The organism is Pseudocitrobacter sp. 2023LY-00077 (assembly GCF_055796175.1).
This window is the reverse complement of the sequence record NZ_JBSPEI010000020.1, coordinates 1-89,402: the sequence shown is the minus strand read 5'-3', so window position 1 is coordinate 89,402 and position 89,402 is coordinate 1. Positions and strand designations below refer to the sequence as shown.

Sequence of the window (89,402 nt, the reverse complement as noted above, 5' to 3'; positions counted from 1 at the left end):
AGAACGATGCTCCGTTTGGTTTCAGAAACACCATATCTGCCCATTCATCCATCACTGTATTTGGCATTGCCGACGACGGCCAAAAGAACGGAATACCGATTGCCGGTGCGCCTGCTCCTAAACGAAGGTTTTCGAGAATCTGATTTACCAGTCCAGCATCAACCATTTCTTTTAATGCATTGGCTATCAGTGGGTATTGCTTGTGTGGATTTGCAGCAGCTACGTGCTTTTTCATCACATCATCGGCGTATGCCTTAACTTCAATAACGGCATCATCAACATATTTACGGGTTGCCAGCACCACTGACGGATCGATTTTCAGCGTCACAGCCTCGGTGCTGCTGACGATCAGGATCACGCGAATCACCTGCACGCGCCCGCTACCTTCCTGCAACTGCGGTTTATAAGTCTCTGCACAGTTGGCAACCGCAATCATATCTCCGTCTTTATCAAACAGGCCAATCTCACGGATCCACCATCCGCCCGCGTCTTCCGGTATAACCTGTTCCGCAATGATCTGATTGGTGTTAACCGGGTCAATAGTCAGCATATTCAGTTGCGCACGGCGCAGCTCATGCGTCAGCGCGGTCTGTGCCGGGTTCGGTGTCGGCAGCACGCCGTTACCATCGCCCACGGCCATCTGGGTGATCTCAACCTGCGCACCCAATGCCGTGGCATTTGCCAGTTTTGCCGCCCCGATATTGGTTAACAGGGCAAAATATTTAGTCGCCACTTGCGATCTCCACGGTATCAATTAAATGGACTGCCGCGCCGGTGTAGTCAGCACCGCCTACGGATATGGTTTCAGGAAAATAGGGATAAACGGTCAGCGTATCGCCGATATAACACCCCGCCCCGGCTTCGATATACCCCTGCGTCTGAAGTGAAAGTGAAAGGCCTGTAAGGTGACGGCTTCTGGGTTTTGCGTCGTCAATCAGGCGCTCAAGCTCAAGATAGGTTTCCTCGGTGATCCCTTCGTCCTGAATGCCGATTTCAAGCTTGAATGTTCCCGGCTCTTCGCCACTCTGCCACCATTCGATCACGCGCAGCAGAAAGCCAAACGGTTCAACGACGCGGCGCAAAGCGGAAATGGTGCCCTTCTGACGGTGAACCAGCCAGGAGGCTTTAATCACCTTCCGTTTAGTCTGTTCTGACCAGTTCTTATCCCAGCGGTCAACAGACAGCGCCCAGGCGAGATAAGGCAGAAGATCAGTCGGACACTCGTCCGGGTTCCACAGCTTGCGCAGGTCAACAGGAATATCGGTAAGCCGCTCCGTCACCGTCTCCGTACTGCGCATAAAACCGCTGGCCGAAGGCGGCAGCATGTTGTTATTCATCTGTGCCCCCGGTCTCGATCGTGAAGGACTCACACCGTGCTGCCTGCGTATCGGCGATCACAATATCGCTGACAGGCTCCAGCAGCTCCACCCTCTGCACACCCTGAACATGCAACGCCGCCATAATGGCTGAGCTGGCAACATCACGACCAATCTTGCCCTGTTGATTCAGCCAGGACTGAAGCGCGTCCTGCGCGGCGGTATGGATAGGTTCAGACTCAGGGCCTGGGTAGAAATACAGCAGCGCATTAATCTGATAATTCACGATCTCTGCCGCCTGAACGGTCAGACGATCGGCAACGGGGCGCTTATCGTCAGCAGACAGCGCCTTATCCACCGTTGCCAGCAGTTCCGCACTGGCGGTGCCGTCGCCCTCGGTGGACAGGACAGAGACCACCACCACGGCAGGCGACGGGCTGATCGCTTTGGCGTCCGCCACTTTGCCGCTGGCACTTTTGGCAAAATATTCGTATGCGCCGGTTGGCCCCGCCACGCTTAGCCCTTCAAACGCAGCCTGCGCCCGCAAACGCAGTGCGGTATCGTTTTCCGTTACTGCGTCAGTGGTTGCTGTCTCCGGGGTGATGATCAGACGTTCGGTGTTCAGGTTGCCCGCGAGATTATCAAGATCGGACGATACGGCATGGCTCAACATGCACGCCGCCGCGCCATCATTAATCCGCTGCCTGAGCATCATTTCACGGTAAGCTACCACCTGGGCGATCACGTTCAGCGGTTCGGATTCCAGCTCCAGCGCAGCGGCAACAGAAGCCTGCTGTTCCTGCGGGAATGCCGCGAGCATGACGGCTTTCACCTCGCTGAGAATGACTTCAAAGTCCAGCACTTCGATAATTTGCGGCTGTGGTAGCTGCGATAAATCAACTGTTGCCATTAGTGCCACTCCTGAGCGTCAGCGCTGTGCCAGCCGTCTGCATGGTTTCGGTGATAATGCCGACCAGTTCAGCGGTGACAGCGCCATCCTTTGAATAACTGATATTGATGCCGTTCAGGGCAATACGCGGCTCCCACATCGTCAGGGCGATCACTGCCGCACTCATACATTGCAGGCGGGTCACTTCGTTTTGTGGCTCATCCAGCAGATCGGGGATCATGCTGCCGTAATCCCGGCGCATCACCCGGCTTGCCAGCGGCGTTGTCAGTATGTCGCGTACTGAATTCCACAGCTGATCAGTATCGGTAAGCTGGCCCGTGCCGTCCGGGTTCATCCCGGTATAGCGGACTGTCATTTCGGCCCCCCGGTGTTGCTGCTGCCACCCTGCACACCACCATGCACGTGCGAATGAACCGTCACCCCGTTAGACGAAAGCGATCCGCCAGAATGGGTAACATTGCCCTTCATCGTGCCACCCTCCGACAGTTCGAACGTCCGCGCTTTCAGATGGTCGGTGCATTCTACGATCGGCGTTTCAAGCGTGACGCTGGCAGAGGCTTTGATATGTGCGGTCTTCATGCCCTGCGCTTCCAGTGCGCTGGCCTCCGCGTCGTAGCGAAAAGAGGCACCGTCTGGCGCTGTCAGCATAATCTCTTTCAGGCTGCTGCCCGGTGCAGGGTGATCGTTGCTGTAGAGACTGCCGATAATGACCGCCGTTTCAGGATTGCCACCAATACAGCCCAGCCAGACCTGCTCACCCACGGAAGGCGGCACCCAGATACTGAATGCCCCGGCGCGCGTGGTGTTCCAGCGCAGCCAGTCGGTCTGAAGCTCGCCGCTTTGCACGCGCACGCGCCAGCTCTCTTCATCAACGGCAATAACGACGCCGACGCGGAGGATATTTTCCAGCAGGCGGATCAGTTCAGCGCTCATCGTGCAGCATTCCCCAGGCTGTTAACTACCTGTTCCGTAATCATCTGCTCATCGCCAGCGGTAAAGCCCAGCAGCTCACGCACAGGATATTTAGCAAAGGCACCCGGCCCGACCTGATCGCGCTGGCCGTACTGGTGCACACGCGCAATGCGCGCGGCCACGCCGTCATAGCCCACGGTTGTACCGCCTGCATCAGCGCGCATTTTGAGAAAGCGATAGCTGCGCAATCGCTGAAACATCGGCACTTTCTTTGCTGTGCTGCGGCGCACTGAGCGCGTATTGATCTCGATGTAACGCTCAATATCGCTGCGGTAAAACGTGCGAATATCGTTGCGCTCTTCGTCAAAGCCGGTAATGGTGCGCCCGTATTTCCCCCGGCCACCGTGCCAGTTTTTGAGGCGGCGGATCTCACCCTGCCAGACAAACACAATACCCTGCTGAGAACGCAGCACCCGGCGACGGCGGGCAGGATATGGCGAACCTTCCGGGTTCTGCTGTGCTTTGATGCGCTGTTGCTGGCTCTTTCGCAGTACCTGACCAACCGCGCGGGCGGTGCGAATACGTCCGGCCTGCGAAGTGCCCGCCAGTATGTCGCTGAATACCTGATCCAGCTCACGGAAGAGATCGTTACTCATGCGCGTCAGCCTCCCACGTCACGTCCTCAAAGATGGCGCTCCAGTCGCCGTCCGCTGACGGGATGCGTGGTTTAGGTTCCGGCAAATGCTCTGCCCTGGGAATGCCGTTTTCATCCAGAGTGACCTTCACGCGCTCGCGCAGCGGCATTTCAAACAGAATGTCGGCGGTATCGTCGTTGTTGATAAGGGTCGTAAATTTAATGTCCCGGTTCTTCTCCGGGTTAAGCAACAGATCGGGCTGGTTGTGCCAGAGCCATGCCATTAACGGCAACGTGAAATCATCAATATCACCGGCAAAATTCATCACAAACAGCACCAGGGTATAGCGGTACATAAACGACGGCGTTTCGCCGGTCGTCTCGATATTCCCTTCTTCCACAAAAACGGTGAAGGCTTCAGGGTTGGCCCTGCACCATTTGTTAGCGCTGGTCAGGGTCTCGCGTAGTGAATCAGCTTTTAACATGGCGCTACCTCTTAGGCGGAGTCGCTATTGAACTGTATGCGGCTTCACAGGCCAGCCCTCTGGCTCTTGCCTCATCAGCCTCTCTTGCCAGATCTCCCGCTCGCTCGTCAGCGCGGCGGAACAGGTCGGCGAGCAATACGGCTCCGCTGGCTTCTGTCTCGCTTCTGCCGGAAGTATCGGCACCGCAGGCGCGTTCACGTTCGGCCAGTTGCCTGGCAAGTTTATCGGCCCTGTCGTGCAACCCACGAGAAGCAGCACGGGCACGATCGGCATCAGCCTTGACGCCAGCAAGCTGCTGGCTGGCTTGTTTTCTGATCTCATCAACTTCACCCTGTCGGCGTTGTTCTTCTTCCCTGGCCTCTGTCTGCCGCTTAGCCAGTGCTGTAGCATCGTCAGCATCACGCTGTTTCCATTTCAGCGCCCACTCTGCGCTGGCGTCACTGTACCCGGCTGTATAACACTGATGACTGAACCACCAGACAGCCAGACCACAGAGCACCGCAATTAGCACAGGTTTCCAGCGGGACAGTAACCAGCTCATGACAGGAACAGCGAGCGCTCAGCGGCACGGCGTCTAACCAGACCGTTAAGAACCCTGCCGCCTGCCTTGTTCCACTTCGGAAACTCATTCGCTGCGCCCGCAAAATCCCCGGCATTAAGTTTTTTCAGCAGTGTTGACCCCGCCAGGGCGTTAACGCCCAGGTTGTAGGCAAAATCAACGAGAGCATCAAACTGGTTTTGATTAACGGCTACCTTCACCAGACCTGTCACACCTTTTTCATACTGCACCACGCCGCTGCTCAGCAGGCTGTCGGCGGTTGCCTGAGTGATGGTCATACCCTTACCGACCGGCACGCCGTTAACGGGTTGCGTCCAGCCATAGCCGATAGTCCAGACACCTGTTGCATCCTGATAGGCGGTAAGCTCGCAGCCCTCAAAGCTTTTGAGCAGGGCCAGTCCGTTTTTACTCATTTCCACTTTTCGCCCCTCCGATACGGGTTTCAATAAAGCCGGTCACTTTGTTGCGTACCTTGTCAGCCCCCATAAATCCTATTGACGCGCCCACGAAGGTGACGGCATTGGATGGCAGGCCCAGATATTCAAGCGATCCGGCAACTGCCAGCGTGACAATCCCGCAGACCAGTGAACCGGTGGCGGTTTTCAGCATTGACTGGCCGTCATACAGACTCATCAGCGCCGATATGCTCAACGCCGCACCTGCCGCGTACAGCGTCGGCAGATATGTAGCAATCCATTTCATTGTTTGTTCCAGCACCCCCGTAGGTACGTCGCTCATGGCAACCTCTCAATCCCAAAGCTGCACCATCTCCCGCTGCGCTTTGCTCGCGATTTCCGGCAGTTCAATCTCCTGACCGGCATCAAGAAAAACCTGCTGACTCAGTCCGGGATTGGCAGATAACACTTTTTCGGTCACGCCCTGCGTGGTGCCGTAGTGACGCCAGCAAAGCAAATCCACCGTATCCCCCTGCAATGCCTTCACTTTCATCAGCAAAGCTCCGCATAGAGGCGCGGCGTGTCGCGAATGTCGGCGATACTCCAGCGGGCATCCCGCCACAGATCATCCCGTTGAAGGTCAAGCGCGGCGGCGTCTTTGTCGCCTTTCGCCGTGGTATCAACATCGCGATAACCTTCAAGTACCAGCGCCCTGGCAATCGAATAAACCGCACGCCGGAAGCGGTAGACCTTCACGTTTTCACCGTTGATCATCAGCTTTTCCATCTCACCTGATGGCAGGGCTGAAGGCACATCTTCCAGCGCGTGAAAACCTGCTTTGAGCTGACCGGTGCGCCAGTCCAGCAACTGTGCGGTGACATGGGCTACCGCTTCCGTGGTGACGTGCATCAGCCTGGACGTGGTGATACCACCTGTGATGCGCGCGGCCAGACGGAGATCGGCGAGTTTAATCACCGGCCAGAAGTCCCCGGCACTGACGGTGGTATCACCATCATCAACATCGGGGGTATCGCTGTCGGCAGGCAACACGCGCTTATTAGCCACAAGGCTGCTCATGCACTTATCTCCCATAAATCAGGCGGTGGGCGGGTGGTTAAAAGACCGTGAACAGGCAGATATCCACCCGCGCCGCCTGTCGGACGGGGCCGAAGTCGTTAATTCTTTTTCTGGCTGGCAGGCTTGCGCTTTGTCGCTTTGCCTGTTGCCGCCCTAGTCGTGGTTTTACGCGTCGTCGCTTTACCTGCTGCGCTGGCGGTGGTGCTCTTTTCAGGAACAGGCTCAGCAGTACCGTCAGTTTTGTCGGTGCTGGCCGTATCGCCTTCACCCGTGCCGCCATCCGCAGACAGCTTCTTAACTTCACGGGCCAGCGTGGCAATCTCTTTTTTTACCCCGGCGTTGGGGTTACGCGTCAGCGCCTCACGGAACAGCGCCAGCGCTTCAGCTTTGGTCGTGATATCAGTCGCACCACGGCGGGCAAGCGCACGGGCCTTGCACAACTTGGCGCGCACCACATCGGGCATATCACTGTCGGCGACAATTTCCGCCACTTCGTCAAGCACGGCGACACCAGACGATAAATCAGCGTCGGCATCAGCGGCCGCGAGCGTCAATAGTGGTTTGCTCACTTCTTCGGTCAGGAAGGTTGCTGCCGTGCGGTTGAAGTTATCCGGCAGCGTCAGCCCGTGGCGTACTACATAGCGCCCCAGCCTCAACGCAAGAGCATAGTCACGACAGTCAATCGCCCAGACCATCAGCCTGGTAATGACTTCATCCTGCCGCCCGCTGTCGCCGTCGAGTGTGCCTTCAATCCATCCCTCGTATTCAGGCAGCATGGATTTTTTCATTTCGGCTTTGGTTTCTTCGGACTGCACGCCGCTGAGGCGGGACAAGTCCATACGCAGGCGATGCAGAATTTGCTCATGCGCGGTGCGCTGGATATCGGATTCTTCATCCGCCTGGCCCCGGCGTTCTGCCATGACCTTCTGAAAATGTCGTTGTGCCGGTGTTAACATCGTCACTTCTCCCCGTCATGGCGGGGCAATGCCCCGCCGCTTCTGTCACTCGCCTGCCGGTTCGGCCTGGGCGAACTGAATGCCGTCAATGAACGCAACATTGCCGTAGTCTTCAATGACGAAGTCATCGTTTGACGACTGATAAGTTGCGACACGGTTGTATTCCGGCTCTTCTTTGATCGTCCGGCGCAGACCGCCACGCTGGTAGTACACCGACAGGTTTTTGAACGGCGTGATCAGCACGCCATTTACCGGGAAGTAAGGCGCGATAAAGGTCGGCATATTGCCTACGCGCTCCTGCGCGACAATCAGCTGACCGGCCAGCATTTCGGTATTCGGGTTGGTCTGGCTTAAGGCGTTGATGGCCGAGAAATTGCTGCTCGTCAGCAGGTCACCCGCCAGAATCACTACGTTATCCGGGTTACGCTTGTGCCATTCATCCATCAGGCTGTTTTTGGCGTCGTACACCGCAGCGCCAATGTTGCCGTAGGTGCCTTTTGCGACAATCTTGTTATCTTCATCGCGCGAGGTGATCGTCACATTGGAAATAACGCGGTGCGGCGCTTCCTGGCGGATTTTTTCCAGCCAGCCAATGCCACAATCCTGCAACAGCGGGTTAGCGGCACGGTCAGACGGGTCGCTGTACTTCACGCCGTTAAAGCCAATCATGATGCGGTCAAGCGACATCTGGCGGGCCATTGCCTTACTGATCAGCGGCTGGAACTCCGGCATGTGCGCCCACGCATCAAGCTGTTCATAGCTGATGCCGTAGTCATAGTTGACCTTGCGACACATGTAGTCGAACGGCTCCATTGAATGATTTGAGCCAGGGTTGCGACGACTGGTAACACTGTTGTTTACGCCAGCCATCGGGCCTTTGCTGCCGATCAGGACTTTCTGGCCGATCTGCTGGTTTACGCCAAACACATTAATTTTGCTCAGGAAAGAATCATCCTGCTGTGCGGCCTGTTCAAGGCGCTGCTGACGCGTCGGATCTACGGCAAATTTTGCAGCGACAGCGGCGGTTGATACGCCGTTGAGTTGTGCCTGCCGGGCGATGTACTGATCAAATAGCTGGCGGGTATTGTTATCCATGTTCTCTGCTCTCTTTGTGAATATCAGTAATCAGCCAGTTGCGCGTTAGCGCCACCGCTCGCGGGTTCCCGCTGGCTGAAATTGGCGTCTGTGCTTCCCAGCTTGCTGGTCAGCGCGGCAAGATCGGAGGTCAGCTTCTGGATGGCCTGGCTGTCCTGCTCGCGGGCGCGGCTCAGGTCATTAAAACTGTCCAGCAAATCGGCATGGGATTGGGCGACTTTCTCCACGGCGTCACGCACCTGGCTGAACTGCTCACCGTCAGATTTACGGCCTTTGCCGATAATCCCCATGACGCGCCCGAACCACTGCTTACCTTCATCGCTGCGCTGCTCGGCCAGTTCGATGATTTCTGCCTCAATGGCATCGGTGAACAGCGGGGCTTCACCTTGCTGATTGTTGAAGGACATAACCTGCTGACGCTGCTGCGCGGCAAATTTCAGGCGCTCGGTGCCGAGGCTGGCCGGGGTATCGGTCATCGCCAGCCCCATGACATACGCCTTGCCGTTAAGCGCAAACTGCGGATGCAGTTCAATGCTGGAGTAAATTTTCTTACCTTCTTCCGTCAGCTTCTTCATGCGCTCAGAAGGTTCGATCTCGGCGTAAAGCGCGGTGCGCCCGGCGAGCGGGCCTTCGCTGATATCTTCAGCACTCAGCGCCGTCACATCACCCATCGCGCCGAAATCACTGCCGGGGAACGGCGAAAGGTAGTGCTCCACATTGACGCGTGCGCCGTACACGTCCGGGCTGTAGTTTGCTGCTGCATCACGAAGGTGCTCAGGGCGAATTTCACGCCCGTCAACGGTGGCACCGGAGACAGCAACGCGGAATTTCTTACGGGCTGGTTTAGCTGCGCTAGCCATGTCGATAATCCTGTTGAGTGGTTTCTGTACGGCCATGATGGCAGAGCGTAACTTGCTGTCTCAACGAGGTTTTGTTGTCGGAGGAAAGCCAGACCATAAAGGGGGCGATAGCGGGATCGCGCGCGGGGTAATCTTCACTCCATAAACGGTGGAGGGCAGATGATACAGGACGCTTTTGTACGTCAGAGGGCAAAACAACTTTACTGGCAGGGCTACCCGCCAGCGGAGATCGCGCGCCTGATGGGGATTAATCAGAACACAATTTACGCCTGGAAGAAACGCGATGAATGGGATGAAACACCGCCCGTCCAGCGCGTCAGCCAGTCGATGGATGCGCGCCTCATCCAGCTTACGGACAAGAAAGACAAGACCGGGGGAGACTTCAAGGAGATTGACCTGCTGACCCGGCAACTGAAAAAGCTGTCTGACGGACAACCGGCAGGGGCTGGCGCGGGCAAAAAGCCACGCAAGCGCAAGCTGAAAAACCACTTCACCGAAGAACAGATCGTCGCGCTGCGGGAGAAAATACTTGATTCCCTTTCGTGGCATCAACGCGGCTGGTATGAGCAACGCCACCACCGAAACCGCATGATACTGAAGTCCCGCCAGATTGGCGCAACCTGGTACTTTGCACGCGAGGCGTTGCTTGATGCGCTGCGCGATGATGTGAAATACCCGTACCAGCGCAACCAGATATTTCTGTCTGCATCCCGCCGTCAGGCGCACCAGTTCAGGGGATTCATTCAGAAGATGGCGGAAGAGGTGGACGTTGAGCTTAAGGGCGGTGACAAAATCGTACTGAGTAACGGCGCAGAGCTGCATTTCCTCGGCACGTCCGCTGCAACAGCGCAGTCATATACGGGCAACCTGAAGTTTGACGAATTCTTCTGGGTCAGCAACTTCACCAACCTGCGAAGGGTTGCAGGTGCGATGGCAACGCTGAAGGGGCTGACGCGTACCTACTTTTCCACGCCGTCAGGCGAGACCCATGAGGCCTACCCGTTCTGGACGGGAGATCGCTGGAATGAGAAACGCCCGAAGGCACAGCGCAAAGCGTTTGATGTGGGCTGGAAAACGCTGAACAGCGGGCTGTTATGCCCGGATAAAACCTGGCGTCAGATTGTCACCCTGAAAGATGTGATAGACCACGGCTGGGAATATACCGACCTTGAAGAGATCCAGGATGAAAACAGCGAGGATGAATTCCGCAACCTGTACATGTGCGAGTTCGTTCGCGATGGCGAGTCAGCCTTCAACCTTAACGCACTGATTAGCTGCGGGGCAGATGGTTATGACGAATGGCCGGACTGGAAGCCTTTCGCGTCCAGGCCGATGGGTAATCGCCCGGTCTGGATAGGCTATGACGCCAACGGCAGCAGCGGCAACGGTGACAGCGGCGCGATTTGCGTTGTGGTTCCGCCACTGGTGCCGGGCGGTAAATTCCGTACGGTGGAAACGGAACAGGTGCGCGGCCTTGAATTTGAAGAGCAGGCGAAAGTTATCGAAAACTTCACCTTCAAATACAACGTTCAGCATGTCGGCATCGACGTGACGGGCGGTAATGGTGAAGCCGTTTACCAGATAGTGAAGAAGTTTTTCCCGATGGCGATGCCCTACACCATGTCAATGACGTCAAAGCGCGCCCTGGTGCTGAAAATGCTACAGCTGATCCGCGCCGGGCGATGGGAATATGACCGCAGCGAGCGCGCCCTGATCAACGCCTTTAACTCTGTTCGCAAGGTAAAGACGCCGGGCGGATTCATCACCTATGACACTGACCGCTCGCGCGGCGTCAGCCACGGGGATTTAGCCTGGGCGAATATGCTCGCCATTATTAACGAACCGCTGGGCCAGGAGAGTGGCAGCGGCGGGTTTGCTATGGAGTTCTGATGAAGAAGCGCACCTACAAAAACAATCACACTGCCAGCAGTGGCGGTGCCGAACAGCCTGATATTTCTGACGCGCTCAGAAGCGATCCGGCGCTCAGCGCCTTCACGTTTGACGGGCCATATTCAGTAACAGACGGCTATGATCTGCTGGACAGCATGTGCTGCGTCGATAATGGTCGGTACTACGAGACGCCAATAGACTGGAAAGGGTTAACCCGTGCGTTCGCACAGTCCCCGCTGCATCAGTCGGCGCTTTACTTCAAGCGTAATGTGCTGACCGGGTGCTATATCCCTCACCCGTTACTCTCACGTCAGGCCTTCTCTGCGTTTGCACTGGACTGGTTTGTCTTCGGCAATGCCTATCTTGAGCGTCGGTCTAATCGCCTGGGAGAGCCGCTAAAACTTAAGCATGTTCCGGCGCTGAACACGCGACGGGGAAGCGATCTTGATACCTACTGGTTTATTCGGCAGTGGAAAGATGAATACGAGTTCAAGGCGGGCGAGATCTGCCACATCATGAACCCGGACATTCATCAGGAAATCTACGGTATGCCGGAATACATGGGGGCGCTTCTGTCCGCCAGCCTGTCCCATTCTGCCGACAGGTTCCGCAAACTTTACTATGACAACGGCTCTCACGCCGGATGTATTCTCTATGTCGGTTCGGAGAAGGTGGATCAGGAAAGCATCAAGGTGGTGCAAAAGACGCTGTCACAGGCCAGAGGGAAAGGCTCCTTCAAAAACGTTCTGATCCACGCACCGGGCGGCGGCAAAGATGGTGTGCAACTGTTGCCATTCAGCCAGATATCGGCAAAGGATGAGTTTCTTAACATTAAATCAGCAACGCGCAACGATCTCCGCGACGCTCACCGCATCCCGCCGCAACTGATGGGCGCAATGCCGGAAGGCAACGGCTCGCTCGGTGATGTTGAGAAGGCCGCGCGCGTCTTTGCCATCAACGAAATGTTGCCCGTAATGGAAGCAATGAAAGGCGTCAATGACTGGCTCGGTCAGGAAGTGATCCGCTTTAATCCCTACGCTCTGCTCAAAGACGAGTGAGCCGCTTCACCCGCCGCACATCCTGCGGCGGTTCTCCTTCAGTAATTTTCAATCTCCGCATGACCGGCCACCACCCAATTCCCACCCGGTACGACCTTTAACGCCCCTCACTCAGAGCGCATGAGCGCCATTCTGGCAGGCGCAATCTGCAATTTACCCCGAACACATCCAGACGTGAGAAAACGCGCGGAGAAGGCGAAAAAGGCCGGAGAATAGCAATTAAAGGCATCACCTCCCGACCATCCGTCGCGTGGGCTGTTCCCCCGTCACCTGCGCGCGACATTTGCTTCGTTTTTTGTGCATTTCTCGATCCTGAGCCAGACCGCGCCGCCACAGGGCGGAAAAGGCATAAACAGCATCAAAAAAATTGTGCAAATTTGTGCACTATTGTGCAAATAAAAAACCCCTCGTTTTGAGGGGTTCGTTGTAATGAATTTTTTATGACCGAATTGGGATGGAGGTTTGAGGTTGAATTGGAACCAGTACCTGATTGTAAGCACGTAAAATTTCGTTATACAGGTCTTGGTGCTTCGCTGCCTTCACGGTGATGATAAGAGCGTACTTTATCTTTTCCGCCTTGTGACTCGCTATGCTGGCACCTGCTTCACGGGCGTTATAGTGAATATCAAACACAGGATTTTTTAGAGTGGATCCCAGCATGTTCTTCGAGCTATGCAACACGGTCTCCCATTTGCCCATGTCAGAACGCCGCTCACTTTCAGTTGAATATTTTGCTAGCTCAAAAAATCCCTTAGTTTCAGCATTCTGTTTTCCGTCTTTAATTCTTGAATCATTTGGGCGGAATGTTACTTCTAGGCCAGCCTTTGTATATGAAGCCGAATCTTGCGGATCAGTTGTTGTTGCATAGCAGAAAGTTGCCGATAAATTTATTTTACCTTTCAAGCCACCTTCAGGGATGGGAAGAGAAGCGCGTAGGTATTTTCCAGGTTTCAATTCACCTTGGTAGACGATACGTGCGACACCATCAGGGCTGACAATAATGTCGTTCAAGTCTTCAGGCAGTTTCCCCCAGCCTACTTCTGCGCAGGCGTGATCAAGCGGTTTTGAAGCATGAATCAACAAAGCTTTGATCGCCAGTTGGCTCAAATCACTACCTAAAATAGCCCGAACGCCAACGGCTGCACGTAAAGCGTAAGGTGAGGCAAAACTTGTTCCCCGTTGCGGTGTGATTACAGGTTTTTTACCTTTTCCCAAAACATGAAAGTACTCGTCTATATCACCGCCAAACGCAACTAAATCAGGTTTCATCACGCCGGGACTTCTACCCGGCCCAATGGCGCTATACGGCGCTCGTTTCCATTCAGTTTCATTGACAGTATCACAAGCACCAACAGCCAAGGCATTAACGCAATCAGATGGTACTTGAATTCTTGCATTACCAGACTCACGATCCATTTCGCCATTGTTCCCAACAGCAACGGTCATTAGCGTCTCGCCATCACTTAATAAATCATCTATGACAGAAGTCCAAGCATGAACTTCCGTATCTTCAATTGGTAGATCAGGGCCTAAACTTAGATTAATAAACTGATACTGTCGAGACAGAAGAACCTCTTCAATAAAGCCCAAAGTCCGATATAACTCCAGCGGATCTTCCTGACAGGTCTTATTGTCTAAAACTCTTAAGTTATCAATATAAGAGTATGGTCTTTGCACCTCTGACTTGTTACTAATTGGCCCGAATAAAAAAGCAGAAGATACAGCCAAACCATGTTCTAAACCATCAGGATCATCTTCCGCATGATCGTCCAAAACTCTATAAGACTTTAACCAAGGAGATATAGCATGCTCTGATGGCAAGCCACCATCAAGAATGGCGACTTTTATTTCTGAAGATATTGGGCCTTCCGTAGGCAATTTACACTGAGCTAAAGGGCCAGAAGCTCTTTGTATCGGCCTGATTCCACGTAATTTTGGCACAGGTCTAATTACGCGTACGAATGTAAATTTCGCAAGTTTGTCAATGGCAATTCGATCAGCTTGAATTGGCACGAACCACAACGTACCAGCAGTAAAAGCTAATGAGGTATGTACCTTGATGTTCAGAGTTGACGCGAACCGAACAAATTGTTGCTGAATCAAGTCTTGTCCATCATCTGCCAGCAAATGTACACCAACTTCAAAATACGAAGAATCCATATCACCTGCGGTAACAATACGCTCTTCAGGTAAATAGGCTTCAAACTGTTCTATACGAGCAAAATCAATCGCTTCGTCTGTTAACTCTTTGAGTCCGGACACCCAATGAGGTAACTCTTCGAAGGATTCTCTTTTACCAGCAATAAACATTTGTGTCGTAGTGACTTCTGACACAGCAACTTTGCGTTTCCAGCTTTGAGGCGTAATTCTAACCGCCCTGCTGCCAATTGACGTCAATCCGGTAGATTTAAGCATTTTCGCAGGGAAAAAAGAGCGCGCGATATAGCTCGGATTTACAGTCAACTTTGCTACGGCATAATCATTAGGACACGCCCGATTGGGTAACTTTGCAAAGTTTTCGATAGTAGATGCAATTTGCGGCAATAAGCGTTGTTTCGATTCATAAAGAGAGTAAACCTCAGCTTTTCCTGGGACTCTTTTAGGACTAGGAATATCACTGGTTAACAATTCACCGCGTCCGATCAGAAAATTAGTTTTCGCCATACATACTCCTTACCTATGCTGCGTTAGACTTTTTTGGACTATATTTTCTAATTGTATCCCTACTGACTCCAGTTAAGTCTGATATGGCATGCTGGGATAATTTAGAGTTTCTTTTTAAATTAACAGCTATTTCTTTACGCTCATTTCGATCTAATTCTGACAAACCATCTTTAATGAATGATTCAATTAACTCTTCATCTGAAGAAATACCTAAAGCAACTGAGCGACGGAATTTGTTTATAGAACGTTCAATATTACTAAAAGATTCATCTTTGAACATAATGACAAGCAAATCGATCCAACGTGCAAAAATTGCGTAGTCAGGGCCTAAAAAGCGTTTAATAGCTTCTTTAATGCTTTCACTATTTGGCTTCTCAAAATTGAGTACCAAATCAAAACGTCTCCATAGTGCCGGATCAATCAACTCAGCAAAGTTAGTTGCTGCAAGTAACAGACTTGAAGAAGGCCATTCATCAACTTCCTGAAGTATCACAGTAACAAGTCTCTTTAATTCTCCAACATCAGAATCATCACTTCTCTTTTTTGCAATTGAGTCAATTTCATCTAACAGAAGAACACACGGCCCTTTCTTTGCGAAATCCAGAGCCGCCCGAAGATTATTTCCGCTTTTCCCTAGATAACTACTCATCACAGCAGTTAAATCCAGAACGTAAAAAGGAACACCTAATTTCTGAGCTAACCAGCTTGCCGTAAGCGTTTTACCCACACCTGGTGGGCCAACAAAAATGGCGGAACGTGTTGGTTGTAAGCCAAGGGCCTTAAGACGGTCGATATGCTTCCGTTCAAGAATAATCTGATCCAGTGAGTCTTCTATCTGACTGGAAAGCAATGGCTTACTGGTAATCTTTTCATTTGGTGCTTTAAGTAAGGTTAGCCTTGAATCCTCGTCCACAGGCATGGCCTGAGACTGAGTTGGTTTTGGCACCGTAACCTTACGCAGCCCTTGTGCAGGCTTCTGCGGTTTATTCCGTAAATAAAGATCAAGCTGCTCCGATAGAGCAGGCATAGTTTCCCGATATTTGCGCACCAAGCGAGCGACATACAACCGAACATCGTCATACTGTTCAGCTATTACCAGTCTAACTAGCTGGGCTAAATCTGACTGAATACCACTTAAGTCGCCCATCTTAATCATAACCTCTTAATTTTAAACGAATTATAAAAACAAACAACTGGACTACTTATAGTATTGCACTTTTTCACCGAACAGGAAAGCGGAATACTATATGAAATTACAGTATGTTTCATAAATCACACTTCCCATGTCTAAACGCTACCTTCATACGATTGATGAGATTGTTTGCTTGTTGCTTCATTGCCATAATCTGCGACGGCAATTCACTGCTGGTTCGCCTACTTGTGTTAAGTCCTTCGTCAGTTAGAGTTACCGTTAGCCCGGAACCTGCGCGGTTACGGGCTACCAGCCGCCCGTCCTGCACGGTCATAACAAGATCGCCGCACGCCACTGACGCACCGGCCATCATCGATCTGACCATTCCGGCGCTGGCATCAATTCCACGCAGCGCCAGCAGTTCACTGATCAGCTGCTCTTTCACGGATAGCCCGGCCCCGTCTTCCCGTTCCGGTGGCCGTTTTTTCCGCTTACTTCGCACATCGTCACTAAGCCGCTGCGCCAGTTCTCGCTTTTCCTGCCGTGAAAGCGCATCAAAATTCACCGTCACGCCCTCAGCTGGCACAGTCATTCCTGACTGTCCTTTAGCTTCGCTGGCGGCATGTTCAACACCGTCAGCACCTGCCGCGGGATCCCGCGTACAGTTATTGACAGAACTCCGAGGGGCGGCGCTGCCGCCTGAAAAACCAACGTCAACGGCCACACCGTCAGCGCTCTGGCGCTTCGGCACGATTTTGTATTGAGTGGTGCGGGTGAAGATCAAAGAGTCATTGCCCGTAATCGGGCAATAGATACCGGTGATTCGCTGGACGTTATCGCCGTAGGCGTTGCCGTTTTCAGTGGTTTCATAATTCAGACGGATGCGCAGCTTATCGCGCTCAACCAACGGGCCACCCTGGGCTAATACGTAGTTATCCCATTCGCCACCGTTAGCGGCCTGCCGGGCGGTTTCCAGTTCAGGGTGTAACACCAGTTCGCGATCGCCCAAGCGGCGAAGTTCGCGATATACCGTGACCGGTGCACCGCCGATCTGCTGAAACTGACGAATAGCCCAGCGCGATGCCCACGCGCTAACGCGGAGTGACATTTCTTTCAGGTCTTCCCCGGTTTCGTCGTCCTTCTCACCATCCAGCGCGAAGCCGTCGATATTCTTCGAAATGTATTTCGCTATGTAGCCGGTTGCGCTGCCGTGGGCATCATCGATCGGCACAACCTGAAAGCGGTTTTCCTGCGCTCCCGGTTCGTTGCCGTCTTCTTTCAGGGCATATTTACGGAAGATTTCGCGCGCCTGCTCGACGCATTCCGGGCGCATAAAAAGAAGTAAATGCCAGTGTGGCGTTGCATCGTGGTGCGGTTCGACCACGCGAAAACCAAAGACGCGGATCCCTTTTCTCTTCCACGCTGCGCGGGTTCTCGCCCAGACTTTGCAAAGATATTGCTGCGTCTCGCGCGGCGATGCGCCACAGTATTTATTATTGCGGCGACCGTTATGCTGCATGGAGTGGTAACGGGAAGGTGCTGTCAGCGTGTAGAAGTCACCGGCCAGCCCTTCCAGCTTCGCCAGATCTTCAAATCCGCGCATTCTCGTCATGAGTTCGCGGCGACGGTTGGCCGGATTGGCAACACTACCGGCAACTTTATCGATCAGTGAAATGCGTTCGCCCGTGTCCTGGTCTTCCAGTTCCATAGCCTTAAGGTATTCACGGTTAGCCTTTTTTTGGGCCAACCATTCCGTAAGGCATGGGGCGCTACTGTATGGGGAAGATTTTTTCTGGACGTATCCCGCAGCGATCATCAAATGCTCACGCCACCGGGCATGGATACGGCGCAGGCGGTTTAACCACCACTGCGGTGACTCAAGGCGAAGAACCGCGCGTAACGCGTCCTCCGCTTCCAGTTCTTCATTGCAATACGCCGTCCAGCCGGGGATCGGAGTTTTCAGATGCACCGCCAGCGACGCAATACGGCCATAGCCAGAAAGCGCCGCGAACTCAGGATCTCCGGTGCGTGCCAATTGGTGATCGGACTCGCGTATAAACTCGCTCGTAAAGATATCGGCAAGCGTATAAGCCAGTCTTTTTAACTCTTTCTTCCCTGCCCAGAGCATACGGAACAGCTGATCGCGGATTGGCAGCAGAATGCCGGGCATCACAGTGTCAGGCTGGTAAACACTGTTCACGCTATCAATTCGCGTTAATACGTGGCGCTCAAAGGTATTAACCATCCAGTGATCTGCCGCTTTGCGGTCTTTCGCGTCCAGTGCATCCAGCTTCGCGGCAAAGTGGCGGCGGATATACTGCGGAAGTGAAGCCAGACGGCGACGCAGCAGCTTGCTGCGCTCCGGCTTTTCGTCTTCCGCTACCAGTTCACTGAACGCAATATGCTTACGCGTGCCGTCCGGCGTGAGATAGTCGAAACCATCCAGCCCCGGCGCTACATCAACGCCAATAGGCTGGTATGGTTTGTTTCCCCCATAAGCGTAAGGGATAGCATTGTCAGTGCTACCCGGATACGGTGGAGGTGGAGAAGGGGCGCGACGGCCACGGGTTTCCGTGGTCATATTTGAACTACATCCCCTACTTTAACGGCTTTGGCTTCCTCTTCTGATTTCTTCAGAATTGTGGTTACTGACTCCCTTCCATAAGCTGTTACTTTCGCCTCAACCAACCAATACGGCACAATCTCGCCACGACTCACGCTTATGATTTCAACGATCCAGGCGTCTATAAGATTCATTAAAAAGCCTCCAGATCGTCAAACGTGCCCGCCGCAACCATCGCGTTGTAAGTCGCATCACCCATCACGGCGCCACAATCAGGGCAACCGCCGCCGTAACGCCCGCAGCAGTCGCAGACAGGCAGCACGCCGATCACTTCTTTGGCCTTCTGGCGGTTGTCTTTGTCAGTGCTGACGGAACGTTGCACGCTGATTTCGTGCATCTTGAAAGGCTGATAAATCGCGCGGGTGGCTTCGGTGTCGCTGTTGGAAATGACGACCTTCACGCCATGCTTACGGTTAACTTCCAGCAGTGCCTGGACTAACTGGCGGTGGTTGTCTTCCGTGAATGGTTCGGTGTGGTATTGGGTAAAATCGGCTGTTTTGCTTTCAGGCAGGTAAGGCGGATCGCAGTAAACGAGAACATCGCCACCCGTGACGACCTGTAGAGAACGCTGGAACGGCGCGCAAAGAAATATTGCCTTTGTATCGTTGGCCTTTTCTGCAAACAGGCGGATTTCATTTTCAGGAAAGTAGACGCTCTTATACTTGCCAAACGGCACGTTAAAGCCGGTCTTACGACTGTAGCGGCATAAGCCGTTATAACCGTGGCGATTCAGATACAGGAATTGAGCAGCGCGCATGATGCACGCCATTTCTACGCCATAACGCAACCCACCGCTTTTTACCGTACCTACCTGCTTATTGAACGCGGCTCGGACTTCGTTGTACCCCTGCGGGCTATTCTTGCTGTTGAACAGTTCGCGGGCCGCATCGATCACTAAGTCCGGGTAACGGGTGACTTCCCGATACAGGTTAATAAGATCCGGGTTGATATCAGCCAGCACATAGCGGCGGTATTCAGTCGCCAGAAATACCGATGCGCCGCCTACGAACGGTTCGATCAGGCAGTCGGCTTTAGGAAGATGCGGCAGCAGGTCAGGGAGGACACGGGTTTTACCCCCTGCCCATTTGATGAACGGGCGGATCATTTTACAGGACTCCGTAATGGGAAGCTGGAATAGAAGGGCGCTGCAATTCTTCAATGCAGTGCTGGCGCAGGGTGCTGATAAAATTTGTGGTTACTGATCCAGTGGCAGAAAGGGTTAACTCACCATCACGGCGGGTTTTAATGGTTAAGCCTTCATTTTCGATAGCAGGTAAAAGAACATGCAAAATGAAGCTATATTGATCACGTCTGGTCATAATCTCTTCCTCAAAAAAAGAATGAGTTGAACCGCCGCCACTTGATAAAGAGGCGGAGAAAACAGAGTTGATTTTTTAAAACCGAATTACTTAATTAGCTTTTTAAATAATTCAGCCAGTGTAAGCAGGAAGCCTTTATTTATTCTTTGGGTATAAATAAATGGTTTATTTTTACCTTTGATAAACTGAACCTTCGCCGGTTCGGGCTTAAAAAATCTTCCGTCTGGTGTTTCCAGCCAGCCGCGTGAGTTTTTGAAGTGTGTAACCTGGCACCCGTGCTTAAGCAGGCTTGCCAGTGATGGGCCTTCATCGTGCATTACTGCCCCCTTGCTTATACATCTGATCAACCGTGCGCATGGCTTCCGCTAAAGCAAAGTCACGCCCATAATAATCGCCATTGCTGGAAATACGATAAGAGTGCTTAAACGTAAAAGGATTACGCGGGCATTTCTGAATAGTGAAGCCACGATATAAATATGAATGACGACTTAACTGTATTAATTGCACAGCCACAAAAGCCCCCTCACATTCCCAATTTAAGCAATTCACCATCAACATGGCGGGCCACGTCTTTGGTTATTTTCTTAATCAGCTTTTTATCCCTGATCATAAACTCGCCGCTATTGGTGCGAATCATGAAGCCCGTTTGCATATCTTTTAAATGGGTGTCCAGAATGTCGTTGCATTCACGCACCCGGTTTTCGTGGTTGGCTGTTTTCTGGCTCATCGCGATAACCTCAAAGACCGATCCACAGCAACCAAGCGTCGCGCTGCTCTCTCGGACGGTTGTAGTAGGCTTCACGCATTGCGCGGTTGAACTCAGGAATATAGATCCAGTTCTCAGCACGGGCGCCCAGGCTGTCCGGGTTCTTCCACGGGATGATCGGCAACTTACCGTCTTCAATCATGCTCTTAACCGTGGCGGGCTTCTTACCGATTAACTCGGCAAATTTAGGGTATGGAACCGCGTCAACGGCATGACGCACTTCAATGAACCCCTCTAACTCTTTGTCTGTCATAGCGTTATCACCTCTCATTGAAGATATGCCGGGATTTTTAGCCACGCCCGGCGCGTGGTATTCTGGAGTTTCCACACAACCAGAAAGGAGATCTTTATGTCTCAGAAAGAAGTACCTATCTACATTCCTGCTGAACTTGAATACCTCGTTGCTAATGACCTGGCTTGCTTACGCTTCCACTACCACTTAGCTACACCGACAAAACTGCCCGAAGCAGGCGAGTTGTTTACTGGTTTAACCATTGAGCAAGCAAAAGACACCGTAACCTTCCTCCAGCAATACATTGCTAAAGCTGAACTTGCTTCTTCACTGGCCCCGAAACGGAGCCACTAGTTTTAACCGTCCCTGCATAACGTCCATTCCGGAAATAACTACGGCGGAATTCAGCAACATGGATTCCGTCACTTCTGTTGCCCCGCTCAAGTCTTCCACTCATTTGTGCTAATCTCCGCATTAGCGCTAGGCGCTTATTTCGGCTTGTAACTGCTTATATTGGCGGTTGCTCATGGTAGAGATTACCACCCTTAAGGAGAATGTTATGGTAGAGATCCCTACCCCGTCAAGCGGCGTGGGTGAAAAAATCAGAGCTATCAGGGATGCGGAGGGGTTAACAAGGCAGCAATTCTTTGAATTAACTGGAATACCTGCTGGCACGCAGAAGTATTACGAGACAGGAAGAGTGGAGAGTATTGGTAGCGATATCTTGCTTAAGATCACTCAGCATTCACGTTTCGCAAAATACACGCTCTGGCTTATGACTGATAAGACCGCCCCTCAAGCTGGTCAAATCGCACCGGCCCTCGCACACATTGGGCCAGAGTCAACTGGATCAGACCGCTCCGAGAAACAAACTGGTTAACTGTTTATAAACATTACATTTTCACTATCTGTTATCAGGATGGGGAAATAAACGCCGGAGGGCTTTCTTATGTCGATTAAGAAGCTCGAAGGTGGTCAATATGAAGTGGACGTATGGCCGCGCGGACGTAACGGAAAACGTATCCGCAGGCGATTTGAGAAGAAACAAGAGGCAGTTCTTTTTGAGCGTTATGTATTAGCCAACGCCGACAAAAAAGAATGGCTGGGCGCGAGCGTTGACCGCCGCACCTTAAGCGAGTTGTTAGATACCTGGTGGCTGCTATATGGACAGACTCAGGAAAATGGCGAGATTGAAAAGCGGCACCTGAATAAAACAATCAGGGCGCTTGGTGATCCAGCCGTTAACCGACTGAACAAGCGAATGATTGCACAGCACCGAAGCCAACGGCTGGAAGACGGTATCAGCGCAGCAACGATCAACCGGGATATTTACCGTTTGTCCGGGATGTTCAGCACGTTGATAAAGCTGGAAGAGTTCAGAAAGGAAAACCCCTGTAAGGGTCTGGAACCACTGAAAGAAGCGCCGCCAGCTATGACTTATCTCGCCAAATCAGAGATCAGCAAATTGCTGGATACTCTGACCGGCGACGATCGACGTGTAGCACTGCTATGCCTCAGCACTGGCGCACGCTGGGGTGAAGGGAGCACGCTGCGAGGTGAGCAGGTTAATCACGGGCGTGTGACGTTCCTTAAGACCAAAAATGGGAAAAAGCGCACGGTGCCGATATCGGAAGAACTGGAGAAAGAGATCAAGACCAGCGACACCGGGCCACTGTTCAAAGTTGACTATGAAAACTTCTGCGAACGGCTCAGGCTGGTTAAGCCTGACTTACCACGCGGGCAGGCCACGCATGTGCTTAGACATACGTTCGCAAGCTGGTTCATGATGAACGGGGGGAACATTATTGCGTTACAGCAAATTCTGGGGCACGCCAGCATACAACAGACGATGGTTTACGCTCACCTTGCACCTGATTACCTGCAACACGCAGTAACGTTAAACCCTCTTGGCGGCGGGCTGATGGTGTGACAATGTTGTCTACATCTTGTCTACACCCGTAGCGCTATATCCTTCTTGTAACTGCTTATGGCTGTTGCAAGGAGGATTGATTTATAAGGGATTTTTTCTAAGTGCCTGATAAAAAAAACCCCCACATCATGTGGGGGAAGACAGGGATGGTGTCTATGGCAAGGAAAAACAGGGTTTGTTACTGGTTGCTACGGGTACTACTAAATAACATTGTCGTTGGGTTTTTCTGCATCCCGGCAACCTCACGCAACTGGTCCATACGTTGCTGGTGTTTCTCATTTAAAGCCGCTTGCTGCTCTGGCGTTAGCAGGCGATACATCTGGTTGCGCACTTTCGCCATTTCTACCTGGCGGGCAACCTGCTCCTGCGCCATTTTTTCTGCCTGAGCGCGTACAGCGGCTTCATCAAATTTTTCTGCTGTGATGAGACGATGCATCGTCTCTACTTCGCTAACATTAACGGGCGGCTGGTCATGCCGGGCACGTTGCATCAGATCTCGCATCTGCTGACGTTGATGTTCGGTTAAACTTATGCCGTCAAACATATGACCCTGACTGCTACGCTGCGTGCTACCCTCAGCGGGGTGCCAGTTAACGCTGGTGACGACTTCAGCTGCCTGGCTATAAGCACTTAGCGCCAGTGTTGAGGCCATGACGGCAGCGATAACATTGCGCATCACTTGCTCCCAAAAACTTTTGTGTCGCGATTCAACGAGAGACAGTTTACGATTCAGGCTGCAAACATGCGTCAGGGGGTGTAAAACAACGTAAAGTCATGGATTAGCGGGCCTTGATGACGTAATTTCTGCCTCGGAGGTATTTAAAATATGAATAAAATTTTATTAGTTGATGATGACCGCGAGCTCACTTCCCTGTTAAAGGAGTTGCTCGACATGGAAGGGTTCAACGTTCTGGTAGCCCATGACGGTGAACAGGCGCTGGCACTTCTGGACGACAGCATCGACCTGCTTTTGCTCGATGTGATGATGCCGAAGAAAAACGGTATCGACACGCTTAAAGAGCTTCGTCAGACACACCAGACCCCCGTTATTATGCTTACCGCGCGCGGAAGCGAGCTGGATCGCGTTCTGGGCCTTGAACTGGGCGCAGATGACTACTTGCCTAAGCCGTTCAACGATCGCGAGCTGGTTGCGCGTATACGCGCAATTCTGCGTCGTTCCCACTGGAGCGAACAGCAGCAAAACAGCGACGTCGGTTCCCCAACCGTTGAAGTTGATTCCCTGAGCCTGAATCCGGGCCGTCAGGAAGCCAGCTTTGATGGGCAGGTCCTTGAACTGACCGGCACTGAATTCACCCTGCTTTATCTGCTGGCACAGCATCTCGGCCAGGTAGTTTCCCGTGAACATCTGAGTCAGGAAGTGCTGGGCAAGCGCTTGACCCCGTTCGACCGCGCTATCGACATGCACATCTCCAACCTGCGCCGCAAACTGCCGGAACGTAAAGATGGGCATCCGTGGTTTAAAACCCTGCGTGGTCGCGGTTATCTGATGGTGTCGGCTTCATGATAGGAAGTTTGACCGCACGCATCTTCGCCATTTTCTGGTTAACGCTGGCGCTGGTGCTGATGCTGGTTCTGATGCTACCGAAGCTCGATTCTCGTCAAATGACCGAGCTGCTGGACAGCGAACAGCGCCAGGGCATGATGATTGAGCAGCACGTTGAAGAAGAGCTGGCGGCAGATCCACCGAACGATTTGATGTGGTGGCGTCGTCTGTTCCGTGCCATTGATAAGTGGGCGCCGCCCGGCCAACGCCTTCTGCTGGTTACCAGCGAAGGCCGCGTGATCGGCGCAGAACGCAGCGAAATGCAGATCATTCGCAACTTTATCGGGCAATCAGATAACTCAGATCACCCGCAAAAGAAAAAATATGGCCGCGTTGAGCTGGTTGGCCCGTTCTCCATCCGCGATGGGGAAGATAACTACCAGTTATACCTGATTCGACCTGCCAGCAGTTCACAGTCCGATTTTATCAACCTGCTGTTTGACCGCCCGTTATTGCTGCTCATCGTGACGATGTTAGTCAGTTCGCCACTGTTGTTATGGCTCGCGTGGAGCCTGGCAAAACCGGCGCGTAAACTGAAAAACGCCGCCGATGAAGTCGCCCAGGGGAACCTGCGTCAGCATCCTGAACTGGAGGCCGGCCCGCAGGAGTTTTTAGCCGCAGGCGCCAGCTTTAACCAGATGGTGACGGCGCTGGAACGCATGATGACGGCGCAGCAACGTCTGCTTTCTGATATCTCCCACGAGTTGCGCACGCCGTTAACGCGTTTGCAGCTGGGCACCGCATTGTTGCGTCGCCGCAGCGGAGAGAGCAAAGAGCTGGAGCGTATTGAAACCGAAGCGCAACGTCTGGACAGTATGATCAACGATCTGCTGGTGATGTCGCGTAATCAGGCGAATAACGCGCTGGTCAGCGAGACGATGAAGGCCAACCAACTGTGGGGTGAAGTGCTGGACAACGCCGCCTTCGAAGCCGAGCAGATGGGCAAATCCTTTAGCATCGATTATCCGCCAGGCCCGTGGCCGTTGTACGGTAACCCGAATGCGCTGGAAAGCGCGCTGGAAAACATCGTGCGCAACGCCCTGCGTTACTCACACACCAAAATCGCCGTGGCATTTTCGGTCGATAAAGAAGGCATCACCGTAAACGTTGACGATGATGGCCCGGGTGTCAGCCCGGAGGACAGAGAGCAAATCTTCCGACCGTTCTATCGCACCGATGAAGCACGTGACCGTGAATCCGGCGGCACCGGGCTTGGCCTGGCGATTGTTGAAGCCGCTATTCAGCAGCATCGCGGCTGGGTTAAGGCCGATGACAGCCCGCTGGGTGGTTTGCGGTTAACGATTTGGTTGCCGTTGTATAAGCGGACGTAATCAGCACCATGCCCGGTGGCGCTTCGCTTACCGGGCCTACTTACCCCACAATCTCCGCGAATTTTCCTCAATCTTGCCGCTAAGTACCCGCTTCTGCATTGTTCTCGTCCAGCTTGTCGATAGCCCTGCCGCCGACATCAACCGATGATACTGCTCTTCATCAAACGGCATATGCCACGCAATTGCTGCCGCTTCATGTACGGAAACCTCGCTCAGCCGCGAAACCAGCTCCAGCGGTGCATCGCTCGACACCTGCCCCGGCGCGACCACGCGATACAACCAGCCCACTTTGCCACGGCTTTGCATCTGTGAAGACATATCGGCAATACCAAAATGGTAGTTCAGCTTGAAGCAGGGTGAACGCGGCTGGCTGATCTGAATCAACGCCTCGCCCCAGCGGAAAATATCGCCGATAAAGGCCTCTTTTTCCGTCAAACCGTGCGTTGAAATATTTTCGCCAAACGCGGGCGCATAGAAGAGATCGGCCTGATCGGGAAATTCGCGCATCCACTCTGCGTAATGTTCGCGAGGATAGTGGCACAGCGCGCGCTCCGGGCCACCGTGGATTTTTTTCTCTGCCTGCTCATCGCCCGCCAGCCCCAGTTCGGTCAGCGTCAGCTCGCCGTCTACCTGCACCTTAGCAATCGCACTTGGGCGGCTACCGTCGTAGTCGCGGATGGTGCCAATAAAAACCTCAACCGGATAATGCATCTCGTCACCCTGTTTCACGGAAATCACTGCCTAAAGGCTCGCTGGTTGCAGGGGGAAATTCAATCTTTTTTTGCTATTAAAAAACCGGCCATAAAGGCCGGTTTCTACGCGCAAAAGCTATTTCACGCGGTGACGTAAGTCCATCTGCACTCTTTCCGCTTTCGCATAGCGAGACCAGATGGAGGTAACAATCGGCACCAGAATCGAGGTCACAATTACCGACGTTGCGACCAGCGATGTGGCGGCTGGCGCCATCGGTTTAAATGCCGGTACCATCTCTGCAATCAACACTGGCGTGGCGACCGCGGCCCCAGCCGAACTGGACGCAGCAATTCCCGCTGTGCCGTCACCGCCGCCGATGAATTTATCCGCCAGCATCAGTGGGATACCGGTGATGATAATCACTGCCACCCCGAGCAGAATGCCCAACAGCCCGGTTTGAGCAATCACACTCAAATCAATGGTATTCCCTAATGCGAAAGCGAAGAACGGAATCAGCGTCTGCACCGCTTTGGTAAAGAAATCGCGCAGCTCAGGGTCAAGATTACCGAGCGCAAAACCAATCAGGAACGGCAATACCGCGCCAACAAACACATGCGGTTCAAACGAGGCAATCCCCGCTGTACCGAGAATAATCATCGTCATCAGCGGGCCGGACTCCAGCGACATCAATACAAACGCGCCCGATTCCTCTTTGGTGCCGTACTGTTGCATGATAGACGCGTAAAGCCCGCCGTTGGTCATATCCATCGAGGCGACCAGAGCCAGCGTTGATAACCCGGCAAAGAATCCCACTTCAACGCCGTGGACAGGCAGCAAGCGAGAGGTCACCGCAGCGACAACCCAGGCGACCAGAATTTTGGTGATGACCAGCGTACCCGATTTACGCAGCACCGTACCGGTCGCGCTGAGTTTGATGGAGGCGCCCATACAGAAAAACCATACCGCCAGGATCGGTACCGTTCCGGTGATCATCCCATTGGTGAACGAGCCAAAATATTTACCCGCGCCCGGAGAGAAAGTGTGGCAAAGCGCCCCTAAAAACAGTGGCACCAGCATCATGCCGCCAGGAATTTTTTCTATCGCACGTTTAATTTGCATCGTCATCATCCTCATCCAGGATCGCTAATTTTTTGCCTGGCGGGTTTTCCTGAAACGGCTGAAAAACTCGTCTTCGATGATGAGATGCTAGACATTCATCGTACGAATAAAAGTGATCCAACATACAAATTAAAACAATATTTCATTTTTTGCGGGATCGCGTTTCTTAGATGAGTTCCTGATAAAAAAAGCCCCCGCAGGCTTACCCAACGGGGGCTTTCATACCTCACCTTACGGCAAGGCTATGGATAAAAACTTATTTTTTAGCCGCGAAACGTGCAGCAGCTTCGTCCCAGTTCACCACGTTCCAGAACTCTTTGATGTAGTCCGGGCGGCGGTTCTGGAATTTCAGGTAGTAAGCGTGTTCCCAAACGTCCAGGCCCACAATCGGGAAGCCAGATGCGCCAGAGATAGCTTCACCCATCAGCGGGGAATCCTGGTTAGCGGTAGAAACAACAGCCAGTTTGTCGCCTTTCAGCACCAGCCATGCCCAACCGGAACCGAAACGGGTTGCAGCCGCTTTTTCGAATTCTTCTTTGAATTTGTCAACGGAACCGAAATCGCGCTCGATAGCCGCTTTCAGATCACCCTGCAGGGTGGTGCCTTTTTTCAGGCCTTTCCAGAACAGGCTGTGGTTAGCGTGGCCGCCGGCGTTGTTGCGCAGGAACGTTCTTTTTTCAGCCGGGATTTGGTCCAGTTTGGTGATCAGTTCTTCAGCAGACAGGGAAGCGAACTCCGGCAGGCTTTCCAGCGCGGTATTCGCGTTGTTCACGTAGGTCTGGTGGTGTTTAGTGTGATGGATTTCCATCGTCTGCTTATCGAAGTGCGGTTCCAGGGCATCGTATGCATAAGGCAGTGATGGCAGGGTATAGCTCATAATCTTCTCCATTATTGTCGGGCGGCAAAGTGTTAACGCCGCGTAAGCAGTTGGTTCATTATAGTTAATTAAATGATATTGAAAATGATTATCAATGCCGTAGTTTTTATAAGGTTATAACTTTTTGTTATGTGACTGATTTTACGGGGCTTACAGGTCATAAACGCGTTGCCTATCAATGAAAAAGGCACAACCGCCTCGCTTTTTACACAGAATGTAAAAGTGTGAAGCCACTCACTACGACTTTGCTCTGATGGTCATTTTTTGAATCTCAGTGGCAATTACCGGAAGGTTATTAAATCGCATACTTTTTAAGCTCAATGGGTTGGCAGGAAGCCTGAACCAACAACAACCCGTTGAGGAAACAATAATGAATAATGCGATTATGATGGGCATTTTTTGGCATTTGATAGGCGCAGCCAGTGCAGCCTGTTTCTATGCCCCCTTCAAGAAGGTCAAACACTGGTCCTGGGAGACGATGTGGTCCGTTGGCGGCACCGTATCGTGGCTTATTCTCCCCTGGACAATCAGTGCCCTGCTGTTACCCAATTTCTGGGCCTATTACGGCTCATTTAGCGCCTCAACCCTGATGCCGGTCTTTCTCTTCGGCGCGATGTGGGGCATCGGCAATATCAACTATGGCCTGACGATGCGCTATCTCGGCATGTCGATGGGCATCGGGATTGCGATTGGCATTACGCTGATTGTTGGCACGCTAATGACGCCGATTCTGAACGGTAACTTTGATGTGCTGATTAACACCAAAGGCGGCCGCATGACGCTGCTGGGCGTGCTGGTTGCGCTGATCGGCGTGGGCATCGTCACCCGCGCGGGCCAGTTGAAAGAGCGCAACATGGGCATTAAAGCGGAAGACTTCAACCTCAAGAAAGGGCTGGTGCTGGCAGTGATGTGTGGCATCTTCTCAGCGGGGATGTCATTCGCGATGAGTGCTGCAAAACCGATGCACGAAGCGGCGGCTGCGCTGGGCGTTGACCCGCTCTACGTCGCGCTGCCTAGCTACGTCGTTATCATGGGCGGCGGCGCGCTGATTAACCTCGGTTTCTGCTTCATTCGTCTGGCAAAAGTTAAAACCCTGTCGGTAAAAGCTGACTTCTCGCTGGCAAAACCGCTGATCATCACCAACGTATTGCTCTCCGCGTTGGGCGGCCTGATGTGGTATTTGCAGTTCTTCTTCTACGCCTGGGGCCACGCCAAAATTCCGGCGCAGTATGAATACATCAGCTGGATGTTGCACATGAGCTTCTACGTGCTGTGCGGAGGTCTGGTTGGGCTGGTACTGAAAGAGTGGACCAATGCAGGTCGCCGTCCGGTCGGCGTGCTGAGCGTCGGCTGCGTGGTGATTATCATCGCGGCGAATATTGTTGGGCTGGGTATGGCCAGCTAATCAGGCAACCACTCCGGTACGATGACGCCACTGACCTGGCGTCATCCCCACCTCGCGGTTAAACACCACCGAAAAGTAGTTACTGTCCTCAAAACCGCACTGCATCGCCACCTCTCCGATCATCAAATCTGTATGCTGCAACAAATACTGCGCGTGGCAGATGCGTAACTGACGCAGATAGTGATTCACGGTCATGCCTGTCTGTTGGCGAAACTGCTGACGCAGCGCGCGTTCGCTGCAACCTTCCTGCGAACAAAAGAGATCCAGCGAGAAAGGGCGGTTCAGGCTTCCGGCAAGCGCACTCAGCAATCGGTCGAGCATCGCTTCGCTTTGCGTCGCTTCCAGATTATCGGTGGCGTAGCGATAACGTTTGAATGAGACCACCAGTTGGGCAAAAAGCAGCTCGGCCATTTCATTCGCCAGCGGTTCATCTTTGCGGCTTTCGTGTTCCAGTTGGGTGATGATTTGCCGCGTCTGGGTCATTCCGCTGCTGCCAATGCGCCAGTGCGGCGTCCAGGCGCTGCCGTTCAGGCCGGGCAGGTAGTTTTGCCAGTCCAGATTAAGCTTCAGCCGCTCGGGACAGTAGATAATATTCTGTAAAACCAGATCGTTAACTGAGGCGTAGGAGTGTTTATCTTCCGCGCGGATGTAGAAGAGATCGCCCCGCGTGATGCGATAAGGGCGATCGTTGAGCATATGCAGGCCGTTTCCGCGCCAGACCAGCACCAGCTCGCTAAATTCATGGGTATGCTCCGCAAAGACGTTTTGCGGATAACGATCGGCGACCGCCACCGCTTGCCCAGGGCGGGCAAAGAATTCCTCTTTTCGCAGAACTAAGTGACCCGACACAGCCATACCTCACGACCTATAACGCACTATTGTCGCAGTTCTACGCTGAGAAAACGTTGATAGCCGCCGCGTTACTGCAAGGTGGCATCACGGCCCTGGCGAATATCGCGCGGTGACCAGTCGAATTCCCGGCGGAACAGGGTGGAAAAGTGGTTGCTGTCGCCAAAGCCACAGTGGTAGGCAATATCCGTTACGCTTTCGTCGCTGTGGCGCAGCAGATGGCGGGCCTTAATCAAACGCAGGCGATTGAGATAACGCTGCGGCGTCAGGCCCGTCGAGTGTTTAAGCTGGCGATGGAGCGTGCGCAGCGACAGCGAAAACTGCTCGGCCAGCGCTTCCCAGCAAACATCTTCCGCAAAATGATCTTCCAGCCAGGCCATCAACTGATTCAGACGCGCGTCGTTATCAACACTGCCCGCAACCTGGGTTCCACGACGCAGCAACACCAGCAGTTGCATAAAGAGAATTTCGCGGTTGGCGAGCGTTGCCGCGTCCATGTTGTCATCCACCTGCGCCATCTGATCGAGGATAAAGCGCACCTGTTGCAGCGTGCTCTGGCTCACCCGCCAGTGGGAAGGATAATTACCCTCTTTCTCCTGCGGCAGCAGTTGATCGAGCCCGGAAAGAAACTGGAACGCTTCCGGTGAGCGATAAAGGACATTGGTCAGACAAAGATTATCGGTGTGCTCATAAAGATGGCGATCCGTATCGCGAACAAAACAGACCGTGCCGCCGCAAATGGTATGTGGCTGACCATTGAAAACATGAATACCGGTCCCCTGCTCAACAATCACAATTTCATGAAAATCATGATGATGCTCAGGAAAAGCGGGCTGCGGAAGTCGCGGTTCAATCGCTACAGGTAATCGCCCTGAACGGAAAAAATCCACACTGTGCAATACGGTCATAACGCCCCCACTAAATGAGAAAAGTTATCAGGATAGTAATCGGGGGTGGCTGACCTCACCTTAAAGTTTCGACAGCAAAGGGCGCAAACCCGGTCGTTTTTTCAAGAAAGGCCGGGAAAGATCGGGAATTGCGGAGAGCGTCACACCCGCGCAATACGGGGCAATTGGCGGAAATTGTGAGCTCTCTCACGTCTACCTTTGCTTTCTTGCCAGCCGCCCATTTTGCTGTCAGTGATGAGAAGGTCACGTTCGTACGCGCTTCTTAGACTGGGTCCAATGACATTAAGAAGGACTCCAGCCATGACTCTTCGCCATTGTGTGGCCGTCGATTTAGGGGCATCCAGCGGACGCGTGATGCTTGCCCGCTATGACACCGGGCAACACACACTCTCACTGCACGAAATCCACCGTTTCGTGAACTGCCTGCAAAAACAGGATGGATTTGATACCTGGGACATCGACGGGCTTGAGGCGGAGATCCGCACCGGCCTGAACAAGGTGTGCGAACAGGGCATCCTGATCGACAGCATCGGCATCGACACCTGGGGCGTGGATTACGTTCTGCTTAACCGCGACGGTCAGCGCGTTGGCCTGCCGGTCTCCTACCGTGACAGCCGCACCGACGGTGTGATGGCGCGGGCGATTGAACAGCTCGGGAAAGCGCAAATCTATCGCCGCAGCGGTATTCAGTTCCTGCCGTTTAATACGCTCTATCAGCTACGCGCGCTGGTTGAACAGCAGCCGGAAATCGCCGCCAAAGTGGCCCATGCCCTGCTGATCCCCGATTATTTCAGCTATCGCCTGACCGGCAAAATGAACTGGGAATATACCAACGCCACCACCACGCAGCTGGTCAATATTCAGACCGATAACTGGGATGAAGACCTGCTGAACTGGACCGGCGCATCGCCGAAATGGTTCGGTACGCCAACGCATCCTGGCAACGTGATTGGTCACTGGATTTGCCCGCTGGGCAACAAAATCCCGGTGGTGGCCGTCGCGAGCCATGACACGGCAAGCGCAGTCATTGCTTCGCCGCTGGCAAACAAAGACGCCGCTTATCTCTCTTCCGGTACCTGGTCGCTGATGGGCTTTGAAAGCACCACGCCTTATACCAGCGAGTATGCACTGGCAGCCAATATCACTAACGAAGGCGGCGCAGAAGGGCGTTATCGGGTGCTGAAAAACATTATGGGGTTGTGGCTGCTTCAGCGCGTGATTAAAGAGCAGAACATCACTGACCTGCCTGCATTGATTGCAGAAACGGAACAACTCAGCGCCTGCCATTTCCTGATCAACCCCAATGAAGACCGTTTTATTAACCCGGACAACATGAGCGCTGAAATTCAGGCCGCCTGCCGCGAGACCTCGCAGCCGGTGCCGCAGCGCCCTGCCGAACTGGCGCGCTGTATTTTCGACAGCCTTGCCCTGCTTTACGCCGACATTCTGAATGAACTGGCGCGCCTGCGCGGCAAACCGTTCAGCCAGCTGCATGTCGTCGGCGGCGGTTGCCAGAACCACTTACTCAACCAACTTTGTGCCGACGCCTGCGGCGTGACGGTGGTGGCGGGCCCGATTGAGGCCTCCACGCTCGGCAATATTGGCGTGCAGCTGATGACGCTGGAAGAACTGGGCACCGTAGATGATTTCCGTCAGGTGGTAACCGGCAACTACGGCCTGACCACCTTTACACCTAATTCTGAACATGAAATTGCCCGCTACGTTGCGCAGTTTCAGCAAAAACGACTGACAAAGGAGCTTTGCGCATGACCACTCAACTTGAACAAGCCTGGGAACTGGCGAAACAGCGTTATTCCGCCATTGGCATCGACGTCGAAGAGACCCTGCGTCAGCTCGATCGCCTGCCGGTATCCATGCACTGCTGGCAGGGCGATGATGTCGCCGGTTTTGAAAACCCGGAGGGCAATCTGACCGGCGGTATTCAGGCGACGGGTAACTATCCAGGAAAAGCGCGTAATGCAACGGAATTACGTGCCGATCTGGAACAGGCACTGAGCCTGATCCCGGGGCCAAAACGTCTGAATCTGCACGCTATTTATCTGGAATCCGACACGCCGGTTTCCCGCGACAAAATCAAGCCGGAACACTTTAAAAACTGGGTGGAATGGGCGAAAGCGAATCACCTGGGTCTCGATTTCAACCCGTCCTGCTTCTCGCATCCGTTGAGTGCCGACGGTTTTACCCTCTCCCACCCGGACGCAAAAATTCGTCAGTTCTGGATCGATCACTGCAAGGCCAGCCGCCGTATCTCCGCTTACTTCGGCGAGCAACTGGGCACGCCATCGGTGATGAATATCTGGATCCCGGACGGCATGAAAGACATCACCGTAGACCGTCTGGCGCCACGTCAGCGTCTGATGAACGCGCTGGATGAAGTGATTAGCGAAAAACTGGACCCGGCACACCACATTGATGCAGTGGAGAGCAAGCTGTTCGGTATCGGCGCAGAAAGCTACACGGTGGGCTCCAACGAATTCTATATGGGCTATGCCGCCAGCCGCCAGACCGCGCTGTGCCTGGATGCGGGCCACTTCCACCCGACGGAAGTGATCTCCGACAAAATCTCTTCCGCCATGCTGTACGTTCCGCGTCTACTGCTGCACGTCAGCCGCCCGGTGCGCTGGGATAGCGATCACGTGGTACTGCTGGATGACGAAACTCAGGCTATCGCGAGCGAAATAGTGCGCAACGATTTGTTCGACCGCGTGCACATCGGCCTCGACTTCTTTGATGCTTCCATCAACCGCATCGCGGCGTGGGTTATCGGTACCCGCAACATGAAGAAAGCCCTGCTGCGCGCGCTGCTCGAACCCGTGGATGAGCTGCGTCAGCTGGAAGCGGAAGGCGATTACACCGCACGCCTGGCGCTGCTGGAAGAGCAGAAATCCCTGCCGTGGCAGGCAGTGTGGGAAATGTATTGCCAGCGCCACGACACGCCTGCGGGCAGCCAGTGGCTGGAGAACGTCCGCGCGTATGAAAAAGAGATTTTGAGTAAACGCGGGTAAACAACCCTCACCCCGGCCCTCTCCCACAGGGAGAGGGTGAATACCGAAACCGGACAATCCCCTCTCCCTGTGGGAGAGGGTTAGGGTGAGGGGTAAACCCCGCACCACCTAACAGGAACTCGAATACTATGCAATCCATCACTCAATCCTGGTTCGTCCAGGGCATGATCAAAGCCACCTCTGATGCCTGGCTGAAAGGCTGGGATGAACGTAACGGCGGTAACCTGACGCTGCGCCTGGACGAAGCCGACATCGCCCCTTACGAGGCTGATTTCCATAAAGAACCGCGCTATATCGCGCTCAGCCAGCCGATGCCGCTGCTGGCGAATACGCCGTTTATCGTCACTGGCTCCGGTAAATTCTTCCGCAACGTTCAGCTCGACACCGCCGCAAACATCGGCGTGGTAAAAGTGGACAGCGACGGCGCGGGTTATCACATCCTGTGGGGCTTAACCCATGAGGCGGTGCCAACATCTGAATTACCCGCCCACTTCCTGTCGCACTGCGAGCGCATCAAGGCAACCAACGGCAAAGATCGCGTGATCATGCACTGCCACGCCACCAACCTGATCGCCCTGACCTACGTGCTGGAAAATCGCACCGACGTGATCACCCGCCAGCTGTGGGAAGGCAGCACCGAATGTCTGGTGGTGTTCCCGGACGGCGTGGGCATTCTGCCGTGGATGGTGCCGGGTACAGACGAAATCGGCCAGGCGACTGCCGTCGAAATGCAGAAACATTCGCTGGTGCTGTGGCCATTCCACGGGGTATTCGGCAGCGGGCCGACGCTGGACGAGGCGTTTGGTTTGATCGATACCGCCGAGAAATCCGCAGAAGTGCTGGTGAAAGTCTATTCCATGGGCGGCATGAAGCAGACCATCACCCGTGAAGAGCTGATTGCCCTTGGCAAACGCTTTGGCGTCACTCCGCTCGCCAGCGCCCTCGCGCTCTAACCTATCCGCTCACGCCCGGCGACAGTGGCTGCCGCCGGACATAGGGCTTTTAATTTAAGGAGAAATATCATGAGCTTTATGTTGGCGCTTCCCAAAATCAGCCTGCACGGCGCGGGCGCGATTGCCGATATGGTCAACCTTGTTGCGAACAAACAGTGGGGCAAAGCGCTGGTGGTCACCGACGGTCAACTGGTGAAGCTGGGTCTGCTGGATAGTCTGTTTACCGCACTTGATGCGCAGAATATGTCTTATCATCTTTTCGATGAGGTGTTTCCTAACCCCACCGAAGAGCTGGTGCAAAAAGGCTTTGCTGCGTATCAGGACGCGAGCTGCGATTTCATCATCGCCTTTGGCGGCGGCAGCCCGATCGACACCGCCAAAGCGATCAAAATTCTGACCGCCAACCCTGGCCCGTCTACCGCATACTCCGGCGTGGGCAAAGTCAAAAATGCCGGCGTGCCGCTGGTTGCCATTAACACCACCGCAGGCACCGCCGCCGAGATGACCAGCAACGCAGTGATCATCGATACCGCGCGCCAGGTGAAAGAAGTCATTATCGATTCCAATATTATCCCGGACATCGCCGTAGATGACGCCAGCGTGATGCTGGAAATTCCGGCGTCCGTCACCGCGGCCACCGGTATGGATGCGCTGACCCACGCGATTGAAGCTTACGTTTCCGTTGGCGCGCATCCGCTGACTGACGCCAACGCGCTGGAAGCCATTCGTCTGATCACCCAGTGGCTGCCGAAAGCGGTCGATGATGGCCATAACCTGGAAGCCCGCGAGCAGATGGCATTTGGTCAGTATCTGGCTGGAATGGCGTTCAACAGCGCCGGTCTTGGCCTGGTACACGCACTGGCGCATCAGCCGGGCGCAACGCACAATCTGCCGCACGGCGTGTGCAATGCCATCCTGCTGCCGATCATCGAAAACTTTAACCGCCCGAACGCAGTCGCCCGTTTTGCACGCGTCGCGCAGGCAATGGGCGTCAATACCCAGGGCATGAGCGACGAAGCGGCCAGCATGGAAGCTATCAACGCCATTCGAAAACTGAGCGCGCGTGTTGGCATTCCGGAAGGTTTCAGCAAGCTGGGCGTAACGAAAGCAGATATCGAAGGCTGGCTGGACAAAGCGCTGGCTGACCCTTGCGCGCCGTGCAACCCGCGCACCGCCAGCCGCGATGAAGTACGCGAGCTGTATCTGGAGGCGTTATGATCCGCAAAGCCTTTGTAATGCAGGTGCATGCCGACGCACACGAAGAGTATCAGCGTCGTCATAATCCTATCTGGCCGGAACTGGAAGCCACACTGAAATCCCACGGTGCGCACCATTACGCCATTTATCTCGATAAAGAGCGTAACCTGCTGTTCGCCACGGTGGAAATTGAATCTGAAGAGCGCTGGAACGCGGTGGCGAATACCGACGTTTGCCAGCGTTGGTGGAAATATATGACCGAGGTGATGCCTGCTAATCCAGATAACAGCCCGGTAAGCGCAGAGCTGAAAAACGTTTTTTATCTTGATTAAGTGTTTCACTAATAAAAACGCCTGCATCGCAGGCGTTTTTATTCTGTCGGTTTGCTGAAACCTTAGAAGTAATATTTGAAGCGGACGCGTGCGCCGTAGCGATCATCATCACCAGTATGACCTTGCGCATTATCATTATCGCTACTAATGACAGAGTAATACGTACCCAGGTAAATATTGAAGTTTTTCATATTCATCACATTCGGAATCAAATAAGAAGCATGAATGGTATGAATATCATAGGTACCTTCATTATAAATCCAGTCGTCATCGTCGTGCTTAATCAGGCCGGCATAATCATCAATGGTGTTATGCGCGTAGATATAACCCAGCTCGAAGTTTCGCCACAGAGCGTTCACCGCCGCAGTAAAGTCTTTCTCGTTGTTGGCGTCCAGATAGGCGGTGTTCAGGTTAACCACTACACCGTTTTCAGGATCGGTTTTCTGGCCGTTCCAGGTCAGGGTTAAGCCATAACCGGTACGGTCGGACTGATCAATAAATTTGCCGTTGCTGTCAGTATAACCATATGCGCCATCAACAACGTTGGATTCCATCGCTGCAGAAATCGTGAGTTCATCCTGAGTATAAGCAATAACAGGACGCATATAGATCACATTTTTCTGCTGATCCATCTCACGACCATGATAGGTATGATCGCCTTCTTCACCAGAGTTATAAAGTGCTGTGCCGTCTTCAAACAACGTGTTCAACTCGAAGTACCAGTTGTCCAGCTGCTTACTCATCAGGAAGTTACCACCAGAGTCAGAACGACCACGGCCTTCTTTCATCATATAAATGTAGCCGCTTCCGTCGTCATAGAGATCATTCGCAGTATTACCGGAATGCTCAACAAAAGTATCCTGATTGAGCGGGAACATATCGTAGGCTTCGAAACGACCAACTTTAACTTTCCAGTCGTTCTCACGACCAAAGAAGAAAACCGAGTCATCTATAAATACCTGACCAACCATATCGCCCAATGGCTGTGCAGAAAAACCTGCATAATAACCGTCATCCATTTTACGAATGCCGTCAAAACCGAGCAGAATACGACCATTAAGGTTCCATGTCTCGTTTGTTGGGTCCCCTTTGTCAATGTTCGCGTTGGTTGCAGCCAACATACCATGCTTACTTTCAGCATCCATGTTAAATTCCACGTCGCCGTAGAATTTTATATCCCCATAACCGGATAAATTCAGCGTTGGTTTGGACGCATTATGCGCCGTCTCTGATACTGACTGTTCACCATTCACCGCAGTATTACCTTGAGCGGCTTTGATCTCTTTAATTTCGGCAGCCTGTTGAACCTGAAGCTGCTGAACTTTATTTTCTGCCTGCGTCGCGCGATTTTCCGCAGCTTCCAGACGGTTTTCAAGCATTTCCAGACGCTGTTCCAACGTCATTGTTCTTGGTTTTGCAACACCTGTGTTTGCCACTAACAACAACCCAATGGCGATAGATAATGTTGTTTTCTTCATTATTCGCTTTCCTTGAGATAACTAATAATTAGTAAAACTCTGCGCGAGTTTATTCATCTACTTTATATAAAATGGATGAATGTAATTTTATTAGATTGCCCGGACGCGAAATAACGTGAAAGCATCAATCCCATTGATTCAGTTTTCCACGCCTCAGGAGCTAATAAATATTAGCTAAATAGTTCCGCAAGTAAACACAGGTAATTACCATATCGTGAGCGAGGTAACACTGGAAACAAATTTTAATAAATAATCGATCATTAGTATTTTTTAAATAAATTGGATTTAATTATAAATACATTATTTATATAAATGATATGAATTTTCAGTGAGATATAATAATTGAAATATATAATTGTGCGCACAGACGTGCGCACGACGGCTTAATTTTGCTCAGCAACCAGAATCGCCAGGGTATCGGGTTCAAGTGCTTTGAAGATATGTTCCTGATCGCCAGGATAACAGATGTAATCGCCCGCACTTAACTCTTCCGGTGCATCGGTTAACCCAACCAGCGCGCGACCTTGCGTCACAATAATGTGTTCTACCGAACCGACAGGATGGGGCTGCGAGATACGATCCGCGCCTGGCTGTGTTGTCAGCAGATAGATATCGCGACGTGCGCCGGGCGGACAGGTTGCCAACAGCGTCGCCTGGTAGTTCGCCTGCTCCGCCAGCACTTTCACCCCTTCCCCCCGGCGAATTACCTGCGTCTTCTGCACCTGTGGTTCCAGCAGGCGGCTGAAAGGGATATCCAGCGCGACGCAGAGCGACCACAGCGTTTCCAGGCTAGGATTACCATTCCCTGCTTCAAGCTGCGAGAGTGTCGATTTCGCGATACCGGCACGACGGGCAATTTCCGCCAAAGACAGCCCTGTCCTCATACGCTCGCGTACCAGACTCTTTGCGATCACGCTGATTGGCTGCGTCATAATGCCACTCCATTATTCTATTAATCGAACGAATTGATTATCTTGAAAAGGCCTTCTGTTGCGTTCATTATAATGGAAACTCGTTCGATATAGCCAACAATCATGTTCAAAAAACATTTCGGTTGCCTGAAAGGCGACACCTTAAAAGCGATTTTTCTGGTCTGTCTTGCCGTTGGGATCGTCGCAGTTTCCTACGGCTCGCTGGCGATGGCGTACGGTTTTCCGCTATGGGTGCCGCTCATTCTTTCACTCACCGTACTGGCGGGCGCATCTGAATTTATGTTTATCGGCATCGTTGCCAGCGGCGGTAACCCGCTTGCGGCAGCCGTGGCGGGATTGTTGGTCAACGCACGTCATTTTCCGTTTGGTATTACCGTCCGTGACCTGGTGGGCAAACGCATGTTGAGCTTCCTCGGTTGCCACATCATGAATGATGAAAGCGTCGTTTTCGGCCTGTCGCAACCGACACCAGAACAGCGTAAAGCGGCATTCTGGCTGTGCGGGCTGGGCGTTGCCTTTGTCTGGCCAGCAGGAACGCTGCTGGGCGCAGGCGTCGGCAAACTCCTTCCCTCTCCGGAGACCATCGGCCTTGATGCCGTGTTCCCGGCCATTCTGCTGGCGTTAGTGCTTCCGGCATTAAAGAAAAGTAAAACGTCACTTATTCGTGCATCCAGCGGAGCGGCTATCTCACTGGCTTCCGTGCCTTTCGCGCCGGTCGGTTTACCCGTCCTGCTCTCCATGCTCGGCTTACTGGCGAGGAAAAAATAATGGGCGACACCACGCTGATTCTTCTGGGTATCGCGCTGCTTTCTGCGGGTACCTATTTAATGCGCCTGGGCGGAGCAAAGCTGGGCGGGCGTTTACAGTTTTCTGAACGATCTCAGGCGCTATTATCAGATGCCGCAACCACGTTGTTATTTGCCGTGGCGCTGGCAACCACCTTTTACGAAGGTGAACATTTTGCCGGTCTGGCACGTGTTCTGGGCGTGGGCTTTGCGGTGTTTCTGGCATGGCGAAAGTGCCCGCTTATTGTGGTGATTTTCGCGGCGGCGATCGTGACGGGGTTGCTGCGGATGGCGGGAATGCATTAAAAAAAGCGCCCCGAGGGCGCTCTTTCGACAATAACGTTGGCTTATTTATTCAGTTCTGCGGTCATGTGCACGCGGTTACCGGTAAAGGCCTGGGTAATTTTGTAAGACGATGCGCCAGCTTGTTCTGCTTTGGCGGCGATTTTCGCTTCAGCGCTGTCCAGCGTAGAGGCGGTTGCAGAAACAGTCTGTGCAGCGAAAGAACCGAAAGAAGCAGACAGAGCGATAACAGCGACAAAAGTTTTGATGCTTTTCATGATATAAACCCTTTCACTTAGTTGTTTGAGTAAGGCACCGTGCCTTGATGTGATAAATGATAGGTCGATTCATCACCAACTGAAAGCGGAAGGATTTGCCAGTCTTGGTCAAAATTTTTGATTAAAAACTATTCGCCCGTTAATCGCTGCGGATGCGTGTAAATCGTTGCTCTGCCCGGTTTGCAAAAACCCACCAGCGTCAGGTTACAGCGTTCGGCCACTTCCACGGCAAGCGTCGTCGCAGCAGAGACAGCAAACAGGATCTCGACGCCGCACATGGCGGATTTCTGCACCATCTCATAGCTGGCGCGGCTGGAAACCAGCGCGGCGCCGTGCTGCCAAAGGTCGCCCTCTTTCGCACGATGGCCTAGTAGTTTATCGAGCGCCACGTGACGCCCCACATCTTCATGCCCGCCCACCAGCTCGCCCGACGGCATAACCCACGCCGCCGCGTGCGTACAACCGGTTTCGCGGCCTACGGGCTGCACATCATTTAAATGTTTGAGCGCGTGATCGAGATGTGAAAGGTCAAACGTTTGGGTAAATGGCAGCGGCTTGATGGGTTTGCCGATGTCGTTGAGCTGCTCAACGCCGCAGACACCGCAGCCGGTACGCCCGGCCAGTGCGCGACGTCGTTCCTTAAGGCCCATAAACCGGCGACTGGAGAGATCGATTTGTACTTCCAGACCGTTGCAGGCCTGCGTGACTTCGATTCCAAAAATTTCCCGTGGGTGCTCAATAATGCCTTCTGAAAGCGAAAAACCAATGGCAAACGCTTCCAGATCTTTCGGCGTCGCCATCATCACGACGTGAGAGATGCCGTTGTAGACCAACGCAACGGGAATTTCTTCAGCAAGAATATCCTGAGTAGGTTGCATAATCTGTGGCCTTCTGAAGACAGAACGCTCGACGGCACCGATAAGTTGCGACGATGGTTTGACTTCATCTTTAAAATTAAACACGGCAAATACTCTGAACAACGACGGAAAAGGAGAGGCGTCTATTCCATCACATCCGGAGGGAATCAGGGCTTATTATGGATCAAGTTTCTGGTGCAATAACACTCAATCTTCAGTTTCACTCATCCTTTCGTATCAAAAAACCGATGAAAAGATAATTACCACCAATGGGTTAACCACGTTAAACACATGGTATTTTTTGCGCGTAATTCGCTTCAAATGCGATCATTATCACAATTCAATGTTAATGCGCGCAAATTCTGTTCACCCGCCGTTAACCGCATTGGAACAAGCCTACCGAAATTGTGGTATTCTGATTCAACGTCCTCCAGGAACTGAGGACGCTAACTATTCAGCATCTTTGCGGCGCACGCGGCGAAGAAAAATTACAAGCAATGACAATGTCGAAACAAGGAGCGAACCATGCAGGTCAGCAGAAGGCAGTTCTTTAAGATCTGCGCTGGCGGTATGGCAGGCACCACGGCAGCAGCGCTGGGATTTGCCCCCAGCGTTGCACTGGCGGAAACGCGGCAATATAAGCTGCTGCGCACCCGTGAAACCCGTAACACCTGCACATATTGTTCCGTCGGCTGTGGGCTGTTGATGTACAGCCTCGGCGATGGCGCAAAAAACGCTAAAGCGTCCATTTTCCATATCGAAGGCGATCCGGACCATCCGGTAAACCGTGGTGCGCTCTGTCCGAAAGGCGCTGGTCTGGTGGATTTCATCCACTCCGAAAGCCGCCTGAAATTCCCGGAATATCGCGCGCCTGGCTCCGATAAATGGCAGAAAATCAGCTGGGATGAGGCATTTGACCGCATCGCGAAACTGATGAAAGAAGACCGCGACGCCAACTACGTTGCACAGAACGCCGAAGGCGTGACCGTTAACCGCTGGCTCTCCACCGGGATGCTGTGTGCATCCGCGTCGAGCAATGAAACCGGCTATTTAACACAGAAATTCTCCCGCGCGCTGGGTATGCTCGCGGTCGACAACCAGGCGCGTGTCTGACACGGACCAACGGTAGCAAGTCTTGCTCCAACATTTGGTCGCGGTGCGATGACCAACCACTGGGTCGACATCAAGAACGCCAACCTGATCGTGGTGATGGGCGGTAATGCCGCTGAAGCTCACCCTGTAGGGTTCCGCTGGGCGATGGAAGCGAAAATTCACAACGGCGCGAAGCTGATTGTGATCGATCCTCGTTTCACGCGTACGGCGTCGGTGGCCGACTTCTATGCGCCGATCCGTTCCGGTACTGACATTACGTTCCTGTCGGGCGTTATGCTGTACCTGCTGAACAACGAAAAATTCAACCGCGAATACACCGAAGCCTATACCAACGCCAGCCTGATCGTGCGTGAAGATTTTGGCTTTGAAGATGGCCTGTTCACCGGCTATGACGCGGACAAACGCAAGTACGATAAAACCAGCTGGAACTACGAGCTGGATGAAAACGGCTTTGCCAAACGCGATACCACCCTGCAACATCCGCGCTGTGTCTGGAATCTGCTGAAAACGCACGTTTCCCGCTACACGCCTGATGTTGTCGAAAATATCTGCGGTACGCCGAAAGCCGACTTCCTGAAAGTCTGCGAGTACATCGCAGAAACCAGCGCGCATGATAAAACCGCGTCGTTCCTGTATGCCCTCGGCTGGACGCAGCACTCCATTGGCGCGCAGAACATCCGCACCATGGCGATGATCCAGTTGCTGCTCGGCAACATGGGGATGGCGGGCGGTGGCGTGAACGCCCTGCGCGGTCACTCCAACATTCAGGGTCTGACCGACCTTGGCCTGCTGTCACAAAGCCTGCCGGGCTACATGACGCTGCCAAGCGAGAAACAAACCGACCTGCAAACCTACCTTGCCGCCAACACGCCTAAACCGCTGCTGGAAGGCCAGGTGAACTACTGGGGCAATTACCCGAAATTCTTCGTCTCGATGATGAAAGCCTTCTTTGGCGACAAAGCTACGAAAGAGAACGACTGGGGCTTCGACCTGCTGCCTAAGTGGGACAAAGGCTACGACGTTCTGCAATATTTCGAGATGATGAACCAGGGTCTGGTGAACGGCTATATCTGCCAGGGCTTCAACCCGGTGGCGTCGTTCCCGAACAAAAACAAAGTGGTCGCATCACTGTCGAAACTGAAGTTCCTGGTGACCATCGATCCGCTCAATACCGAGACCTCTACCTTCTGGCAGAACCACGGTGAGTCGAACGATGTCGATCCCTCGAAGATTCAGACCGAAGTGTTCCGTCTGCCCTCTACCTGCTTCGCGGAAGAGAACGGCTCGATCGTCAACTCTGGCCGCTGGTTGCAGTGGCACTGGAAAGGCGCGGACGGCCCGGGCGAATCCATCACCGATGGCGAAATCCTTGCCGGTATCTTCCTGCGTCTGCGCAAGATGTATGCCGAACAGGGCGGCGCGAACCCGGAACAGGTGCTGAGCATGACGTGGAACTACTCCACGCCTCATGAACCGAAGTCCGAAGAAGTGGCGATGGAAAGCAACGGGAAAGCGCTGGCCGATATTATCGACCCGGCAACCGGTGCAGTGCTGGTGAAAAAAGGCCAGTTACTCAGTACATTCGCCCATCTGCGCGATGATGGCACCACCTCAAGCGGTTGCTGGATCTTCGCCGGAAGCTGGACGCCGGAAGGCAACCAGATGGCGCGTCGCGATAACGCCGATCCGTCAGGCCTCGGTAATACGCTCGGCTGGGCATGGGCGTGGCCGCTCAACCGCCGCATTCTGTATAACCGTGCCTCTGCTGACCCGCAGGGTAATCCGTGGGATCCAAAACGTCAGATCCTGAAATGGGATGGCGCGAAATGGGGCGGGATGGATATTCCTGACTACAGTGCCGCCGCACCTGGCAGCAACGTTGGGCCGTTCATCATGCAGCCGGAAGGGATGGGTCGCCTGTTTGCCCTCGATAAGATGGCGGAAGGTCCGTTCCCGGAACACTACGAGCCGTTTGAGACGCCGCTGGGGACCAACCCGCTGCACCCGAACGTTATCTCCAACCCTGCCGCCCGTATCTTTAAAGGCGATGCAGAAGCGCTGGGTAAAGCCGATAAGTTCCCGTATGTGGGCACCACCTATCGTCTGACCGAGCACTTCCACTACTGGACCAAGCATGCGCTGCTTAATGCCATCGCCCAGCCGGAACAGTTCGTGGAGATTGGCGAGAAGCTGGCGAATAAACTCGGCATCGCCCATGGCGATACCGTGAAGGTTTCCTCCAACCGTGGCTACATCAAGGCCAAGGCGGTGGTGACCAAACGTATTCGCACGCTGAAAGCGGACGGGAAAGATATCGATACCATCGGTATTCCAATCCACTGGGGCTACGAAGGTGTTGCGAAGAAAGGCTTTATTGCCAACACGTTAACGCCATTCGTCGGTGATGCGAACACGCAGACGCCGGAGTTTAAGTCCTTCCTCGTAAACGTGGAAAAGGTGTAACGGAGACGACCTATGGCTTATCAATCTCAAGACATCATCCGTCGTTCCGCGACTAACGGTTTCACCCCCGCGCCTCAGGCGCGGGACCACCAGCAGGAAGTGGCGAAGCTTATCGACGTGACCACCTGTATCGGCTGTAAAGCCTGTCAGGTGGCGTGTTCGGAGTGGAACGACATCCGTGATGAGATCGGCAGCAACGTCGGGGTGTACGACAACCCGGCGGATCTGACCGCCAAATCCTGGACGGTGATGCGTTTCTCGGAAGTGGAGCAAAACGACAAACTGGAATGGCTTATCCGCAAAGACGGCTGTATGCACTGTGCGGATCCGGGCTGCCTGAAGGCGTGCCCGGCGGAAGGGGCGATTATTCAGTATGCCAACGGCATCGTCGATTTCCAGTCTGAGCAGTGCATCGGCTGCGGCTACTGCATCGCGGGTTGCCCGTTCAACGTGCCGCGACTGAACCCGGAAGACAACCGCGTCTACAAATGTACGCTGTGCGTTGACCGCGTAAACGTCGGGCAGGAACCGGCCTGCGTGAAAACCTGCCCAACCGGCGCTATCCACTTTGGCTCTAAAGAGGATATGAAAGCGCTGGCGGGCGAGCGCGTCGCCGAGCTGAATACCCGTGGTTACGAAAACGCCGGGCTGTACGATCCAGCAGGCGTTGGCGGTACACACGTGATGTACGTGCTGCACCACGCCGACAAGCCGAATCTGTACCACGGCCTGCCGGAGAACCCGGAAATCAGCGCCACGGTGAAATTCTGGAAAGGTATCTGGAAACCACTGGCGGCGGTCGGTTTTGCCGCAACGTTTGCAGCGAGCATCTTCCACTACGTCGGTGTCGGCCCGAACCGTGCGGAAGAGGAAGAAGACAATCTGCATGAAGAGAAAGACGAGGTGCGCAAATGAAACGACGTGACACCATCGTGCGCTACACCGCGCCGGAACGTATCAACCACTGGGTTACCGCCTTCTGCTTCATCCTGGCGGCGGTGAGCGGGCTGGGGTTCTTTTTCCCCTCCTTCAACTGGCTGATGCAAATTATGGGGACACCGCAACTGGCGCGCATTCTGCACCCGTTTGTGGGCGTCATCATGTTTGCCTCGTTTATCATCATGTTTTTCCGTTACTGGCACCACAATCTAATCAATCGGGATGATATCTTTTGGGCGAAGAATATTCGTAAGATCGTCGTCAACGAGGAAGTGGGTGACACCGGGCGTTATAACTTCGGCCAGAAATGCGTATTCTGGGCGGCGATTATCTTCCTGGTCCTGCTGCTGGTAAGCGGTGTGATTATCTGGCGTCCGTACTTTGCGCCTGCTTTCTCAATCCCGGTGATCCGATTTGCGTTAATGCTGCATTCATTTGCCGCAGTAGCGTTAATTGTGGTTATCATGGTGCATATCTACGCCGCCCTTTGGGTGAAAGGCACCATTACCGCGATGGTGGAAGGATGGGTTACCAGTACGTGGGCGAAGAAACATCACCCGCGCTGGTACCGTGAAGTCCGCCAGAAACAGGAAAAGTCATCTGAATGAGTATTCGCATAATCCCGCAAGATGAGCTGGGTTCGAGCGAGAAACGCACGGCGGAGTACATTCCGCCGTTATTGTTCCCCAGACTCAAGAACCTCTACAACCGCCGCGCCGATCGTCTGCGCGAGCTGGCCGAGAACAATCCGCTGGGTGATTACCTGCGCTTCGCCGCGCTGATTGCCCACGCGCAGGAAGTGGTGCTGTACGACCATCCGTTACAGATGGACCTTACCGCGCGCATCAAAGAAGCGAACGACCAGGGCAAACCGCCGCTGGATATTCACGTTCTGCCGCGCGATAAGCACTGGCATACCCTGCTGCACTCGATGATTGCCGAGCTGAAACCAGAAATGACCGGGCCGGCGTTAGCGGTTATCGAGAATCTGGAAAAAGCGTCTGAGCAGGAACTGGAGCAGATGGCCAGCGCGCTGTTTGCGTCAGACTTTGCGTCAGTGAGCAGCGATAAAGCGCCGTTCATCTGGGCAGCCTTGTCGCTCTACTGGGCGCAAATGGCCAGCCTGATCCCTGGCAAAGCCCGCGCAGAATATGGCGAACAGCGCCAGTACTGCCCGGTGTGTGGCTCAATGCCAGTTTCCAGCATGGTGCAAATTGGTACGACGCAGGGCCTGCGTTATCTGCACTGCAACCTGTGTGAAACCGAGTGGCACGTGGTGCGCGTGAAATGCAGCAACTGCGAGCAGAGCCGCGATTTGCACTATTGGTCTCTTGATAACGAGCAGGCCGCTATCAAAGCGGAAAGCTGCGGCGACTGCGGCACTTACCTGAAGATTCTGTATCAGGAAAAAGACCCGAAAGTAGAAGCCGTTGCCGACGACCTCGCCTCACTGGTGCTGGATGCGCGTATGGAGCAAGAAGGGTTCGCCCGCAGCTCTATTAACCCGTTCCTGTTCCCGGGAGAAGGGGAGTAAGCTTTTGTATTATCGGGCGGCGCAAGTCGCCCGATTTAGAGCTCAGATGCCCCTCTTTTTTCTGCTTGCCATATCTTTCACTTCCTTAACGACTCAACGCCTGAATAACATGCTGTGGATCGTTAGCAATTGCACGCAGCAATGCTTTCGCAGGCCCGGTAGGTGAACGGCGACCTTGTTCCCAGTTACGCAAAGTATCCACACTGACGGATATCAGTTCAGCAAACTTAGATTGAGATAAACCAGATGCATGACGAATCTCTTTAATTTTAAGCGCATCAATGTGAAAAACCCTGGAAGGTTTACGCTCACCAGCAACAATCTCATTCATCTGAGCCATGCTTTGGGCTAACCGCTCGAACAGCGCTTTCTCCATCTACCACCTCGCATTTAACATTCGCAGCATCGCCTTTTCCTGGGCGGTAAGATCATCTTTAATTCCCTTTTTATAGATTAGAAGGAGTCGGATCTCACTCTCCGAAGCGCGATAGTAATAAATAACGCGCACGCCGCCCCGCTTTCCCGTTCCCTCTGCTACCCACCGAATTTTCCGCAAACCGCCCGTTTCTGGAATGACGTCTCCATTAAGAGGATTCAATGTGAGAAAAATCTGGAGACGACCGTATTCATCGTCATTCAGTAGCTTTTGAACATCTTCAGTAAAAAAATCCGTTTCGATGAAGATCATAATAATACGCCATTGGCTTAGAGTGACAACCATCTTATGTACGCCATTGACGTACATTATTCATTGAATTGCCTACCGCCCTAAAATCAGCAAAACCACATTCTCGCGCTCTCAATTTCCCTTCTGCGAGCCGCTTTCCAAAATTCATACTTATTGCCTTCCCCCTCTTCCTATCCGTCAAAAGCCAGCGTATAAAACTGTACATTCATACAGCAAAAAGGATTTCAACATGGTGCTGGAAAAAGGTATCGCTGAGCAGGTTGAAGCGTTTATTGCCGCAGGCCGCCCCTCTCCACGACAGCAGAGTATTGATGACCGGAGGGCGGGCTATCTCGCCAGTACGGTCCTGGCGGGTGAAACGGAGTCATTCGTCTCTATCCAGACTATTGAGCTGGAAGAGATGACGTTTCGCGTCTATTCACCACTACAAAGCCCGGCGCATCTTCCGACGGTTATCTACTACCACGGTGGCTGTTTTATCAGCGGCAGCTTTGCTACGCATGATAATCAGCTGCGTCAGCTGGCGGTGTATGGCGGGTGCCGGGTAATTGCGGTGCAGTATCGATTAGCGCCTGAACACACCTTTCCTGCCGCGCATGATGATGCCCAACGGGGAGCGGAACTGGTGTGGCAACATGCCGAGCTATTTGGCGTAGATAAAGATCACATTACTCTGGCTGGCGATAGTGCTGGCGGGCATCTGGCGCTGGTCACAGCGCTGAGGCTCAAAGCAGCCGGTTCCTGGCAACCCAAACAACTTATCCTGATTTACCCCATGGTGGATGCGACTGCTCATTTCGAAAGCTATGTCCGCAACGGAAAGGATTACATCATTACCCGCGACACGTTGCTGAGCGGATATGAAATCTATTTACCGGGCGTCGATCGACGCCATCCGGAGGCCAGCCCGCTGTGGCGAGATGATTTCAGCGGCCTGCCGTCCGTGCATATCATCACCGCAGAATTTGACCCGTTATGCGATGAAGGTAAGGCACTGTATCAGCGAATGACGGAACAAGGCGTGGCGTGTACTTGCCAGCAGTATCTTGGGGTGATTCATGGCTTCTTTCAGTTAGGTGGAATCAGCCTCGCGGCAAGAGATGCAGTGAGGGATGTGGCGTACCGGGTGGGGAGGTAATTCCGGATACAGACTTCAATCTGTTTTCAACTTGAAAACATCGTATTTCGCGTTACACTGTTTTCAGGTTGAAAACTTCGGTAGGGAAACTGAAGCATGCACGTTATCAGCCGAAAGCCTTTCAATGAAGCGATAGAGAATTTTCCGCATTGCGCTCAAGCGATAGCAGACTTATTAAGTGTGCTCGAAAAGAGAAGCTTCAATACACCGCTCGAAATGCGAGAGCAGCTCACTTCACTGGATAACTTTAAATACAGAAACAAATGGTGGGTCATCGATATCGCCGGTAATCATCTGAGGCTCATCGCCTACATCGATTTCAGGCTCCAGAAGCTTTTCGTAAAGCATATTGTCACCCATCTGGAATATGAAAGATTGAATCACTTCTATCGAGGTCATAAAGAATGAAGATGAGGCATACTCAGGTGCTGAATAATGGACATGCCGAGGAGTTAGTGAATGCCTTTATGCTGGCATTGCAGTCCATTCCCTTAATGGGAAAGACGAGTAATGAGAGAGAATACCTTAAGGCACTGGAACTCATTGAATTTCTTGTTGATCGAGACCAGATAGACAACCCTTTATTTGAGCTACTCTCGTCAAAAATCCATGAGTATGAACAGCATGCTCCTGAATTTTCACATCTCAATAATGTGCTGAACGATACGCCTACCGGCGTTGCGATGCTACGCACGCTGATGGATCAAAATGGGCTTAAACCCGCTGATTTAGCCAATGAGCTGGGTTCAAAATCCAATATCAGCAACATCCTCAATGGCCGCAGATCGCTAACCGTTCGACATATCAAAGCCCTTTCAGAACGTTTTAACCTCCCTGCCGAAACTTTTATCGATTGAGGCTACTCCTCCTCATTCCCCCCTTCCTCGTACGCGCCAAACGGCTTCGCGGGAAGCACAATGAAAGTCCCTTCAAATACGGCGCCAAGGTTGTCATCACCAGACAACTCAACCAGCAGCTGCACGCGCGCTTTGCGCCCTCGCGCTAACCGGTCCAGATCGCCGCTCAGTGAGCCGAGATCGGCCACCGCCTGCGGCTTGCCGCTGATGGGATGACTGTAACGAATATGCGCATCGGCAAGGATGATAGTGCCACCCAGGTGGCGTTCGCGCAGCATCAGCCAGATGAGCCCCCAACCGGTGAGCGTCGCCAGGGAAAACAGGCTGCCGGCAAACAGCGTATGGTGCGGATTTTGATTGCCCGTTTCAGGCATGGTGGTGATAAATTTCTGCCCGGTATACTGCTGAATGCGTACGCCCATTTTTTCACTGAGCGGGATATGCTCATACCAGGCCTGCTGAAGCTGCCCGCACCAGTCGCCGCGATGCAGAATGTCATCCAGCGAGGCTACCGGTTTGATCATCAGAAAATGGCGAATGGGCGTGGTGGTGGGCGTGGTGATTTCACCCTGATTTACGAATCCGAGCTTGGCAAAAAACTCGACCGCATCTTCGCGCGCGCTACAGGTTACGCGCTTCACGCCTTCCTGACGCGCGACGGACTCCAGCGTCATCGCCATCAGCGTACCAAGGCCTTTATCCTGCACGGACGGATGCACCGCCATAAAACGAATCGAGGCTTCAAAATCGGCGTTGATGTAGAGCCGCCCAATCGCGACCAGATTGCCCTCTTCATCAACCACCATTTGATGGTGTGCCATCGCATCCCAGGCATCACGCTCAGAGCCTTTCGGCTGATGAAGGGGTTTACGCAGCATTTCCCAACGAAACTGGTAGTAGCGGTCTAACTCTTCTTCCGTTTGCGGCACTCGAAGGTGATACATAGCAGCACTCTCTTTTGTCGCCCGTAACCTCACTGGAAGTTGGTTCATACCTGCAACCAGAACGTAACGGGGCCATCATTGACCAGCGAAACCTGCATATCGGCAGCGAATCGCCCGGTGTGGGTGTTCATCTCTTGCTGGCGACAACGTTCAACAAAATAGTCATACAGCGCTTCTGCTCTCTGCGGCTCTGCGCCTTTAGAGAAACTCGGACGCATGCCGCGCTCGGTATCCGCCGCCAGCGTAAACTGCGACACCACCAGCACGCTCCCCCCCGCCTGCTGCACGTTGAGATTCATCTTGCCTTCCGCATCACTGAATATGCGATAACCCAGCACGCGCTCGCACAGGCGGTTGGCTTTTTGTTCGTCGTCATCCTTTTCGACACCTAATAACACCAGAAGTCCCGGCCCAATTTCGCCCGTCACTTCATCCGCCACGGTGACGCTGGCCCGGGTTACGCGTTGAATCAATGCAATCATGGTTGTTCTGCTTCTTGTTGTTCTGTTTTAAGTTTTCGGTATTCCCCGAGAGTGACAGTTATTTCTGCCCCAAGCAAGACGATACACCAGGTCCAGTAGACCCAGACAAACAGGATAGGCACGACGGCGAGCACACCGTAAATCAACTGATAGGACGGGAACGCTGTGATATATAACGCAAAAGCTTTCTTACCAAGCTCGTAAAGCAATGCCGCCACCAGCGCGCCGATAATCGCATCGCGGTTCGGCACACGCGTCGTCGGCACCACGCTATAGAGCAGCCAGAACGAGATCCACGACAGCAGCAGCGGGAAGATGCGTAGTGCGTTATCCACCGCGCTATTAAACTCACTCGCCCAACGCAGCGATAGCAGGTATGAGCTAATCGCCAGGCTGGCACCCGCCAGCAACGGCCCAAGCGTAAGGATCATCCAGTAAATCGCAAACGAGTAGACTTTTGGCCGAACGCGCTTGCTGCGCCAGATGGTATTCAGCGCGCTATCGATGGAGTACATCAACAGCAGCGCCGTGACGATAAGCCCGCAGGCGCCAACTGCCGTCATACGGTTGGAATTGGCGACAAACTGCTCAATGTAGCGCTGAATAACGTCACCGGTCGCCGGAATAAAGTTGGCGAAGATAAAGTGGCGAATCTGAACGCTGACCTCAGAAAACATCGGAAAAGCGGCGAACAGCGCAAAAACCACGGCCACCAGCGGTACCAGCGAGAGCAACGACACGTAGGCCAGATTCCCGGCCAGCGTCGTCATATTATCTTCATCGATGCGCCACCAGAGGAGCTTTCCCCACGCCACCAGTGGCCGGGTATGATGAATCGTTTTTTGATGAACGGTTTTTAACATAACTGCTTCGTAAAGTAGCGAGGTATCGTCTCCTTCCCCGTTACCAGGATAGAGGTGATCCCCAATTGATTGGCTCCCTCTATATTATCGGCATTATCATCAAAAAAGACCGTATCGGCGGCAGAAAAACCTTCTGCTTCAAGCACACGCTGGTAGATACGCGCTTCCGGTTTACGCATCCCCATCTCTTGCGACAGATAAACATGGTCCGCCGCGGCGTGAATTTCCGGGTATTCATCCGGCCAAAAGGTGGTGTGCAGGCGGTTGGTATTAGAGAGCACCACCACACGATGACCCTGCTCGCGCAGTTTATGCATGATCTCAATCACCTCCGGGCGCAGCGAAACAAATATCGCCTGCCAGCCGTGAGAGAACTGCTCATAGCTCAGCGGTAAATCCATCTCATGACAAATCGCCTGCGCAAAAGCTTCGTCAGTAATTTCACCGCGCTCATGCTGATGGAAGGCTTCGCCCATGGTGAAACTCTGCTTGAGCGTGGCCAGCGGCACACGGGTAAGATCGCTCCACGTCCCGAACACACGGTTGAAGTCGATATCGACAATCACATTACCTAAATCAAAGATATAGAGCATTTTCGCCTCCTTTCTCGCCGTGGAAAATTAACTGTAGCGGGAAAGGCGGGGTTTGACTATGGAGAGAGGTGAGAAATGTGTTACACGCCCCCTTCTGTATATACAGAAAAAACAAAAATAAATAATACATTGATTTTGGTGAATTTTATTTTTTGCCTCACATCAAAGATGTATATACAATTTTGATAGTGCCTCATGTTGTTACCAGGGAGGTAGCCTGCACTTATGGAACTGCGTATTCATGATTCAATAGTGGCAAAAATCGGACAAAAGCACGATCTCTCCAGCAAAGAAATTGAGGAGTGTTTTCTTAACCGTGACGGCAACTATCTCTACGACAGGCGCGAGGATCATCAAACTATACCGCCAACGCTGTGGTTTATCGCTGAAACAAACAAAGGACGAAAGGTAAAAGTCTGTTTTATCTCAGATCCAGATGGCCCCATACTTAAAACAGCGTATGAACCAAATATCAAAGAGATAGAAATCTACCAACGATATGGTTACTGATAGCAATGACAACAGAACACAGGTGGTTTCAGTCACCAGGCTGTAAAGACATTTAAGGAGATCACCATGAAAGAGAAACGCACAATTATCCAGGCCGATGCCGAAAAATGGGACAACCGCGAATTGGGTGCCTCCCAGGAGCATGTGGGCATTGTATCGGATAAAACCGCAGCGGAAATCGACGACCAACTGGGACTACAGGCAATATCCATCCGCCTGCCAAAAGCACTCATCCGCGATCTCAAAGATATCGCCACTCGATATGAAGTAGGCTACCAGCCTATGGTTCGCGATTTGCTAAGCAGATTTGTTCAGGCAGAACAGAAAAAATATCTTTTAGATGAACTCAGTAAAATCGAGAAAGCAGAAGAAAACGTGGAAAACACCGAGCCAGTCTCTGAGTTTTTGAAAGGTATCAGGAAAAAAGCATAAAAGCGGTCGGCAGAAGGCTACACATCCTTACTGTCGACCCTGTCTCTTAAACTCATTTATTTGGCCGATACCCCCTCTTCGGGAGACAAAATAATCTCTACCTGGTTTTCCTGTAATTTAGTTTTCAGTGTTCCCGGGGGGATTTCATCAGAAAACAATGCCGTTACCTGAGCAACGTTACCAATTTCTACAGCGGCGGAGGCATGATATTTCGTATGATCGGCAGCCAGAAGAATACTTCTGGAATGCGCCATCATCGTTTTCACCACACTGGCCTCATTGACATCAAACTCCAACAACGTGCCATCCCTTTCAATAGCACCAACACTCGTAATGAGATAATCAGCGCGAAAATTAGCGACAAAAGACGCAGCCGAGGGTCCGATGATACCGCTGTTATGCGAACGCAGCGTTCCGCCTGGTACCATCACTTCAAAACGCGGGTTGTGATAAAGAATATGCGCTACGCGCAAACTATTGGTGATAATTCGCAGATGATTATGATTGAGCAGTGCCCGGGCGATGTGCTCAACCGTGGTACCAATGGTGATAAAAATCGTCGAGCCATCAGGAATATAATCTGCCACCGCCTCAGCGATGGCTTTTTTTTCCTCTGTTTGCGATACCTCACGCTGTTCAAAGGCCGTGTTGACAACGCTGGAGGCTCTTCCTGCGCCACCATGATGACGCGTAATCAGCCCCTGATCGCTCAGTTTACGAATGTCACGGCGAACCGTCTGCGTAGAGACATCCAGCAAATTAGCCAGCTCATCGATATTCATATACCCACGTTCAGCAATCAGCATAAGAAGTTGGTCGTGCCGCGGGTTACCGGTTAATTCGGTCAGACTCATGAAAATTCCTCGAAAAACCATCACCCGCGCATTTTATACAAAAAGTGACAAAAAAGACCGTGTTTGATCACAGTCGGGGATTCCTGCCCGCCCTCCGGGACGCGTGCATTTTAGCGCCGCAACACCGCTGGCAAAGCGGACCGACGTCGCTATATCCCCACCGGTTGCCAGTGCCACCGCCAGTGCGCCGTGAAAAACATCGCCCGCACCGGTGGTATCTACCACATCAACTGTGAATGCCGGCTGATATTGGCTCCCTCCGTTTTCCAGCCAGTTGCAGCCGGCACTACCCTGAGTAACATAAACATGACCATTTGTGAGCGTTTGCGCCTGTTTTAACGCACTGGCCATCTCTTTCATGCCCGTTAAGCGTGCCAGTCCCGGTTCTGAAAAAGCCGCGTGATCGCTTAAAGCCACTAATTCGCCGATATCCTGCGGCGTAATATCACCATCCAGCACAGTCATCACGCCCGCCTGCCGCGCCAGGGTAAAGGCTTTTTTCGCCCCGTCGTGCCAACGAACATCAGCTAACACCACATCCCATTGAGAGAAATCAATTTCTTCCAACCACTCTGCGCCAGGCAGCAGGTCCGGGCTGGGATAGTTAATGATTATCCGCTCACCTTTGGCATCTACCATGATCGCAGATTGCGAAGATTTCGCCTGGTGATACCGCTTGGTATAGCGAGTGTTTACGCCCCAGGATTCCAGCTCTGCCAACAAGCTGCTGCCCGTATCGTCATCACCCACGCGACCAATAAAATCGACCTGCGCCCCCAGCCTTGCCGCCGCAACCGCTGCCGTCGCCGCTGGCCCACCACCAACTTCCGTGTAATTTCTCGCCACGTATTTACCGCTCTCCGTCGGTAACCCTTCCACGTAATAGATACGATCCATCACGGTAATACCTACACAAGCAACACGAATCATGGTCATTCCTTAAGCATTTTGGGATGCGTTCATTTTAATTTCACCAATTGTTTAAAAAGTGACGGCTGTCAATTTTTTGACCATAAATTACAAATACGATCAAAAACAGACAATCATGATGTGTCATAAATGACAAAAAATGACACCTCAGTATTCAGGAGAAAGGTATGGCAGCAATCGCGTTTATCGGCTTAGGACAAATGGGTTCGCCAATGGCGAGCAATTTAATACAGCAAGGGCACCAACTTCGCGTGTTCGATGTGAACGCAGAAGCCGTGCAGCATTTGGTAGACAAAGGGGCGACATCCGCAGCCAACCCGGCGCAGGCCGCTAAAGATGCCGAATTTATCATCACCATGTTGCCGAATGGTGATCTTGTACGCAGCGTGTTATTCGGTGAAAACGGCGTTTGCGAAAACTTATCTTCCGATGCGCTGGTCATTGATATGTCGACCATCCACCCGCTGCAAACCGATAAATTGATTGCTGATATGCAGGCCTCTGGTTTCAGCATGATGGATGTGCCAGTAGGCCGTACTTCCGCAAATGCCATTACCGGCACCCTGCTGCTGCTGGCTGGCGGTACCGCTGAACAAGTTGAACGCGCCACGCCGGTCCTGCTGGCAATGGGGAGCGAACTGGTTAACGCGGGCGGTCCGGGGATGGGTATCCGCGTCAAACTGATCAACAACTATATGAGCATCGCGCTCAATGCCCTGTCAGCCGAAGCTGCCGTTTTGTGCGAAGCCCTGAATCTTCCCTTCGATATTGCCGTCAAGGTTATGAGTGGCACTGCCGCTGGTAAAGGCCACTTCACCACCAGCTGGCCAAATAAAGTTCTCAGCGGGGATCTTTCGCCCGCGTTCATGATCGATCTCGCCCATAAGGATCTCGGTATCGCCCTTGATGTTGCCAACCAGTTGCATGTGCCGATGCCGCTGGGCGCCGCTTCACGGGAGATTTATAGCCAGGCGCGCGCGGCAGGTCGAGGCCGTCAGGACTGGTCTGCCATTCTGGAGCAGGTTCGTGTCAGCGCCGGATTGACCGCCAACGTAAAAATGTAACGACTGGATAAAGGAATAAATAAATGAATAAGTACACCATCAATGACATTACGCGCGCATCGGGCGGTTTTGCCATGCTGGCGGTCGATCAGCGTGAAGCCATGCGCATGATGTTTGCCTCAGCGGGCGCGACATCTCCGGTGGCCGACAGCGTTTTAACTGATTTCAAAGTTAACGCCGCGAAGACCCTTTCACCTTACGCCTCCGCGATCCTGGTGGATCAACAATTCTGCTACCGCCAGGTGGTTGAACAAAACGCAATAGCCAAAAGTTGCGCCATGATTGTCGCCGCCGATGAGTTCATTCCTGGCAACGGTATTCCGGTAGATAGCGTGGTCATTGACCGCAAAATCAACCCGCTACAAATTAAACAAGACGGTGGCAAAGCCTTAAAACTGCTGGTGCTGTGGCGTAGTGATGAAGATGCGCAGCAACGCCTGGATATGGTGAAAGAGTTCAACGAACTGTGCCACTCACACGGTCTGGTAAGCATCATTGAGCCAGTCGTCCGCCCACCGCGTCGTGGCGATAAATTCGATCGCGAACAAGCGATCATCGATGCCGCCAAAGAGCTGGGCGACAGTGGCGCTGACCTCTACAAAGTTGAAATGCCGCTTTACGGCAAAGGTCCGCAACAAGAGCTTCTCAGTGCTTCACAACGTCTGAATGACCATATCAATATGCCGTGGGTGATCCTCTCTTCCGGTGTCGACGAAAAACTGTTCCCGCGTGCCGTGCGCGTGGCAATGACTGCGGGCGCATCGGGCTTCCTGGCAGGTCGTGCTGTCTGGGCATCGGTCGTCGGTTTACCAGACAACGAGCTGATGCTGCGTGACGTTTGCGCACCAAAATTACAACAACTTGGCGATATCGTCGACGAAATGATGGCTAAGCGCCGTTAAGATGAGGATACAGAAATGAAATGGTTTAACACATTAAGTCACAACCGTTGGCTGGAACAGGAAACCGATCGCATCTTTGATTTTGGTAAAAATGCCGTAGTGCCGACTGGCTTTGGCTGGTTAGGCAATAAAGGGCAAATCAAGGAAGAGATGGGTACCCATCTGTGGATCACCGCCCGTATGTTGCACGTTTATTCCGTAGCTGCGGCGATGGGCCGTCCTGGCGCTTACTCGCTGGTTGATCACGGCATCAAAGCAATGAACGGCGCATTGCGCGATAAAAAATATGGCGGCTGGTATGCCTGCGTGAATGACGAGGGCGTGGTAGATGCCTCCAAACAAGGTTATCAACACTTCTTTGCCCTGCTGGGTGCCGCCAGCGCCGTCACAACAGGTCACCCGGAAGCCCGTAAACTGCTCGATTACACCATCGAAATCATCGAGAAATATTTCTGGAGCGAAGAAGAGCAGATGTGCCTTGAGTCCTGGGACGAAGCCTTCAGCAAAACCGAAGAGTACCGCGGCGGCAATGCCAATATGCACGCGGTGGAAGCCTTCCTGATTGTGTATGACGTCACCCACGACAAAAAATGGCTGGATCGCGCAATTCGGGTGGCTTCCGTCATTATCCACGACGTCGCCAGAAATAATCATTACCGCGTTAACGAGCACTTCGATACCCAGTGGAATCCGCTGCCGGATTACAACAAAGATAACCCTGCCCACCGCTTCCGCGCCTTCGGCGGTACTCCTGGCCACTGGATTGAATGGGGCCGCTTGATGCTGCACATCCACGCAGCACTGGAAGCCCGTTGTGAACAGCCACCAGCCTGGCTGCTAGAGGATGCCAAAGGTCTGTTCAATTCCACCGTGCGCGATGCCTGGGCACCAGACGGCGCAGATGGGATTGTCTATACCGTTGACTGGGAAGGTAAACCGGTTGTCCGCGAACGTGTACGTTGGCCTATCGTCGAAGCGATGGGTACGGCTTACGCGCTCTATACCGTCACCGGCGATCGCCAGTATGAAACCTGGTATCAAACATGGTGGGACTACTGCATCAAGTACCTGATGGACTACGAAAATGGTTCATGGTGGCAGGAGCTGGACGCGGACAATAAGGTCACTACCAAAGTCTGGGACGGTAAGCAGGATATTTACCATCTACTGCATTGCCTGGTGATCCCGCGTATCCCGTTAGCCCCTGGTCTGGCACCGGCTGTTGCCGCGGGCCTGCTGGACGTTAACGCGAAATAACTGACGGATAAAACGACATATCAGACTGCACGCCGGATATGTCGTTATCCAATATAGGTACCTCGTATGCAAATCACCAAAATGCATTGCAGTGGACAAACCGTTTCACTTACCGCGGGGGATTATCACGCCACCATCGTGACCGTCGGTGCAGGTTTGGCAGAATTAACCTTTCAGGGCTGCCATTTAGTTATTCCACATAAACCCGAAGAGATGCCGCTGGCACATCTGGGTAAAGTTCTTATTCCGTGGCCTAACCGAATTGCAAACGGCTGTTATCAGCATCAAGGACGTGAGTATCAGTTACCGATCAATGAACACACTTCACAAGCTGCAATACATGGCCTGCTTGCCTGGCGTGACTGGCAAGTCAGTAAACAGACTCCCACCAGCGTCACACTGACGGCTTTTCTGCCGCCCAGTTACGGCTATCCGTTTATGCTGGCTTCGCAAGTCGTTTATTCGCTTAATGCACAAAACGGCCTTGTCGTTGAAATCACCAGCCAGAATACAGGAAGCCAGTCAGCTCCTTATGGTGCGGGTGTCCATCCCTATTTAACCTGCAATTTAATGCCCGTCGATGAATGTGTGTTACAGCTTCCGGTAAACCAGGCTTATGCTGTCGATGAGTATGGCAATCCGACAACATTGCATGACGTTGATGAACTGGATTTAAATTTCATGCAGGCGAAAAAAATCGCGGACACGCGAATCGACCATACGTTTAAAACCGTTAATAACCCGTGGGAAATGTCTATCACCCACCCGCATCAGGCACTTTCAGTCAAGCTGCGTTCCGATCAACCCTGGGTGCAAGTATATAGCGGTGAAAAATTACAGCGTCAGGGATTAGCGGTAGAACCAATGAGTTGCCCACCCAATGCTTTTAATTCCGGCATCAACTTATTATTACTAGAACCAGGAAAAACGCACTGCCTGTTTTATAATATTCTTGGGCTGCGCCATTAATTTCACAGGAATATATCGTTGTCAGGTTGTATAAACACAACAGGAAATATTATGGACTTTTTTACTTTATTTACGCCCGATGGGGTCATGCTGGAAACAAACGTGGTATGTATCGTTATCGCGTTAATGTTTCTTTATACCTTTGTGGGAATATGCGCGGGATTTGGCGGCGGTTTAACCACAATGCCGCTCGTCACGTTAATGCTGCCCGTGAAAATGGCGACGCCACTCTCGGTAATTGTCGGTACCGCGACCGCTTTGTATGCCACCTGGCTGTCGCGCAAAGAAACGGACTGGCGATCGGCAATAGTACTGATTATTTTCTCGTTTCTGGGAATACCCGTCGGTTTATATGCCCTATCGTATTTGCCCGACCACTTTATGAAAGTGGGCTTAGGCGGATTCCTTATCCTCTACTCCTTCTACAGCATGTTTATTCCTCGCCTGCCGATTTATGACCGCAACTGGATTGCCGCCCCCATCGGGGCCGTGGCAGGCGCTTTGGGTGCGGCATTCTCAACTAACGGGCCACCGATGGTCATCTACGGTATGTTGCGTAACTTGGGCCCGGCGGCATTTCGCGGCACACTGAACGCTTTCTTCACCGCAAACAACATTGCGGTAATCGGCGGGCTGGCAACCAGCGGAATTTTGACTGTCTCTATCTTTAAACTGGTGCTGTTTTGTGTCCCTACCATGATCCTCGGTTCACTGATTGGGCAATATGTTCATAAGCGCATTTCGGTCAAAGTGTTCCGCGTTATGGTCTTTTTATTATTGATTGCCTCTGGATCAATGTTAATAAAAGGCGCACTTGGGATTCCAGCAGCGGCTGCACTTCTGCCTCCGTTTACCTTGTTAGTTATACTGCAACTGGCATTTGGTAAAAAAGTGGCGGCAATACGCCGGGCTGAAGAAAGTAAATAAAAAAATCGCACGAGGATTAATTTCATACTCGTGCCGTCGCTTTTAATCAATTCGACCTGTAATAACAGGATGGCATGAATATTACCTTTATACTCTATGGAGATTATTTATGGATACGCCACGCCAACAGTTATTAAATTTTCAATTTAACCAGAGCCGCGACAGTTTTACGCTACGTTTTCAACAACGTCTGATTTTATCGCATAGCAAAAATAATCCTTGCTTATGGATTGGCTCAGGTATAGCGGATATAGATATGTTCCGCGGCAATTTCAGTATCAAAGATAAACTGCAGGAAAAAATTGCGCTTACCGATGCCACCGTCAGCCAGTCGCCAGATGGCTGGTTAATCCATTTCAGCCGTGGTTCTGACATTAGCGCCACGCTGCGTATCTCCGCCGACGAGCAGGGCCGTTTAGTTCTGAAACTGCTAAACGACGACCTTAACCACAACCGCATCTGGCTGCGCCTTGCCGCACAACCAGAGGACCATATCTACGGCTGCGGTGAGCAGTTTTCATACTTCGATCTGCGCGGCAAACCTTTCCCGCTGTGGACCAGTGAACAAGGTGTTGGTCGCAACAAACAAACCTATGTCACCTGGCAGGCCGACTGCAAAGAAAACGCGGGCGGCGACTATTACTGGACCTTCTTCCCACAGCCTACGTTTGTTAGCACGCAAAAGTATTACTGTCATGTCGACAACAGCTGCTACATGAACTTCGACTTCAGCGCGCCGGAATATCACGAGCTGGCATTGTGGGAAGACAAAGCAACCCTGCGTTTTGAATGTGCGGACACGTACATCTCCCTGCTGGAAAAATTAACCGCTCTGCTGGGACGCCAGCCAGAACTGCCCGACTGGGTTTATGACGGAGTAACGCTTGGTATTCAGGGCGGGACTGACGTATGTCAGAAAAAGCTGGACACCATGCGTAACGCTGGCGTGAAGGTCAACGGCATCTGGGCGCAGGACTGGTCTGGTATCCGTATGAGTTCATTCGGCAAACGCGTGATGTGGAACTGGAAGTGGAATAGCGAAAACTACCCGCAACTGGACTCACGTATTAAGCAGTGGAACCAGGAGGGCGTGCAGTTCCTTACCTATATCAACCCGTATGTTGCCAGCGATAAAGATCTCTGCGAAGAAGCGGCAAAGCGCGGCTATCTGGCAAAAGATGCCTCTGGCGGTGACTATCTGGTGGAATTTGGTGAGTTCTACGGCGGTGTTGTCGATCTCACTAATCCTGAAGCCTACGCCTGGTTCAAGGAAGTGATCAAAAAGAACATGATTGAACTCGGCTGCGGCGGCTGGATGGCTGACTTCGGCGAGTATCTGCCCACCGACACTTACTTGCATAACGGCGTCAGCGCCGAAATTATGCATAACGCCTGGCCTGCGCTGTGGGCGAAGTGTAACTATGAGGCCCTTGAAGAAACAGGCAAGCTCGGCGAGATCCTCTTCTTTATGCGCGCCGGTTCTACCGGTAGCCAGAAATACTCCACCATGATGTGGGCGGGCGATCAGAACGTGGACTGGAGTCTGGACGATGGCCTGGCGTCTGTCGTCCCGGCGGCGCTGTCACTGGCAATGACCGGACACGGCCTGCATCACAGTGATATTGGCGGTTATACCACCCTGTTTGAGATGAAACGCAGCAAAGAACTGTTGCTGCGCTGGTGTGATTTCAGCGCCTTCACGCCAATGATGCGCACTCACGAAGGCAACCGTCCGGGTGATAACTGGCAGTTCGATGGCGACGTGGAAACTATCGCCCATTTTGCCCGCATGACCACCGTCTTCACCACCCTAAAACCTTACCTGAAAGAGGCCGTCGCGCTGAATGCAAAGTCCGGCCTGCCGGTTATGCGCCCACTGTTCCTGCATTACGAAGACGACGCCCTGACCTACCCCCTGAAATATCAGTACTTGTTAGGTCGCGACATTCTGGTCGCTCCGGTGCACGAGCAAGGACGCAGCGACTGGTCGCTTTATCTGCCAGAGGATAACTGGGTCCACGCGTGGACCGGAGAAACCTTCCACGGCGGAGAAATTACTGTCGACGCGCCCATCGGCAAACCACCGGTCTTTTATCGCGCCGATAGCGAATGGGCGGCACTGTTCGCCACGTTAAAAAGTATCTAATCAGGATTGCCCGTGGGGAGACTCACGGGCAAATGGAGAACGATGATGAGTCACATCACAACGGAAGATCCGGCAACTTTGCGCCTGCCCTTTAAAGAGAAACTCTCTTACGGTATCGGCGACCTGGCCTCTAACATTCTGCTGGATATCGGCACGCTTTATCTTTTGAAGTTTTATACGGATGTACTGGGGCTGCCTGGCACCTATGGCGGCATTATCTTTTTGATCTCGAAATTCTTTACCGCCTTTACCGATATGGGTACCGGCATCATGCTCGATTCCCGGCGCAAGATCGGTCCAAAAGGCAAATTCCGCCCTTTTATTCTGTATGCGTCATTCCCGGTCACCTTACTGGCGATCGCCAACTTTATCGGTACGCCGTTCGATGTCACCGGTAAAACGGTGATGGCCACCATCCTGTTTATGCTCTACGGGCTTTTTTTCAGCATGATGAACTGCTCCTACGGCGCGATGGTGCCTGCCATTACTAAAAATCCGAACGAGCGCGCATCGCTGGCGGCATGGCGTCAGGGCGGCGCTACACTGGGCCTGCTGCTGTGTACGGTGGGATTCGTGCCGGTGATGAATCTTATCGAAGGTAACCCACAACTGAGCTACGTTTTCGCCGCCACGCTGTTTTCACTGTTCGGCCTGCTGTTTATGTGGATCTGCTACTCGGGTGTGAAAGAGCGTTATGTCGAAACCCAGCCTGCCAATCCTGCGCAAAAGCCTGGCCTGTTGCAATCATTCCGTGCGATTGCCGGTAACCGCCCGCTGTTCATTCTGTGCATTGCTAATCTCTGCACCTTAGGGGCGTTTAACGTCAAGCTCGCCATTCAGGTCTATTACACCCAGTATGTGCTTAACGATCCCATCCTGTTGTCGTATATGGGATTTTTCAGCATGGGCTGTATTTTCATCGGCGTGTTCCTGATGCCTGGCGCAGTCAGACGTTTTGGTAAGAAAAAGGTCTATATCGGCGGCCTGCTGATTTGGGTACTGGGCGATCTGCTCAACTATTTCTTCGGCGGCGGCTCGGTCAGCTTTGTGGCGTTCTCCTGCCTGGCATTCTTCGGCTCGGCATTCGTAAACAGCCTGAACTGGGCGCTGGTTTCCGACACCGTCGAGTACGGCGAGTGGCGCACCGGTGTGCGTTCGGAAGGGACGGTCTACACCGGCTTCACCTTTTTTCGCAAAGTTTCTCAGGCGCTGGCAGGTTTCTTCCCTGGATGGATGCTGACGCAAATCGGCTATGTGCCGAACGTCGCGCAGGCTGACCACACCATCGAAGGGTTACGCCAGCTGATCTTCATCTACCCAAGCGCACTGGCGGTAGTCACCATTGTGGCGATGGGTTGCTTCTACAGCCTGAACGAGAAGATGTACGTCCGCATTGTAGAAGAGATAGAAGCCCGTAAACGCACGGCGTAATAATGATAAACGGCGCCCTGCGGGGCGTTATAAGGAGTGATTATGTCTGACCATAATCCACTGACATTAAAACTGAATCTACGGGAAAAAATCGCCTATGGCATGGGTGACGTCGGTTCGAATTTAATGCTCTGCATCGGTACACTGTATCTCCTCAAATTTTATACCGATGAATTAGGGATGCCTGCTTACTATGGCGGGATTATCTTTCTGGTGGCGAAATTCTTTACCGCGTTTACGGACATGCTCACCGGTTTTTTACTCGACTCGCGAAAAAATATTGGGCCAAAAGGAAAATTCAGGCCATTTATTTTATACGCAGCGGTACCGGCGGCATTAATTGCAACGCTCCAGTTTATCGCCACCACCTTTAGTTTGCCGGTTAAAACGACGATTGCCACCGCGCTGTTTATGATGTTTGGACTTTCATACAGTCTGATGAACTGCTCGTATGGCGCAATGATTCCGGCCATTACCAAAAACCCGAATGAGCGCGCGCAGCTCGCGGCTTACCGCCAGGGTGGTGCAACCATAGGGCTACTGATTTGTACCGTGGCATTTATTCCGTTGCAGTCACTTTGTTCTGACACCACCGTCGGTTATGCGTGCGCGGCACTGATGTTCTCCATTGGCGGCTTTATCTTTATGATGCTTTGTTACAGAGGCGTCAAAGAGCATTATGTGGACACGACACCAACCGGACATAAGGCCAGTATTTTCAAATCATTTTGCGCGATATTCCGTAATCCACCATTGCTGGTTTTGTGTATTGCTAACTTGTGTACCTTGGCGGCATTTAATATCAAACTGGCGATTCAGGTATATTATACGCAATATGTGTTGAACGATATTCACTTATTATCGTGGATGGGATTCTTCAGCATGGGATGTATCCTCATCGGTGTATTACTGGTGCCACTAACTGTAAAATATTTTGGTAAAAAACAGGTTTATTTAGCTGGCATGGTGCTGTGGGCCATGGGTGATATCCTGAATTATTTCTGGGGCAGTAACTCTTTCACTTTTGTCATGTTCTCTTGTGTCGCATTTTTTGGCACGGCCTTTGTAAACAGCCTGAACTGGGCACTGGTGCCTGACACCGTTGATTACGGTGAATGGAAAACCGGTATTCGTGCCGAAGGTTCTGTTTATACCGGTTATACCTTCTTTCGTAAAATTTCTGCCGCACTTGCTGGCTTCTTGCCAGGCATTATGCTGACGCAAATCGGTTATGTTCCCAACATCGCGCAAAGCGATGCAACATTACAGGGTTTGCGTCAGCTCATTTTTATCTGGCCTTGTGCGCTGGCGATCATTGCGGCTCTGACGATGGGATTCTTTTACACGCTCAATGAAAAACGTTTTGCGTTAATCATCGAGGAAGTGAATCAACGAAAGAAAAACCAACACAAATAAACTTATAAAAACCGCCGCTATTTCCATCCTGAGAGATGGCGGCCTCTTCACGTTTAAAAAATGGATTTATTATGAAAAGCTTAAATTCACTCATATTGGTATCCTCTATTATATCCTCCTCCGCATTTGCCGGAGCCTATGTCGAAAACCGTGAGGCCTATAACCTGGCTTCCGATCAACAGGAAATTATGCTACGTGTAGGTTATAACTTCGATATGGGGGCTGGCATTATGCTCACTAATACCTATAACCTACAGCGAGATGATGAACTGAAGCATGGTTACAATGAGATTGAAGGGTGGTACCCGTTGTTTAAACCAACAGATAAATTAACCATTCAACCTGGTGGTTTAATTAATGATAAGAGTATTGGTTCTGGCGGATCGGTGTATCTTGACGTCAATTATAAATTTACACCATGGTTCAACCTCACCGTCAGAAACCGTTACAATCATAATAACTACAGCTCGACGGACTTAAACGGTGAACTTGATAATAATGACACTTACGAAATAGGAAATTACTGGAATTTTATTATTACCGATAAGTTTTCCTATACCTTTGAACCACATTATTTTATGAGAGTAAACGACTTTAATAGTAGCAACGGCAAAGATCACCACTGGGAAATCACCAATACATTTCGCTACCGCATTAATGAACACTGGCTGCCCTATATAGAATTACGTTGGTTAGATCGTAATGTTGAACCCTATCATCGCGAACAAAACCAGATTCGTATCGGGGCTAAGTATTTCTTCTGATGTGCAACTGCCGGATGCAGCGTAAACGCTGCATCCGTTCATTTATCAAGCCTCCGCCGCCAGCATCTCTTTCTTACGCTGGCTAATGCGCTTAACCAGCATCACCGAGACCACCGCGCCGCAAAAGGCGAAGCAGGCCATGATGCCAAACACGATCTTGTAGCCGACGATCCCCGGGTTTAAATCCAGAATGTAGCCGTAGAGGCTAAAGCAGAACATCGCCGGGGCGTAGCCGATGAAGCTGCCGAGCGCCATCGCGGCACCGGTCTGGTTTTCGGCGATTTTCGCTTCGCCAATCGGCGCAAAGAAGACGGCACGCTGGGTGAAGACGATCGCGCCAAAGCCCAATGTGCACATCATGCCGAGGTAAACCGGCATACTTTCATGCGGCAGCATAATCAGCAGAATCAGTGCCACGGTGCTGATCACAAAGGTGTAGCACAGGTATTTGCTGGGTGATTTCAGGATTTTGTCAGAAATCATGCCACCAACGGGTCCGCCGATCATTTTCAGGCAGTACTGGTTAATAATGCCATACGCGCCCACCAGCGCGACGGGCAGCATGTAGATGTTTTTCAGGAACGGAATGAAGAACGTCAGGCCGCAGTACACCGCGTACACAAAGAAGACGTTGAAGGCAATGAGCCAGATGGTTTTGTCTTTCAAAACCGACGTCATGCTGGTGTTTTTGCTGGCGTCTTCGTCCTTTGTCACCTCAACCGACGGCGCCTCTTCTTTGTCATTCAGCACGAAGAAGATGATAACGCCGACGGCAATCACGATGATGGAATAGAACCAGATACCCGCCTTGAAGCCCAATAAGCCACTGCCGAACCAGGCGAAGACGGCCAGTGCGGAGAATGCGACAACGGTATCGACGATGCCGCGCCCCGTTTCAAAGAAACCAAACAGACGGCCCTGCTGTTCACTGTTACCCAGCCGGCTTACCGATTTCAGCAGTACCGGCCAGTTCATCATGTCGCAGGTGACACCAAACAGCGCCCAGACAAAAAGGATGCCCCAGTATCCCGGCATGGTCGTCAAATAAACGCCCAGTAAACCCGTCGCGATGAGCGAAAAAGACATGGTGTATTTACGCGGCAGTTTGTCGGCAAAATAGATTGAGAGGAAAAAGCCGATGGTCGTAACAAATGAGTTCACCGACATCGCATTACCTATTTGACCATTGGTCAAATGGAAATACTCCTGCATCGGAATATAAAACGCATCTTTCAGTGAAGGTAATTTATAAATCGTACCGCCGCAGAGCGTTAACAGACTAAATAACGCCCATTTCTTTTTCGTGAGCATAACATCCCCTATGCGATTTTTTAAATCGCTGTCTTAAAAGGCAATAGGATACCGGCCATCCTTATAAGATGGTTTTTATTAACTGCTAATAAATTTAAAGCTTATTAGTGGTTTAGAAGATGCGTCGCCTCTTGTTTTATTTGTTGCAACACGCTCCGAACATAATTTATCTGATTCACCGCATCCTGCTTTTCTTTACTCAACCGAGCGTCCAGCGCACTTTGTTCAGGTAATGGCGTTTCACTCATTTGACGATAGGGGATCCACGGGTTATCACCTTCGTGTTCAAAACGAAATGCCGGAGCATAGTAATCCACCTCTTCTTCCAGGCCGTAAGCCATCACCTGCGGTTCTTCATCACCCAGGCAGATAAGGTTGGTTAACAGATCTTTGAATGGCATGTCACCCTGCCCGGAAATACAGGCTTTATGGCCCAGTCCGCCGTCTTCATTGACGATCAGCGCATCTTTAATATGCACCTGGGTGATATGCGGGGACATGGTTTTTAACGCGTCCAAAGGATGTTCGTTGGCGTTAATCATGTTTGCAAAATCAAACAGTAAGGAGAGAGAATCCATCCCGCTGTCTTGAATAAGCGTCGCCAGCTCGTGGCTCTTCAGGTCTTCATGCTGTTCAAGAGTGAAGGTCAATCCGCTGTCCTGATATGTATCGCGAATGTACGCGATATCACGGGCAATCACCGACATCACTTGCTGCAAATGCCCTTCGTAGCGCGGATAGAAACGGACCGATGACGCGCCCGTTTTTAAGGCAATGCCGGCAGCCAGATCGATCGCTTTTTTATCGGAAGCGCTGGTTTCGATATGCACATCCAGATTGAGCTGGCGGGCTTTCTCACCAAAAGCAGTCAGTTCGCTATCACTCATATTTTCCAGCGAGAAGCGCTCGCCATCCAGTACGTGAATTTTTACACCACGTAGCTGATTCTCATAAGCAATATCCAGCAAGTTACCCGGTAATACACGTTCAAGACGCATATTTAAATGATACGCATAGGCATGCAGATAAAGAGGAAGATTATCGACACGTTGTAGAATTTTTGTTGCGTTATTTATTGTGAGCATAAAACACCTACAGATTAATGATGAGGTCAACCGCCTCAAACCGCCAATATTCAATGTCTACTTGTACAATATTGCCATTCCGGTCGGCCCGGTGCTTTTCAATTAAAATAGCGGGCATGCCGGCAGAGCCACCCAGATATTTACTGATATCACCCGGCATTCTGACGGGTTTAAACACTAATTTTTTTACGATGGTCTCTTTTTGATAGCATTTTTCCCAAACCGAGGAAAAAGAGTGGTTTTCAAGTTGATCGATAAAGCCTGGCGCCACTTCAGGATTGATATACGTTTCGTGATAGAAGACTTTATGGCCTTCCAGCGCGCCCCACCCTGTTACGCGATAAAGCGTCTCAGAGGGCGTCGCCGCCGTCAGAGGCAGCAGCATTTCCGGCAGATCCGTAATACGGGTTTTCTCCGTAAATCCCCATGAGGGCTCTCTACCCTGCTCAATGGCCGCGCGTTGAAAGCTTGCCGACAGCTCGGGGCTGTAATTGAAACGCGGTTGCGTGACGAACCAGCCTTTACGGTCTTTGCGGAAGATTTTTGATTCCGCCTCAAGGTTCAACAATGCCCGGCGCAGCGTCATACGTTTGATGCCCAGCAGCTCGCACAACTCTCTTTCAGAAGGGAGCTTTCCGCCCGGCGTGGTAATGCCATCTTTTAACCACCGATCTAACTTCTCTTTGGCATTCTCAACGGTGGACTGATTTTCCGTCATTGCTTGTTTTAATCCTATTGGTTTAAACCAGATGATGCATCTTACGCTCACGGCGAAAACGAACGCAAACAGCGCCGCAGAACTTTGCGGATAATTGTGACAAAGCTCTCTTAAGCAGTAACCCTGCATTTAAAAGGGGGATAAAAAGGCGCTTGCCGTGATGTGAAGGCAAAAAAAAACCTGCCATCGCTGGCAGGTTTTTCATACGTTAAAGAGGAGGATTACTCTTCTTTCGCACCGCGCATCGCGCGTTTACGGTCGTTCTCGGTCAGGTGACGTTTACGGATACGGACAGAAGTTGGGGTAACTTCTACCAGTTCGTCGTCATCGATGAACTCAAGAGCCTGTTCCAGCGTCATTTTAACCGGCGGAACCAGAACCGTTGCTTCGTCTGTACCAGACGCACGCATGTTGGTCAGTTTCTTACCGGTCAGGCAGTTTACAGTCAGGTCGTTAGAACGACTGTGAATACCGATGATCTGGCCTTCATAAACTTCAGCACCGTGGCCCAGGAACAGCTTACCGCGGTCCTGCAGGCTGAACAGTGCGAACGCAACTGCTTTACCCTGGCCGTTAGAGATCAGTACACCGTTCTGGCGCTGACCCACATCACCCGGACGGATATCGTCGTAGTGGCTGAAGGTGGAGTACAGCAGACCGGTACCGGAAGTCATGGTCATGAATTCTGAACGGAAGCCGATCAGACCACGGCTTGGGATCACGTAGTCGAGACGTACGCGGCCTTTGCCATCTGGATTCATGTTTTTCAGGTCGCCTTTACGCTCACCCAGAGCCTGCATCACAGAACCCTGATGTTGTTCTTCAACGTCCAGCGTGACGTTTTCGAACGGCTCTTGTTTACGGCCATCGATTTCGCGGAAGATAACTTTCGGACGGGAAACCGCCATTTCGAAACCTTCACGACGCATGTTTTCGATAAGAACAGACAGGTGCAGTTCACCACGACCAGACACGCGGAATGCGTCAGCATCCGGCGTTTCTTCTACGCGCAGCGCCACGTTGTGGACCAGTTCTTTGTTCAGACGATCAAGGATCTGGCGAGACGTGACGTATTTACCTTCTTTACCGCAGAACGGAGAGGTGTTTACGCAGAAGAACATAGAAACGGTCGGTTCATCAACGGACAGGGCTGGCAGCGCTTCCACATTTTGCGTGTCGCAAATGGTGTCAGAGATGTTCAGCTCACCCAGACCGGTAATAGCGATGATGTCGCCAGCTTCAGCCACGTCGGTTTCGATACGTTCCAGACCCAGATGGCCCAGCACTTTACCGACTTTACCGTTACGGGTTTTGCCTTCGCTATCGATGATAGTCACTTGCTGGTTCGGTTTCACTTTACCGCGTTTGATACGGCCGATACCGATAACACCCACATAGCTGTTGTAGTCCAGCTGGGAGATCTGCATCTGCAGAGGACCGTCGAGATCGACGTCCGGCGCAGGAACATGGTCAACAATCGCCTGATACAGCGGGGTCATGTCTTCAGCCATGTCTTCGTGATCCAGACCCGCGATACCGTTCAGCGCAGATGCGTAAACGATCGGGAAGTCCAGCTGTTCGTCGGTCGCATCAAGGTTAACGAACAGGTCAAAGACCTGGTCAACAACCCAGTCAGGACGCGCGCCAGGGCGGTCAACTTTGTTGATAACAACAATAGGTTTCAGGCCATAGGCAAAGGCTTTCTTGGTCACGAAGCGCGTCTGCGGCATCGGGCCGTCAAATGCGTCAACGACCAGCAGCACGGAGTCTACCATGGACATTACACGTTCAACTTCACCACCGAAGTCGGCGTGCCCTGGGGTATCAACGATGTTGATACGGTAGTCATTCCATTTGATAGCGGTGTTTTTCGCGAGGATGGTAATCCCACGCTCTTTCTCCAAATCGTTGGAGTCCATCACACGCTCTTGAGTTTCGGCACGTGCATCAAACGTACCGGATTGCTGCAGCAGCTTATCAACCAGGGTAGTTTTACCATGGTCAACGTGCGCGATGATGGCGATGTTACGCAAATTTTCGATCACAACTTTGCCTCGGGCATTAGAAATAGCGCGTTATTGTACACGGATTAATCGCAGTACAAAACAGGATCACAAACATCCTCCGCAAACAAGTATTGCAGAGTTCCTTTGTGATCGCTTTCACGGAGCGAAAAAAGGGCACCTTAACGCAAATTGCACCAATATGGTGCTCTATGTTCACATATAAGCACTATACTGGTGCAATGACACCATCGTGGTGCAGCCCTTTTGCACTATGATGCGCATGATAGCGCCTTTTGGGGGTAATTTAAAAGTTGGCACAGATTTCGCTTTATAAATTTCAGGGCAACAACGCCACTTTTAAGAAGTGTTTGAAGACCTCGTTACCACGACGACAATGACAAATCCGGGAGATGTAAAGTATGTCCGCTGAACACGTTTTGACGATGCTGAATGAGCACGAAGTGAAGTTTGTCGATCTGCGCTTCACCGATACCAAAGGTAAAGAACAGCACGTCACTATCCCTTCCCATCAGGTTAATGCCGAATTCTTTGAAGAAGGCAAAATGTTTGACGGCTCCTCTATCGGCGGCTGGAAAGGCATTAACGAATCTGACATGGTTCTGATGCCGGACGCATCTACCGCACTCATTGACCCGTTCTACGAAGAACCAACACTGATCATCCGCTGCGATATCCTGGAACCAGGTACCCTGCAGGGCTATGACCGTGACCCGCGCTCCATCGCGAAACGCGCTGAAGAATACCTGCGCTCCACTGGCATTGCCGACACCGTACTGTTCGGGCCAGAACCAGAATTCTTCCTGTTTGACGACATCCGCTTCGGCGCATCCATTTCCGGTTCTCACGTGGCTATCGACGATATCGAAGGCGCGTGGAACTCTTCCACCAAATATGAAGGTGGTAACAAAGGTCACCGTCCGGGCGTGAAAGGCGGTTACTTCCCGGTTCCGCCGGTCGATTCCTCCCAGGATATCCGTTCTACCATGTGTATGATCATGGAAGAAATGGGCCTGGTTGTTGAAGCTCACCACCACGAAGTGGCAACGGCAGGTCAGAACGAAATCGCGACCCGCTTCAACACCATGACCAAAAAAGCGGACGAAATTCAGATCTACAAATATGTCGTTCACAACGTTGCGCACCGTTTCGGTAAAACCGCGACCTTCATGCCAAAACCGATGTTCGGCGATAACGGTTCCGGTATGCACTGCCACATGTCTCTCTCCAAGAACGGCGTAAACCTGTTCTCTGGCGACAAATACGCGGGTCTGTCTGAGCAGGCGCTGCACTACATCGGTGGTGTTATCAAACACGCGAAAGCGATCAACGCCCTGGCGAACCCGACCACCAACTCCTACAAACGTCTGGTCCCGGGTTACGAAGCACCGGTTATGCTGGCTTACTCTGCCCGTAACCGTTCTGCTTCCATCCGTATTCCGGTTGTTACCAGCCCGAAAGCGCGTCGTATCGAAGTGCGCTTCCCGGACCCGGCAGCTAACCCGTACCTGTGCTTCGCAGCACTGCTGATGGCTGGCCTTGACGGTATCAAGAACAAAATCCATCCGGGCGAAGCGATGGACAAAAACCTGTATGACCTGCCGCCGGAAGAAGCGAAAGAGATCCCACAGGTTGCTGGTTCTCTGGAAGAAGCACTGAAAGAGCTGGATCTGGACCGCGAGTTCCTGAAAGCCGGTGGTGTGTTCACTGACGAATCCATCGATGCTTACATCGCGCTGCGCCGAGAAGAAGATGACCGTGTGCGCATGACTCCGCACCCGGTAGAGTTCGAGCTGTACTACAGCGTTTAATTTAAGTTAGTCATTCTCCGCCCACTTCTTGTCGCCGCCTGGCGGCAAGAACAAGCTGAGTAAGTTGTTGCCGTGGAACTTTTAGCCCATCTCTGGATGGGCTTTTTTCTCCACAAAAACGCGTAGTTAGCGCCTTTTTCCCGTCCATCCAGCTATAATGCACTAAAACAGTGCAATCTAAGGAGACTGCTAAATGGCAACCGGCGCGCTGCCCGATGCTGGGCAGATCCTCAATTCTTTAATTAATAGCATTCTGCTGGTCGATGACGACCTGGCGGTGCATTACGCCAATCCGGCGGCGCAGCAGCTGCTGGCGCAAAGCTCGCGAAAACTGTTCGGTACGCCGTTACCGGAACTGCTGAGCTATTTCTCGCTGAATATCGGTTTGATGCAGGAGAGCCTGCAAACGGGCCAGGGCTTCACGGATAACGAAGTAACGCTGGTGATCGACGGACGCTCGCATATCCTCTCTCTGACGGCTCAGCGGCTACCTGACGGCTTTATTTTGCTGGAGATGGCCCCGATGGATAACCAACGTCGTTTGAGCCAGGAGCAGCTACAGCACGCCCAGCAGATTGCAGCACGCGATTTAGTCCGTGGCTTAGCCCATGAGATTAAAAACCCGCTCGGCGGCTTACGCGGCGCAGCACAGCTGTTAAGCAGAGCGCTACCTGACCCGTCGCTCACTGAATACACCAAAATGATCATTGAGCAGGCCGACCGCCTGCGCAACCTGGTCGACCGACTGCTGGGGCCGCAACAGCCGGGCATGCACGTGACCGAAAGCATCCACAAAGTGGCCGAACGCGTCTTTTCGCTGGTGTCGATGGAGCTGCCGGATAACGTGCGGCTGGTGCGTGATTACGATCCGAGTTTGCCGGAGTTACCGCACGATCCCGACCAGATTGAGCAAGTTTTGCTGAATATTGTACGCAATGCATTGCAGGCGTTAGGGCCAGAAGGCGGCGAAATCATTCTGCGTACCCGCACCGCGTTCCAGCTGACGCTACACGGTGAGCGCTATCGCCTGGCGGCACGCATTGACGTTGAAGATAACGGGCCGGGCATTCCGTCCCATTTACAGGACACGCTGTTCTATCCGATGGTAAGTGGCCGCGAAGGCGGCACCGGGCTGGGTTTATCCATCGCCCGTAGCCTGATCGATCAGCATTCCGGAAAAATTGAATTTACCAGTTGGCCAGGCCATACCGAGTTCTCGGTTTACCTGCCAATTCGAAAATAAGGTGTGTTTATGCAACGAGGGATAGTCTGGGTCGTAGATGACGATAGCTCCATCCGTTGGGTGCTTGAACGCGCACTCACCGGGGCGGGCTTAAGCTGTACTACATTTGAAAGCGGCAACGAGGTGCTGGACGCGCTCACCACCAAAACGCCGGACGTGCTGCTGTCGGATATTCGTATGCCGGGCATGGACGGCCTTGCGCTGCTCAAACAGATTAAACAGCGTCACCCGATGCTTCCGGTCATCATAATGACGGCCCATTCGGATCTGGATGCGGCGGTCAGCGCTTATCAACAAGGCGCATTCGATTACCTGCCCAAACCGTTCGATATCGATGAGGCGGTGGCGCTGGTTGAACGTGCCATCAGCCACTATCAGGAACAGCAGCAGCCGCGCGATGTGCCCGCGTTCGGGCCTACCGCCGATATTATCGGTGAAGCGCCAGCGATGCAGGACGTCTTTCGCATTATCGGGCGACTCTCCCGGTCATCAATAAGCGTGCTGATTAACGGTGAATCCGGTACCGGTAAAGAGCTCGTCGCGCATGCGCTGCATCGCCACAGCCCACGCGCGAAAGCGCCGTTTATCGCCCTGAACATGGCGGCGATACCGAAAGATTTGATTGAATCCGAGCTTTTTGGTCACGAGAAAGGCGCGTTCACCGGTGCTAATACCGTGCGTCAGGGGCGTTTTGAGCAGGCAGACGGCGGCACGCTGTTTCTCGATGAAATTGGCGACATGCCCAACGATGTACAGACCCGTTTGCTGCGCGTACTGGCCGACGGGCAGTTTTACCGCGTCGGTGGCTATGCGCCGGTGAAAGTGGATGTGCGTATCATCGCAGCGACCCACCAGAACCTGGAGCTGCGCGTGCAGGAGGGGAAATTTCGTGAGGATTTATTCCACCGCCTGAACGTCATTCGCGTGCATCTGCCGCCGCTGCGCGAGCGTCGGGAGGATATTCCGCGCCTGGCGCGCCACTTCCTGCAAGTCGCCGCTCGCGAACTGGGTGTGGAGGTTAAACTGTTGCACCCTGAAACCGAAGCCGCGTTAACGCGTCTGGCGTGGCCTGGCAACGTGCGCCAGCTGGAAAACACCTGTCGCTGGCTGACAGTGATGGCCGCAGGCCAGGAAGTATTGATCCAAGATTTGCCGAGCGAACTGTTTGAAACCACTGTTCCGGATGGTACGACCCAAACCCAGCCTGATAACTGGGCGACGCTGCTGGCGCAATGGGCCGATCGTGCCCTGCGTTCCGGTCATCAAAACCTGTTATCGGAAGCGCAGCCGGAAATGGAGCGTACGCTGCTGACAACCGCGCTGCGTCATACTCAGGGGCATAAACAGGAAGCCGCACGTTTGCTGGGTTGGGGGCGTAATACCCTGACGCGCAAGCTGAAAGAGCTGGGGATGGAGTAGCACAGCGTTGCGCCGGATGGCGCTTCGCTTATCCGGCCTACAAACAACGAGGCGTTGTAGGCCCGGTATGCGCCACCGGGCAATAACTTAAATCACACGAGAGAACTGCTGCATCCGCGCTTTCTGGCGCAAATAGGCATCGAAGCACATACAGATATTACGAATCAACAGACGACCTTTTGGCGTCACCTGGATTCCTTTTTCATCCACATCCACCAGCCCATCTTTCGCCAGCGGCGCCAGCAGTTTTAAATCTTCCGCAAAATAGTCGGCAAAATTCAGATCCCACTGCTGCTCAACGGCGGCGTAATCCAGGCGGAAATTACAAATCAGCGCCTTAATCACGTCACGACGAATGCAGTCATCGCGGGTTAGGGCAATCCCGCGCCACAGCGCATCGCCGCGTTCATCAACCTGCTGATAATAGAGTTTCAGCTCTTTCTGGTTCTGCGCGTAGCAGTCGCCAATCATGCTGATCGCCGAGACGCCCATGCCGAGCAGGTCGGTATCGCCCTGCGTGGTGTAGCCCTGGAAGTTACGATGCAGCACGCCTTCACGCTGAGCAACGGCCAGCTCGTTATCCGGACGGGCGAAGTGGTCCATACCGATAAACTGGTAACCGGCATCAGTGAGCGACGAGATGGTTTCCTGAAGAATATCCAGCTTCTGCTGGGCGGAAGGTAAATCGGCATCTTTAATTTTGCGCTGCGCGGCAAACAGCGTCGGCAGGTGCGCATAGTTAAAGACGCTCAGGCGATCCGGGTTGAGCTCACCTACACGTTTAAGCGTAAAGGCAAAGCTTTCCGGCGTCTGTTTTGGCAGGCCGTAGATCAGGTCAATGTTGGTGGAGGTGAAGCCGATCTCGCGTGCGTGATTCAGCAACGCGAAGATAAATTCTTCATCCTGTTCGCGATTTACCAGACGCTGAACTTCTTTGTTGAAGTCCTGCACGCCCATGCTCAGGCGGTTAAATCCTTCGGCGCGCAGATGGTCGATCACGTCCAGTTCGATTTCGCGCGGGTCAACTTCAATCGAGATCTCGGCGTCGGCGGTAAAGTGGAAGTTCTCGCGCAGCAGCGTCATCAGGCGAGTAATTTGCGCTTTATTCAGATAGGTTGGCGTGCCGCCGCCCCAGTGCAGCTGGGTGACATTGCGTTGGGTGAACAACGGTGCGCGGTGGCGAATTTCCTGCTCCAGCGCGTCGAGATACTGATCGGCTTTATGCTGCTGGCGAGTGACAATTTTATTGCAGCCGCAGAAATAGCAGAGCTTATGGCAGAACGGGATATGCACGTACAGCGACAGCGGCCGCTCGGGATAACGCGCAACCGCATTCAGAAACTCGCTCTCGCCAAACGCGTCGGAAAATTCCAGCGCGGTGGGATACGAAGTGTAACGTGGCCCGGAATAGTTATATTTCTGGATCAGGGCCAGATCCCAGTCGATTAACTGCACAGACATGCTTACTCCTTCCAGTGACGTCGCTAACGACGACGGCGTGCCGGCCTGGCTCCTTGTTGAGCCATTAACCGGTTGCGCAGCCGTTTTTGACGCCGCGACAACCGTTGTAGTTTAACGAATAACCACACCAGATAACATATAACCAGAAGGGTTATAAGCAGGACCGGGAAACCAACTGCGTGCAAACGTTAGTTTCCGCCCTTAAGCAGACGCATCATGTCTTCCTTGCCCTCTTCTTCCTCTTCTTCTTCGTCATCGTCGTAGGAGAGGCCAAGCTGCTGCATCAGCTCGTCGATACGATCCAGTTTGGCATCGACCCAGCTTTGCTCTTCAGCATTCAGTTTTCCGCCTTCTTCCAGGCGTTCCAGCAGCGCATCCAAACGCTCATCCGTTTCTAACTGCTCCAGCTCAGCCTGCGGTGAAAGCATAGGTTTCTCGCTTTTTGGTTTTTGCTGACGAGGGGTTGTCTGCACAGCGGTAGCGCCCAGCTGAACAGGTTTTTTACTGCCAATACGGGGATCTTTTTCCTGACCTTTTTGGCCCGCGCGTCCAGATTCACCGCTGCTACTTGCACGGCTGCCCGGCGTATGGCCACGATGTTTCTTCTGGCGCTTACGATCGCGCGCTTCCTGGTCCAGTTCTTCGCGGGTTTTGCGGCGTGTTTTGGCACGCGGTGCAGATGTTGGTTTTTTCATGGTGTCGTCTTATGGCCGTTTTATTCAGTATAGAATTGAGGCGGAATCTAGCAGAATACCAACAAAGAAAAAAGGCGACAGAGTAATCTGTCGCCTTTTTCCTGACTCTCCACCCTTAACGGGCGCTACATTCCATGTTAGCTACCGACACACCCTGTCTTTCCTTCAGCCTGGAACGATCCCTGTACGATTCCATTTCCTTTCTCTACGTCTCCGGACGTTTGTCATCCTGACAATCCTAAGTCTTCGCCTCCTGGCGCTCCTGACCCTCATCCTGAGTTAGAAATCCTTCCGGCGTCCTCGCCAATGAGTGATACTTTACCTTGTTGAGCTAAACTAACAAGCAGCGAAACGGCACATAAATATAAAATCAGAGTTTTCCCCAACATTAACTCTATGATTTATCTATTTTTACCGATTTTTCCTTCTCAAACTTCTCTGAAATTTCGCATAGGGTTTATGGGCAATATCTCACAAACTGTAGGGGTTTTGCTTACATCCTGTAGACTCGCTGAGGAAAATCAGCCTTTTTTTACCGATCGGGTATAATCGCCAGCATTGCCTGATTTAACGGAGACGACCGTTTTGACTAACTGGAATTACCAACTGACGCACTTTGTGACCAGCGCGCCAGATATCCGCCATTTACCTTCCGATACCGGAATTGAAGTGGCATTTGCGGGCCGCTCCAACGCCGGAAAGTCCAGCGCGCTGAATACGCTGACCAACCAAAAAAGTCTGGCCCGTACGTCAAAGACGCCGGGCCGTACGCAGTTGATTAACCTGTTTGAAGTGGCTGACGGTAAACGTCTGGTCGACTTACCGGGCTACGGTTACGCTGAAGTGCCGGAAGAGATGAAAATCAAATGGCAGCGTGCGCTGGGTGAATACCTGGAAAAACGCCTGTGTCTGAAAGGGATTGTTATCCTGATGGACATCCGCCATCCGCTGAAAGATCTCGATCAACAGATGATTCAGTGGGCCGTAGACAGTGAAATTGAAGTGCTGGTATTGCTGACCAAAGCCGATAAGCTCGCCAGCGGTGCGCGTAAAGCGCAGGTTAATATGGTACGCGAAGCCGTGCTCGCCTTTAACGGTGACGTGCAGGTTGAAGCGTTTTCATCGCTGAAAAAGCAGGGTGTGGATAAGCTGCGTCAGAAGCTGGACACCTGGTTTAGTGAGATCCCGCCGGAAGTGGCGGCTGAAGAAGCCGAAGAGTAATCATTCTGTCGTCGGGCACGCTTGCCCGACCCGGATTTCACGTAAAGCTGCCATCCGGCGGCTTTTCTTTCGCCCAATAAAAAACGCCCCGGTCATTACTGACCGGGGCGGCTAAAATATTCAGCCAAATCCGATTACGTGAAGTAAAAGGTCTGAAAGATAGAACATCTTACCTCTGTACCCTACGCGACTAACTCTACTCTTTTTTTTTGGTCACAGAAAGCACTTTTTGTAGTTTTTTTTCACTCATTACATAGCGAATTCTAATGTTCATCACAAAACGCTATAAGTTATGTTGCTTACTTACCAAAAAAGCGCTTGGTCGCGGAAAGCTTAGTGCGCCTGATCCCAGTTTTCGCCGCTGCCCACTTCCACCAGCAATGGCACATCCAGTTGGGTGCTGTTTTCCATCAGTTCATGGATTTTTTTCGACACGGCATACACATCATCTTTATGCACTTCGAACACCAGTTCATCGTGCACCTGCATGATCATGCGCACGCGCGGTTTTTCGCTCTCAAGCCAGGCATCCACAGCAATCATCGCTCGCTTGATGATATCGGCGGCAGTGCCCTGCATTGGGGCGTTGATCGCGGCTCGTTCAGCCCCGGCACGACGCGCGCCGTTGCTGGATTTGATGTCCGGAAGGTAAAGACGACGGCCATCCAGCGTTTCAACGTAGCCCTGATCTTTCGCCTGTGCGCGGGTACGCTCCATATACTCCAGTACGCCAGGGTAACGCTCGAAGTAGAGATCCATATACTTCTGCGACTCTTTACGCGGAATGTTGAGCTGGCGAGAGAGGCCAAAAGCGCTCATGCCGTAGATCAAACCGAAGTTAATCGCCTTCGCGCTGCGGCGCTGTTCGCTGCTTACACTCTCTAATGGCAAGCCAAAAACTTCCGCCGCCGTCGCGCGGTGGATATCTTTCCCTTCCGCAAACGCGGTCAGCAGGCCCTTATCACGCGACAGGTGCGCCATAATACGCAGCTCGATTTGTGAGTAGTCCGCAGAGACAATCACGTAATCTTTCGGCGCAATAAACGCCTGGCGAATACGACGCCCTTCATCATTACGTACCGGAATGTTTTGCAGGTTCGGATCCGTCGAGGAGAGACGCCCGGTTGCGGTGACAGCCTGATGATAAGAAGTGTGCACGCGCCCGGTTTTCGGGTTAATCATCAACGGTAGCTTGTCGGTATAGGTGGATTTCAGCTTCGCCAGGCCACGATACTCAAGAATGACTTTTGGCAGTGGATAATCCAGCGCCAGCTCTTCCAGCACTTCTTCCGACGTAGACGGTGCGCCGCCCGGCGTTTTCTTCAGCGGTTTAATGCCCTGTTTTTCAAACAGAATGGTTTGCAGCTGCTTTGGCGAGGAGAGGTTAAACTCTTCACCAGCGACCTCAAAGGCTTTCTGCTCCAGCTCCACCAGCCGTTTCGCAATCTCCTGCGAATGCGCATGCAGCACTGCCGGGTCGATCTTCACGCCATTGCGTTCCACGCGCGACAGCACCGGCACCAGCGGCATCTCGATATTTTCGAAGACGCTCAGCGGCCCCTTCTCCTTTTGCAGCTTTGGCCACATTTTCAGATGCAGTTGCAGCGTGACGTCGGCATCTTCCGCCGCATAGCGGCCCGCTTCTTCCAGTGCGATCTGGTTGAAGGTCAGTTGCTTCTTACCTTTGCCGGCGATCTCTTCAAAGGTGATGGTTTTATGCTTCAACCAGCGGTCAGAAAGGCTGTCCATGTCGTGACGGCCCGCAACGCTATCCAGCGTGTAGGATTCCAGCATGGTGTCATAGGCAATCCCGCGCAGTTCAATACCGTAGTTAGCGAGGATCCCGCGGTCATATTTCAGGTTCTGCCCGACTTTCAGGCATTTTTCATCTTCCAGCAGTGGCTTGAGCAGTTCCAGCGCGCGTTCGCGGGAAATCTGTTCTGGCGCGTCAAGATAATCGTGCGCCACTGGCACATATGCGGCAACGCCCGGTTCGGTTGCGAACGACAGGCCAACCATATTGGCAGAGACATTATCGAGGCTGTCCGTTTCCGTATCGAAAGCAAACAACGGTGCTTTTTTCAGCTTCTCAATCCAGTCAAGCAGGGTCGCCTCGTCCAGGATCGTGACGTAGTTATCGGCGCTCAGGGTGGCGGTGGTTTCGACTTCCTCTTCCACCACGATGGTTTCCGCAGGTTTGGCGGCGGATTTTGTCGGCTTCGCGCCCTTCGCCTGCAACCATTTGCCGGATTCGACATCAGTGATCCAGCGTTTAAATTCGTACTTTTTAAACAGACCCAGTAATTCTTCTGCGGCTGGCGGTTTCACTTCCAGCTGTTCGCAGGTCAGTTCCAGTTCTACGTCAGTTTTGATGGTCGCGAGTTTATAGGAGAGATACGCCACCTCTTTGTTCTGCTCAAGCTTAGCGGCCATGGTTTTCGCACCACGGAAGCTCAGCCCGGCAATTTTATCCGACTCAGCATAGAGGGTATCCAGCCCCCCCAGGCCCTGAAGCAGCGCCTGCGCGGTTTTTTCGCCCACGCCCGGCACGCCAGGAATGTTATCCGAGGAGTCGCCCATCAGCGCGAGGAAGTCGATGATGAGTTCCGGCGGCACGCCGTACTTGGTCACCACCTCATCCGGGCCAAGAATGGTGTTGGTCATGGTGTTAATCAGGGTGATACCCGGCGTAACCAGCTGCGCCATATCTTTATCACCGGTGCTGATCAACACCGGGCGACCCGCCGCTTCCGCTTCGCGCGCCAGCGTGCCGATCACATCATCCGCTTCGACGCCCGATACCGCCATCAACGGAAGCCCCATGGCTTTTACCATCGCGTGCAGCGGCTCGATCTGCGCACGCAGATCGTCAGGCATCGGTGGGCGGTGAGATTTGTAATCCTCAAACAGTTCGTCACGGAAGGTTTTACCCTTCGCATCAAACACCACGACCGCGTGCGTCGGCTGATATTGCAGCAACAGGCTGCGCAGCATATTCAGCACGCCATACATCGCGCCGGTCGGTTCGCCTGCGCCATTGGTCAGCGGTGGGAAAGCATGATACGCCCTGTAAAGATACGAGGAGCCATCAACGAGGATAAGGGGATTTTCGGGGATCTGAACCATAATTTCCGTGCCTGTTTATCAGATTATGGTTAAAGGATGCCACAGACAGCATGAAAACATGAGTTTTTCGCCCCATTTACGCGAAAAGATTTGCAGATCTTCTGGATCACTCGCAAATCAAATCTGTGGATAACTTTGTGCATAGTTTTATTATGCTAATAACATGTGATCATTTATGTCTATGCAATCCATAAATAGATTCTATTTTTCATATAGTTATGCAATGATCGCCAACACAAAACAAGATGTGGTGACAATTTATCCTGTGTGGATATAAGCAGAGGTTATTTTTCTGTTCTGGTAAGACCCGTCATTAGGTGTGTTTTCTGATAAAATCAGCCCCTTGTGCGTTTTGCCTGCGCGCGTTAAATGACTAACTATCTGAATAAACTAATTATGTCGAGATTGCTCGCGGCGATAACGCTTCCCATAAGTATCGCGCTTACTATTTTACTGACCATATTGTGTTCCGTGCCGATCATCATCGCCGGGCTTGTTAAGCTTATTTTGCCCATCCCGGCAATCTGGCGTTCCGTCTCCGTTTTTTGCAATTTTATGATGTACTGCTGGTGTGAAGGCCTGGCGGCGCTGCTGCATCTCAACCCGCATCTGAAGTGGGAAATTGAGGGCCTGGAAAAGCTGAACAAAAAGAACTGGTATCTGCTTATCTGTAATCACCACAGCTGGGCCGACATCGTGGTGCTGTGCGTGATTTTCCGTAAGCATATTCCGATGAATAAGTATTTCCTGAAACAGCAACTGGCCTGGGTTCCGTTTATCGGTCTGGCCTGCTGGGCGCTGGATATGCCATTCATGCGCCGCTACTCGCACAGCTATCTCATCCGCCATCCGGAGCGTCGCGGAAAAGATGTTGAAACCACGCGCCGCTCCTGCGAGAAATTTCGCACGCATCCCACCACTATCGTGAATTTTGTCGAAGGCTCACGCTTTACCGAAGAGAAGCGCCGCCAGACCCGCTCGCCGTATAAAAATCTGCTGCCGCCAAAAGCTGCCGGTATTGCGATGGCGCTGGGCGTGCTGGGTGCGCAGTTCGATAAGTTGCTCGATGTGACGCTGTGTTACCCGGAAAACAACGATAGCCCGTTCTTTGACATGCTGAGCGGAAAACTGACGCGCATAGTGGTACGCGTGAATCTGCTGCCGGTGGCCGAGGAGTTACACGGTGATTACGTCTCAGATAAGAACTTTAAGCGCCGTTTCCAGCAGTGGCTGAATACCCTGTGGGAAGAAAAAGATACGCTGCTGACGTCACTCATTACGCCGCACCCGCAGAAGAAATAATATCTAGCCTCGCCTCCAGAATGACAGGAGGCGAGGTAATCCGCTTATTGCAGGAAACGACCGCCCCGCGCCATAAACTCTTCCGCTGTCATCTCTTTGCCATTAAAGACAACGTTGCCCTGCTGATATTCAAAATCAAGCTTCGCCGCTTTGTCGTCTACGCTGATAAGATCCATCATCTTGCCAATTGTAGTGGCATTTTTAACATCTTTCTCAGCCTGTTTTTGTGCGGCAGCGTCATCCTTACCCTCCGCCAGCTTTATTTGCTTAGCGGTGTAGGTGAAAACATCCAGAGGCAGCATGACGTTAGCCGTAATGGTTTTGACATTCTGGTCAACGGATTCGGTTAACGTACCCGGTGTGAAGGTGGCTTTGGCCGGGTCGGCAATGGCGATATTAAGATTAGCGGTCATTTCGCCTTTCTCATTTTTCCAGCTAATCGGTAATTTGATGACTGGCTCGCTTTTCTGAATGTTGGCAATGTACTTCTGGAGCAGCTTCAGACTGAGCTCACTCATCGCGTCTTCATCTTCACTCAGCGCAGGATTCGCCACCATAGCCTTACTGAGTTCCATATTATAATCCGTGAACAACTGGCGAATCGCGGCAGGATCGAGATTATCTAAGAGCAGCGCAATTTTACCGCTTCCCAGATTCTGTTTTTCACGCGTCAAATCTTTGATGCCATATTCCTGGGTGTAGTTAATGTGTTTTTTATCACTGGATAATGCCATAGCCGTTGTTGCTGTCATGGCGTTAATCTGTACGATATCTTTACCCTTTGCATTTACATGAATATTATTTAACGCAATATTCACGCTCCCAACCGGGATATTATCATCAGCCGTATGGCCGGTAGATGTCATCGTCATTGAGTCTGAATAAACTTTGACGTCATTGCTATCCTGGCTAATAACGATGTTCTTTAATTGTCCATCAATCTGCACATCAGCAAGCGATAATTTATCACCAGATAAATTAAATTCGCCACCGTCAAAAGCAAATGTTGTTTTAGTATCTGCATAGGAAGCAGGTGCCACTACAAGCTGGGTCGCAATGGATTTATCATAACTTGCACGAATATTTGCATCGATTGGCGAGCGCCCTTTTGCCGCATCAAAAAGCGGTTTGGTGATTTCACCGTTAACCAGCGACACGTTCATCGCCGCCATGGCAGGCCCGAAACGTCCTTTTGCCAGCGAGGAAAGCGGGAAAGGACCATGGTCTACATCAACATTAAACGCAACGTTTTGCCCGGCTTTGATACCGCTGGCTTCTGCGCCATGTTCAAACGTCAGCACCACCTGGAAATGAGAACTCAGCATGCCGCTGGAAAAATCCTTGTAGCTTAATGTCATCCCCATTTGTGGCGATTTCACTTTACTGGCCTGATTAAACGCAGAAACAAAATCAGCAACTTTCGGTTCGATCTGTTTACCGGTATACCATGCGCTACCCATCCAACACACACCCAAAGCAACCACTACGCCCGCCGCTACGACACTCTTTTTCATGACAATCATCCCTAATAAATATGTACAGGCATTATATAAAAGAATATCCGGGGCCTGTATATTTGTTAGACTTAAAAGCGAATTATCAGAATGTATTTATTTTAGGGGTGTAAAAAAGGCCCGCAATAATTTGCGAGCCTTATATATTATTAATTAAACTTATTTTTTCTCAATAAGTTGTTTTACGGTATCAGCATACTGCTGAACAAAGATTTCCATATTGCTGGCATCCATACCCTGCGGATTCAGCTGATATTTGCCGTTAACAAACATCGCCGGAACACCTTGCAGTTGCAGATCAGCGGCCGCTTTTTCCTGCTGTGCTACCAGAGATTTCACCACAAAGCTGTTCCATGCGGCATCGTATTCTTCACCTTTCACGCCCGCATCGACGAAGACCTTACGGATATCGGCAACGTTCTGGACGGTCTGTGTTTTCTGAATGGCTTCAAACATCGGCGCAGTGATTTTATCTTCCACGCCCAGTGCCATTGCAACTGCCCACGCCTGAGTCAGGTCTTTGCCCAATGGGCCCAGGAACTCAACGTGGTATTTGGTCATTTTGGTGCCTTCCGGCAGTTTCTGTTTCACAGTATCGGAAACATGCAGCACTTCTTCAAACTGATAGCAGTGCGGGCAGTAGAACGAGAAGAACTCCAGCACCTGCGGCTCGCCGGCAACCGGTTTATCGAGGGTAGTGTATTGTTTGCCGTCGGTGATCTGAGCAGCGGAAGCGCTGAATGCCAGAATCATACCTGCCAGCGCAAGCCAAATTTTTTTCATAACGAATTCTCTCCTGAATATGTCAAATTAATACATTGGCGTTAACTGAAGAGGGGGTTCCTGAAGAACCTTCACCTGCTCAATAAATATCGAAATCTGCCGCAGCCAGAAATCTTCCCCGGTAAGCCAGGGGAAATTCTGAGGAAACGCAGGGTCATCCCAGCGCCTGATAATCCACGCAAGATAATAAACCAATCGCATCGCGCGTAAAGGCTCAATGAGAGCCAGCTCATCCAGATTAAAATTGCTGAACTCCTCATAGGCTTCAACAATCATCTCCATCTGCATCCGCTGCTCGGCACGATCGCCATTCAGCAACATCCACAGATCCTGTACGGCCGGGCCAGTGCGCGCATCATCCAAATCAACAAACAGTGGCCCGTCACGCCAGAGAATATTACCGGCATGGCAATCACCGTGCAGGCGCAGTGTGTTAAAGCGGCCATGCCACTGCGCCATTACGGCGTCAATGAGGTCATCGGTCGCTTTAAGAAAACGTTCTTTCAACGCGGCGGGAACCAGAGCGGAATGTTCAAAAACGGCGCGCGGCTCAATAAGATACTCTTTCACGCCAATTTCCGGACGGGCTACAAAGCGCGACTTACGGCCGGTTTGGTGCAAACGGCCCAGATACCGCCCAACCCACTCCATTTGGTCCAGATTATCAGATTCAAACTGGCGGCCTCCCAGGCTTGGGAATACGGCGAAGTAAAACCCCTGATGGGTCAGCAGCGTTTTGTTGTTGAAAGCGATGGGGGCGGCAACAGGCACTTCATCATTAAGAAGTTCCTGGGCGAAGAGATGTTCTTCCAGAATTTGGTCAGCCGACCAGCGTTCGGGGCGATAGAACTTCACCACCATACGGCGGCGATCTTCATCCTGAAATTGATAAACCCGGTTTTCATAGCTGTTTAACGGGGTAAGGCCAGAATCTACCCGAATACCTTGATCGAATAACGCATCGATGATGGTATCCGGGTGCAATGTCTGAAAAGTGAAAGCCTTGTCGTTCATCCTGCCAATCCGACTAACTATACGAATAGTTCAGGATATCATTTCGTAGCGCTTTCCGTGGTGGTGCTTACAACCTTTTACTCTTTAATCACGCCACGGGCGCGTAACAAAGCTGTTTTGAAGTCTTCTTCATAATCTTTCTGAATACCGGGGATCACCGCATCCTTCGCCGAGTCGCGCATTTTCAGGTGATAGATCAGAATATCATCCGTTAAATCCGCCAGTTCACCCTCATAACCTGACTCCTTCGCCAGTTTCTGCAAAAATTGCATCAGGTTCAGTTCCGGCTCTTTCTGCCAGGCTGGCTGGAGGAGTTCAATAACTTCATTCAGACGTTTACATTTCATGGTCGTGCTCCTTACTCTTGATTAACACACGGTAGCAGGGTCAAACCCACAATAAAAGAGGCGATATAGTGAATATAACGGGCGTCGTGCTGGCGGGCGGTAAAGCATCACGAATGGGCGGGCAGGATAAGGGGTTAATGACGCTGCATGGGAAACCGCTGTGGAAACATGTGGCGGATCGTTTACAGCCGCAGGTGAGCGCCGTGGCGATCAGCGCTAATCGCAATATTTCGGTGTATCAGGCCAGCGGTTTTCCCGTTTATCAGGATACGCTTGCCGACTTTCCGGGGCCGCTTGCCGGGATGGCTTCTGTCATCAGGCAAGCTGAGGGCGAGTGGTTCCTGTTCTGCCCCTGTGATACGCCGTTTATTCCTGCCCATCTGGCTGAACGTCTACAATCCCAGCGTAATGAAGCGCCGGTGGTGTGGGTTCATGATGGCGACCGCGATCACCCCGCGATTGCATTAGCCCATCGGCGAATTGCTGCGGATATTGAAGCCTATCTTGCACGCGGCGACCGACGTGTGATGGTCTTTATGCGCGAGGCCGGCGGGCATGCGGTCGATTTTAGCGATTGCCGGGAAGCGTTCAGTAACGTGAATACGCTGGAGGATTTGGCCTGGTTTGAGGCGCACTCATGATTCCCTTATTAGCGATAGCGGCATGGAGCGGGACCGGTAAAACAACTCTCCTTAAGCAGTTGATCCCAGAGCTATGTCAGCGCGGGATACGTCCGGGGCTTATAAAGCATACGCACCACAATATGGATGTGGATAAGCCAGGCAAGGATAGTTACGAATTACGTAAAGCAGGCGCGGCGCAGACGCTGGTTGCCAGCAAACAGCGCTGGGCGCTAATGACGGAGACGCCGGAGGAAGAGGAGCTGGATCTCGTATTCCTGGCCAGCAGAATGGATGCATCAACGCTGGATTTAATTCTGGTGGAGGGATTCAAGCACGAGGAGATCGCGAAGATTGTGTTGTTTCGTGAGGATGCCGGGCATAAGCCGGAAGATCTGGTGATCGATGCGCATGTAATAGCCGTGGCCAGTGATATTTCGCTCAGTGTGGATGTGCCGTTATTGGATATTAATGACGTCGAGGGGATCGCGGATTTTGTTGTGCAGTGGATGCGGATGTTGTGAATTGTGCGAGTTGTTGCCCGGTGGCGCTGCGCTTACAGGGCCTACGGGTTCGTGCCATTCGGTGGGTTTTGTTCTTTTGTAGGCCGGATAAGGCGCAGCCGCCATCCGGCAGGTTTTTTCCGCACCAGCGCAAAAAGGCCATCCTTTCGGATGGCCTTCTGCTTTATTTGATGCCTGGCAGTTCCCTACTCTCGCATGGGGAGACCCCACACTACCATCGGCGCTACGGCGTTTCACTTCTGAGTTCGGCATGGGGTCAGGTGGGACCACCGCGCTAGTGCCGCCAGGC

At 52.3% G+C, this 89,402-nt stretch carries 95 protein-coding genes and 1 rRNA gene; 40 read left to right on the top strand and 56 right to left on the bottom strand.

What is annotated here, in order from left to right; translation table 11 throughout:
• From ACWWFX_RS21440 to ACWWFX_RS21370, 15 genes are all read right to left on the bottom strand, one after another.
• A partial coding sequence (locus ACWWFX_RS21440) for a phage tail protein (RefSeq protein WP_473224730.1) occupies nt 1-733 on the bottom strand: 733 nt, incomplete at its 3' end.
• Nucleotides 723-1,337 (bottom strand): phage tail protein I, encoded by a 615-nt coding sequence (locus ACWWFX_RS21435; protein ID WP_115188446.1) that lies wholly within the window; start codon nt 1,335-1,337, stop codon nt 723-725. The genes ACWWFX_RS21435 and ACWWFX_RS21440, both read right to left, overlap by 11 nt.
• A complete protein-coding gene (locus ACWWFX_RS21430) occupies nt 1,330-2,226 on the bottom strand; it encodes a baseplate assembly protein (RefSeq protein WP_473224729.1) in 897 nt (298 codons plus the stop codon). The genes ACWWFX_RS21435 and ACWWFX_RS21430 overlap by 8 nt, the downstream gene beginning before the upstream one ends.
• The gene (locus ACWWFX_RS21425) at nt 2,213-2,581 is read right to left on the bottom strand and encodes a GPW/gp25 family protein (protein ID WP_063217262.1); all 369 of its coding nucleotides are present in this window, start codon (nt 2,579-2,581) and stop codon (nt 2,213-2,215) included. The genes ACWWFX_RS21430 and ACWWFX_RS21425 overlap by 14 nt, the downstream gene beginning before the upstream one ends.
• On the bottom strand, nt 2,578-3,159 hold the full coding sequence (locus ACWWFX_RS21420; protein ID WP_063217261.1) for a phage baseplate assembly protein V: 582 nt from the start codon (nt 3,157-3,159) through the stop codon (nt 2,578-2,580). The genes ACWWFX_RS21425 and ACWWFX_RS21420 overlap by 4 nt, the downstream gene beginning before the upstream one ends.
• The gene (locus tag ACWWFX_RS21415; protein WP_058651647.1) at nt 3,156-3,794 is read right to left on the bottom strand and encodes a phage virion morphogenesis protein; all 639 of its coding nucleotides are present in this window, start codon (nt 3,792-3,794) and stop codon (nt 3,156-3,158) included. Before ACWWFX_RS21415 ends, ACWWFX_RS21420 begins: the two co-directional genes overlap by 4 nt.
• Nucleotides 3,787-4,257 carry a phage tail protein gene (locus tag ACWWFX_RS21410; RefSeq protein WP_058651648.1) on the bottom strand — a complete coding sequence of 157 codons (471 nt, stop codon included), beginning with the start codon at nt 4,255-4,257 and terminating at the stop codon, nt 3,787-3,789. Before ACWWFX_RS21410 ends, ACWWFX_RS21415 begins: the two co-directional genes overlap by 8 nt.
• 4 nt (nt 4,258-4,261) lie before the next feature.
• A complete protein-coding gene (locus ACWWFX_RS21405; RefSeq protein WP_058651649.1) occupies nt 4,262-4,798 on the bottom strand; it encodes a DUF2514 family protein in 537 nt (178 codons plus the stop codon).
• Nucleotides 4,795-5,235: a lysozyme gene (locus ACWWFX_RS21400; protein ID WP_058651650.1), complete on the bottom strand. Its 441-nt coding sequence runs from the start codon at nt 5,233-5,235 to the stop codon at nt 4,795-4,797. The genes ACWWFX_RS21405 and ACWWFX_RS21400 overlap by 4 nt, the downstream gene beginning before the upstream one ends.
• Nucleotides 5,222-5,554 carry a phage holin, lambda family gene (locus ACWWFX_RS21395; RefSeq protein ID WP_058651651.1) on the bottom strand — a complete coding sequence of 111 codons (333 nt, stop codon included), beginning with the start codon at nt 5,552-5,554 and terminating at the stop codon, nt 5,222-5,224. The genes ACWWFX_RS21400 and ACWWFX_RS21395 overlap by 14 nt, the downstream gene beginning before the upstream one ends.
• Before the next feature lie 9 nt (nt 5,555-5,563).
• Nucleotides 5,564-5,764, bottom strand: coding sequence for a tail protein X (locus tag ACWWFX_RS21390; protein ID WP_058651652.1), 201 nt, complete (start codon nt 5,762-5,764; stop codon nt 5,564-5,566).
• Nucleotides 5,764-6,288, bottom strand: a complete 525-nt coding sequence (locus tag ACWWFX_RS21385; RefSeq protein WP_058651653.1) for a head completion/stabilization protein — start codon at nt 6,286-6,288, stop codon at nt 5,764-5,766. Before ACWWFX_RS21385 ends, ACWWFX_RS21390 begins: the two co-directional genes overlap by 1 nt.
• Before the next feature lie 98 nt (nt 6,289-6,386).
• Nucleotides 6,387-7,244: a phage terminase small subunit gene (gene gpM, locus ACWWFX_RS21380; protein ID WP_058651654.1), complete on the bottom strand. Its 858-nt coding sequence runs from the start codon at nt 7,242-7,244 to the stop codon at nt 6,387-6,389.
• A 45-nt stretch (nt 7,245-7,289) separates the two neighbouring features.
• On the bottom strand, nt 7,290-8,339 hold the full coding sequence (locus ACWWFX_RS21375) for a phage major capsid protein, P2 family (RefSeq protein ID WP_058651655.1): 1,050 nt from the start codon (nt 8,337-8,339) through the stop codon (nt 7,290-7,292).
• 23 nt (nt 8,340-8,362) lie between these two features.
• Nucleotides 8,363-9,199, bottom strand: coding sequence for a GPO family capsid scaffolding protein (locus tag ACWWFX_RS21370; protein WP_058651656.1), 837 nt, complete (start codon nt 9,197-9,199; stop codon nt 8,363-8,365).
• A 159-nt stretch (nt 9,200-9,358) separates the two neighbouring features.
• Between ACWWFX_RS21370 and ACWWFX_RS21365 the strand changes: the two genes are divergently transcribed.
• Entirely contained in the window at nt 9,359-11,089 is a 1,731-nt protein-coding gene (locus ACWWFX_RS21365) for a terminase large subunit domain-containing protein (protein WP_473224728.1), read from the top strand.
• Nucleotides 11,089-12,147 (top strand): phage portal protein, encoded by a 1,059-nt coding sequence (locus tag ACWWFX_RS21360; RefSeq protein ID WP_058651658.1) that lies wholly within the window; start codon nt 11,089-11,091, stop codon nt 12,145-12,147. The genes ACWWFX_RS21365 and ACWWFX_RS21360 overlap by 1 nt, the downstream gene beginning before the upstream one ends.
• 438 nt (nt 12,148-12,585) lie before the next feature.
• Here ACWWFX_RS21360 and ACWWFX_RS21355 read toward each other — a convergent pair whose 3' ends face one another.
• From ACWWFX_RS21355 to ACWWFX_RS21310, 10 genes are all read right to left on the bottom strand, one after another.
• Nucleotides 12,586-14,811 carry a S8 family peptidase gene (locus tag ACWWFX_RS21355; protein ID WP_473224727.1) on the bottom strand — a complete coding sequence of 742 codons (2,226 nt, stop codon included), beginning with the start codon at nt 14,809-14,811 and terminating at the stop codon, nt 12,586-12,588.
• 13 nt (nt 14,812-14,824) lie between these two features.
• Nucleotides 14,825-15,958, bottom strand: coding sequence for an AAA family ATPase (locus tag ACWWFX_RS21350; RefSeq protein ID WP_200041586.1), 1,134 nt, complete (start codon nt 15,956-15,958; stop codon nt 14,825-14,827).
• Between the two features lie 118 nt (nt 15,959-16,076).
• Nucleotides 16,077-18,524 carry a replication endonuclease gene (locus ACWWFX_RS21345; protein WP_473224726.1) on the bottom strand — a complete coding sequence of 816 codons (2,448 nt, stop codon included), beginning with the start codon at nt 18,522-18,524 and terminating at the stop codon, nt 16,077-16,079.
• Entirely contained in the window at nt 18,521-18,700 is a 180-nt protein-coding gene (locus tag ACWWFX_RS21340; RefSeq protein ID WP_109536492.1) for a hypothetical protein, read from the bottom strand. The genes ACWWFX_RS21345 and ACWWFX_RS21340 overlap by 4 nt, the downstream gene beginning before the upstream one ends.
• A complete protein-coding gene (locus ACWWFX_RS21335) occupies nt 18,700-19,671 on the bottom strand; it encodes a DNA adenine methylase (RefSeq protein WP_109536493.1) in 972 nt (323 codons plus the stop codon). Before ACWWFX_RS21335 ends, ACWWFX_RS21340 begins: the two co-directional genes overlap by 1 nt.
• Before the next feature lies 1 nt (nt 19,672).
• On the bottom strand, nt 19,673-19,885 hold the full coding sequence (locus ACWWFX_RS21330) for a PH domain-containing protein (protein WP_016246744.1): 213 nt from the start codon (nt 19,883-19,885) through the stop codon (nt 19,673-19,675).
• A gap of 86 nt (nt 19,886-19,971) precedes the next feature.
• Nucleotides 19,972-20,202: a phage filamentation protein Fil family protein gene (locus ACWWFX_RS21325; RefSeq protein ID WP_016246743.1), complete on the bottom strand. Its 231-nt coding sequence runs from the start codon at nt 20,200-20,202 to the stop codon at nt 19,972-19,974.
• A complete protein-coding gene (locus ACWWFX_RS21320) occupies nt 20,192-20,398 on the bottom strand; it encodes a DUF4761 family protein (RefSeq protein ID WP_000290619.1) in 207 nt (68 codons plus the stop codon). The genes ACWWFX_RS21325 and ACWWFX_RS21320 overlap by 11 nt, the downstream gene beginning before the upstream one ends.
• A gap of 10 nt (nt 20,399-20,408) precedes the next feature.
• Nucleotides 20,409-20,612: a hypothetical protein gene (locus ACWWFX_RS21315; RefSeq protein WP_016246742.1), complete on the bottom strand. Its 204-nt coding sequence runs from the start codon at nt 20,610-20,612 to the stop codon at nt 20,409-20,411.
• 10 nt (nt 20,613-20,622) lie between these two features.
• On the bottom strand, nt 20,623-20,904 hold the full coding sequence (locus tag ACWWFX_RS21310) for a Cox family DNA-binding protein (RefSeq protein WP_473224725.1): 282 nt from the start codon (nt 20,902-20,904) through the stop codon (nt 20,623-20,625).
• 96 nt (nt 20,905-21,000) lie between these two features.
• Here ACWWFX_RS21310 and ACWWFX_RS21305 point away from each other — a divergent pair, with 96 nt between their 5' ends.
• The 3 genes from ACWWFX_RS21305 (at nt 21,001) to ACWWFX_RS21295 (ending at nt 22,813) form a co-directional block, all read left to right on the top strand.
• The gene (locus ACWWFX_RS21305; RefSeq protein ID WP_023276976.1) at nt 21,001-21,237 is read left to right on the top strand and encodes a hypothetical protein; all 237 of its coding nucleotides are present in this window, start codon (nt 21,001-21,003) and stop codon (nt 21,235-21,237) included.
• 205 nt (nt 21,238-21,442) lie between these two features.
• Nucleotides 21,443-21,763, top strand: coding sequence for a helix-turn-helix domain-containing protein (locus ACWWFX_RS21300; protein WP_000229411.1), 321 nt, complete (start codon nt 21,443-21,445; stop codon nt 21,761-21,763).
• Nucleotides 21,764-21,832: 69 nt separating this feature from the next.
• Nucleotides 21,833-22,813, top strand: coding sequence for a phage integrase (locus ACWWFX_RS21295; protein ID WP_023276977.1), 981 nt, complete (start codon nt 21,833-21,835; stop codon nt 22,811-22,813).
• 178 nt (nt 22,814-22,991) lie between these two features.
• Here the strand turns inward: ACWWFX_RS21295 and cpxP are convergent, their stop codons facing one another.
• Nucleotides 22,992-23,489, bottom strand: a complete 498-nt coding sequence (gene cpxP, locus ACWWFX_RS21290) for a cell-envelope stress modulator CpxP (protein ID WP_231825883.1) — start codon at nt 23,487-23,489, stop codon at nt 22,992-22,994.
• A 150-nt stretch (nt 23,490-23,639) separates the two neighbouring features.
• On the opposite strand from cpxP, the gene cpxR reads away from it, so the two are divergent.
• Entirely contained in the window at nt 23,640-24,338 is a 699-nt protein-coding gene (cpxR, locus tag ACWWFX_RS21285) for an envelope stress response regulator transcription factor CpxR (RefSeq protein WP_015966513.1), read from the top strand.
• Entirely contained in the window at nt 24,335-25,708 is a 1,374-nt protein-coding gene (gene cpxA, locus ACWWFX_RS21280) for an envelope stress sensor histidine kinase CpxA (RefSeq protein WP_456146801.1), read from the top strand. Before cpxR ends, cpxA begins: the two co-directional genes overlap by 4 nt.
• Nucleotides 25,709-25,744: 36 nt before the next feature.
• On the opposite strand, the gene yiiM is transcribed toward cpxA, so the two are convergent.
• The 3 genes from yiiM to sodA form a co-directional block, all read right to left on the bottom strand.
• Entirely contained in the window at nt 25,745-26,419 is a 675-nt protein-coding gene (gene yiiM, locus ACWWFX_RS21275; RefSeq protein WP_473224733.1) for a 6-hydroxyaminopurine reductase, read from the bottom strand.
• A 117-nt stretch (nt 26,420-26,536) separates the two neighbouring features.
• A complete protein-coding gene (kdgT, locus tag ACWWFX_RS21270) occupies nt 26,537-27,520 on the bottom strand; it encodes a 2-keto-3-deoxygluconate transporter (RefSeq protein ID WP_231825880.1) in 984 nt (327 codons plus the stop codon).
• A 256-nt stretch (nt 27,521-27,776) separates the two neighbouring features.
• Entirely contained in the window at nt 27,777-28,397 is a 621-nt protein-coding gene (gene sodA, locus ACWWFX_RS21265; protein WP_015966516.1) for a superoxide dismutase [Mn], read from the bottom strand.
• Between the two features lie 370 nt (nt 28,398-28,767).
• On the opposite strand from sodA, the gene rhaT reads away from it, so the two are divergent.
• Nucleotides 28,768-29,802, top strand: a complete 1,035-nt coding sequence (gene rhaT / locus ACWWFX_RS21260) for an L-rhamnose/proton symporter RhaT (RefSeq protein WP_276219238.1) — start codon at nt 28,768-28,770, stop codon at nt 29,800-29,802.
• Here rhaT and rhaR read toward each other — a convergent pair whose 3' ends face one another.
• Together rhaR and rhaS are read right to left on the bottom strand one after the other, a co-directional pair.
• Entirely contained in the window at nt 29,803-30,651 is an 849-nt protein-coding gene (rhaR, locus tag ACWWFX_RS21255; RefSeq protein WP_276219240.1) for an HTH-type transcriptional activator RhaR, read from the bottom strand.
• Nucleotides 30,652-30,722: 71 nt separating this feature from the next.
• Nucleotides 30,723-31,559: an HTH-type transcriptional activator RhaS gene (rhaS, locus tag ACWWFX_RS21250; RefSeq protein WP_276219242.1), complete on the bottom strand. Its 837-nt coding sequence runs from the start codon at nt 31,557-31,559 to the stop codon at nt 30,723-30,725.
• 300 nt (nt 31,560-31,859) lie between these two features.
• Between rhaS and rhaB the strand changes: the two genes are divergently transcribed.
• From rhaB to rhaM, 5 genes are all read left to right on the top strand, one after another.
• Nucleotides 31,860-33,329, top strand: a complete 1,470-nt coding sequence (gene rhaB / locus ACWWFX_RS21245; RefSeq protein WP_473224724.1) for a rhamnulokinase — start codon at nt 31,860-31,862, stop codon at nt 33,327-33,329.
• Nucleotides 33,326-34,585, top strand: a complete 1,260-nt coding sequence (gene rhaA / locus ACWWFX_RS21240) for an L-rhamnose isomerase (protein WP_473224723.1) — start codon at nt 33,326-33,328, stop codon at nt 34,583-34,585. The genes rhaB and rhaA overlap by 4 nt, the downstream gene beginning before the upstream one ends.
• Before the next feature lie 128 nt (nt 34,586-34,713).
• Complete coding sequence (gene rhaD, locus ACWWFX_RS21235; RefSeq protein ID WP_276219248.1) at nt 34,714-35,538, top strand: rhamnulose-1-phosphate aldolase; 825 nt, start codon at nt 34,714-34,716, stop codon at nt 35,536-35,538.
• Nucleotides 35,539-35,607: 69 nt separating this feature from the next.
• Nucleotides 35,608-36,756: a lactaldehyde reductase gene (gene fucO, locus ACWWFX_RS21230; RefSeq protein ID WP_473224722.1), complete on the top strand. Its 1,149-nt coding sequence runs from the start codon at nt 35,608-35,610 to the stop codon at nt 36,754-36,756.
• Nucleotides 36,753-37,067, top strand: coding sequence for an L-rhamnose mutarotase (rhaM, locus tag ACWWFX_RS21225; RefSeq protein ID WP_276219252.1), 315 nt, complete (start codon nt 36,753-36,755; stop codon nt 37,065-37,067). The genes fucO and rhaM overlap by 4 nt, the downstream gene beginning before the upstream one ends.
• A 62-nt stretch (nt 37,068-37,129) precedes the next feature.
• Here rhaM and ACWWFX_RS21220 read toward each other — a convergent pair whose 3' ends face one another.
• Together ACWWFX_RS21220 and ACWWFX_RS21215 are read right to left on the bottom strand one after the other, a co-directional pair.
• On the bottom strand, nt 37,130-38,545 hold the full coding sequence (locus tag ACWWFX_RS21220; protein ID WP_473224721.1) for a carbohydrate porin: 1,416 nt from the start codon (nt 38,543-38,545) through the stop codon (nt 37,130-37,132).
• 383 nt (nt 38,546-38,928) lie between these two features.
• Nucleotides 38,929-39,477 carry a helix-turn-helix domain-containing protein gene (locus ACWWFX_RS21215; RefSeq protein ID WP_276219256.1) on the bottom strand — a complete coding sequence of 183 codons (549 nt, stop codon included), beginning with the start codon at nt 39,475-39,477 and terminating at the stop codon, nt 38,929-38,931.
• A gap of 102 nt (nt 39,478-39,579) precedes the next feature.
• Between ACWWFX_RS21215 and ACWWFX_RS21210 the strand changes: the two genes are divergently transcribed.
• Entirely contained in the window at nt 39,580-40,245 is a 666-nt protein-coding gene (locus ACWWFX_RS21210) for an AzlC family ABC transporter permease (protein WP_276219258.1), read from the top strand.
• On the top strand, nt 40,245-40,568 hold the full coding sequence (locus tag ACWWFX_RS21205) for an AzlD domain-containing protein (RefSeq protein WP_473224720.1): 324 nt from the start codon (nt 40,245-40,247) through the stop codon (nt 40,566-40,568). The genes ACWWFX_RS21210 and ACWWFX_RS21205 overlap by 1 nt, the downstream gene beginning before the upstream one ends.
• A 41-nt stretch (nt 40,569-40,609) precedes the next feature.
• Here the strand turns inward: ACWWFX_RS21205 and ACWWFX_RS21200 are convergent, their stop codons facing one another.
• Both ACWWFX_RS21200 and fdhD read right to left on the bottom strand, forming a co-directional pair.
• Nucleotides 40,610-40,822, bottom strand: a complete 213-nt coding sequence (locus ACWWFX_RS21200; protein ID WP_015966529.1) for a YdgH/BhsA/McbA-like domain containing protein — start codon at nt 40,820-40,822, stop codon at nt 40,610-40,612.
• A 128-nt stretch (nt 40,823-40,950) separates the two neighbouring features.
• The gene (gene fdhD / locus ACWWFX_RS21195) at nt 40,951-41,742 is read right to left on the bottom strand and encodes a formate dehydrogenase accessory sulfurtransferase FdhD (RefSeq protein ID WP_442961886.1); all 792 of its coding nucleotides are present in this window, start codon (nt 41,740-41,742) and stop codon (nt 40,951-40,953) included.
• Nucleotides 41,743-42,204: 462 nt separating this feature from the next.
• Between fdhD and fdnG the strand changes: the two genes are divergently transcribed.
• Genes fdnG through fdhE form a run of 4 tightly spaced genes read left to right on the top strand, consistent with a single transcriptional unit; the run spans nt 42,205 to nt 47,728 of the window.
• Complete coding sequence (fdnG, locus tag ACWWFX_RS21190) at nt 42,205-45,255, top strand: formate dehydrogenase-N subunit alpha (protein WP_276219274.1); 3,051 nt, start codon at nt 42,205-42,207, stop codon at nt 45,253-45,255.
• A gap of 12 nt (nt 45,256-45,267) precedes the next feature.
• A complete protein-coding gene (gene fdxH / locus ACWWFX_RS21185) occupies nt 45,268-46,170 on the top strand; it encodes a formate dehydrogenase subunit beta (RefSeq protein ID WP_149464253.1) in 903 nt (300 codons plus the stop codon).
• The gene (fdoI, locus tag ACWWFX_RS21180; protein ID WP_149464254.1) at nt 46,167-46,802 is read left to right on the top strand and encodes a formate dehydrogenase cytochrome b556 subunit; all 636 of its coding nucleotides are present in this window, start codon (nt 46,167-46,169) and stop codon (nt 46,800-46,802) included. The genes fdxH and fdoI overlap by 4 nt, the downstream gene beginning before the upstream one ends.
• Nucleotides 46,799-47,728 carry a formate dehydrogenase accessory protein FdhE gene (fdhE, locus tag ACWWFX_RS21175; RefSeq protein ID WP_149464255.1) on the top strand — a complete coding sequence of 310 codons (930 nt, stop codon included), beginning with the start codon at nt 46,799-46,801 and terminating at the stop codon, nt 47,726-47,728. The genes fdoI and fdhE overlap by 4 nt, the downstream gene beginning before the upstream one ends.
• A gap of 85 nt (nt 47,729-47,813) precedes the next feature.
• Here the strand turns inward: fdhE and nadS are convergent, their stop codons facing one another.
• Both nadS and ACWWFX_RS21165 read right to left on the bottom strand, forming a co-directional pair.
• Nucleotides 47,814-48,104, bottom strand: a complete 291-nt coding sequence (gene nadS / locus ACWWFX_RS21170) for a NadS family protein (RefSeq protein WP_473224719.1) — start codon at nt 48,102-48,104, stop codon at nt 47,814-47,816.
• Nucleotides 48,105-48,416, bottom strand: coding sequence for a type II toxin-antitoxin system RelE/ParE family toxin (locus ACWWFX_RS21165; protein ID WP_276219278.1), 312 nt, complete (start codon nt 48,414-48,416; stop codon nt 48,105-48,107).
• Nucleotides 48,417-48,645: 229 nt separating this feature from the next.
• On the opposite strand from ACWWFX_RS21165, the gene ACWWFX_RS21160 reads away from it, so the two are divergent.
• From ACWWFX_RS21160 to ACWWFX_RS21150, 3 genes are all read left to right on the top strand, one after another.
• Nucleotides 48,646-49,554, top strand: a complete 909-nt coding sequence (locus ACWWFX_RS21160; protein ID WP_473224718.1) for an alpha/beta hydrolase — start codon at nt 48,646-48,648, stop codon at nt 49,552-49,554.
• Between the two features lie 96 nt (nt 49,555-49,650).
• Nucleotides 49,651-49,962: a type II toxin-antitoxin system HigB family toxin gene (locus ACWWFX_RS21155; RefSeq protein ID WP_276219282.1), complete on the top strand. Its 312-nt coding sequence runs from the start codon at nt 49,651-49,653 to the stop codon at nt 49,960-49,962.
• A gap of 59 nt (nt 49,963-50,021) precedes the next feature.
• Entirely contained in the window at nt 50,022-50,411 is a 390-nt protein-coding gene (locus tag ACWWFX_RS21150; RefSeq protein WP_473224732.1) for a helix-turn-helix domain-containing protein, read from the top strand.
• Nucleotides 50,412-50,413: 2 nt separating this feature from the next.
• On the opposite strand, the gene fabY is transcribed toward ACWWFX_RS21150, so the two are convergent.
• From fabY to yihX, 4 genes are read right to left on the bottom strand one after another with little or no spacing between them, the layout of a single operon-like run.
• Nucleotides 50,414-51,355, bottom strand: coding sequence for a fatty acid biosynthesis protein FabY (gene fabY, locus ACWWFX_RS21145; RefSeq protein WP_231825848.1), 942 nt, complete (start codon nt 51,353-51,355; stop codon nt 50,414-50,416).
• A gap of 44 nt (nt 51,356-51,399) precedes the next feature.
• Nucleotides 51,400-51,837: a D-aminoacyl-tRNA deacylase gene (gene dtd, locus ACWWFX_RS21140; protein ID WP_149464261.1), complete on the bottom strand. Its 438-nt coding sequence runs from the start codon at nt 51,835-51,837 to the stop codon at nt 51,400-51,402.
• A complete protein-coding gene (locus ACWWFX_RS21135) occupies nt 51,834-52,700 on the bottom strand; it encodes a virulence factor BrkB family protein (protein WP_473224717.1) in 867 nt (288 codons plus the stop codon). The genes dtd and ACWWFX_RS21135 overlap by 4 nt, the downstream gene beginning before the upstream one ends.
• Complete coding sequence (yihX, locus tag ACWWFX_RS21130) at nt 52,694-53,293, bottom strand: glucose-1-phosphatase (protein ID WP_276219286.1); 600 nt, start codon at nt 53,291-53,293, stop codon at nt 52,694-52,696. Before yihX ends, ACWWFX_RS21135 begins: the two co-directional genes overlap by 7 nt.
• Before the next feature lie 225 nt (nt 53,294-53,518).
• On the opposite strand from yihX, the gene ACWWFX_RS21125 reads away from it, so the two are divergent.
• Together ACWWFX_RS21125 and ACWWFX_RS21120 are read left to right on the top strand one after the other, a co-directional pair.
• Nucleotides 53,519-53,803, top strand: a complete 285-nt coding sequence (locus ACWWFX_RS21125) for a hypothetical protein (RefSeq protein WP_473224716.1) — start codon at nt 53,519-53,521, stop codon at nt 53,801-53,803.
• A gap of 66 nt (nt 53,804-53,869) precedes the next feature.
• Nucleotides 53,870-54,235 carry a hypothetical protein gene (locus ACWWFX_RS21120; RefSeq protein WP_473224715.1) on the top strand — a complete coding sequence of 122 codons (366 nt, stop codon included), beginning with the start codon at nt 53,870-53,872 and terminating at the stop codon, nt 54,233-54,235.
• A 56-nt stretch (nt 54,236-54,291) separates the two neighbouring features.
• Here ACWWFX_RS21120 and ACWWFX_RS21115 read toward each other — a convergent pair whose 3' ends face one another.
• Both ACWWFX_RS21115 and yihV read right to left on the bottom strand, forming a co-directional pair.
• Nucleotides 54,292-55,089 carry a DeoR/GlpR family DNA-binding transcription regulator gene (locus ACWWFX_RS21115; RefSeq protein WP_473224714.1) on the bottom strand — a complete coding sequence of 266 codons (798 nt, stop codon included), beginning with the start codon at nt 55,087-55,089 and terminating at the stop codon, nt 54,292-54,294.
• A 33-nt stretch (nt 55,090-55,122) separates the two neighbouring features.
• On the bottom strand, nt 55,123-56,019 hold the full coding sequence (gene yihV, locus ACWWFX_RS21110) for a sulfofructose kinase (protein WP_473224713.1): 897 nt from the start codon (nt 56,017-56,019) through the stop codon (nt 55,123-55,125).
• A 167-nt stretch (nt 56,020-56,186) separates the two neighbouring features.
• Between yihV and yihU the strand changes: the two genes are divergently transcribed.
• The 9 genes from yihU to ompL all read left to right on the top strand — a co-directional run bounded on the left by yihU (nt 56,187) and on the right by ompL (nt 66,895).
• On the top strand, nt 56,187-57,083 hold the full coding sequence (gene yihU, locus ACWWFX_RS21105) for a sulfolactaldehyde 3-reductase (protein WP_473224712.1): 897 nt from the start codon (nt 56,187-56,189) through the stop codon (nt 57,081-57,083).
• 23 nt (nt 57,084-57,106) lie between these two features.
• Nucleotides 57,107-57,985: a sulfofructosephosphate aldolase gene (yihT, locus tag ACWWFX_RS21100; protein WP_473224711.1), complete on the top strand. Its 879-nt coding sequence runs from the start codon at nt 57,107-57,109 to the stop codon at nt 57,983-57,985.
• A 15-nt stretch (nt 57,986-58,000) separates the two neighbouring features.
• Complete coding sequence (gene yihS, locus ACWWFX_RS21095) at nt 58,001-59,242, top strand: sulfoquinovose isomerase (protein ID WP_473224710.1); 1,242 nt, start codon at nt 58,001-58,003, stop codon at nt 59,240-59,242.
• A gap of 66 nt (nt 59,243-59,308) precedes the next feature.
• Nucleotides 59,309-60,211 carry an aldose-1-epimerase gene (locus ACWWFX_RS21090; protein ID WP_473224709.1) on the top strand — a complete coding sequence of 301 codons (903 nt, stop codon included), beginning with the start codon at nt 59,309-59,311 and terminating at the stop codon, nt 60,209-60,211.
• Between the two features lie 51 nt (nt 60,212-60,262).
• Complete coding sequence (locus tag ACWWFX_RS21085; protein WP_473224708.1) at nt 60,263-61,138, top strand: sulfite exporter TauE/SafE family protein; 876 nt, start codon at nt 60,263-60,265, stop codon at nt 61,136-61,138.
• A 109-nt stretch (nt 61,139-61,247) separates the two neighbouring features.
• On the top strand, nt 61,248-63,284 hold the full coding sequence (gene yihQ / locus ACWWFX_RS21080; RefSeq protein ID WP_473224707.1) for a sulfoquinovosidase: 2,037 nt from the start codon (nt 61,248-61,250) through the stop codon (nt 63,282-63,284).
• A 45-nt stretch (nt 63,285-63,329) separates the two neighbouring features.
• Nucleotides 63,330-64,715 carry an MFS transporter gene (locus ACWWFX_RS21075; RefSeq protein ID WP_473224731.1) on the top strand — a complete coding sequence of 462 codons (1,386 nt, stop codon included), beginning with the start codon at nt 63,330-63,332 and terminating at the stop codon, nt 64,713-64,715.
• Between the two features lie 42 nt (nt 64,716-64,757).
• Nucleotides 64,758-66,131, top strand: a complete 1,374-nt coding sequence (locus ACWWFX_RS21070) for an MFS transporter (protein WP_473224706.1) — start codon at nt 64,758-64,760, stop codon at nt 66,129-66,131.
• Nucleotides 66,132-66,202: 71 nt separating this feature from the next.
• Nucleotides 66,203-66,895: a porin OmpL gene (gene ompL, locus ACWWFX_RS21065; protein ID WP_473224705.1), complete on the top strand. Its 693-nt coding sequence runs from the start codon at nt 66,203-66,205 to the stop codon at nt 66,893-66,895.
• Nucleotides 66,896-66,940: 45 nt separating this feature from the next.
• Here the strand turns inward: ompL and ACWWFX_RS21060 are convergent, their stop codons facing one another.
• The 4 genes from ACWWFX_RS21060 to typA form a co-directional block, all read right to left on the bottom strand.
• A complete protein-coding gene (locus ACWWFX_RS21060; RefSeq protein WP_149464263.1) occupies nt 66,941-68,206 on the bottom strand; it encodes an MFS transporter in 1,266 nt (421 codons plus the stop codon).
• A gap of 104 nt (nt 68,207-68,310) precedes the next feature.
• Nucleotides 68,311-69,291 (bottom strand): sugar phosphate isomerase/epimerase family protein, encoded by a 981-nt coding sequence (locus tag ACWWFX_RS21055; RefSeq protein WP_473224704.1) that lies wholly within the window; start codon nt 69,289-69,291, stop codon nt 68,311-68,313.
• A gap of 7 nt (nt 69,292-69,298) precedes the next feature.
• Entirely contained in the window at nt 69,299-70,009 is a 711-nt protein-coding gene (locus ACWWFX_RS21050) for a GntR family transcriptional regulator (RefSeq protein WP_473224703.1), read from the bottom strand.
• A gap of 221 nt (nt 70,010-70,230) precedes the next feature.
• Nucleotides 70,231-72,054, bottom strand: a complete 1,824-nt coding sequence (gene typA / locus ACWWFX_RS21045) for a ribosome-dependent GTPase TypA (protein WP_276219293.1) — start codon at nt 72,052-72,054, stop codon at nt 70,231-70,233.
• A gap of 380 nt (nt 72,055-72,434) precedes the next feature.
• Between typA and glnA the strand changes: the two genes are divergently transcribed.
• The 3 genes from glnA (at nt 72,435) to glnG (ending at nt 76,506) form a co-directional block, all read left to right on the top strand.
• Complete coding sequence (glnA, locus tag ACWWFX_RS21040; protein WP_015966560.1) at nt 72,435-73,844, top strand: glutamate--ammonia ligase; 1,410 nt, start codon at nt 72,435-72,437, stop codon at nt 73,842-73,844.
• Nucleotides 73,845-74,037: 193 nt separating this feature from the next.
• A complete protein-coding gene (glnL, locus tag ACWWFX_RS21035; RefSeq protein ID WP_015966561.1) occupies nt 74,038-75,087 on the top strand; it encodes a nitrogen regulation protein NR(II) in 1,050 nt (349 codons plus the stop codon).
• Between the two features lie 9 nt (nt 75,088-75,096).
• Nucleotides 75,097-76,506, top strand: coding sequence for a nitrogen regulation protein NR(I) (gene glnG / locus ACWWFX_RS21030; RefSeq protein WP_473224702.1), 1,410 nt, complete (start codon nt 75,097-75,099; stop codon nt 76,504-76,506).
• A gap of 87 nt (nt 76,507-76,593) precedes the next feature.
• Here glnG and hemN read toward each other — a convergent pair whose 3' ends face one another.
• The gene (hemN, locus tag ACWWFX_RS21025; protein ID WP_276219299.1) at nt 76,594-77,967 is read right to left on the bottom strand and encodes an oxygen-independent coproporphyrinogen III oxidase; all 1,374 of its coding nucleotides are present in this window, start codon (nt 77,965-77,967) and stop codon (nt 76,594-76,596) included.
• Between the two features lie 188 nt (nt 77,968-78,155).
• The gene (gene yihI, locus ACWWFX_RS21020) at nt 78,156-78,662 is read right to left on the bottom strand and encodes a Der GTPase-activating protein YihI (protein ID WP_473224701.1); all 507 of its coding nucleotides are present in this window, start codon (nt 78,660-78,662) and stop codon (nt 78,156-78,158) included.
• Nucleotides 78,663-79,247: 585 nt separating this feature from the next.
• Here yihI and yihA point away from each other — a divergent pair.
• Nucleotides 79,248-79,883: a ribosome biogenesis GTP-binding protein YihA/YsxC gene (yihA, locus tag ACWWFX_RS21015; RefSeq protein ID WP_276219303.1), complete on the top strand. Its 636-nt coding sequence runs from the start codon at nt 79,248-79,250 to the stop codon at nt 79,881-79,883.
• A 120-nt stretch (nt 79,884-80,003) separates the two neighbouring features.
• Here the strand turns inward: yihA and spfP are convergent, their stop codons facing one another.
• Together spfP and polA are read right to left on the bottom strand one after the other, a co-directional pair.
• The gene (spfP, locus tag ACWWFX_RS21010; protein ID WP_071892919.1) at nt 80,004-80,051 is read right to left on the bottom strand and encodes a small protein SpfP; all 48 of its coding nucleotides are present in this window, start codon (nt 80,049-80,051) and stop codon (nt 80,004-80,006) included.
• Nucleotides 80,052-80,216: 165 nt separating this feature from the next.
• On the bottom strand, nt 80,217-83,009 hold the full coding sequence (gene polA / locus ACWWFX_RS21005) for a DNA polymerase I (RefSeq protein WP_473224700.1): 2,793 nt from the start codon (nt 83,007-83,009) through the stop codon (nt 80,217-80,219).
• Between the two features lie 396 nt (nt 83,010-83,405).
• Here polA and ACWWFX_RS21000 point away from each other — a divergent pair, with 396 nt between their 5' ends.
• Nucleotides 83,406-84,311, top strand: coding sequence for an acyltransferase (locus ACWWFX_RS21000; protein ID WP_231825838.1), 906 nt, complete (start codon nt 83,406-83,408; stop codon nt 84,309-84,311).
• A gap of 44 nt (nt 84,312-84,355) precedes the next feature.
• Here the strand turns inward: ACWWFX_RS21000 and ACWWFX_RS20995 are convergent, their stop codons facing one another.
• The 4 genes from ACWWFX_RS20995 to ACWWFX_RS20980 form a co-directional block, all read right to left on the bottom strand.
• Nucleotides 84,356-85,825 carry a DUF945 family protein gene (locus tag ACWWFX_RS20995; protein WP_473224699.1) on the bottom strand — a complete coding sequence of 490 codons (1,470 nt, stop codon included), beginning with the start codon at nt 85,823-85,825 and terminating at the stop codon, nt 84,356-84,358.
• 159 nt (nt 85,826-85,984) lie between these two features.
• The gene (gene dsbA / locus ACWWFX_RS20990; RefSeq protein ID WP_149464275.1) at nt 85,985-86,608 is read right to left on the bottom strand and encodes a thiol:disulfide interchange protein DsbA; all 624 of its coding nucleotides are present in this window, start codon (nt 86,606-86,608) and stop codon (nt 85,985-85,987) included.
• Nucleotides 86,609-86,635: 27 nt separating this feature from the next.
• The gene (locus ACWWFX_RS20985) at nt 86,636-87,622 is read right to left on the bottom strand and encodes a serine/threonine protein kinase (RefSeq protein WP_276219309.1); all 987 of its coding nucleotides are present in this window, start codon (nt 87,620-87,622) and stop codon (nt 86,636-86,638) included.
• A 77-nt stretch (nt 87,623-87,699) separates the two neighbouring features.
• The gene (locus tag ACWWFX_RS20980) at nt 87,700-87,969 is read right to left on the bottom strand and encodes a YihD family protein (RefSeq protein WP_015966571.1); all 270 of its coding nucleotides are present in this window, start codon (nt 87,967-87,969) and stop codon (nt 87,700-87,702) included.
• Nucleotides 87,970-88,082: 113 nt separating this feature from the next.
• On the opposite strand from ACWWFX_RS20980, the gene mobA reads away from it, so the two are divergent.
• Both mobA and mobB read left to right on the top strand, forming a co-directional pair.
• A complete protein-coding gene (mobA, locus tag ACWWFX_RS20975; protein ID WP_456147533.1) occupies nt 88,083-88,610 on the top strand; it encodes a molybdenum cofactor guanylyltransferase MobA in 528 nt (175 codons plus the stop codon).
• Nucleotides 88,607-89,113 carry a molybdopterin-guanine dinucleotide biosynthesis protein MobB gene (gene mobB / locus ACWWFX_RS20970; protein WP_276219312.1) on the top strand — a complete coding sequence of 169 codons (507 nt, stop codon included), beginning with the start codon at nt 88,607-88,609 and terminating at the stop codon, nt 89,111-89,113. Before mobA ends, mobB begins: the two co-directional genes overlap by 4 nt.
• A 172-nt stretch (nt 89,114-89,285) precedes the next feature.
• Here mobB and rrf read toward each other — a convergent pair.
• Nucleotides 89,286-89,401 (bottom strand): 5S ribosomal RNA (rrf, locus tag ACWWFX_RS20965).
• Nucleotide 89,402: the final 1 nt, after the last annotated feature.

Coding starts and splice junctions, on each gene's coding strand:
- ACWWFX_RS21435 (WP_115188446.1), bottom strand. CDS start 1,337: ATGAATAACAACATGCTGCCGCCTTCGGCCAGCGGTTTTATGCGCAGT.
- ACWWFX_RS21430 (WP_473224729.1), bottom strand. CDS start 2,226: ATGGCAACAGTTGATTTATCGCAGCTACCACAGCCGCAAATTATCGAA.
- ACWWFX_RS21425 (WP_063217262.1), bottom strand. CDS start 2,581: ATGACAGTCCGCTATACCGGGATGAACCCGGACGGCACGGGCCAGCTT.
- ACWWFX_RS21420 (WP_063217261.1), bottom strand. CDS start 3,159: ATGAGCGCTGAACTGATCCGCCTGCTGGAAAATATCCTCCGCGTCGGC.
- ACWWFX_RS21415 (WP_058651647.1), bottom strand. CDS start 3,794: ATGAGTAACGATCTCTTCCGTGAGCTGGATCAGGTATTCAGCGACATA.
- ACWWFX_RS21410 (WP_058651648.1), bottom strand. CDS start 4,257: ATGTTAAAAGCTGATTCACTACGCGAGACCCTGACCAGCGCTAACAAA.
- ACWWFX_RS21405 (WP_058651649.1), bottom strand. CDS start 4,798: ATGAGCTGGTTACTGTCCCGCTGGAAACCTGTGCTAATTGCGGTGCTC.
- ACWWFX_RS21395 (WP_058651651.1), bottom strand. CDS start 5,554: ATGAGCGACGTACCTACGGGGGTGCTGGAACAAACAATGAAATGGATT.
- ACWWFX_RS21390 (WP_058651652.1), bottom strand. CDS start 5,764: ATGAAAGTGAAGGCATTGCAGGGGGATACGGTGGATTTGCTTTGCTGG.
- ACWWFX_RS21385 (WP_058651653.1), bottom strand. CDS start 6,288: ATGAGCAGCCTTGTGGCTAATAAGCGCGTGTTGCCTGCCGACAGCGAT.
- gpM (WP_058651654.1), bottom strand. CDS start 7,244: ATGTTAACACCGGCACAACGACATTTTCAGAAGGTCATGGCAGAACGC.
- ACWWFX_RS21375 (WP_058651655.1), bottom strand. CDS start 8,339: ATGGATAACAATACCCGCCAGCTATTTGATCAGTACATCGCCCGGCAG.
- ACWWFX_RS21370 (WP_058651656.1), bottom strand. CDS start 9,199: ATGGCTAGCGCAGCTAAACCAGCCCGTAAGAAATTCCGCGTTGCTGTC.
- ACWWFX_RS21365 (WP_473224728.1), top strand. CDS start 9,359: ATGATACAGGACGCTTTTGTACGTCAGAGGGCAAAACAACTTTACTGG.
- ACWWFX_RS21360 (WP_058651658.1), top strand. CDS start 11,089: ATGAAGAAGCGCACCTACAAAAACAATCACACTGCCAGCAGTGGCGGT.
- ACWWFX_RS21355 (WP_473224727.1), bottom strand. CDS start 14,811: ATGGCGAAAACTAATTTTCTGATCGGACGCGGTGAATTGTTAACCAGT.
- ACWWFX_RS21350 (WP_200041586.1), bottom strand. CDS start 15,958: ATGGGCGACTTAAGTGGTATTCAGTCAGATTTAGCCCAGCTAGTTAGA.
- ACWWFX_RS21345 (WP_473224726.1), bottom strand. CDS start 18,524: ATGACCACGGAAACCCGTGGCCGTCGCGCCCCTTCTCCACCTCCACCG.
- ACWWFX_RS21340 (WP_109536492.1), bottom strand. CDS start 18,700: ATGAATCTTATAGACGCCTGGATCGTTGAAATCATAAGCGTGAGTCGT.
- ACWWFX_RS21335 (WP_109536493.1), bottom strand. CDS start 19,671: ATGATCCGCCCGTTCATCAAATGGGCAGGGGGTAAAACCCGTGTCCTC.
- ACWWFX_RS21330 (WP_016246744.1), bottom strand. CDS start 19,885: ATGACCAGACGTGATCAATATAGCTTCATTTTGCATGTTCTTTTACCT.
- ACWWFX_RS21325 (WP_016246743.1), bottom strand. CDS start 20,202: ATGCACGATGAAGGCCCATCACTGGCAAGCCTGCTTAAGCACGGGTGC.
- ACWWFX_RS21315 (WP_016246742.1), bottom strand. CDS start 20,612: ATGAGCCAGAAAACAGCCAACCACGAAAACCGGGTGCGTGAATGCAAC.
- ACWWFX_RS21310 (WP_473224725.1), bottom strand. CDS start 20,904: ATGACAGACAAAGAGTTAGAGGGGTTCATTGAAGTGCGTCATGCCGTT.
- ACWWFX_RS21305 (WP_023276976.1), top strand. CDS start 21,001: ATGTCTCAGAAAGAAGTACCTATCTACATTCCTGCTGAACTTGAATAC.
- ACWWFX_RS21300 (WP_000229411.1), top strand. CDS start 21,443: ATGGTAGAGATCCCTACCCCGTCAAGCGGCGTGGGTGAAAAAATCAGA.
- ACWWFX_RS21295 (WP_023276977.1), top strand. CDS start 21,833: ATGTCGATTAAGAAGCTCGAAGGTGGTCAATATGAAGTGGACGTATGG.
- cpxP (WP_231825883.1), bottom strand. CDS start 23,489: ATGCGCAATGTTATCGCTGCCGTCATGGCCTCAACACTGGCGCTAAGT.
- cpxR (WP_015966513.1), top strand. CDS start 23,640: ATGAATAAAATTTTATTAGTTGATGATGACCGCGAGCTCACTTCCCTG.
- cpxA (WP_456146801.1), top strand. CDS start 24,335: ATGATAGGAAGTTTGACCGCACGCATCTTCGCCATTTTCTGGTTAACG.
- yiiM (WP_473224733.1), bottom strand. CDS start 26,419: ATGCATTATCCGGTTGAGGTTTTTATTGGCACCATCCGCGACTACGAC.
- kdgT (WP_231825880.1), bottom strand. CDS start 27,520: ATGCAAATTAAACGTGCGATAGAAAAAATTCCTGGCGGCATGATGCTG.
- sodA (WP_015966516.1), bottom strand. CDS start 28,397: ATGAGCTATACCCTGCCATCACTGCCTTATGCATACGATGCCCTGGAA.
- rhaT (WP_276219238.1), top strand. CDS start 28,768: ATGAATAATGCGATTATGATGGGCATTTTTTGGCATTTGATAGGCGCA.
- rhaS (WP_276219242.1), bottom strand. CDS start 31,559: ATGACCGTATTGCACAGTGTGGATTTTTTCCGTTCAGGGCGATTACCT.
- rhaB (WP_473224724.1), top strand. CDS start 31,860: ATGACTCTTCGCCATTGTGTGGCCGTCGATTTAGGGGCATCCAGCGGA.
- rhaA (WP_473224723.1), top strand. CDS start 33,326: ATGACCACTCAACTTGAACAAGCCTGGGAACTGGCGAAACAGCGTTAT.
- rhaD (WP_276219248.1), top strand. CDS start 34,714: ATGCAATCCATCACTCAATCCTGGTTCGTCCAGGGCATGATCAAAGCC.
- fucO (WP_473224722.1), top strand. CDS start 35,608: ATGAGCTTTATGTTGGCGCTTCCCAAAATCAGCCTGCACGGCGCGGGC.
- rhaM (WP_276219252.1), top strand. CDS start 36,753: ATGATCCGCAAAGCCTTTGTAATGCAGGTGCATGCCGACGCACACGAA.
- ACWWFX_RS21220 (WP_473224721.1), bottom strand. CDS start 38,545: ATGAAGAAAACAACATTATCTATCGCCATTGGGTTGTTGTTAGTGGCA.
- ACWWFX_RS21215 (WP_276219256.1), bottom strand. CDS start 39,477: ATGACGCAGCCAATCAGCGTGATCGCAAAGAGTCTGGTACGCGAGCGT.
- ACWWFX_RS21210 (WP_276219258.1), top strand. CDS start 39,580: ATGTTCAAAAAACATTTCGGTTGCCTGAAAGGCGACACCTTAAAAGCG.
- ACWWFX_RS21205 (WP_473224720.1), top strand. CDS start 40,245: ATGGGCGACACCACGCTGATTCTTCTGGGTATCGCGCTGCTTTCTGCG.
- ACWWFX_RS21200 (WP_015966529.1), bottom strand. CDS start 40,822: ATGAAAAGCATCAAAACTTTTGTCGCTGTTATCGCTCTGTCTGCTTCT.
- fdxH (WP_149464253.1), top strand. CDS start 45,268: ATGGCTTATCAATCTCAAGACATCATCCGTCGTTCCGCGACTAACGGT.
- fdoI (WP_149464254.1), top strand. CDS start 46,167: ATGAAACGACGTGACACCATCGTGCGCTACACCGCGCCGGAACGTATC.
- fdhE (WP_149464255.1), top strand. CDS start 46,799: ATGAGTATTCGCATAATCCCGCAAGATGAGCTGGGTTCGAGCGAGAAA.
- nadS (WP_473224719.1), bottom strand. CDS start 48,104: ATGGAGAAAGCGCTGTTCGAGCGGTTAGCCCAAAGCATGGCTCAGATG.
- ACWWFX_RS21165 (WP_276219278.1), bottom strand. CDS start 48,416: ATGATCTTCATCGAAACGGATTTTTTTACTGAAGATGTTCAAAAGCTA.
- ACWWFX_RS21160 (WP_473224718.1), top strand. CDS start 48,646: ATGGTGCTGGAAAAAGGTATCGCTGAGCAGGTTGAAGCGTTTATTGCC.
- ACWWFX_RS21155 (WP_276219282.1), top strand. CDS start 49,651: ATGCACGTTATCAGCCGAAAGCCTTTCAATGAAGCGATAGAGAATTTT.
- ACWWFX_RS21150 (WP_473224732.1), top strand. CDS start 50,022: ATGCTGGCATTGCAGTCCATTCCCTTAATGGGAAAGACGAGTAATGAG.
- fabY (WP_231825848.1), bottom strand. CDS start 51,355: ATGTATCACCTTCGAGTGCCGCAAACGGAAGAAGAGTTAGACCGCTAC.
- dtd (WP_149464261.1), bottom strand. CDS start 51,837: ATGATTGCATTGATTCAACGCGTAACCCGGGCCAGCGTCACCGTGGCG.
- ACWWFX_RS21135 (WP_473224717.1), bottom strand. CDS start 52,700: ATGTTAAAAACCGTTCATCAAAAAACGATTCATCATACCCGGCCACTG.
- yihX (WP_276219286.1), bottom strand. CDS start 53,293: ATGCTCTATATCTTTGATTTAGGTAATGTGATTGTCGATATCGACTTC.
- ACWWFX_RS21125 (WP_473224716.1), top strand. CDS start 53,519: ATGGAACTGCGTATTCATGATTCAATAGTGGCAAAAATCGGACAAAAG.
- ACWWFX_RS21120 (WP_473224715.1), top strand. CDS start 53,870: ATGAAAGAGAAACGCACAATTATCCAGGCCGATGCCGAAAAATGGGAC.
- ACWWFX_RS21115 (WP_473224714.1), bottom strand. CDS start 55,089: ATGAGTCTGACCGAATTAACCGGTAACCCGCGGCACGACCAACTTCTT.
- yihV (WP_473224713.1), bottom strand. CDS start 56,019: ATGATTCGTGTTGCTTGTGTAGGTATTACCGTGATGGATCGTATCTAT.
- yihU (WP_473224712.1), top strand. CDS start 56,187: ATGGCAGCAATCGCGTTTATCGGCTTAGGACAAATGGGTTCGCCAATG.
- yihT (WP_473224711.1), top strand. CDS start 57,107: ATGAATAAGTACACCATCAATGACATTACGCGCGCATCGGGCGGTTTT.
- yihS (WP_473224710.1), top strand. CDS start 58,001: ATGAAATGGTTTAACACATTAAGTCACAACCGTTGGCTGGAACAGGAA.
- ACWWFX_RS21090 (WP_473224709.1), top strand. CDS start 59,309: ATGCAAATCACCAAAATGCATTGCAGTGGACAAACCGTTTCACTTACC.
- ACWWFX_RS21085 (WP_473224708.1), top strand. CDS start 60,263: ATGGACTTTTTTACTTTATTTACGCCCGATGGGGTCATGCTGGAAACA.
- yihQ (WP_473224707.1), top strand. CDS start 61,248: ATGGATACGCCACGCCAACAGTTATTAAATTTTCAATTTAACCAGAGC.
- ACWWFX_RS21075 (WP_473224731.1), top strand. CDS start 63,330: ATGAGTCACATCACAACGGAAGATCCGGCAACTTTGCGCCTGCCCTTT.
- ACWWFX_RS21070 (WP_473224706.1), top strand. CDS start 64,758: ATGTCTGACCATAATCCACTGACATTAAAACTGAATCTACGGGAAAAA.
- ompL (WP_473224705.1), top strand. CDS start 66,203: ATGAAAAGCTTAAATTCACTCATATTGGTATCCTCTATTATATCCTCC.
- ACWWFX_RS21060 (WP_149464263.1), bottom strand. CDS start 68,206: ATGCTCACGAAAAAGAAATGGGCGTTATTTAGTCTGTTAACGCTCTGC.
- ACWWFX_RS21055 (WP_473224704.1), bottom strand. CDS start 69,291: ATGCTCACAATAAATAACGCAACAAAAATTCTACAACGTGTCGATAAT.
- ACWWFX_RS21050 (WP_473224703.1), bottom strand. CDS start 70,009: ATGACGGAAAATCAGTCCACCGTTGAGAATGCCAAAGAGAAGTTAGAT.
- glnA (WP_015966560.1), top strand. CDS start 72,435: ATGTCCGCTGAACACGTTTTGACGATGCTGAATGAGCACGAAGTGAAG.
- glnL (WP_015966561.1), top strand. CDS start 74,038: ATGGCAACCGGCGCGCTGCCCGATGCTGGGCAGATCCTCAATTCTTTA.
- glnG (WP_473224702.1), top strand. CDS start 75,097: ATGCAACGAGGGATAGTCTGGGTCGTAGATGACGATAGCTCCATCCGT.
- hemN (WP_276219299.1), bottom strand. CDS start 77,967: ATGTCTGTGCAGTTAATCGACTGGGATCTGGCCCTGATCCAGAAATAT.
- yihI (WP_473224701.1), bottom strand. CDS start 78,662: ATGAAAAAACCAACATCTGCACCGCGTGCCAAAACACGCCGCAAAACC.
- polA (WP_473224700.1), bottom strand. CDS start 83,009: ATGGTTCAGATCCCCGAAAATCCCCTTATCCTCGTTGATGGCTCCTCG.
- ACWWFX_RS21000 (WP_231825838.1), top strand. CDS start 83,406: ATGTCGAGATTGCTCGCGGCGATAACGCTTCCCATAAGTATCGCGCTT.
- ACWWFX_RS20995 (WP_473224699.1), bottom strand. CDS start 85,825: ATGAAAAAGAGTGTCGTAGCGGCGGGCGTAGTGGTTGCTTTGGGTGTG.
- dsbA (WP_149464275.1), bottom strand. CDS start 86,608: ATGAAAAAAATTTGGCTTGCGCTGGCAGGTATGATTCTGGCATTCAGC.
- ACWWFX_RS20985 (WP_276219309.1), bottom strand. CDS start 87,622: ATGAACGACAAGGCTTTCACTTTTCAGACATTGCACCCGGATACCATC.
- ACWWFX_RS20980 (WP_015966571.1), bottom strand. CDS start 87,969: ATGAAATGTAAACGTCTGAATGAAGTTATTGAACTCCTCCAGCCAGCC.
- mobA (WP_456147533.1), top strand. CDS start 88,083: ATGGGCGGGCAGGATAAGGGGTTAATGACGCTGCATGGGAAACCGCTG.
- mobB (WP_276219312.1), top strand. CDS start 88,607: ATGATTCCCTTATTAGCGATAGCGGCATGGAGCGGGACCGGTAAAACA.